The 114,207-nt window shown below is 69.9% G+C and carries 97 protein-coding genes and 7 pseudogenes (2 of these 104 only partly in view); 55 read left to right on the top strand and 49 right to left on the bottom strand.

The features are described from left to right. Positions 1–193 carry the start of a TetR/AcrR family transcriptional regulator gene (locus ACWCP0_RS09490; RefSeq protein WP_451078268.1) on the bottom strand. 413 nt of this gene lie to the left of the window's left edge, so 193 of the gene's 606 nt are visible here — the first part of the coding sequence; it begins with the start codon at positions 191–193; its stop codon lies off the left edge, out of view. An 87-nt stretch (positions 194–280) separates the two neighbouring features. On the opposite strand from ACWCP0_RS09490, the gene ACWCP0_RS09485 reads away from it, so the two are divergent. The 4 genes from ACWCP0_RS09485 to ACWCP0_RS09470 all read left to right on the top strand — a co-directional run bounded on the left by ACWCP0_RS09485 (position 281) and on the right by ACWCP0_RS09470 (position 3,119). Beyond that, positions 281–694, top strand: a complete 414-nt coding sequence (locus ACWCP0_RS09485; RefSeq protein ID WP_451078267.1) for a VOC family protein — start codon at positions 281–283, stop codon at positions 692–694. A 75-nt stretch (positions 695–769) separates the two neighbouring features. Next, the gene (locus tag ACWCP0_RS09480; protein WP_451078266.1) at positions 770–1,486 is read left to right on the top strand and encodes an ABC transporter permease; all 717 of its coding nucleotides are present in this window, start codon (positions 770–772) and stop codon (positions 1,484–1,486) included. After that, positions 1,483–2,154 (top strand): ABC transporter permease, encoded by a 672-nt coding sequence (locus tag ACWCP0_RS09475; RefSeq protein ID WP_451078265.1) that lies wholly within the window; start codon positions 1,483–1,485, stop codon positions 2,152–2,154. Before ACWCP0_RS09480 ends, ACWCP0_RS09475 begins: the two co-directional genes overlap by 4 nt. Continuing rightward, on the top strand, positions 2,151–3,119 hold the full coding sequence (locus ACWCP0_RS09470) for an ABC transporter substrate-binding protein (RefSeq protein WP_451078264.1): 969 nt from the start codon (positions 2,151–2,153) through the stop codon (positions 3,117–3,119). Before ACWCP0_RS09475 ends, ACWCP0_RS09470 begins: the two co-directional genes overlap by 4 nt. Positions 3,120–3,223: 104 nt before the next feature. Here ACWCP0_RS09470 and ACWCP0_RS09465 read toward each other — a convergent pair whose 3' ends face one another. Continuing rightward, positions 3,224–4,387, bottom strand: coding sequence for an ABC transporter ATP-binding protein (locus tag ACWCP0_RS09465; RefSeq protein ID WP_451078263.1), 1,164 nt, complete (start codon positions 4,385–4,387; stop codon positions 3,224–3,226). 274 nt (positions 4,388–4,661) lie between these two features. On the opposite strand from ACWCP0_RS09465, the gene ACWCP0_RS09460 reads away from it, so the two are divergent. The 4 genes from ACWCP0_RS09460 to ACWCP0_RS09445 all read left to right on the top strand — a co-directional run bounded on the left by ACWCP0_RS09460 (position 4,662) and on the right by ACWCP0_RS09445 (position 9,168). Beyond that, positions 4,662–6,131 carry a cellulase family glycosylhydrolase gene (locus ACWCP0_RS09460; RefSeq protein WP_451078262.1) on the top strand — a complete coding sequence of 490 codons (1,470 nt, stop codon included), beginning with the start codon at positions 4,662–4,664 and terminating at the stop codon, positions 6,129–6,131. Between the two features lie 86 nt (positions 6,132–6,217). Then, a complete protein-coding gene (locus ACWCP0_RS09455) occupies positions 6,218–7,516 on the top strand; it encodes an alpha/beta fold hydrolase (protein ID WP_451078261.1) in 1,299 nt (432 codons plus the stop codon). A gap of 28 nt (positions 7,517–7,544) precedes the next feature. Continuing rightward, entirely contained in the window at positions 7,545–8,300 is a 756-nt protein-coding gene (locus ACWCP0_RS09450) for a PIG-L deacetylase family protein (protein ID WP_451078260.1), read from the top strand. A gap of 31 nt (positions 8,301–8,331) precedes the next feature. Continuing rightward, positions 8,332–9,168: an enoyl-CoA hydratase/isomerase family protein gene (locus ACWCP0_RS09445; RefSeq protein ID WP_451078259.1), complete on the top strand. Its 837-nt coding sequence runs from the start codon at positions 8,332–8,334 to the stop codon at positions 9,166–9,168. 42 nt (positions 9,169–9,210) lie between these two features. Here the strand turns inward: ACWCP0_RS09445 and ACWCP0_RS09440 are convergent, their stop codons facing one another. After that, positions 9,211–10,113, bottom strand: a complete 903-nt coding sequence (locus ACWCP0_RS09440; protein WP_451078258.1) for an SDR family oxidoreductase — start codon at positions 10,111–10,113, stop codon at positions 9,211–9,213. A gap of 199 nt (positions 10,114–10,312) precedes the next feature. Here ACWCP0_RS09440 and ACWCP0_RS09435 point away from each other — a divergent pair, with 199 nt between their 5' ends. The 5 genes from ACWCP0_RS09435 (at position 10,313) to ACWCP0_RS09415 (ending at position 14,670) form a co-directional block, all read left to right on the top strand. Beyond that, positions 10,313–10,684, top strand: a complete 372-nt coding sequence (locus tag ACWCP0_RS09435) for a hypothetical protein (protein ID WP_451078257.1) — start codon at positions 10,313–10,315, stop codon at positions 10,682–10,684. A gap of 68 nt (positions 10,685–10,752) precedes the next feature. Next, positions 10,753–11,346 (top strand): helix-turn-helix domain-containing protein, encoded by a 594-nt coding sequence (locus ACWCP0_RS09430; RefSeq protein ID WP_451078256.1) that lies wholly within the window; start codon positions 10,753–10,755, stop codon positions 11,344–11,346. 89 nt (positions 11,347–11,435) lie between these two features. After that, complete coding sequence (locus ACWCP0_RS09425; protein WP_451078255.1) at positions 11,436–12,404, top strand: NADPH:quinone oxidoreductase family protein; 969 nt, start codon at positions 11,436–11,438, stop codon at positions 12,402–12,404. After that, positions 12,401–13,588, top strand: a complete 1,188-nt coding sequence (locus tag ACWCP0_RS09420) for an acyl-CoA dehydrogenase family protein (protein ID WP_451078254.1) — start codon at positions 12,401–12,403, stop codon at positions 13,586–13,588. The genes ACWCP0_RS09425 and ACWCP0_RS09420 overlap by 4 nt, the downstream gene beginning before the upstream one ends. Then, entirely contained in the window at positions 13,585–14,670 is a 1,086-nt protein-coding gene (locus tag ACWCP0_RS09415) for an acyl-CoA dehydrogenase family protein (RefSeq protein ID WP_451078253.1), read from the top strand. Before ACWCP0_RS09420 ends, ACWCP0_RS09415 begins: the two co-directional genes overlap by 4 nt. 115 nt (positions 14,671–14,785) lie before the next feature. Here the strand turns inward: ACWCP0_RS09415 and ACWCP0_RS09410 are convergent, their stop codons facing one another. Continuing rightward, on the bottom strand, positions 14,786–15,205 hold the full coding sequence (locus ACWCP0_RS09410) for a VOC family protein (RefSeq protein WP_451078252.1): 420 nt from the start codon (positions 15,203–15,205) through the stop codon (positions 14,786–14,788). Positions 15,206–15,537: 332 nt separating this feature from the next. On the opposite strand from ACWCP0_RS09410, the gene ACWCP0_RS09405 reads away from it, so the two are divergent. The 4 genes from ACWCP0_RS09405 to ACWCP0_RS09390 all read left to right on the top strand — a co-directional run bounded on the left by ACWCP0_RS09405 (position 15,538) and on the right by ACWCP0_RS09390 (position 18,601). Then, positions 15,538–16,404, top strand: a complete 867-nt coding sequence (locus ACWCP0_RS09405; RefSeq protein WP_451078251.1) for a phosphatidylinositol-specific phospholipase C/glycerophosphodiester phosphodiesterase family protein — start codon at positions 15,538–15,540, stop codon at positions 16,402–16,404. A 132-nt stretch (positions 16,405–16,536) separates the two neighbouring features. After that, the gene (locus ACWCP0_RS09400; protein ID WP_351236603.1) at positions 16,537–16,731 is read left to right on the top strand and encodes a hypothetical protein; all 195 of its coding nucleotides are present in this window, start codon (positions 16,537–16,539) and stop codon (positions 16,729–16,731) included. Positions 16,732–16,794: 63 nt separating this feature from the next. Beyond that, a complete protein-coding gene (locus ACWCP0_RS09395; RefSeq protein WP_451078250.1) occupies positions 16,795–18,438 on the top strand; it encodes a serine hydrolase in 1,644 nt (547 codons plus the stop codon). 37 nt (positions 18,439–18,475) lie between these two features. Continuing rightward, positions 18,476–18,601 carry a hypothetical protein gene (locus ACWCP0_RS09390; RefSeq protein WP_451078304.1) on the top strand — a complete coding sequence of 42 codons (126 nt, stop codon included), beginning with the start codon at positions 18,476–18,478 and terminating at the stop codon, positions 18,599–18,601. Between the two features lie 72 nt (positions 18,602–18,673). Here ACWCP0_RS09390 and ACWCP0_RS09385 read toward each other — a convergent pair whose 3' ends face one another. The 3 genes from ACWCP0_RS09385 to ACWCP0_RS09375 all read right to left on the bottom strand — a co-directional run bounded on the left by ACWCP0_RS09385 (position 18,674) and on the right by ACWCP0_RS09375 (position 21,297). Beyond that, positions 18,674–19,465: a VOC family protein gene (locus tag ACWCP0_RS09385; RefSeq protein WP_451078249.1), complete on the bottom strand. Its 792-nt coding sequence runs from the start codon at positions 19,463–19,465 to the stop codon at positions 18,674–18,676. A 102-nt stretch (positions 19,466–19,567) separates the two neighbouring features. Continuing rightward, positions 19,568–20,866, bottom strand: coding sequence for a phosphodiester glycosidase family protein (locus ACWCP0_RS09380; RefSeq protein WP_451078248.1), 1,299 nt, complete (start codon positions 20,864–20,866; stop codon positions 19,568–19,570). A 62-nt stretch (positions 20,867–20,928) separates the two neighbouring features. After that, positions 20,929–21,297, bottom strand: coding sequence for a DUF779 domain-containing protein (locus ACWCP0_RS09375; protein WP_451078247.1), 369 nt, complete (start codon positions 21,295–21,297; stop codon positions 20,929–20,931). Between the two features lie 881 nt (positions 21,298–22,178). On the opposite strand from ACWCP0_RS09375, the gene ACWCP0_RS09370 reads away from it, so the two are divergent. Next, positions 22,179–23,108 (top strand): S1 family peptidase, encoded by a 930-nt coding sequence (locus ACWCP0_RS09370; protein ID WP_451078246.1) that lies wholly within the window; start codon positions 22,179–22,181, stop codon positions 23,106–23,108. Between the two features lie 172 nt (positions 23,109–23,280). On the opposite strand, the gene ACWCP0_RS09365 is transcribed toward ACWCP0_RS09370, so the two are convergent. The 6 genes from ACWCP0_RS09365 to ACWCP0_RS09340 all read right to left on the bottom strand — a co-directional run bounded on the left by ACWCP0_RS09365 (position 23,281) and on the right by ACWCP0_RS09340 (position 29,803). Continuing rightward, on the bottom strand, positions 23,281–24,516 hold the full coding sequence (locus ACWCP0_RS09365; protein WP_451078299.1) for a cytochrome P450 family protein: 1,236 nt from the start codon (positions 24,514–24,516) through the stop codon (positions 23,281–23,283). A gap of 5 nt (positions 24,517–24,521) precedes the next feature. Then, positions 24,522–25,511 (bottom strand): amidohydrolase family protein, encoded by a 990-nt coding sequence (locus tag ACWCP0_RS09360; protein ID WP_451078245.1) that lies wholly within the window; start codon positions 25,509–25,511, stop codon positions 24,522–24,524. Beyond that, positions 25,508–26,395: an NAD(P)-dependent oxidoreductase gene (locus tag ACWCP0_RS09355; RefSeq protein ID WP_451078244.1), complete on the bottom strand. Its 888-nt coding sequence runs from the start codon at positions 26,393–26,395 to the stop codon at positions 25,508–25,510. The genes ACWCP0_RS09360 and ACWCP0_RS09355 overlap by 4 nt, the downstream gene beginning before the upstream one ends. After that, complete coding sequence (locus tag ACWCP0_RS09350) at positions 26,392–26,730, bottom strand: antibiotic biosynthesis monooxygenase family protein (RefSeq protein WP_351233452.1); 339 nt, start codon at positions 26,728–26,730, stop codon at positions 26,392–26,394. Before ACWCP0_RS09350 ends, ACWCP0_RS09355 begins: the two co-directional genes overlap by 4 nt. A 1,818-nt stretch (positions 26,731–28,548) precedes the next feature. Beyond that, positions 28,549–29,001: a peptidoglycan-binding domain-containing protein gene (locus tag ACWCP0_RS09345; RefSeq protein WP_451078243.1), complete on the bottom strand. Its 453-nt coding sequence runs from the start codon at positions 28,999–29,001 to the stop codon at positions 28,549–28,551. Between the two features lie 409 nt (positions 29,002–29,410). Next, positions 29,411–29,803, bottom strand: a complete 393-nt coding sequence (locus ACWCP0_RS09340; RefSeq protein ID WP_451078242.1) for a DUF5997 family protein — start codon at positions 29,801–29,803, stop codon at positions 29,411–29,413. Positions 29,804–29,861: 58 nt separating this feature from the next. On the opposite strand from ACWCP0_RS09340, the gene ACWCP0_RS09335 reads away from it, so the two are divergent. Then, a complete protein-coding gene (locus tag ACWCP0_RS09335) occupies positions 29,862–30,650 on the top strand; it encodes a LysR substrate-binding domain-containing protein (protein WP_451078241.1) in 789 nt (262 codons plus the stop codon). 104 nt (positions 30,651–30,754) lie between these two features. On the opposite strand, the gene pgm is transcribed toward ACWCP0_RS09335, so the two are convergent. After that, positions 30,755–32,395, bottom strand: a complete 1,641-nt coding sequence (gene pgm, locus ACWCP0_RS09330) for a phosphoglucomutase (alpha-D-glucose-1,6-bisphosphate-dependent) (protein WP_451078240.1) — start codon at positions 32,393–32,395, stop codon at positions 30,755–30,757. A 136-nt stretch (positions 32,396–32,531) separates the two neighbouring features. Between pgm and ACWCP0_RS09325 the strand changes: the two genes are divergently transcribed. Together ACWCP0_RS09325 and ACWCP0_RS09320 are read left to right on the top strand one after the other, a co-directional pair. Beyond that, the gene (locus ACWCP0_RS09325; protein ID WP_451078239.1) at positions 32,532–33,773 is read left to right on the top strand and encodes an RNA ligase; all 1,242 of its coding nucleotides are present in this window, start codon (positions 32,532–32,534) and stop codon (positions 33,771–33,773) included. Positions 33,774–33,775: 2 nt separating this feature from the next. Beyond that, the gene (locus ACWCP0_RS09320) at positions 33,776–34,690 is read left to right on the top strand and encodes a phosphatase domain-containing protein (protein ID WP_451078238.1); all 915 of its coding nucleotides are present in this window, start codon (positions 33,776–33,778) and stop codon (positions 34,688–34,690) included. Between the two features lie 66 nt (positions 34,691–34,756). On the opposite strand, the gene ACWCP0_RS09315 is transcribed toward ACWCP0_RS09320, so the two are convergent. Next, positions 34,757–35,539 (bottom strand): aminotransferase class IV family protein, encoded by a 783-nt coding sequence (locus tag ACWCP0_RS09315; RefSeq protein ID WP_451078237.1) that lies wholly within the window; start codon positions 35,537–35,539, stop codon positions 34,757–34,759. Positions 35,540–35,583: 44 nt separating this feature from the next. Between ACWCP0_RS09315 and ACWCP0_RS09310 the strand changes: the two genes are divergently transcribed. From ACWCP0_RS09310 to ACWCP0_RS09275, 8 genes and pseudogenes are all read left to right on the top strand, one after another. Further along, on the top strand, positions 35,584–36,162 hold the full coding sequence (locus ACWCP0_RS09310; RefSeq protein WP_451078236.1) for a type III effector protein: 579 nt from the start codon (positions 35,584–35,586) through the stop codon (positions 36,160–36,162). A gap of 152 nt (positions 36,163–36,314) precedes the next feature. Continuing rightward, entirely contained in the window at positions 36,315–36,788 is a 474-nt protein-coding gene (locus tag ACWCP0_RS09305; protein WP_451078235.1) for a carboxymuconolactone decarboxylase family protein, read from the top strand. 161 nt (positions 36,789–36,949) lie between these two features. Beyond that, a complete protein-coding gene (locus ACWCP0_RS09300) occupies positions 36,950–37,210 on the top strand; it encodes a hypothetical protein (protein ID WP_451078234.1) in 261 nt (86 codons plus the stop codon). A 480-nt stretch (positions 37,211–37,690) separates the two neighbouring features. Then, on the top strand, positions 37,691–39,805 hold the full coding sequence (fusA, locus tag ACWCP0_RS09295) for an elongation factor G (RefSeq protein WP_451078233.1): 2,115 nt from the start codon (positions 37,691–37,693) through the stop codon (positions 39,803–39,805). 104 nt (positions 39,806–39,909) lie between these two features. Beyond that, the gene (locus ACWCP0_RS09290) at positions 39,910–40,101 is read left to right on the top strand and encodes a hypothetical protein (RefSeq protein ID WP_451078232.1); all 192 of its coding nucleotides are present in this window, start codon (positions 39,910–39,912) and stop codon (positions 40,099–40,101) included. Next, positions 40,098–40,895, top strand: a pseudogene (locus tag ACWCP0_RS09285) (metallophosphoesterase family protein). Before ACWCP0_RS09290 ends, ACWCP0_RS09285 begins: the two are co-directional and overlap by 4 nt. A 5-nt stretch (positions 40,896–40,900) precedes the next feature. Further along, the gene (locus ACWCP0_RS09280; RefSeq protein ID WP_451078231.1) at positions 40,901–41,131 is read left to right on the top strand and encodes a DUF6480 family protein; all 231 of its coding nucleotides are present in this window, start codon (positions 40,901–40,903) and stop codon (positions 41,129–41,131) included. Between the two features lies 1 nt (position 41,132). Next, a pseudogene (locus ACWCP0_RS09275) lies at positions 41,133–42,072 on the top strand (TIGR03557 family F420-dependent LLM class oxidoreductase). Here ACWCP0_RS09275 and ACWCP0_RS09270 read toward each other — a convergent pair. From ACWCP0_RS09270 to ACWCP0_RS09250, 5 genes and pseudogenes are all read right to left on the bottom strand, one after another. Further along, the gene (locus ACWCP0_RS09270; protein ID WP_451078230.1) at positions 42,055–42,963 is read right to left on the bottom strand and encodes a SigB/SigF/SigG family RNA polymerase sigma factor; all 909 of its coding nucleotides are present in this window, start codon (positions 42,961–42,963) and stop codon (positions 42,055–42,057) included. The pseudogene ACWCP0_RS09275 and the gene ACWCP0_RS09270 overlap by 18 nt on opposite strands. A gap of 288 nt (positions 42,964–43,251) precedes the next feature. Next, positions 43,252–43,467 carry a CsbD family protein gene (locus tag ACWCP0_RS09265; protein ID WP_451078229.1) on the bottom strand — a complete coding sequence of 72 codons (216 nt, stop codon included), beginning with the start codon at positions 43,465–43,467 and terminating at the stop codon, positions 43,252–43,254. A gap of 158 nt (positions 43,468–43,625) precedes the next feature. After that, positions 43,626–44,721, bottom strand: a pseudogene (locus tag ACWCP0_RS09260) (glutamate--cysteine ligase). 119 nt (positions 44,722–44,840) lie between these two features. Continuing rightward, positions 44,841–45,371 carry a hypothetical protein gene (locus ACWCP0_RS09255; RefSeq protein ID WP_451078228.1) on the bottom strand — a complete coding sequence of 177 codons (531 nt, stop codon included), beginning with the start codon at positions 45,369–45,371 and terminating at the stop codon, positions 44,841–44,843. An 80-nt stretch (positions 45,372–45,451) separates the two neighbouring features. Further along, the gene (locus ACWCP0_RS09250; RefSeq protein ID WP_451078227.1) at positions 45,452–45,613 is read right to left on the bottom strand and encodes a DUF5670 family protein; all 162 of its coding nucleotides are present in this window, start codon (positions 45,611–45,613) and stop codon (positions 45,452–45,454) included. A 271-nt stretch (positions 45,614–45,884) separates the two neighbouring features. Between ACWCP0_RS09250 and ACWCP0_RS09245 the strand changes: the two genes are divergently transcribed. Continuing rightward, positions 45,885–48,923 (top strand): HAMP domain-containing protein, encoded by a 3,039-nt coding sequence (locus tag ACWCP0_RS09245; protein WP_451078226.1) that lies wholly within the window; start codon positions 45,885–45,887, stop codon positions 48,921–48,923. Positions 48,924–48,938: 15 nt separating this feature from the next. On the opposite strand, the gene ACWCP0_RS09240 is transcribed toward ACWCP0_RS09245, so the two are convergent. After that, complete coding sequence (locus ACWCP0_RS09240) at positions 48,939–51,254, bottom strand: SpoIIE family protein phosphatase (RefSeq protein ID WP_451078225.1); 2,316 nt, start codon at positions 51,252–51,254, stop codon at positions 48,939–48,941. Between the two features lie 239 nt (positions 51,255–51,493). On the opposite strand from ACWCP0_RS09240, the gene ACWCP0_RS09235 reads away from it, so the two are divergent. Together ACWCP0_RS09235 and ACWCP0_RS09230 are read left to right on the top strand one after the other, a co-directional pair. Then, on the top strand, positions 51,494–51,919 hold the full coding sequence (locus ACWCP0_RS09235) for a CBS domain-containing protein (RefSeq protein WP_451078224.1): 426 nt from the start codon (positions 51,494–51,496) through the stop codon (positions 51,917–51,919). A gap of 67 nt (positions 51,920–51,986) precedes the next feature. Continuing rightward, entirely contained in the window at positions 51,987–52,310 is a 324-nt protein-coding gene (locus ACWCP0_RS09230) for a plasmid stabilization protein (protein WP_451078223.1), read from the top strand. 117 nt (positions 52,311–52,427) lie between these two features. Here ACWCP0_RS09230 and ACWCP0_RS09225 read toward each other — a convergent pair whose 3' ends face one another. From ACWCP0_RS09225 to ACWCP0_RS09185, 9 genes are all read right to left on the bottom strand, one after another. Beyond that, entirely contained in the window at positions 52,428–53,315 is an 888-nt protein-coding gene (locus tag ACWCP0_RS09225; RefSeq protein WP_451078222.1) for a SigB/SigF/SigG family RNA polymerase sigma factor, read from the bottom strand. Between the two features lie 719 nt (positions 53,316–54,034). Next, positions 54,035–55,225: a thiolase family protein gene (locus ACWCP0_RS09220; protein ID WP_451078221.1), complete on the bottom strand. Its 1,191-nt coding sequence runs from the start codon at positions 55,223–55,225 to the stop codon at positions 54,035–54,037. A gap of 116 nt (positions 55,226–55,341) precedes the next feature. Then, positions 55,342–55,986, bottom strand: coding sequence for a CoA transferase subunit B (locus ACWCP0_RS09215; RefSeq protein WP_451078220.1), 645 nt, complete (start codon positions 55,984–55,986; stop codon positions 55,342–55,344). Further along, positions 55,986–56,768 (bottom strand): CoA transferase subunit A, encoded by a 783-nt coding sequence (locus tag ACWCP0_RS09210; protein ID WP_451078219.1) that lies wholly within the window; start codon positions 56,766–56,768, stop codon positions 55,986–55,988. The genes ACWCP0_RS09215 and ACWCP0_RS09210 overlap by 1 nt, the downstream gene beginning before the upstream one ends. 85 nt (positions 56,769–56,853) lie before the next feature. After that, a complete protein-coding gene (locus tag ACWCP0_RS09205) occupies positions 56,854–58,617 on the bottom strand; it encodes an FAD-dependent oxidoreductase (protein WP_451078218.1) in 1,764 nt (587 codons plus the stop codon). A 15-nt stretch (positions 58,618–58,632) separates the two neighbouring features. Then, positions 58,633–60,606: a maleylacetate reductase and hydroxyquinol 1,2-dioxygenase domain-containing protein gene (locus ACWCP0_RS09200; protein WP_451078217.1), complete on the bottom strand. Its 1,974-nt coding sequence runs from the start codon at positions 60,604–60,606 to the stop codon at positions 58,633–58,635. A 146-nt stretch (positions 60,607–60,752) separates the two neighbouring features. Next, on the bottom strand, positions 60,753–61,628 hold the full coding sequence (locus ACWCP0_RS09195) for a helix-turn-helix domain-containing protein (protein WP_451078216.1): 876 nt from the start codon (positions 61,626–61,628) through the stop codon (positions 60,753–60,755). A 306-nt stretch (positions 61,629–61,934) separates the two neighbouring features. Continuing rightward, positions 61,935–62,918, bottom strand: a complete 984-nt coding sequence (locus ACWCP0_RS09190) for a GDP-L-fucose synthase family protein (protein ID WP_451078298.1) — start codon at positions 62,916–62,918, stop codon at positions 61,935–61,937. 5 nt (positions 62,919–62,923) lie between these two features. Then, positions 62,924–64,525: a polysaccharide biosynthesis tyrosine autokinase gene (locus ACWCP0_RS09185; protein WP_451078215.1), complete on the bottom strand. Its 1,602-nt coding sequence runs from the start codon at positions 64,523–64,525 to the stop codon at positions 62,924–62,926. A gap of 191 nt (positions 64,526–64,716) precedes the next feature. Here ACWCP0_RS09185 and gmd point away from each other — a divergent pair, with 191 nt between their 5' ends. From gmd to ACWCP0_RS09170, 3 genes are all read left to right on the top strand, one after another. Then, positions 64,717–65,760: a GDP-mannose 4,6-dehydratase gene (gene gmd / locus ACWCP0_RS09180; RefSeq protein WP_451078214.1), complete on the top strand. Its 1,044-nt coding sequence runs from the start codon at positions 64,717–64,719 to the stop codon at positions 65,758–65,760. 340 nt (positions 65,761–66,100) lie between these two features. Next, positions 66,101–67,375, top strand: coding sequence for an O-antigen ligase family protein (locus ACWCP0_RS09175; protein ID WP_451078213.1), 1,275 nt, complete (start codon positions 66,101–66,103; stop codon positions 67,373–67,375). Continuing rightward, positions 67,372–68,106: an FkbM family methyltransferase gene (locus ACWCP0_RS09170; RefSeq protein WP_451078212.1), complete on the top strand. Its 735-nt coding sequence runs from the start codon at positions 67,372–67,374 to the stop codon at positions 68,104–68,106. The genes ACWCP0_RS09175 and ACWCP0_RS09170 overlap by 4 nt, the downstream gene beginning before the upstream one ends. A 54-nt stretch (positions 68,107–68,160) precedes the next feature. On the opposite strand, the gene ACWCP0_RS09165 is transcribed toward ACWCP0_RS09170, so the two are convergent. From ACWCP0_RS09165 to ACWCP0_RS09135, 7 genes are all read right to left on the bottom strand, one after another. Continuing rightward, positions 68,161–69,597, bottom strand: a complete 1,437-nt coding sequence (locus ACWCP0_RS09165; RefSeq protein WP_451078211.1) for an oligosaccharide flippase family protein — start codon at positions 69,595–69,597, stop codon at positions 68,161–68,163. A 115-nt stretch (positions 69,598–69,712) separates the two neighbouring features. After that, a complete protein-coding gene (locus ACWCP0_RS09160; protein ID WP_451078210.1) occupies positions 69,713–70,132 on the bottom strand; it encodes a hypothetical protein in 420 nt (139 codons plus the stop codon). A gap of 644 nt (positions 70,133–70,776) precedes the next feature. Further along, positions 70,777–71,700: a glycosyltransferase family 2 protein gene (locus tag ACWCP0_RS09155; protein WP_451078209.1), complete on the bottom strand. Its 924-nt coding sequence runs from the start codon at positions 71,698–71,700 to the stop codon at positions 70,777–70,779. 140 nt (positions 71,701–71,840) lie between these two features. After that, complete coding sequence (locus ACWCP0_RS09150; RefSeq protein WP_451078208.1) at positions 71,841–73,031, bottom strand: glycosyltransferase family 4 protein; 1,191 nt, start codon at positions 73,029–73,031, stop codon at positions 71,841–71,843. Then, positions 73,025–74,284, bottom strand: a complete 1,260-nt coding sequence (locus ACWCP0_RS09145) for a glycosyltransferase family 4 protein (RefSeq protein WP_451078207.1) — start codon at positions 74,282–74,284, stop codon at positions 73,025–73,027. Before ACWCP0_RS09145 ends, ACWCP0_RS09150 begins: the two co-directional genes overlap by 7 nt. Positions 74,285–74,614: 330 nt before the next feature. Further along, complete coding sequence (locus ACWCP0_RS09140; protein ID WP_451078206.1) at positions 74,615–75,472, bottom strand: WecB/TagA/CpsF family glycosyltransferase; 858 nt, start codon at positions 75,470–75,472, stop codon at positions 74,615–74,617. 59 nt (positions 75,473–75,531) lie between these two features. After that, on the bottom strand, positions 75,532–76,527 hold the full coding sequence (locus tag ACWCP0_RS09135) for a UDP-glucuronic acid decarboxylase family protein (RefSeq protein ID WP_451078205.1): 996 nt from the start codon (positions 76,525–76,527) through the stop codon (positions 75,532–75,534). Positions 76,528–76,773: 246 nt separating this feature from the next. On the opposite strand from ACWCP0_RS09135, the pseudogene ACWCP0_RS09130 reads away from it, so the two are divergent. Continuing rightward, positions 76,774–77,370: pseudogene (locus ACWCP0_RS09130) on the top strand (sugar transferase); the annotation flags it as partial. Between the two features lie 41 nt (positions 77,371–77,411). After that, complete coding sequence (locus ACWCP0_RS09125; protein ID WP_451078204.1) at positions 77,412–79,259, top strand: DUF4012 domain-containing protein; 1,848 nt, start codon at positions 77,412–77,414, stop codon at positions 79,257–79,259. A gap of 57 nt (positions 79,260–79,316) precedes the next feature. On the opposite strand, the gene ACWCP0_RS09120 is transcribed toward ACWCP0_RS09125, so the two are convergent. Continuing rightward, the gene (locus ACWCP0_RS09120) at positions 79,317–79,877 is read right to left on the bottom strand and encodes an arsenate reductase/protein-tyrosine-phosphatase family protein (RefSeq protein WP_451078203.1); all 561 of its coding nucleotides are present in this window, start codon (positions 79,875–79,877) and stop codon (positions 79,317–79,319) included. 799 nt (positions 79,878–80,676) lie between these two features. Here ACWCP0_RS09120 and ACWCP0_RS09115 point away from each other — a divergent pair. The 4 genes and pseudogenes from ACWCP0_RS09115 to ACWCP0_RS09100 all read left to right on the top strand — a co-directional run bounded on the left by ACWCP0_RS09115 (position 80,677) and on the right by ACWCP0_RS09100 (position 85,357). Beyond that, positions 80,677–81,615 carry an LPXTG cell wall anchor domain-containing protein gene (locus ACWCP0_RS09115; RefSeq protein WP_451078202.1) on the top strand — a complete coding sequence of 313 codons (939 nt, stop codon included), beginning with the start codon at positions 80,677–80,679 and terminating at the stop codon, positions 81,613–81,615. Between the two features lie 269 nt (positions 81,616–81,884). Continuing rightward, positions 81,885–82,679, top strand: a complete 795-nt coding sequence (locus tag ACWCP0_RS09110) for a glutaminyl-peptide cyclotransferase (RefSeq protein WP_451078201.1) — start codon at positions 81,885–81,887, stop codon at positions 82,677–82,679. A 159-nt stretch (positions 82,680–82,838) separates the two neighbouring features. Further along, positions 82,839–84,473 carry an alpha/beta hydrolase gene (locus tag ACWCP0_RS09105; protein WP_451078200.1) on the top strand — a complete coding sequence of 545 codons (1,635 nt, stop codon included), beginning with the start codon at positions 82,839–82,841 and terminating at the stop codon, positions 84,471–84,473. Positions 84,474–84,591: 118 nt separating this feature from the next. Then, positions 84,592–85,357, top strand: a pseudogene (locus ACWCP0_RS09100) (SDR family NAD(P)-dependent oxidoreductase). A 224-nt stretch (positions 85,358–85,581) separates the two neighbouring features. On the opposite strand, the gene ACWCP0_RS09095 reads toward ACWCP0_RS09100, so the two are convergent. Then, the gene (locus ACWCP0_RS09095; protein WP_451078199.1) at positions 85,582–86,334 is read right to left on the bottom strand and encodes an SDR family oxidoreductase; all 753 of its coding nucleotides are present in this window, start codon (positions 86,332–86,334) and stop codon (positions 85,582–85,584) included. A gap of 542 nt (positions 86,335–86,876) precedes the next feature. Between ACWCP0_RS09095 and ACWCP0_RS09090 the strand changes: the two genes are divergently transcribed. Beyond that, on the top strand, positions 86,877–88,610 hold the full coding sequence (locus tag ACWCP0_RS09090) for a SulP family inorganic anion transporter (protein ID WP_451078198.1): 1,734 nt from the start codon (positions 86,877–86,879) through the stop codon (positions 88,608–88,610). Positions 88,611–88,754: 144 nt separating this feature from the next. After that, positions 88,755–89,663 carry an oxidoreductase gene (locus tag ACWCP0_RS09085; RefSeq protein WP_451078197.1) on the top strand — a complete coding sequence of 303 codons (909 nt, stop codon included), beginning with the start codon at positions 88,755–88,757 and terminating at the stop codon, positions 89,661–89,663. Between the two features lie 237 nt (positions 89,664–89,900). On the opposite strand, the gene ACWCP0_RS09080 is transcribed toward ACWCP0_RS09085, so the two are convergent. The 6 genes from ACWCP0_RS09080 to ACWCP0_RS09055 form a co-directional block, all read right to left on the bottom strand. Then, positions 89,901–90,119, bottom strand: a complete 219-nt coding sequence (locus ACWCP0_RS09080; protein ID WP_451078196.1) for a hypothetical protein — start codon at positions 90,117–90,119, stop codon at positions 89,901–89,903. A gap of 66 nt (positions 90,120–90,185) precedes the next feature. Continuing rightward, positions 90,186–92,900 (bottom strand): cation-translocating P-type ATPase, encoded by a 2,715-nt coding sequence (locus ACWCP0_RS09075; protein ID WP_451078195.1) that lies wholly within the window; start codon positions 92,898–92,900, stop codon positions 90,186–90,188. An 83-nt stretch (positions 92,901–92,983) separates the two neighbouring features. After that, on the bottom strand, positions 92,984–93,982 hold the full coding sequence (locus ACWCP0_RS09070) for a polyphosphate kinase 2 family protein (RefSeq protein ID WP_451078194.1): 999 nt from the start codon (positions 93,980–93,982) through the stop codon (positions 92,984–92,986). Between the two features lie 40 nt (positions 93,983–94,022). Beyond that, positions 94,023–94,523: a three-helix bundle dimerization domain-containing protein gene (locus ACWCP0_RS09065; protein WP_451078193.1), complete on the bottom strand. Its 501-nt coding sequence runs from the start codon at positions 94,521–94,523 to the stop codon at positions 94,023–94,025. Between the two features lie 532 nt (positions 94,524–95,055). After that, entirely contained in the window at positions 95,056–95,820 is a 765-nt protein-coding gene (locus tag ACWCP0_RS09060) for an SDR family NAD(P)-dependent oxidoreductase (protein ID WP_451078192.1), read from the bottom strand. Positions 95,821–95,915: 95 nt separating this feature from the next. Further along, on the bottom strand, positions 95,916–97,376 hold the full coding sequence (locus ACWCP0_RS09055; RefSeq protein ID WP_451078191.1) for an MFS transporter: 1,461 nt from the start codon (positions 97,374–97,376) through the stop codon (positions 95,916–95,918). A 194-nt stretch (positions 97,377–97,570) separates the two neighbouring features. Between ACWCP0_RS09055 and ACWCP0_RS09050 the strand changes: the two genes are divergently transcribed. After that, entirely contained in the window at positions 97,571–98,026 is a 456-nt protein-coding gene (locus tag ACWCP0_RS09050; protein ID WP_451078190.1) for a MarR family winged helix-turn-helix transcriptional regulator, read from the top strand. Positions 98,027–98,183: 157 nt separating this feature from the next. Here ACWCP0_RS09050 and ACWCP0_RS09045 read toward each other — a convergent pair whose 3' ends face one another. Further along, entirely contained in the window at positions 98,184–99,800 is a 1,617-nt protein-coding gene (locus ACWCP0_RS09045) for a phospholipase D family protein (RefSeq protein ID WP_451078189.1), read from the bottom strand. 493 nt (positions 99,801–100,293) lie between these two features. On the opposite strand from ACWCP0_RS09045, the gene ACWCP0_RS09040 reads away from it, so the two are divergent. The 8 genes and pseudogenes from ACWCP0_RS09040 to ACWCP0_RS09005 all read left to right on the top strand — a co-directional run. After that, complete coding sequence (locus ACWCP0_RS09040; RefSeq protein WP_451078188.1) at positions 100,294–100,623, top strand: hypothetical protein; 330 nt, start codon at positions 100,294–100,296, stop codon at positions 100,621–100,623. A gap of 896 nt (positions 100,624–101,519) precedes the next feature. Then, the gene (locus ACWCP0_RS09035) at positions 101,520–102,038 is read left to right on the top strand and encodes a hypothetical protein (protein ID WP_451078187.1); all 519 of its coding nucleotides are present in this window, start codon (positions 101,520–101,522) and stop codon (positions 102,036–102,038) included. A 409-nt stretch (positions 102,039–102,447) separates the two neighbouring features. Next, positions 102,448–103,893 carry a glyceraldehyde-3-phosphate dehydrogenase gene (locus ACWCP0_RS09030; protein WP_451078186.1) on the top strand — a complete coding sequence of 482 codons (1,446 nt, stop codon included), beginning with the start codon at positions 102,448–102,450 and terminating at the stop codon, positions 103,891–103,893. A 140-nt stretch (positions 103,894–104,033) separates the two neighbouring features. Next, positions 104,034–104,567 carry a hypothetical protein gene (locus ACWCP0_RS09025; protein ID WP_451078185.1) on the top strand — a complete coding sequence of 178 codons (534 nt, stop codon included), beginning with the start codon at positions 104,034–104,036 and terminating at the stop codon, positions 104,565–104,567. A gap of 384 nt (positions 104,568–104,951) precedes the next feature. Continuing rightward, entirely contained in the window at positions 104,952–106,070 is a 1,119-nt protein-coding gene (locus ACWCP0_RS09020) for a glycerophosphodiester phosphodiesterase (protein WP_451078184.1), read from the top strand. Positions 106,071–107,537: 1,467 nt separating this feature from the next. Continuing rightward, a complete protein-coding gene (locus tag ACWCP0_RS09015; protein WP_451078183.1) occupies positions 107,538–107,933 on the top strand; it encodes a hypothetical protein in 396 nt (131 codons plus the stop codon). 161 nt (positions 107,934–108,094) lie between these two features. After that, a complete protein-coding gene (locus ACWCP0_RS09010; RefSeq protein WP_451078182.1) occupies positions 108,095–108,316 on the top strand; it encodes a hypothetical protein in 222 nt (73 codons plus the stop codon). Beyond that, positions 108,289–108,469 (top strand): annotated as a pseudogene (locus ACWCP0_RS09005) (hypothetical protein); the annotation flags it as partial. The gene ACWCP0_RS09010 and the pseudogene ACWCP0_RS09005, both read left to right, overlap by 28 nt. 207 nt (positions 108,470–108,676) lie before the next feature. On the opposite strand, the gene ACWCP0_RS09000 reads toward ACWCP0_RS09005, so the two are convergent. After that, positions 108,677–108,853: a thiazolylpeptide-type bacteriocin gene (locus tag ACWCP0_RS09000; RefSeq protein WP_351225823.1), complete on the bottom strand. Its 177-nt coding sequence runs from the start codon at positions 108,851–108,853 to the stop codon at positions 108,677–108,679. Positions 108,854–109,206: 353 nt separating this feature from the next. Next, positions 109,207–111,351 (bottom strand): SpoIIE family protein phosphatase, encoded by a 2,145-nt coding sequence (locus ACWCP0_RS08995; protein WP_451078181.1) that lies wholly within the window; start codon positions 111,349–111,351, stop codon positions 109,207–109,209. A 298-nt stretch (positions 111,352–111,649) separates the two neighbouring features. Here ACWCP0_RS08995 and ACWCP0_RS08990 point away from each other — a divergent pair, with 298 nt between their 5' ends. The 3 genes from ACWCP0_RS08990 to ACWCP0_RS08980 all read left to right on the top strand — a co-directional run bounded on the left by ACWCP0_RS08990 (position 111,650) and on the right by ACWCP0_RS08980 (position 113,431). Beyond that, the gene (locus ACWCP0_RS08990; protein WP_451078297.1) at positions 111,650–112,147 is read left to right on the top strand and encodes an aldehyde dehydrogenase family protein; all 498 of its coding nucleotides are present in this window, start codon (positions 111,650–111,652) and stop codon (positions 112,145–112,147) included. A gap of 429 nt (positions 112,148–112,576) precedes the next feature. After that, positions 112,577–112,912, top strand: coding sequence for a hypothetical protein (locus ACWCP0_RS08985; RefSeq protein WP_451078180.1), 336 nt, complete (start codon positions 112,577–112,579; stop codon positions 112,910–112,912). Positions 112,913–113,212: 300 nt separating this feature from the next. Next, positions 113,213–113,431, top strand: a complete 219-nt coding sequence (locus ACWCP0_RS08980) for a hypothetical protein (protein ID WP_451078179.1) — start codon at positions 113,213–113,215, stop codon at positions 113,429–113,431. Positions 113,432–113,452: 21 nt separating this feature from the next. Here the strand turns inward: ACWCP0_RS08980 and ACWCP0_RS08975 are convergent. Beyond that, positions 113,453–114,207 (bottom strand): annotated as a pseudogene (locus ACWCP0_RS08975) (cation:proton antiporter); it runs 492 nt beyond the window's last position.

Genomic DNA, 114,207 nt, shown 5'->3' with positions numbered 1-114,207 from the left:
CCAGCACCGCCCGGAACAGCTCCGCCTTGCCCGCGAAGTGGTGGTAGAGCGCGCCCTTGGTGACCCCGGCGGCGCTCACGATCTCCGCGAGGCCCACCGCCCCGTAGCCCTCGGCCGCGAACCGACGCCTGCCTTCGCGCAGCAGCGCCTGCCTGGTCTGCTCCCGCTGCTGCGCCCTGGTGGTCTGCGGCATCGTGCGTCGCCCCTTCCGTTGACATACCGATGGTACGCGAAATAGCCTCCCTTCGCATACCGCCAGTATGTGAATGGAGAAGGCGCCATGCTGACCAGCTTCTATCCGGTGATCTGCACCTCTCGGCTCCAGGAGTCCCGCGACTTCTACACCGGGCTGATGGGGTTCGAGACCACGTTCGAGGCCGACTGGTACGTCAGCCTGAAACGCCCGGGGACGCTGCCGTACGAGCTCGCGCTGCTCGACGCCACGCATCCGACCCTCCCCGAGGCGTACCGCACCCCGGTGCGAGGTCTGCTGCTCAACTTCGAGGTGGTGGACGTGGACGCCGAGTGGGAGCGCCTCGTCGTCCTCGCCGGGCTGAAGCCCGAGCTGGATCTGCGCAGTGAGGACTTCGGCCAGCGGCACTTCATCGTCGCCGACCCCAACGGCGTCCTCATCGACGTCATCACGCCGATCGCGCCCTCCGAGGACTTCGCCGGGCAGTACACGGACGCCTAGTCGCCCCACGGCACCCGCACCCGAACAGGTGAGGACAACGCGCGCGCCGAGCGCGGTACGGGCTGCAATGAACGGGTGACCGCGACCCGCGTGCCCGCGACGACTCCCGACGACTGTCTCGCGCGCAACGACTGGATCTGCGGCGAGTACCTGTACACCCGCCGCGCGATCCTCTGGGACGCGGTCGTCCAGCACCTCCAGCTGACCCTGGCTGCCATCGCCCTGGCGGTGCTGCTGGCCGTGCCCCTCGCCGTCGCGGCACGCCGCTGGCGCCTGGCGGCAGGACCCGTCCTCGCGGTGACGACGATTCTCTACACGATCCCGTCGCTCGCGATGTTCTCGCTGCTCCTCCCGGTGTACGGACTGTCCGCATCGCTCGTCGTCACCGGACTCGTCCTGTACTCCCTCACTCTGCTCGTACGGAACATCCTCGCCGGCCTGCGCGGCGTGCCCGAGGAGACCCGGCAGGCCGCACGCGGCATGGGGTACGGGCCTGTCCGCATGCTGCTCACCGTCGAGATGCCCCTCGCCCTGCCGGCGGCCATGGCCGGGCTCCGGATCGCCACGGTCTCCGCCGTCTCCCTCGTCACGATCGGCGCGATCGTCGGCTTCGGCGGCCTCGGCAACCTCATCTACTCGGGGATGAACACCTACTTCAAGGCGCAGGTGCTCACCGCCTCCGTGCTCTGCGTGATCATCGCCGTCGTCGCCGATGTCGCGCTCCTCGGCGTGCAGCGGCTGCTCACCCCCTGGACGCGGCAGGGGAAGCGGAGCGGGCGGACCGCCGCGTGAACACGCTGGCGCAGACCTGGGACTGGCTCACCAGCTCCGCCAACTGGTCGGGCGACAACGGCGTCTGGCACCGGCTCGGCCAGCACCTCTATCTCACCGCCGTCTGCCTGGTCATCAGCTGCGCGATCGCGCTGCCCGTCGCCCTCGTCCTCGGCCACCTCGGCAAGGGCGGCGCGCTCGCCGTGAACATCTCCAACGTCGGCCGCGCCGTACCCACCTTCGCCGTCCTGGTCCTGCTCCTGCTCAGCCCCATCGGTACCTGGGGTGACTGGCCGACGATCATCGCGCTGGTGCTGTTCGCCGTGCCGCCGCTGCTCACCAATGCCTACGTCGGGATGCGCGGCGTCGACAGGGACGTCGTGCGGGCCGCGCGAGGCATGGGCATGACCGGCTCTCAGATGCTGTTCCGCGTCGAGCTCCCGCTCGCGATGCCGCTGATACTCACCGGCGTACGGATCGCCGCCGTCCAGCTCGTCGCCACCGCCACGATCGCCGCACTCGCGGGCGGCGGCGGGCTCGGCCGGATCATCACGGCGGGCTTCAACCTCGCCTCGACCCCGCAGGTCGTCGCGGGCGCCATCCTCGTGGCCGTCTTCGCGCTCATCGTCGAGGCCGTCTTCGAGCTCGTCGAGCGGCTGGCACCGGCATGGGGGAGGGAAGCCGGATGAGGAGGCGTCTCGGCCACCGCGCGCGGGTCGCGCCCACGCTGGTCGTCGGCGCCCTGATCGCCCTCGGCGGCTGTACCACAGGTCCGTCCCTGGAGAACCGGGCGGAGGTGACCGGATCGCCCGGCGACAGCAGGCATCTGACCATCGGCTCCGCCGGATTCACCGAGAGCGAGCTGCTCGCCCAGATGTACTCCCTCCTCCTCGAACGCGCCGGCTACCGGACCAGGATCATCTCGGTCACCAACCGCGAGATCTACGAACCCGCCCTGGAGAGCGGCCAGATCGACGTCGTACCGGAGTACGCGGCGACGTTCGCGGACTGGCTCAACGCCAAGGTCAACGGTCCCGGGGCGCCGACCGTCGGTTCGCCCGACGTCGGCACCACCATGACCGCCCTGCGCTCCCTCGCCGCCCCGCGCGGCCTCACCGTCCTCGACCCGGGCCGGGCCGTCGACCAGAACGCCTTCGCCGTCAGCAAGGCCTTCGCCGAACGGCACCACCTGAAGACCCTCAGCGACCTGGGACGCTCCAAACAGCCCGTACGCCTCGCGGCGGGCGACGAGTGTGTCCGGCGGCCGTACTGCGCCCCCGGGCTGAAGGAGACGTACGGCATCGACATCACCGGGATCGACCCCAAGGGTGTCGGCACCACCCAGGCCAAACAGGCGGTCCAGTCGGGACAGGACCAGATGGTCCTCACCACGACGACGGACGCGACACTCGACGACTTCGGCCTCGTCCTGCTCGCCGACGACAAGCACCTGCAGAACGCCGACTACGTCGTCCCCGTCGTCAACCGCCGGCGGGCGGGCAGCGCAAGCGTGACCAAGGAGCTGGACAAGCTGAACTCCGTCCTGACCACGGCCGACCTCGCCCGGCTCAACGAACAGGTGGACAGCCGGCGCAGGCTGCCCGAGGACGTCGCCAGGCAGTATCTGGAGTCCAAGGGGCTGCTGCCGCGTTGAGCGGCTCCCCGTGCGCCGGGACGAGCGGGCGCGTATTCCCTTCCGGTCGGCCACGAGCCGGATCGCTCGCCCCCGGCCGCGGTCTCACACGTCCGGCGGCGGTCTCACGCGTCCGGCACCGAGTCGAACTCCACCTCGTCCCGCGCCACGCCCCGCACGTCCGCGTCCACGGAACGGCGCAGCGCCTCATGCAGTTTCGCCGGGGTCAGCACGCCGGCCAGGCGGGCCCCGTCCACCACGGCGACCCACCCCGCGTCGTGCTGGAGCATCTCGCTGAACGCCTGCTTCAGGGGTGCCCCCAGCGGTACCCAGGCCTCCATCCGGCGGGCCAGATCGCCGACCGTGCCGTGTTCGCCGGCGATCGACAGGGCGTCCGCGGAGACCCAGCCGTGCAGATCGCCCCCGGCGCCGAGCACCACCGCCCAGCGCGCGTCGTCGGCCCGCAGCCGGGCGGCCGCCGCCGCGGCCGGCTCGTCCAGACGGGCGACGGGCGGCTCCTCCAGGTCGTCGGCCTCGATCCGGGTGACCGAGAGCCGCTTCAGCCCGCGGTCCGAGCCGACGAACTGCGCGACGTAGTCGGTCGAGGGAGCGCCCAGCACAGCCCCCGGGGTGTCGAACTGCTCGATGCGGCCCTGCCCGTACACGGCGATGCGGTCACCCATCCGCACCGCCTCCTCGATGTCGTGGGTGACCAGCAGCACCGTCTTGCGGACCGTCGCCTGGAGGCCCAGGAACTCGTTCTGCAACCGCTCCCGCACCACCGGGTCGACCGCGCCGAACGGCTCGTCCATCAGCAGCACCGGGGGATCGGCCGCCAGCGCACGGGCCACGCCGACCCGCTGGCGCTGGCCGCCCGAGAGCTGGGCGGGATAGCGCAGGCCGTACGTCTTCGGGTCGAGCCCCACCAGATCGAGGAGCTCCGCGGCCCGGGCACGGGCCTTCGCCTTCTTCCAGCCGATGAGGGAGGGGACCGTCGCGGTGTTGTCGAGGACCGTCCGGTGCGGGAAGAGGCCCACCTGCTGGATGACGTATCCGATCCGGCGGCGCAGCTTGACCGGGTCGACGCGGGAGATGTCCTCGCCGTCGACCAGGATGCGCCCGGACGTCGGTTCGATCAGCCGGTTCACCATCATCATCGTGGTCGTCTTGCCGCAGCCGGACGGGCCCACAAGAGTGACCAGTTCGCCTTCGGCCACCTCGAAGGACAGGCCGTCCACGGCGGTCGTGCCATCCGGGTAGACCTTGCTGACCTCCTCGAACCGGATCATGCGTCCACGCTAGGCGGGGCGAGCGCGGGACGCACCCGGCCGGGCCCGGGGCGGAGCCGCCGGGAGAAGGCCGGGGGAGGCCCGGGGGAGGGCCGGGAGCGGGGCGCCCACGACCCGCGCGCCCGCACCCGCGCGGTCACACCCCTGAACGCCGGTTCTTGTCATGACCCTTGCGAGAGTTCGCGCGGGGCTGCTATCCACTTGGTTAGGAAAGTTTCCTTCCAATCCGGTTTCCTTCCCATCCCCTCCATCCCCCCACATCGTGGAGACCTCCATGAGATCGGCACGCTCCCTGTCACGCCCTCTCGCCGGTGCCGCAACCGCCCTCGCCGCTCTGCTCATCGGCCTCGCCACGGCACCCGCGGCACCCGCCTCCCCCGCCGAAGCGCTCGCTCCTGCCGCCGCCGTCACTCATGAAGCCGAGAACGCGGTCGTCTCCCAGGGCGCCGTGGAGTCCAACCACACCGGCTTCACCGGCACCGGATTCGTCAACTACGCCAATGCCGCCGGGTCCTCCGTCGAGTGGACCGTCGACGCCGCCCAGGCCGGCAGCGCCACCCTCACACTCCGGTACGCCAATGGCACGGCCACCAACCGCCCCATGGACATCACCGTCAACGGAGCGGTCGTCGCCGACGAAAAGGCCTTCGGCGGCACCGGCGCCTGGACCACCTGGGCCACCGCGAGCCTCACCGCCCAGCTCAAGGCGGGCACCAACACCATCCGGGCCACCGCCACCACCGCGAACGGCGGCCCCAACGTCGACCATCTCGCCGTCGACACCGCACCCCCCTCCGGCGGAAGGACCCCCGTCGAGACCAACGGACAGCTCACGGTCTGCGGCACCAAGCTGTGCAACCAGTACGGCAGACCCGTCCAGCTGCGTGGCATGTCCACCCACGGCCTGCAGTGGTACAGCCAGTGCGTGACGTCCGGCTCGCTGAACGCCCTGGCCACCGACTGGAACGCGGACGTCCTGCGCATCTCCATGTACATCCAGGAGGGCGGCTACGAGACCGACCCGCGCAGGTTCACCGATCTGGTCCACTCGATCATCGACCAGGCCACCGCGCGTGGCATGTACGCGATCGTCGACTGGCACATGCTCGACCCCGGCGACCCGCACCACAACCTGAGCCGCGCCAAGACGTTCTTCACCGAGATCGCCCAGCGCCACAGCGGCAAGAACAACCTGCTCTACGAGATCGCCAACGAGCCCAGCGGCGTGAGCTGGTCGACCATCAAGAGTTACGCCGAACAGCTCATCCCGGTCATCCGCCAGCAGGACCCGGACACTCCCGTCCTGGTCGGCACCCGCGCCTGGTCCTCGCTGGGTGTGTCCGAGGGCGCGGACGAGACCGAGGTCGTCGCCAACCCGGTGAACGCCACCAACATCATGTACACCTTCCACTTCTACGCCTACTCGCACCGGGACGAGTACCTGAACACCCTCTCCCGGGCCGCCGACAAGCTGCCCGTGTTCGTCACCGAGTTCGGCACCCAGAACTACGCCGGTGAGGGCAGCAACGACTTCGCCATGTCCCAGCGCTACATCGACCTGATGGCGGCCAAGAAGATCAGCTGGGTCAACTGGAACTACTCCGACGACCACCGCACCGGCGCCGTCTTCCAGGCCGGCACCTGCAACAGCAACGGCCCCTGGACCGGCACGGGCCCGCTGAAGCCCGCCGGTGTCTGGGTGCGCGACCGGATCAGGACCGCGGACGACTTCCCGACCGGCTGATCCGCCTCGGCGCGACCCCCCGCCCGCCCATGTGATGCACTGGGCGGGCGGGGGCGTACCACCAGGGACACAGAGCAGGAGCAGCATTGACCAGCTACCGGCAGCCGGGCCTCGTCCTCACGGACCGCCACTTCACGGTCCCGCTCGACCACGCCCACCCGGCAGGGGAACAGATCCGGCTGTACGGCCGCGAGGTCGTGTCGAGCGCGCGGGCCGGGGCCGAGCTGCCGTGGCTGGTCTACCTCGAGGGCGGTCCCGGCTTCGGCGCACGGCGCTTCCCCGGCAAGCAGGCCTGGCTCGGTCGCGCCGTCCAGGAATTCCGGGTGCTGCTGCTCGACCAGCGCGGCACCGGGCTGTCCACCCCCGCCAACCGGCAGACACTGCCGCTGCGCGGCGGCCCGAAGGAGCAGGCGGAGCATCTCGCGCACTTCCGCGCCGACAGCATCGTCCAGGACTGCGAGGCCATCCGGCGCCAGCTCACCGGCGGGGCCCGGTGGACGGTGCTCGGCCAGAGCTTCGGCGGCTTCTGCGCCACGCACTATCTGTCGACCGCTCCGGAGGGTCTGCGGACCGTGCTCATCACGGGCGGTCTGCCTTCGCTCGACGCCCGTGCCGAGGACGTGTACCGGGCCGCGTACCCGCGCATCCAGCGCAAGGTCGAGGCCCACTACGCCCGCTACCCGCAGGACGTCGAGCGGGCCCGCCGCATCGCCGGTCATCTCGCCGAGCACCGGCCCGTGCTCCCCGGTGGATACGTGCTCACGCCTGAGGCGTTCCAGTCACTGGGCATCCAGCTCGGCACCGGGGACGGCAGCCACCAGCTGCACTATCTGCTGGAGAACGCCTTCGTGGCAGGAGCGGGCGGGGACGAGCTCTCCGACACCTTCCAGGAGGGCGTGCTCGCGGCCCTTTCCTACGCCGCGCATCCGCTCTACGCCGTCCTGCACGAGGCGATCTACGCCCAGGGCGAGGCGCCCACGGCCTGGGCGGCCGAGCGCGTCCGCGCCGAGTTCCCGCAGTTCGACGCGGCGAAGACGCCGGCCGATGACGGACCGCTGTTCTTCACCGGCGAGTCCGTCCACCCCTGGCACTTCGAGACCGACCCCGCCCTGCGCCCCCTGCGCGAAACCGCCGAACTGCTCGCCGCCCGCACCGACTGGCCGCCGCTCTACGACGCGGAGCGGCTCGCGGCCAACGAGGTCCCGGTCGCCGCGGCGATCTACCACGACGACATGTACGTCGACACGGCCCACTCGCTCGCGACCGCCCGGGCCATCCGCGGACTGCGCACCTGGGTCACCGACGAGTACGAACACGACGGCGTCCGGGCCTCCGGCGCCCGGGTCCTGGACCGGCTGCTCGCCCTCGTACGCGACGAGGTGTAGCCCCCGCCCTTACGGATACGCTGCGGTCATGACCGAACCTCAGCTCGAACCGATGCCGGACGACTGGGAGCGCGCCCTCGCCGTGGTCGCCCATCCCGACGACCTCGAGTACGGCTGCGCCGCGGCCGTCGCGGGCTGGACGGACGGCGGCAAGGAGGTCGCGTATCTGCTCGCGAGCCGCGGCGAGGCCGGGATCGACAGGCTCGAGCCGGCCGTCTGCGGACCGCTGCGCGAGCGGGAGCAGCGGGCGAGCGCGGCCGTCGTCGGGGTGTCCACGGTGGAGTTCCTCGGTCGCCGGGACGGCGTCATCGAGTACGGCACCGCGCTGCGCCGGGACATCGCCGCGGCGATCCGAAGGCACCGGCCCGAACTGGTCGTCACCCTCAACCACCGGGACACCTGGGGCCCCGCCGTCGGTGGGGCCTGGAACACTCCGGACCACCGAGCCGTCGGCCGCGCCACGCTGGACGCGGTCGCCGACGCGGGCAATCGGTGGATCTTTCCCGAACTCGGCGCCGAGCAGGGCCTGGAGCCGTGGAGCGGCGTGCGCTGGGTGGCGATCGCGGGCTCCGCGACGCCCACGCACGCCGTGGACGCCACCGCGGGACTGGAGCGTTCCGTGCAGTCCCTCATGGAGCACCGCAGCTACATCGAGGCACTCACCGACAAGGCCCCCGAGGACTACTGCCGGGACTTCCTGTTCGGCACCGCCCGGGCCGCGGCCCCGCGTTTCGGCGGGCGGCCCGCCGTGACCTTCGAGCTCTTCAGCTTCCAGCAGTTCTGACGTACCGTCAGAGCATGCGTGGGGGCGGGCGATGATCGACACACTGGACCGGGAGATCGCCGAGGGCGAGGAACGGATACGGCTCGACGTCGAGGAGCACGGCATCGGCGTCCTCACCCTCTGCCGGCCGGACAAGCTCAACGGCTGGAGCTGGGAGTCCAGCCGCCAGCTCGGCCTGATGGCCGACCGGATCCGCTTCGACGAACGCATCAGGGCGGTCCTGCTGCGCGCCGAGGGCCGCGCCTTCTGCGCGGGGATCGATGTCACCGCTCCCGGCGGCGCGATCACCGGCCGTTCGGCGGCGGAGCGCACCCAGGGCTACTACGAGGGCATCCGCTGGGTCCACGAACGCTTCGCCGCCTTCGCCCGGCTGCCCCAGCCGGTGGTCGCCGCCGTCCAGGGCTACTGCCTGGGCTTCGGCTTCGAGCTGGCCCTGATGGCCGACATCCGGATCGCCGCCGATGACGCCGTCCTCGCCCTGCCCGAGGCGGCGGTCGGCGTCGCCGTCGACGCGGGCGGCGATCTGCGCCTCGCGCGCGACGCGGGTGCGGGTTGGGCCAAGTACCTCGCGCTGACCGGCCGGCGCATCGACGCGCCGACCGCGCACCGCCTCGGCATCCTCCAGCTCGTCACCTCCCCCGATGAGTTGGAGAGGGAGGCGCGGGCCGCGGCTGACGCGATCGCGGCGAACGCCCCGCTCGCCGTCCGCGCCGTCAAGCGGAACATCGATGCGTACGCCGACGCGGGGCTCGCCGCGGCCCTCGACCGTACGGCCCTGAGCGCGGCCCTGACGCTCACGTCCGAGGACGCCCACGAGGGGTACGCGGCCAGGGCCGCCCGCCGCCCACCCGACTTCGACGGTTGCTGACGGCTGCCTGCGGGCGCCGGACAACGAGCCCGGCAGAGGACCTCACCCCTCGAACCGCCCCCGGCCGAGCTGCTCGCGCACCGTCACGACCGGACCGTTGACCAGGGCGCGCCGCTGCCAGTTCGCCCCGTCCACCACCAGCGTGTGCCCGGTGATGTACCGCGCGTACGGCGAGGCGAGGAAGGTCGCCGCCCAACCCAGTTCGCGGGGCAGGCCCACCCGCAGCGCGGGTTGCCGTACGGCCATGTCGTGCGCGCGGTCGAGGCCGGCCCGGATGTCCGCCGTCATGTCCTCGTGCGGAACGAGCCCCGGCACCAGCCCGTTGACCTGGATCCCGTACGGCCCCCACTCCACGGCGAGGGTCTCGACGAGGCTCTTGACCCCGGCCTTGGCCGCCGCCGAGTGCGCGAAGCCAGGGCCGCCCGTCCACGCGTACGAGGCCCCGACATTGATCACCGAGCCCGCTGCCCGGGCGGCCAGACGGCGCCTGGCGAACTCCCGCGTCATGAACCAGGTGCCGGTGAGCGTGATGTCGACGACCGCCCGCCAGGCGTTCGGGGACAACTCCTCGGCCGGGGCGGGGAAGTTCGCGGCCGCGTTGTTCACCAGGACGTCCGGCAGCCCGCACGCCGCCTCCGCCGTGTCGAAGGCCGCGGCGACCTGCTCCGGCTCGCGGATGTCGCCGACGGCCACCGCCACCCGCCCGCCGAAGCCGCTCAGCTCCTTGCGCGCCGCCTCCAGACGCTCCGCGTTCCGCGACACGATCACCAGATCGGCGCCGAGCCGCGCGAACTCCTCCGCGATCGCCCTGCCGAGCCCCGACCCGCCCCCGGTCACCAGCACCACACGGCCCTCGTACGTGCCCGGCGGCAGTGCGCTCGCCCCGAGCGGGGGAGGGGCGGGCAGTCCGGGCAGCGGGTCGTCGTGTCCACTCTCGTCCGTCATGCCGCATCGATAGCGGCTGCCGGCCGAAACCTCCATGCCCGTGCGCGAGACGGCCGCGAGACGGCCGCGAGACGGCAGCGCGAGGCGGCAGCGCGACGGGGGCGGTAGGGTCCGCGGCGTGAACCGAGCCCGCGGCACCGGCCCCTTCGCCTTCCGGTAGGTACCCCAGGACGGTCCTGGGGCGTCCACGGAGGCACACGTGTCCCGCACCGCCCACCACATTCCCAGCCGCCACGACGACCTCGGCCGCACCTGGGAGGAGCGTCACCGCGCGCGAGCGATCCGCGCACTCGCTCTGTCCTCCCTGCGATACGACCGGCGCGAGGAGACCCTCGCAGGCGCCGAGGGCCGGCGTGCCCGGCCGCAGCTCGTACGAACCGGCTTCGCGATCTACACCTACGACCGCGCGCATCGCTCCGCGCGGACCGGATTCGCGGCCAACCGGGCCGAGCGCAGCGCCCGTCGTTCCGTACGCCTGCGCTGCGCCGAGATCCGGCGCACGCACCGCGCCGGCGGTGCCACCGATCTGGATGTGCCGCAGACCCGGCACCGGCACGGCGCTCTGTGGTGAGCGTGCGACGGGCCGGTCGCGCAGTGGCGTGTTTGACACGTCACGTTGCTGTTTCTGCAATGGACTCCATGACGCACAACGACGACGACGCCTCCCTCGATGCCGTGCTGAGCGAGGTGGGCCCACGGCTGCGCCGTATCCGGCACGAGCGCGGGGCCACCCTCAGCGCACTCTCCGAGGCCACCGGAATCTCCGTGAGCACCCTCTCCCGCCTGGAGTCCGGTGGCCGAAAGCCCAGTCTCGAGCTGCTGTTGCCCATCGCCCGCGCCCACCGGGTCCCGCTGGACGAACTGGTCGGCGCCCCGCCCGTGGGCGACCCCCGGGTCCGGTCGAAGCCGATCGTCCGGTACGGGCGGACCATGTTTCCGCTGACCCGCAGGCCGGGTGGACTCCAGGCGTACAAGGTGGTGCAGGAGGCCGGGCGGCACGTGCCCGAACCGCGTACGCACGAGGGCTACGAGTGGGCGTACGTGCTCTCCGGGCGGCTGCGCCTGGTCCTCGGCGAGCACGATGTGGTGCTGGGTGCGGGCGAGGCGGCGGAGTTCGACACCCGGGTGCCGCACTGGTTCGGGTCCACGGAGGACGGGCCGGTGGAGTTCCTGAGCCTGTTCGGGCCGCAGGGGGAGCGGATGCATGTACGGGCGCGGCCGAAGAGCGGCTGAGAAGCTGTTCCCACAGGGACAAGCGACCGCTTAGTATGCTGATCGAGCAGTGGAGCAGTGGTAGGTCCGACAACCGCGGAGGCCCCGAAATGCAGGCATGGCGAGTGCACCGGAACGGCGAGCCGAGCGAGGTGATGCGCCTTGAGGAGACCGACCGCCCGGAGCCGGGCGAGGGACAGCTCCGGCTGAAGGTGCGCGCCGCGAACATCAACTTCCCGGACGCGCTGCTCTGCCGCGGCCAGTACCAGGTGACGCCGCCGCTGCCGTTCACCCCCGGCGTCGAGGTCTGCGGCGAGACCGAGGACGGCCGGCGGGTCATCGCCACGGCCGCCCTGCCGCACGGAGGCCTTGCCGAGTACGTCGTCGCGCACGCCGCCGCCGTGCTCCCCGCGCCGGAGGCGCTGGACGACGCGGAGGCCGCGGCCCTGCACATCGGCTACCAGACCGGCTGGTTCGGGCTGCACCGCCGGGCACACCTCCAGGAGGGCGAGACCCTGCTCGTGCACGCCGCGGCGGGCGGTGTCGGCAGCGCGGCCGTACAGCTCGGCAAGGCGGCGGGCGCCAGGGTCATCGGTGTCGTCGGCGGGCCCGACAAGGCGGCCGTCGCCCGCGAACTGGGCTGCGACGTCGTCATCGACCGGCGCAGCGACGACATCGTCGCCGCCGTCAAGGAAGCCACCGGCGGGCGCGGAGCCGACGTGATCTACGACCCGGTCGGCGGCGACGCCTACGCCAAGTCCGCCAAGTGCGTGGCGTTCGAGGGCCGCATCCTGATCGTCGGATTCGCGAGCGGCACCATCCCCAGCCCGGCACTCAACCACGCCCTCGTCAAGAACTACTCGATCGTCGGGCTGCACTGGGGCCTCTACAACCACAAGGACCCGCGGTCCGTCCTGCGCTGCCACGAGACCCTGACCGAATATGCCGCCAAGGGCCTGATCAAGCCTCTCATCAGCGAGCGGGTCGCCTTCGTGGACGCCGCCGGCGCCGTGCAGCGCGTCGCCGACGGCACCACGACCGGCCGCCTCGTCGTCGTCCCGGAAGGAGCCGCCTCATGACCGATGCCGCCGAACTGCGCGAGCGCACACGCACGTTGCTCGCCGAGCATCCGCCCGCCACCACCGACCGCACCGACTTCCTCCGGGCCCGCTTCGACGCCGGACTCGCCTGGGTGCACTACCCCGTCGGGCTCGGCGGACTGGACGCGCCCCGCTCCCTCCAGGCCGTCGTCGACGCCGAACTCGACGCCGCCGGCGCGCCCGACAACGATCCCCGCCGGATCGGCATCGGCCTCGGCATGGCCGCGCCGACGATCCTCGCCTACGGCACCGAGGAGCAGAAGCGGCGCTTCCTGCGGCCTCTCTGGGTCGGCGAGGAGGTGTGGTGCCAGCTGTTCAGCGAGCCCGGCGCCGGCTCCGACCTGGCCGCGCTCGGCACCCGCGCAGTCCGGGACGGGGACGACGGCGACTGGACCGTGGACGGCCAGAAGGTGTGGACGTCGAGCGCGCACCTCGCCCGCTGGGCCATCCTCATCGCCCGCACCGACCCCGACGCGCCCAAGCACCGCGGCATCACGTACTTCATCTGCGACATGACCGACCCCGGAGTCGACGTCAGGCCGCTGCGCCAGATCACCGGCGAGGCCGAGTTCAACGAGGTCTTCCTCACCGGCGTCCGCATCCCCGACGCCCACCGCCTCGGCCCCGTCGGGGACGGCTGGAAGGTCGCCCGGACCACCCTCATGAACGAGCGCGTCTCGATCGGCGGCATGCGCATCCCACGTGAGGGCGGAATGATCGGCCCCGTCGCGCGCACCTGGCGCGAGCGCCCCGAACTGCGCACCCACGACCTCCACCAGCGTCTGCTCACCCTGTGGGTGGAGGCAGAGGTCGCCCGGCTCACCGGCGAACGGCTCCGCCAGCAGCTCGTCGCGGGCCAGCCCGGACCCGAGGGCTCCGGGATGAAGCTCGCGTTCGCCCGTCTCAACCAGGAGATCAGCGGGCTGGAGGTGGAACTCCGCGGCGAGGAAGGGCTGCTGTACGACGACTGGACCATGCGCCGTCCCGAACTCGTCGACTTCACGGGCCGCGACGCCGGCTACCGCTATCTGCGCTCCAAGGGCAACTCCATCGAGGGCGGCACGAGCGAAGTGCTGCTCAACATCGTCGCCGAGCGCGTGCTCGGCCTGCCGCCCGAGCCGCGCAACGACAAGGACGTCGCCTGGAAGGACCTGACGCGATGAGCACCCAGCCGGACCTGCTGTACTCCGAGACCGAGGACGACCTGCGCGCCGCCGTGCGCTCACTCCTCACCGACCGGTCGCAGGCGTCCGCCGTGCTCGCCCGCGCCGAGACGGGCGAGCCGTACGACGCCGGGCTGTGGACCTCGCTCGCCGCCGACATGGGCACGGCGGGCCTGCTCGTGCCCGAGAAGCTCGGCGGCCAGGGCGCCACGCACAGGGAGGCCGCGGTCGTGCTGGAGGAGCTGGGGCGGACGGTGACCCCGGCGCCGTACCTCAGCAGCTCCGTCATCGCCACCGAGACCCTCCTCGCCCTCGACGGCGAGGCCGACGAGGTCGCCGACCTGCTCAAGCGCCTGGCCGGCGGCCGTACGGTGGCGGTCCTCGCGCTCCCGCTCTCCACCGCCCCGGGCGCGGGCCTTCCCGAAGGAGAGACCGTGACCGGCGTCGCGGACGCGGTGACCGCCGACGTCCTGCTGGTGCCGAGGCCCGACGGGCTGCACGCGGTGGAGCGCGCCGACGCCACGGTCGTACCGCAGACCGCGCTCGATCTGACGCGCCCGCTCGCGTCCGTCACCGTCGGGGACGCGGCCGGAACGCGGCTCGCGGACGCCGGGACGGCCGCCGCCGCCGTACGCCGAGGTCTGCTCGCCGGCGCCGGTCTGCTCGCGTCCGAGCAGCTCGGCGTCGCAGAGTGGTGCCTCGAGGAGACCGTCCGGTACACGCGCGAGCGCCACCAGTTCAACCGGCCCGTCGGCTCCTTCCAGGCGCTCAAGCACCGGATGGCGCAGCTCTGGCTGGAGGTCGTGCACGCACGCGCCGCCGCCCGCAACGCCGCGGACGCACTAGCCACCGGAAGCGCCGAGGCCCCGCTCGCCGTGTCGGTCGCGCAGGCCTACTGCTCCCGGGTCGCCGTGCACGCCGCGGAGGAGTGCGTCCAGTTGCACGCCGGCATCGGCATGACCTGGGAACACCCCGCGCACCTCTACCTCAAGCGCGCCAAGGCGGACGAGATCGCCCTCGGCACGCCCGGCCGGCACAGGGAGGCGCTGGCGGAACTGGTGTCGCTGCCCGCTCCCCGGTGAACCGGAACCGGTAGCAGGGCGCTGCCACCCGCCGTGGCCGCCGCGGCACCGGCCGGAAACCCCGGCCGGCTCCGCGGCGGCCTGCCCGTTCCCCGCAAGGACCGTCCTTGGTTCCTCAGCCCCGCGTCCCGCTGATGTTGACCATCCAGGGGATGCCGAACCGGTCCGTGCACATGCCGAACACATCGCCCCACATCTGCTTCTCCAGCGGGACCGAGACTCCGGCGCCGGCGCCGGCGGACAGCATGTCCCAGTAGCCGCGGAGCTCCGCCTCGTCGTCGCCGCTGAGGCTCACCGCGAAGTTGTTGCCCGGGGTGTGCTCCATCCCCGGCGGAGTGTCGGCGCCCATCAGCGTGAAGCCGCTGGGGGTCTCCAGCATCCCGTGCATGATCTTGTCGGCACCCGGGGTGTCCTTCTGGCCGAACTCGCCGAAGGTGTTGAGTGCCAGCGTGCCGCCGAAGACCTCCTTGTAGAACTCCATCGCCTGGCGGGCGTCGCCGCCGAAGCTGAGATACGGGTTGAGTCGCGAGGTCATGAAATCCTCCCGGATCCGGGCAAATCATCAGGTCCGCGCAGACTAGCGCGAGGACGACCCCGGCAGGCGGCGACCTGCGCGCAGGTTGCCCCGACCGGCCGGTGGCGGCAGCTCGCCTCCTCCTCCACCACGCAGCCGGACGACCGGCGGTGACCGTCCGCCGGCGAGGCCGGCCGGGTCCCGGTGCCGCACTGGTTGAGCGCCGGGTGACCGGTGGCCGAACTCTTCGCTGCACCCTGCCCGTTGGACGTGATCTGCACGGATACTCGCGGTGTTCCACACCTCCCGCACCGCCCGTACCGCTCCCACGTCCCGCAGAGCCCGGAGGCACCATGGACCGCACCACCCGTCGCGCAGCCGTCACCACGATCGCCGCCGCACTCGCCGGAGCCGCCCTCGCGCCCGCCGCCCAGGCCCTGGCGGCCGAACCCGCCCACAGGGCCCGCCCGTTGCGCCGCGCGCACGCGCACAACGACTACCTGCACACGCGGCCCCTCCACGACGCGCTGGCCCACGGCTTCACCAGCCTCGAGGCCGACATCTTCCTCGTCGACGGGGAGCTCCTCGTCGCCCACGAGCCCGCCCAGCTCGACCCCACCCGCACCCTCCGCTCCCTCTACCTGGACCCGCTGCTCGCCCGGGTGAGGGCCAACCACGGCTCGGTGCACCGCGGTTACCGGCGTCCCGTGCAGCTGCTCGTGGACATCAAGAACGACGGGGTGAACACCTACCTCGAACTCGACCGCCAACTCCAGGCATACCGCCGGATCCTGAGCACCTACGCCCACGGCCGGGTGCACCCCGGCGCCGTCGCTCCCGTCATCTCCGGCGACCGGGCCGCCCGCGCCCCCATGGAGGCCCAGCGCATACGCCACGCCTTCTACGACGGCCGCCTCGACGACCTCGCGGCCCCCGCGCCCGCGCCCGCCTCCTTCATCCCGCTGATCTCCAGCAACTGGACGCAGAGTTTCACCTGGCAGGGCAACGGCCCGTTCCCCGCCGTCGAGCGCGAACGGCTGCGGTCCATCGTCTCCACGGCCCACGACCGCGGGCAGCGCGTCCGCTTCTGGGCCACCCCCGACGCACCGGGCCCGGCGCGCGATGCCGTCTGGTCCGAACTGCTGAACGCCCGCGTCGACCACATCAACACCGACGACCTCTCCGGCCTGGAACAGTTCCTCCGCGCCCGCGGCGCGTAACCGCCCCGGTCAATCCCCGCGTCAACAATCACCCGATCAGCGGACACGCCAGTCGGCCATCCGGCGCCTCCACTCCGCCACACTGGCGACCGAATGCCGCAATTCCGACGCGGCGTCGAAGGAGGTTGGGGGATGGCCGTGTCCGTCTCAGTCGTACTGCTGCTGCTCGTACTCGCGGTGATCTATCTACGCAACGGGGGCCTGAAGATCTCGCACGCACTGGTCTGCGCCCTGCTCGGGTTCCTCCTGGCAGGCACGAGCATGGCGCCCACCATCCAGAACGGGGTGTCCGCCACCGCGGACGTGGTCAGCAGGCTCAAACCCTGAGAACCGGCACCGCCCCGGAGACTGCGGGCGACAGGGTCCCGCTCCGGGCGTTCAATGGACGGTATGCGTGCTGGTAAGGGCGTGCGACTCCGCAGGAGCGGCACCCTGGGCGTATCGGGCCTGGCCGCTCTGCTCGCCGGGGCGACGGCCCTGACCCTGGCCGCGTCCGCGCCCACCCCGCCGCCCACCCCCGCACCCACCCCCTCGGAGTCCGCCCCGAAGCCACCCCCGCTCGAGCCCCCGCCGCTGCTCACCCAGGCCGACGTGGACGCCGCCGTCGCCAAGCTGGACGGTGTCGTCGAGGACATGATGAAGCGCACCGGCGTGCCCGGGGCGGCCGTAGGCGTCGTGTACAAGGACCGGGTGGTCCACCTCAGGGGCTTCGGCGAGCGCAAGGTCGGCGAACCCGGGACCGTCGGGCCGGACACCGTCTTCCAGCTGGCCTCGCTCTCGAAGCCGATCGCCTCCACCGTCGTCGCGGGGGCCGTCGGCGACGACGTCGTCGGCTGGGACGAGACGGTGGCCCGGCACCTTCCCGGCTTCGCGCTCAAGGACCCGTGGGTGAGCGCCCATGTCACGGTCACGGACCTGATGTCCCACCGCAGCGGGCTGCCCGACCACGCCGGCGATCTGCTGGAGGACCTCGGCTACGACCAGGCGTACATCCTCGGCCATCTGCGCGACGAGCCGCTCGACCCGTTCCGCGCGAGCTACGCGTACACCAACTTCGGCTTCACGGCCGGCGCGGAGGCCGTGGCCCGGGCCAGGGGAGTGAGCTGGGAGAAGCTCAGCGCCGACACCCTCTACAAGCCGGCCGCGATGGACTCCACGAGCTCCGCCTTCGCCGACTACGAGAAGGCCACGAACAAGGCCGTCACCCACGTGAGGACCGCTGACGGCACCTGGCAGGCGAAGTTCGTCCGGGACGCGGACGCGCAGGCACCGGCCGGCGGCGTCAGCTCCACCGCGAGCGACATGACCCGCTGGCTGCGACTCCAGCTCGCCAACGGGAAACTCGACGGCAAGCGGATCATCGACGCCGAGGCCCTGGAACACACCCACCTTCCCGAGATCGTCTCCCAGCCCCCCACGGCCCCCGCCGCACGCGCCGGCTTCTACGGCCTGGGCTGGAACGTCGGCTACGACAACCAGGGCAGGCTCCGCCTCAGCCACTCCGGCGCCTTCGAACTCGGCGCCAACACCAACGTGACCATGCTGCCGGGCGAGCAGCTCGGCATCGTCGTCCTCACCAACGGCCAGCCCGTAGGCATGGCCGACTCCGTCGCCCTCGACTTCTTCGACACCGTCCAGTACGGCAAGCCCACCACCGACTGGCTGCCCCTGGTCGCCGGGCTCTACGAGCAGGAGCAGGAGCGGGGCAAGTCCCCCACGGACTACGCCGATCCGCCCGCGAAGCCGAGGCCCGCCCGCGCCGACGGCGCCTACACCGGGACGTACTCCAGCGCCTACTACGGCAAGGCCGTCGTCACCACGGACCGGGACGGACTCGTCCTCGAACTGGGGCCCGAACCCATGCGGTTCGACCTGACCCACTACGACGGCGACACCTTCAGCTACGAGACGACGGGCGAGAACGCGGTCGGAGCGACCGGAGTCACCTTCACCGTCGACCCGGGCGGCAAGGCCACCGGGTTCCGGGTCGAGTACCTCGACGAGAACGGCCTCGGCACCTTCAGCCGCGACTGAGGCGAAGCCCCGGTCGTTTCGCGATCATGAGGCGCCCGTGAAACCGCCGCGCACGGGGCCGCTGTACGACAACAACTGGGCGCCGATCACCATCGGCCCCGACTGTACGGCGTACGTGGGGGTCTTCAACGGCATCGTCGCCGTGCGCGACACCCAGCACTGAACCGCCGGCGAGGACACGGATGCCCGGGGCCGGTCAGGGTGCGGCCCCGGGCATCCACCTCGCCTCCCGGACTCAGGTGATGTTCGGCATCTCGCCCTCGGTGGTCGTGACGTCGATGACGGCGAACGCCGCACCCTGAGGGTCGACGATGGCCGCGAAGCGGCCGAAGGGGCTGCTCATCGGCCCGAACACCACCTTGCCACCCAGCTTCTGCGCGCTCGCCACCGCGGCGTCGCAGTCCGGGACGGTGAAGTAGACCTGGATGTAGGACGGGATCTCCGCGGGGAACTCCTCCGGGGTCATCCTCATCCGGCCGAGCACCGGGTCCGCTCCGAGGTCGAAGAGCTTGAAGTCGACGTTCTCGTCCTCGATCGTCTTCACGCCGTAGCCGAAGACCGTGGGGAAGAACGTGTCGGACTTCTCCGGTTCACGGGTGAAGACCTCCGCCCAGCAGAAGGCGCCGGGCACATTCTGCGCCTCGAAGCCCTCGTGCGTGCCGGCCTGCCAGACACCGAACACGACGCCGCTCGGATCCTGGGCGAGGCACATCGAGCCGAAGTCGCCGACCTCCATCGGCTCCATGAGGACGGTGCCGCCGTTCTGGCGGATCTTCTCTGCGGTCGCGGCGGCATCCGGCGACGCCAGATACAGACACCACTGCGACTGGCCTTCCTGGCCCTGCATCGGCGGGACCACGGCGGCGACGGCCTTCCCGGCGGCGTACGCCTGCGTGTAGTTCCCGTACTCCGACGAGGCCTCGCCGAACGTCCAGCCCAGGAGCTCGCCGTAGAAGCTCTTCGCTCCCTCCACGTCGGAGAACATCGCATCGGCCCAGATCGGCGTGCCTTCAGGTTGTGCAGCCATGACTGACTCTCTCTGCTGTCTGCGGGGTGAGGTGTGCTTGTGTCGGATGTCCTGAGCACCACGCTAGTGAGAGCGACGTCGTCCCGCGCGATGACACCGCAATCACGCCCGGGACGCCTGCGACACCGGGTAGCGTGGCGAGAACACGCCGATGCCGTTCGGTACGGGACGCTCTGCCCCGCCGCTCGGATGGTTGCGTACCGTCACCGCATCCGCTCCGGCGTTCCGTGCGACCAGGGTCGACGAGCCACCGCCGTCCAGACTGAAGGCGTCCACCGACCCGGCGTCCCGCATCACGGCCGCCACCTCGGCGATCGTCAGTCCGGTGCGGAACTCCGGGGCACCGTCGAGGGCGAGCAGCAGCAGCCTGTGCCCGCCGTCGGCGATCCCGGCCGCCGTGCGCACGGCGGCCGTCACGGCATCCAGGCCGGGCAGCGGGGCCCCGCCGCGCAGCACCGGGTAGCCGCCCACCGCGAAGCGGTAGGGGGCCCGGCTGCGCGCCTCGACCAGCCGGTGCCGTACGGTCACCCGGTCGCCGACGGCGAGCCCGCGCAGCTGGGCGGCCCCGGCGTCCCGGCCGACCAGCACCTGCGTGTCCGGGGCGATCGCGCCCCGCCCCGGTGTGGCGGCCACCGAGACGACCCGGCCGCGCCGCAGCGTCACCTCATGCGTGTCCGAACTGCACGGCGCCGCCCGGTTCGTATCCGTACCGCACGTCGCACGGACCCGGGAGACGGCGCCCCAGTCGGACGTGAACGCGCCGATCGAGCCGACCGGGAGTGCGTACTGGTTGAGCCCACCCAGCGGCAGCCTGCCCTCGGCGGTGAACACACTGCCGTCCAGGGCCAGTCGGCCGAGCCGTGCCCGGCCGTCGCTGCCCACGCCCAGGACGTCCCGCGTCGACGTGCCCGGCGGCAGCGCCGGTCCGAACCGCTGGCCGTTCGGCACCGCGGCCTTGAGCTGCCGGCCACCCGCGATCGCCGGGCCCACCGGGGCTCCTGTCGCCTCGACCCCGGGGTGCTGGGTCTCCGTGATGTTGAAGAAGTCGCCGTTGACGGCGGCCGCCGCACCGCTGCCGTCGGCGAGTGACGACAGTGGTGCCCGGGCGCCGACCGCCCTGGGGTACAGCAGACCCACCGAGACCTGGGGGCTGCGCAGGTCCACCGAGAGAAGATGGGCCCGGGCGGGGCCGTTCGAGGCATCGATGCCGAACTGCCGGTACTGCACACCCGGTGCGAGCCGCACCCAGACGGGTGCCTGCGCGGCGGCGGGAGCGGGAGCGGCGGTCGCAGGCGTGGCCGCCGCGAGTCCCGTCACCACCAGGGAGCACCAGGTGAGCACCCCGCCGAGCACCGTACGGACCACGTCACCCCGGGCACCGTGCGTACGACGTGTCGTCACTGTCGCTCCCCACGTCCGGCCAACTCGCATTATATGCAGAAGAGTTGACCAGACCGGGAAGGCTAGGAACCGACCAGCCGGGAACGGATCAGGAAACGCACACCTTCCGGTGCCTCCAGCGAGAATCCACTGCCGCGGCCCTCGACGACGTCGACGATGAGCCGGGTGTGCCGCCACGCCTCGTACTGGCTCGCCGACATCCAGAAGGACACCGGCTCGTCCACGCCGTCGACGGACAGTGCGGCCAGCAGCACGTCCGAGCCGCCCGTGCGGAACTCGCCGTCCGGATAGCACATCGGCGCGCTGCCGTCGCAGCAGCCGCCGGACTGATGGAACATCAGGGGCCCGTGCGCCGCCCGCAGCCGCCGCACCAGCTCGGCGGCCGCGGGAGTGAGCTCCACGAGGGGGGCCCGTGCGGCGTCCCCGGTCATCGGACGAAGCCGCGCTGTTGTGTCGAGCAGCTCACCCGCGGATGCGCCGTCGCATGTCGGTCCATGTGCAGCCCCTCTCCTGACCGGTCCACGTATCGGATGCCGCTGAGGCAGTGGCCAGTCAACTCCCTACGAGGTTGCGAGGAGGTTGCAGGGGGGCGGCGCAGCCCAGGGTCCGGCGGTCCAAGCCGCAGGCGGGTCAGGGGGCATCGCCTCATGACCTTCGGTGAGTCGGGTCCGGCGTCGCGCCGTGGGACGGGCCGGTGAGTCGTCGCGAGCGGCTCGTCGAGTGCCTCGCCCGGCCTTGGGGCGGGCGGGGGAGCATGAATTTCGGACAGAGGCCCGACGTGGGCGAACGCGGTGATCTCCGAGTAATTCGTCGTGCCCCGATCCCTGTTGCGCCGGTCGTCGGGTCGACGAACGGCGGGCCCGCGGACCCGCCGGCCGGCAAGCGCAGCCGGCCAAGGGCTGTTTCGGCTCTGTGTCCACGTCCCCACCGCAGGGCCGGGCTGTCGCTCACGTCTCGGGCGGGGCGGGTGAGCGTTCAACAGGAATGACCGGGGGCGGGTGCGCCTCTGCCGGGAGTCAGGGGCCGGTACGCGGTGCATTCCTGATCGCTCGTCAGACCGCTTTTGTATTCCGTCGGCTCGGCCCCGTCGGCTCCGGAATTCGGTCACTGCCTGCCGCATGGGCTTCGCGCAGTGAATACGTGGCTGCTGGACGCGTGTAGACCGGCCGAAAGGCGACCTTGTGCCGGAACTAACCGGAGTTCAAGCTTCCTAGCACGCACCGCGTTTGTCAGGGCCATGACCCACGGGTCGTCGTCCGGCCGACGCGGTGCGCGTGGGCCCGCACACCCAACGGGCCCACAGGACCCCCACATGGAGGATGTAGTGAACACCAGGCGCTTCCCCCTCGGCGGCCCCCGCAGACGAGCGACGCGGCTGATCGCCGTGGCTGCCGGACTGCTGGCCGTCACCGCGCTGACTGCTCCCACGGCGACAGCCGAATCCACCTCCGGCGCCGCCCCCACTGCGGCATCGCTGGCGCAGGCGAACGACGCCGTTCGCAGCGCCGACATCGCCGGAACGGCGTGGTACACCGACAAGGCGACCGGCAAGGTCGTCGTGACGGTGGACAGCACCGTCTCCGCCGCGGAAATCTCCGCTATCAAGAAGGCCGCGGGCGACCGGGCCGGTTCCCTCAAGATCACGCGCACGCCCGGCATGTTCAACAAGCTCATCGCGGGCGGCCAGGCCATCTACACCGGCGGCGGCCGCTGCTCTCTCGGCTTCAACGTACGCAGCGGCTCGACGTACTACGCCCTGACCGCGGGCCACTGCACCAACATCGGCAGCACCTGGTACACGAACTCCGCCCAGACCACCGTCCTGGGCCCGACCGCAGGCTCCAGCTTCCCCACCAACGACTACGGCATCATCCGGCACTCCAACGCCTCGGCCGCGGACGGCCGGGTCTACCTCTACAACGGCACCTACCGCGACATCACGTCGGCCGGCAACGCCTCCGTCGGCCAGTCCGTCCTGCGCAGCGGCAGCACCACCGGCCTGCACGGCGGGACGGTCACGGGTCTCAACGCGACCGTGAACTACGGAGGCGGGGACATCGTCCACGGCCTCATCCAGACCAACGTCTGCGCCGAGCCCGGCGACAGCGGCGGCGCCCTGTTCTCCGGCACCACCGCGCTCGGCCTGACCTCAGGCGGCAGCGGAAACTGCTCCTCCGGCGGCACCACGTTCTTCCAGCCGGTCACGGAGGCGCTGAGCGCCTACGGGGTGAGCGTCTTCTGATGAAGCGCCATCTCTGAAGCGACGTCGACGGGCCCCTCTTCGGAGGGGCCCGCTCGGCGTTCGCGCGAAGCGGCCACCGGGCCCGCCCACGACGAACCTCCAAGCCGCCGCCGAGGGGCGCGGAAGCCGCCGAACGGCTTCCGCGCCCCTTTCGCCCGCCCCCTGCCGTCGGTCACGACACGGCGGGATCGAGCACCACGGGCAGCTCTGCGAGACCGCGGAAGGCCGGGAACGGCACCTCCATCCACTTCGGCTCACCCGCGGGGTCGGCCAGGGCCATCCTCGGGAACCGGGTGAACAGCCCGGTGAGGGCCAGCTGCATCTCCAGCCGGGCGAGCGGAGCTCCCAGGCAGTAGTGACTGCCCTGCCCGAACCCCAGGTGGGCGCTCTGGGCGTTCCCCGGTCGCGTCACATCGAACTCGTCCGGGGAGTCGAACTTCAGCGGATCGCGGTTGGCCGAGCTGAGCGCGATCTGGACCAGAGCGCCCTTCGGAATCCGCGTCCCGCTGAACTCCACGTCCTCGGTCGCGTAGCGGAACGTCGCGCTCTCCACGGAGCCGTCGTACCTCACGAGCTCTTCCACCGCCGGACCGACCAGCTCCGGGTTCTCCTGCACGGCGCGCAGCTGTGCGGGATTGGCCAGGAAGTGGTACACGGCATTGCCGATGAGGTACGCGGTCGTCTTGTGACCCGCGAACATCAGCAGGAACGCCGTCGAGACCAGCTCGTTCTCGGTGAGCCCGCCGTCGTTGTCCCGGACCGCGGTGAGCGCGCTGAGCAGGTCCTCACCCGGACGGCTCCGCTTGCGCGCGATGAGTTCCGAGAAGTACGCGTGCAGGCCCTCCTCCGCCTTCTGCTGGGCCCGCTTGGACTCCTCGCTGAAACCGGTCTGTGCCACCGTGGTGGACAGCTGGTGCATGTGCGAGCGCTCCTCCGGCGGCACGCCGAGCAGTTCGCAGATCACGGTGATCGGCAGCGGGAACGCGAACGCGGGCAGCAGATCGAACCGTTCCCGGGTCGGGCACTCGTCGAGCAGCTTCTCGGCGATGGCGTGGATCTGCGGCCGCAGGGCTTCCACACGGCGCGGCGTGAACGCGGAGTTGACCAGCTTCCGCAGCCGGGTGTGCTTGGGCGCGTCGGAGTTGAGCATGTTGTCGTCCAGCGCCACCGACGAGTCACCGAAGATGCTCCGGTAGGCGTCCAGGGCCCCGTACATGTCCTTGCTCAGCCGCGGATCCGACAGGGCGGCCCGCGCGTCCTCGTACCGGGTGATCAGGTACGTCTCGTTGCCGTGCGGCGGTCTCATCGGGCAGACCGGCGCCGTGTCCCGGAGGTGGGCGTAGACCGCGTGCGGGTTGCGCCTGTACTCCGGGGTGCACCGCTCGGCCGCGGCGACGGGATCTTGCATGGTGGTCACGGACGACTCCTCAGGTCGAAGAGGGCCTCGGCGTTGCCGCCGAGGATGAGCTGCTGGGACGCCTTGTCCACCGGCAGCTTCTCGATCATGCGGATGAAGTCCTCCAGCGGCGCCGCCATGGGCGGTGAGTCGGTGCCGAACAGCATCCGTTCGGGCCCCAGGACCTCGGCGTTGAGGCTCAGGTGTGCCGGGCTGAACGGGCTGGTGTCGACGTACATGCGCTGGAGCGCCGCGGCCGGGTCGGCCGCCGGCGGGTTCTCCGCCGGCGGCGGGGCGGAGGGCTGCGCCGACGGCGGGGCGGAGGGCGGCGCCCCCCCGCCCCAGTGCCGGGGGCGCGCCGCCGTCTGCAGGCGCTCCGGCAGCAGCGCCATCGCGCCGCCGCCGGTCGCACCGATCAGCCGCAGACCGGGATACTTGTCCAGCCATCCCGCGAACGCGATCATGGCCATGCCCATCGTGACGTCGCCGAAGCGGCCGATCTGCTCGACGAAGCCGATGTTGTCGACCCGCTCCGTGCCGACCGGTTCGGCCGGGGCGTGCACCAGGACCGGCACTCCCGCCTCGGCGGCCAGCGCGAAGAAGGAGTCGGCACGCGGGGAGCCGAGCAGCTCGCCATGGACGCTGGACGTGGTGATCAGGCCGACGAAGGCGGGGTCCGCCAGGGTCTCCCTGACTCCTTCCAGGTGATCGTCGTCGCCGAACGGGTTGGCGTACACGTACCCGCGCAACTGGTCCGGGAACTTGGCGATCAGGCCTGACATCCAGGTGTGGAAGCCGCGCAGCCGGTCTCGTGGTTGCGCGTAGTTGTCGACGCCCGGGACCCGCGCCATCGCTCCGGCGCCGACCGGGCTGCCGATGACGGTGAGGTCGATCCCGGCCTGGGCGCGAGCGGCGAGCATGCCGTCGACGTCGGTCAGGCTGGGGGGCATGGGGAAGCGTTTGGCCGCCTCCGGTGGGGACAGGTGCCCGTGGATGTCGATGATCATGTGTCGGTTCCCGGGTTCGGTGTGAGTGCGCGGGTGACCGCGGCACAGTCCTCGTCGCCGAGCCCTTGCTCGGTGGCGCGGACGTGCGTCTCGGCTGCTGCGGCTGCGAGGGGCAGACGCAGGCCGGCCTCCGCAGCCTGCTTCGTAGCGAGCATGAGGTCTTTGGCCATCAGCCGCAGCCGGAAGTCCGGCTCGTCGAAGCGGTCGGCGGCCAGGCGCCTCGACTTGAACGCCATGACCGGCGAGGCGAAGCCGCTGCCCGCGATCGTCCTGAGAACCAGCTGTCGGTCGAGCCCCGTGGCGGACGCCAGTTCGGTGGCCTCGGCCAGCGCCTGCACCTCTATCCCCATGAGCAGGTTGAGGAGCAGCTTCATCCGCATGCCGGAACCGAGCGCGCCCAGATGGACGACCTCCTTGCCCAGCATCTCCAGCAGCGGCCGGGCCACGGTGAAGGCCCGCTTCTCGCCGCCGACGAACAGCCGCAGCTCGCCGTCGCGGGCGTGCTCACGGTTGCCGAGCATGCCGACGTCCAGAACCGAGGGCACCTCCCCGGCGATGCTGACGACCTCTTCGGGGGCGACGGTGCTGGCGCAGATCAGCGTGCCCGGGTAGGCACCCCTGGCCAGGACCCCGTCCGGTCCGCGGAGCACGGTGCCGAGGGCTTCGCCGTCGGCAACGGTGCAGATGGCGGCTCTTGTGCCCTCGACGGCATCGGCCGGGTGGGCGGCCGCGACGGCGCCCGCCTTGGCGAGCGGCTCGGCCCGTTCCGAGGTGCGGTTCCAGACCCGCACCTGTATGCCTTGGTCAAGGAGGCGGGTCGCCAGGCCGGTGCCCATCCTGCCGAGACCGAGGACGGCGACAGGTCCGTCTATGGTGCGCGTCATGACGTCTCCTTCGTGGTCTCCTTGACGACCCGGAACCGCAGGGACTGCGTCGAGTCGACCCACTTGCGGAGCGGGGCCACCAGTGCGCGGTGGTCCTCGCTCTGCTGCCAGGCGAAGAAGTGCTCGGGTGTCTCCCACTCGCTGGTGATCACCCACTGGCGGGAGTCGTCAACGGGCTCTCCCAGCCTCTCGATGATGTGACCGGGGCTTCCGGCGACGGACTTCCGGATTTGGTCGTACATGTCCAGAAACCCTTGCTCGCCGCCCTCGATCACACGGACCGCGAAAACGACGGACAGCTTTTCGGCCGAATGGCCCTTCTGCTTGATGTCCATGTCTCCTCCTGATGGTGAGATCCGGCAGGACACGACTCCTACCGACTCATGCCCCCCGTGGCGTCGCAACTCCGAATGGGGGACAGGCCAGTGGGGACAAGGGCTCACGCTCGGTTGTTAGCCTGTTCGGGTGAGTAACGAGGCGTCCCGTTTCGCTGCGCCGGGGCACGGATGGCGTCACCCGAAAGGGGCGCCGACCGCTCCGCGCCGACCGGCTTTTCGATCACGTCCCACGACGTCGGCCTGCCCGGCGGAGAGCAGGCCGGCCAGGCGCGGTCCACGACCCTTCACCGGCGCCCCGAACCCGGCTGATTCAGGCCGTGGCCGGCGGTTTCCTCGATCGATGCCCGGTGGAACTCGTCGTCGAGGACGGCCCGGAAGTCGCCGTAGGGCGACAGCCGTGTGCCGTACGCCGTGTGTCGTACGCCGACACCGCCGGAGCGCGGAGCGGATCTGCGGGGTGATCGTGCCCATACGGGCCAGGGCGCGCAGCGCGTCACGGAACTGCCCGTACCCGTCCTTCCCCTCGGCGACAGGCCGGACGAACGCCTCCAGCACCGACACGCTCGGTTCCGCCTCGCCGGTGATCGACCACAGCGTCGCGATGGCGGCCTGCATCCGGACCCGACCCCGCGAGTTCGCGATGATGTGCCGCACCCGGTCGGCGTACGGCGCGGCCGCGGGCCCGAAGCCGGCCGGCAGACGGACCCGTCCCCAGCACGGTCCCTCCTCCTTCGGCGCCGCGTCGCCCAGCAGTTGCAGCGCCGACGGCCGTCACCGCCGATACGCCGGGCGGCCCACGCCACATGCCACCGGTTCGGCTCGTGGTCGAGGATCGCGCAACGCCGGACCGCCGACTCGGCCGTCATGGCGGCCGGCCCCATGGCCGCCGGCGCGTCGGCGGCGCGGAGCGAGCTGCGGGCGTCGGAGAGCAGCGGCACCACCTCCGTGAGCGCGGGCAGGGCGTCCGGTCCCCACGCTTCCCGTACCCGCCAGATCTCCCCGGTCAGCGGCCCCGGGCCGCCGTTGTGATCGCCGGAGTTCCGCAGCACCTCCCGCAGGCCGGGCAGCAGGACGCCCGCGTGCTCCCGCAGCGGCATCAGGACGTCGGCGATCTCGGACAGCCGTGGGTCCCCCCAGGACGCAGCTGCGCGAACAGAGCTCCCGGTAGGGCTCGTAGAGCCGCTCGACCAGTCCCGGAAGGGCGCGTGCGTCGCCCATCCGGGTCAGCGCCCGGAGCGCGTATGCGCCGACGGTGCCCTCGGCGTACCCGTCCGTCCCGGGGCCGTAGACGAGGGTGGCGAGCCGATCGGCGCAAGGAGCTGCCTGCCGACCGAGGGCCGCCAGGAGGCGGGTGGCCCTTGAGCCGCACCTCGGCATCCGGGTCCTCCAGCAGTTCTCCTGACAGGGGCAGCAGTGAGGGGCCGCGGACCGCCGCCACGAGAAGCCGCCACGCCTCGTCCAGGGCGGCCAGGCACAGCTCCGTGTCCCCGGGCCGTAGGGCCGGCCGGACCACGAGTGCGGTCGCTGTCGCCGCATCGTGCGCGGACAACCGGTGAACGCGGTGGACGGCGGCCCGGAGGGGGAGTGCGTCCTCGATGCCGGGCTCGCACCAGGCCGACTCCGGCCTCGGCCGGGCCGTGGGGTCGGAGAGGATCTCCATCAGCAGCGCTACCTCAGGTCGCCCGGCGCTCTCATGCCTCGATGGGCACCGTGGCGCCGGGCTCCCGGTGAGGGCACGAGGGCCCAGGCTGGTCTCGAGGGATCAGGCCGGCCCGTGGGCTCAGTCCGGTCCGCAGGTCCTGGGGCAGGCGCGGATCAGGTGACGGGGCCGTTGTGGTGGCAGTAGGCGGGGTTGCTGGCGGCGGGTTCGGAGAGGTCGCTGCGGGAGAACTTCATGGCGGTCCGGGTCTGGATCCCGTATCCGCCGTCCGCCGAAATGCGCAGCTGGCGCTGTACGTTGATCAGTGCGGCCTTCGTCTTCGGACCGAAATCGCTGTCGACGGCGATGTTCTGGCCGTAACAGACCTTCAGGGCCCGCTGCAGGGCCCAGACGGCCTGGCTGACGCTGCCCTGGTGCAGGTAGCAGATGGTGCTGCCGTTGGAGGCGACGGGCATCCAGTTGGCACCGCCCGGCCCGTCGTCGAGCCGGTCCATCTTGGTGACGCACTGCGGGGTGGCGGCCACGGCCGTCGTGGTGGGGAGGATGGTGAGCCCCACCGCGCAGGCGAGAGTGGCGACGAGCGACAGGGCTGTTCTGGGGACGCGCAAGGGTGTTGTCCCTTCAAGCCAGGGACTCGGCCGGGAGAGTTCCCGGCCGAGTCCGTAACAGAGTCGGCTCACGCTATGGCACGGGCGTCCGCACGGGAAGGCCGCGCAGACGAAGTGAGCTTCGCGGCCCTCGCTGCTCGCGAGTGACCCCCGCGACCCGGATCATCGAACGCCGCCTCCGGGTCTCCGACGCAGAGTCGGAACCTTCGGGGGCGTACGCGTCGTACGGCTCCAGGCGGCGTGATGGCCGCGAGGCCGCTGGCCCGCGCGATGCAGCAGGTCGCCGCGGGTGTCATGTGCCCACCCGGCATCCGCCCAGGTCAGGTGCCCGAACCTGGGCCTGCCGGATGCGCGGAAACCGGACGGGTGCCGTGCCGAGTCCTGCGAGGCAGGAAGATCAAGAATGCGGTCAGCGAGGCTGCTCGTCGCGCGCCGCGTTCTTCTCCTTGATGCGCGCCGCTTCCTTGCGGACCTCGGCCTGGGTGGCGCGCTCCTTCTGCAGCCACTCGGGGAGGTCACTCTTCAGCGCGTCGATCTGCTCCGTGGTGAGCGGCTCGGTGATTCCGCCACGCGCGAGGCCCGAGATCGAGATGCCCAGCTTCGCCGCGACCACCGGCCGCGGGTGCGGACCGTTGCGGCGCAGCTCCTGGAGCCACTCGGGCGGATCGGCCTGCAGCGCGTTCAGCTCGGCCCGCGAGACGAGACCCTCCTGGAAATCGGCGGGGGTGGCCTCGAGGTACACACCCAGCTTCTTCGCCGCGGTCGCGGGCTTCATCGTCTGGGCGCTCTGGTGCGACGTCATGGTGCCAAGGGTATCGAACGTGTGCACTACGCCCGACCATGACAGGTAGCCTGTGAGAGTGACAGGCTCGGAAGTACCCCCTTCGTTCCGGCTCGCGTACGTCCCGGGAGTGACGCCCTCGAAGTGGGTGCGGATCTGGAACGAGCGGCTGCCCGGAGTCCCACTGGACCTCATCGCGGTCCCGGCCGCCGAGGCCTTCGACGTACTGCGGAGCGGCAGTGCCGACGCGGGGTTCGTGCGGCTTCCGGTCGACCGCACGGATCTCAGCGCGATCCCCCTCTACACCGAGACGACGGTGGTCGTGGTCCCGAAGGACCACGTCGTGGCGGCGGTCGACGAGGTGTCCGCCGAGGATCTTGCCGACGACGTCGTGCTGCACCCGCTCGACGACGTCCTCGGTTGGGAGCGCCTGCCGGGACGGCCCGCGATCGAGCGCCCGGCCACGACGGCGGACGCCGTCGAGCTGGTGGCGGCGGGCGTGGGAGTGCTCGTCGTCCCTCAGTCGCTCGCCCGCCTCCACCACCGCAAGGACCTCACCTACCGGCCGGTCACGAACGCCCCCGAGTCGCGCGTCGCGCTGTCGTGGCCGCAGGAGCAGACGACCGACCTGGTGGAGCAGTTCATCGGGATCGTCCGCGGGCGGACCGTCAACAGCACACGGGGTCGCCCCTCGACCCCGGCGCAGCCGAAGAGCAAGCGCGCGGAGACAGGCGGCGCCCAGCGGAAGCCCGCAGCCGGCAAGGCCACTGGCAGGGGCGCCGGCAAGGCGACCGGCAAGAGCCCGCGCAGCGCGGCCGGCGGCGGCCCCAAGAGCGGTAGGCGCGGCAAGCCCCGCCGTCGGTCCTAGCCCGGCCGAGCCCGCCGCCAGGACCGGTCGCGGCCCGGCTTCGGAGGCCCGTCCGGACCGCCGGACCGGACCGGCCTTGACCGGACCGGCTACGGACTGCCGCGTCAGCTGCTCAGTGCCGCCGCCACGACGGACCGGGCCTCCTCCTGCACGCGCGTCAGATGGTCAGGTCCCAGGAAGGACTCGGCGTACACCTTGTAGACGTCCTCGGTGCCCGAAGGGCGCGCGGCGAACCAGGCGTTGGCGGTGGTCACCTTGATGCCGCCGATGGGCGCCCCGTTGCCCGGAGCGTGCGTGAGCACAGAGGTGATCGGTTCCCCCGCAAGGCTGTCGGCCGTCACCTGGTCGGGGGAGAGACGGCTCAGTACCGCCTTCTCCTCGCGGGTCGCGGGGGCGTCGACGCGGGCGTAGGCCGGTTCGCCGAACCGGGCGGTGAGCGATGCGTAGTGCTCGCTCGGCGTCCGCTCCGTCACCGCCAGGATCTCGGACGCGAGCAGGTCCAGGATGATGCCGTCCTTGTCGGTGGTCCACACCGAGCCGTCCCGGCGAAGGAAGGAGGCCCCGGCGGACTCCTCGCCGCCGAACCCGAAGGAGCCGTCCATCAGCCCGTCCACGAACCACTTGAAACCGACCGGCACTTCGACCAGCTCGCGGCCGAGGTCGGCCGCCACCCTGTCGATCATGCTCGACGACACCAGCGTCTTGCCGACGCCTGCGCCGTCCGGCCACTGATCGCGATGGCTGTAGAGATAGGCGATGGCGGTGGCGAGGTAGTGATTGGGATTCATCAGCCCGCCGTCCGGGGTGACGATGCCGTGCCGGTCGGCGTCGGCGTCGTTGCCGGTGGAGATCTGGAAGCGGTCGCGGCGCTCGATCAGTGACGCCATCGCGTACGGGGACGAGCAGTCCATCCGGATCTTGCCGTCCCAGTCCAGCGTCATGAACCGCCAGGTGGGATCGGTGTGCGGGTTGACGACGGTCAGATCGAGGCGGTGTTCATCGGCGATGCGGCCCCAGTACGCGACGGACGCGCCCCCGAGCGGATCGGCGCCGATGCGCACGCCCGCGGCGCGCACGGCGTCCAGGTCGAGCACGGTCGGCAGATCTCGTACGTAGACGCCGAGGAAGTCGTACCGTTCGGTGGTCGGCGCGGCGAGCGCCGCCGCGTAGGGCAGTCGACGTACTTCCTTGAGACCGCCCGCGATGATCTCGTTGGCGCGCTCCTGGATCCAGCCGGTCGCGTCGGAACCGGCCGGCCCACCGTTCGGCGGGTTGTACTTGAACCCGCCGTCGGCCGGCGGATTGTGCGAGGGCGTGACCACCACCCCGTCGGCGAGGCCGGAGGAGCGCCCACGGTTGTGGGTGAGGATGGCGTGAGACACGGCCGGGGTGGGGGTGTAGCCGTCGGCGGTGTCGATGAGCACGGTGACGTCGTTCGCGGCGAAGACCTCCACGGCCGTCACCCGGGCGGGCTCGGACAGGGCATGGGTGTCGGCGCCGAGGAACAGCGGCCCGTCGGTGCCCTGCCGGGACCGGTACTCGCAGATCGCCTGGCTCGTCGCGGCGATGTGGTCCTCGTTGAAGGCGGTGTCGAGGGAAGACCCCCGGTGTCCCGACGTGCCGAAGGCGACACGCTGGGCGGGTTCGGCCGGATCGGGGTGCAAGGCGTAGTACGCGGTCACCAGCCGGGCCACGTCGATGAGGTCCTCCGGCCGCGCCTGCTGTCCCGCGCGCTCGTTCGGCATCCGTCCACTCCTCCACGTCGGTCGGTGCGATCAGTGCACGACTCATGATTGCCCCTCGGGCGCGTTTCATCCGACTGCACCTCCGCCGACAGCCCCGACCTGCAGGTAAATCGGTGTTCGACAGAGCCTCCCGCACATGACAATCAAGGACCACTACCGGGAGGGACACATGAGCCAGGCATACCTGACTCTCCACGAGCTGCTGCCGCCGCAGGAGCTGGCGTCGGCCCTCGACGCCGGGCACGTCACCTGCAAGCCGCACCCCGAACTGCCGCTGTCCCTCTACACGTACACGCGGACGTGCCAGTACGAGCGTGTCTGGAACCGGGTGACCACGCGCTGCCGCGGCCTGGTCGCCGACGACGCCACCGGCGAGATAGTCGCGCTGCCGCTGCCGAAGTTCTTCAACGTCGGCGAGCACGAGGCCGGTCAGCCGTACGCGCCTGCCCTCCCGGACGAGCCGTTCGAGGTGTACGACAAGGTCGACGGCAGCCTCGCGGTGGTCTTCCACTACGCCGGCCGGTGGCGGGTCGCGTCCAAGGGCTCGTTCATCAGCGCCCAGGCCACCTGGGCCCAGCGCCTGCTCGACGGCAAGGACACCTCCGCCCTGGTGCCCGGAGTGACCTACCTCGCCGAGATCCTGTACCCGCAGAACCGGATCGTCGTCGACTACGGCGACCGCCGGGACCTGGTGCTCCTTGCTGCCTTCGGCAAGGACGGCACGGAGATTCCGCTGACCGACGCCGCGGCCGGCTGGAACGGCATCGGTTCGGTCGTCACCGTCTGGCCGCCCATGCCGCTCGCCGAACTGCTCGCCCTGGCCGAGTCCAACCGGCTGCCCGGAGGCCGGGCAGCCACGGGAACCGACGCGGAGGGCTTCGTGTTGCGCTTCGCCTCGGGCGTACGGGCGAAGGCCAAGCTGTCCGAGTACGTACGGCTCCACAAGGTGCTCACCGGCGTCACCGAGCGCGACATCTGGCGCAGCCACGGCATCCAGCGCTTCGCGGGGCTGCCCGCCAAGCAGATGGCCCAGGCGCTGGGCTGCTCGACGGCGGACCTGGAGGCGTCCGGCGGCAAGCCGCTCGACGCCCTGCTGGAGCAGGTGCCCGACGAGTTCGACGCCTGGGTGCGCGAGGTGATCGCGCGGATCGAGAAGGACGTGGCCGACCGCGAGCGCGCGATCGACGAGGCGTACGCGTCCCTCGCCCATCTCGCAGGAGACCGGGGCGCCTTCGCCCGCGCCGTGAAGCAACTGCCCGACGCCGCCGTACGCCCCGCCATGTTCCTGCGCCTGGACGGGCGACCGACCGAGCTGGTGACGTACCGTTCCGTCCGGCCAGAGGCGCCCGACCCGTATCTGACCGACGAGGAGAACTGACCGTGCCCGTAGTACACGTCATGACGGGGCTTCCTGCCTCGGGGAAGACGACCGCCGCGCGCAGGCTGCAGGCGGAGTCCGAGGGCCGGATGCGCCGCGTGAACCTCGACGACCTGCGGTCGATGCTCGACGTCCCGGCGCCCGAGCGCGGCCGGTCCCATGCGCATGAGCAGACCGTGCTGGCCATCCAGGACGCGGCGGTGCGGGCGGCGGTCGACGACGGCTTCGACGTCGTCGTGGACAACACGCATCTGACGCCGCACATCCCCAAGCGTCTGAAGGCAGCGGTGGCCGGGCAGGCCGCCTTCGTCGTGCACGACTTCACCGACGTACCGCTCGACGAGTGCATACGGCGCGACGCCGAGCGGGACAGGGCGGTCGGCGAGGAGATCATCCGCATCCTGGCCGACAAGCACGAGAAGGTCAGGAGGGGCGGCTGGCAGCTCACCGACGCGTGGTTGAACGACGAGCCCTCGGTCAAGCCGTACGTCGCCGACCCGGCGCTGCCGGCGGCAGTGATGTGCGACATCGACGGCACGCTCGCCATCCGGGGCGACCGCGGCCCCTACGACTTCACCCGCTGCGACGAGGACCTGCTCAACGTGTCGGTGCGCGGGGCCCTGGGGTCCTTCCGGCGCGCCGACGGCGATGTCATCGTCCTGCTGTCGGGCCGAGGTGAGGAACACCGCGAGATGACGGAGGCCTGGCTGCGCCGGCACGAGGTCCCCTGCGACGAACTGTGGATGCGCGCCGCCGGCGACGGCCGCCGCGACGACGTCGTGAAGGCCGAACTCTTCGACCGTCACGTCCGCCACCGCTTCGCCGTGCGCGTCTCCCTGGACGACCGCGACCGCGTGGTCGCCGTCTGGCGCCGTATGGGCCTGCCCACCTGGCAGGTCAACTACGGCAACTTCTAGCCGGCCGGTGCCGCCGGGGTGGAGCACGTGCCACCCCGGCCTGCGGCGGTCCTGGGGCCGCTGCCGCTACAGGCGCTCCGGCTGAATGGCTGCGTACACCTCGCGCAGCACCGCGAGCACCGGATCGTCGACCGGGAACGTCACATCGTCGACGGCACTGAGCGTACGGACGCCGATCGAGGTGTTCGTGGCGAAGGCAGCCCGCAGGGACCGGAGTTCACCGGAGCGCACCGGACGCGTGACGCTCGGGCCGTGGGCCGCCTGGAGCAACCGCATGGTCACGCCCGGCAGTACATCGGCCTCCGGCCACACCACCGTTCCGGCATGGTCGACGAACCCGATGTTCCAAGTGGTTCCTTCCGAGATCCGGCCGCCGGATTCGACGAACAGAGCGTCGCCGAATCCGGCGAGCTGCGCCTGACGCCGCAGCCTGAGCTGACCGAAGAGCGCCACGTGCTTCACCGCGGCGGCGTCGCGGTGATAGGGAAGGCACTTCACGGTGAGCGGAGGCGGGGACAGGGCGCCGGCGGAACGGGTTGTGACGAGGACGTGCGGGTCCGCCTTCACGGCGGGGTGCAGCATGTCCAGCGCGGGATCGAAGACGGTGACCCGTACGGTGAACTCACCGGTCAGCCCTCCGACTTCACGCCGCACGCAGTCCAGCACCCGCTCGGTATCGAGTTCCGTCCCGAACACCGTGCGACAGTCCCGGACCAACCGGTCGAGGTGCAACGACAGTCCGCGGACCGCCCCGTCCTCCACGCGCATGGTGGTGAAGTGCCCGTAGTTCGTCAGGGCGAGCGCCAGCAGGTCGTCGGTCACCGCGGGCGCTCCGTTGACAGTGGCCATGCGGCAAGTGTGGCATCGGACGATCAGTCTTCTGCACCTTCGCCGTGCACGACGCCGTGGACGACGCCGTGCACACCGCCCGCACCGCGGACGCCGACGAGCGGTCCGACCCCGGCCGAACCAGCGCCGAGCAGGCCCTGGCCGCCCCCCTCCTGCTGCGTGAGGTACGCCATCAACTCGCCGGATGGGAGCCGGGCTTGATCGACGCCGCACGTGCAGCGGGTGCCGGCCGGGCCGACCTCACCGAACCGCGCGGCGTCATGAGCCGCCAGGCCGCCGAACGCCGCCGCCTGCGGGTACGCCCGGGAGCCGACGGCACCCCCGGCGAACAGCGAGTCAAGGCCACCTGCGTCCGCCGCGCCGCCGACCGCACCGTCACCGCCTGGGCCCGCAGCAACGCCGCGGCCCTGCGTCACCTTGCCGGCCAGATCACCTCCCTCACCGACCTCCCCGCCGAGGCCCGCACCACGATCGTCCGCCTCACCCCCGCCCTCGCGGACGGCAACGCCGCCAACCACGTCGGCCCCCTGACCGACACCGGCCCGCATCTGCGACGCCACCACCCCCAGGCAGTTTCGTTCGGATCAACGGGTGGATCAAAGGGGCATCGGGGAGCGCGGTGAGTTGGGGCGACGTCATGGCAGCGGTACGGAACGTCGCCGTGGACTGCGTCTCGGTGCGACAGGGAGACGCGCGTCACATTCGGCCATGTCACAGCTTGCCGAGCTGTTCCGTCCAAGAGGTGTAACCACCGACAACGACAAAGGAGTGCACCATGGAAGCTCGGTTGAACCTCATGGCCAGTCCGGTCGCAGCCAAGTTCGGGAAGCACATCGTCGCTGCGAGCCAGGTGCTCGCGGACTCGACGCTGCCCGCCGCGACGCGCGAACTGGTGATGCTCCGCGCCAGTCAGATCAATGGCTGCGGTTTCTGCGTCGACATGCACACCAAGGACGCCGCGCACGCCGGGGAGACCTCGACACGCCTCAACCTGGTCGCGGCCTGGCGGGAGGCCAAGGTGTTCACCGATGCCGAACGCGCCGCCCTGGAGCTGACCGAGCAGGGCACCCGCACCGCCGACGCGGCCGGTGGCGTCACCGACGAGGTCTGGGCGAATGCCGCCAAGCACTACGACGAGGACCAGCTTGCCGCCCTGGTGTGCACCATCGCCCTCATCAACGCGTTCAACCGCGGAAACGTCATCGTCCAGCAGCCCGCCGGCGACTACCAGCCCGGCCAGTTCCACTGACGCGACGGCCGTGGCCGCCGGTGTCGTCCGGCACCAACAGCAGCACACACGCCGGGCACCGCTTCGCGGAGTCCGGGGTGTTGTTCTGGTCCGCCCAGCGGTCCGACTGATTCCAAGGCGTCGGCCGGGACGGTTCCGTTCTGGAGCTGGACGGGCGCTACGTGCCGGTCGTCGACCAGGAGATGCTGCTGTGGGAGGAAGTCCGCGAACCGCGGCCCGCGCCCCGGTCCGTGCTCGACCTCGCGACCGCTGCCCCGACACCGCTCGTCCCCGCGCCGCGTAGTGCCCCCGCTGACGCTGCGGTGGAGGGGATATGGGCCAGCGGGTACGACGCGTTCTGCCTCACGGTTGCGCAGGATCTGGACGAGGGCCACATGGACGGGCCCGACGCGGCGGTGGCGCCGAGGGCTGCGGCCGCCTGACGCCGACAAGGCGGACGGATAATCGAGTGCCCGGCACCGGCCCCGCTCACTACACTCGGCTTGCGCGCTGACACGACATCACAGCGCGCGTTTCGACGAGCGAGGGGAGCCGGGCCGTGCGTCACCGCACCGCTGTCGCCGTTCCCCGGTCACGGTTCGACGTGATCCTGATGTCTTCCTGTGCCCGGTGTCGGCTGCGCGGCCGCCACCGGACGTCCGTGACGAACACCTGACTCCTGACTGCCCGTCCGGTCGGCCCGGTGAGCTCGGCGCCGCGGTCGTGTCCTCCCCGTGCCCTCGTGGTGCCGTGCCGTCGCGCCGCATCAGCGGCTTCCTGGATGGCCTCGGTTCAGAGGACCCTGGCGGATCCCGACCGCTTGACCTCAGGCCGCCCGCCGGGCCGCCCTCGAGCTGTCGTCAGGCCGTTTCGTCCGGGAATCGCGCTGCCCAGTTCTCGAACACCCTGAAAGGCCATGGGCCGTGCGTACCACCAGGCAACGCCATACGACCAGTCCGCTGACCCGCGTCCGGAACCTGGGCATCCTCGCCCACGTCGACGCCGGCAAGACCACCGTCACCGAACGGATCCTGTACGTCACCGGCGCCACCCACAAGCGTGGCGAGGTCCATGACGGAAACACCGTCACCGACTTCGACTCGCAGGAGCGCGACCGCGGAATCACCATCTTCGCCGCGGCGGTGAGCTGCGTCTGGGACGGACACCGGATCAGCCTGATCGACACGCCGGGCCACGTCGATTTCTCCGACGAGGTGGAGCGCTCGCTGCGGGTGCTCGACGGCGCGATCGCGGTCTTCGACGCCGTTGCGGGCGTCGAGCCGCAGAGCGAGTCGGTGTGGCGGCAGGCCGACCGGCACGGAGTGCCGCGGATCGCGTTCGTCAACAAGCTGGACCGCGCCGGTGCCGACCTCGACACGGCGGTCGCGTCGATCAGGGAACGGCTCCACGCCGTCCCGCTGGTGGTCCAGCTGCCGATCGGTCGGGAGGACGAGTTCACCGGGGTCGTGGATCTGCTGCGTATGCGCGCGCTGGTCTGGGGCGCCGGCCGGGACACGTACGAGGACGTCCCGGTGCCCGAAGACCTCCGCGAGGAGGCGCACCGGCGCCGCCGGCTGCTCGAGGAGGCGGTGGCGGAACTGCACCCGGTCGCTCTGGAGGAGTTCTGCGCGGAGTCGACGGTCTCGGCGCGGACTCTGGCCGCGGCACTGCGCGACCTCACCCGTCGTGGCGAGGGCGTGGTGGTGCTGTGTGGGTCGGCCTATCGCAACCGCGGGATCGAACCGCTGCTGGAAGCCGTCGTGGCCTACCTCCCCTCACCCCTGGACGTGCCGCCCGTACGGGGCACTTCGGGCGGCACGGCGCAGGAACGGGCCGCCGACCCGGCCGCGCCGTTCGCCGCGCTGGTGTTCAAGGTCAGCTCGACGGCCACAGGGAGGCTGACCTTCCTGCGTGTGTATTCAGGATCGATCGAGAAGGGAGACGCGGTGCTGGACGTGGGCGCGCGCCGCACCGAGCGGATCGGCCGGATCCTGCGGGTCCAGGCGGACCGGCACGCCGACGTGGGCCGGGCGGTGGCCGGGGACATCGTCGCCGTCGTCGGGCTGAAGGCCGCCCGTGCAGGGGCCACTCTGTGCACACCGGCAGCTCCGTTGCTCCTCGAACCGCCGACGGTGGCCGAGCCTGTCGTCTCCGTGGCGGTCGAGGTCCGCAGGAGCCTCGACGCCGACCGGCTGGCGTCGGCGCTGGCCCGGGTGGTCGAGGAGGATCCCTCACTGGCGGTTCGGGCCGACCCCGAGACCGGCCAGACGGTGCTGTCGGGGCTGGGCGAGCTGCATTTGGAGGTCGCGGTGGAGAGAGTCCGTCGCGCTCACGGGCTGGAGGTCGTCGTCGGCCGACCGCAGGTGGCCTACCGGGAGACGGTCGTCCGCGGTGTGTCCGGCCTGGTGTACCGGCACGTCAAGCAGGACGGCGGCGCCGGTCAGTTCGCCCATGTCGTGCTCGACGTGCAGCCGCTGCCGCCTGCCGGCGGGCGGCCCGATGGCGACGACGCGGAGGGCGGAACTGGGCACTTCGAGTTCCGGTCGACCGTCACCGGCGGACGCGTGCCGCAGGAGTACATCCGGGCGGTGGAGGCCGGTTGCCGGGACGCCCTGGCCGAGGGGCCCCTCGGCGGTCACCCGGTGACCGGGCTGCGGGTCACCCTGACCGACGGGGCCACCCATGCCAAGGACTCCTCGGAGATGGCGTTCCGGACGGCAGGCAGGCTGGCGCTGCGGGAGGCCCTGCGCGCCGGCCTGATGGCGCTCCTGGAACCGGTGGTCGAGGTCACGGCCACCGTGCCCGACGACGCCGTGGGCGGAGTGCTCGGCGACCTGGCGGCACGCCGCGGCCGGGTCTCGGGCTCGACCGCGCGGGCGGGCACAGCCGTGATCACCGCAACCGTGCCGCTGGCCGAGCTCTTCGGCTACGCGTCCCGGCTGCGCGGCCGGACCCAGGGCCGGGGCACCTTCACCACCCGGGCCACCGGCTACGCGCCCGTACCGGCAGCGGTGTCCGACGGGCTGCTGTCGACGTAACTGCACCTGACGGCCCCGTCCGCAGGCGGCGGAGCGATTCCGACCGCCTGCGGACGGGCCGTCACCGGCCACGGGACGTCCAATTCCGTTTACTGAGGGCGGCGTTGGACCCCACGTCGGCCGCAGTTGAGAACGTGGGGGAGGAGGCCGTCGTGCTCTCCGGCATCGTGCGCACGGCCGCGCACCGGGACGCGATCCTGCGCGTCGCCGCGGAGGAACTGGGCGCCGCCGCTGTCCGCTCCGACCTGGTGGTGGCCTCGGCCTCCGCACCCGACCGCCCGGAGGAGCTCCCATGATCCGGGCGGCGGCTGTCGGCGACATCCATCTGGGCGAGGACTGCCGGGGCCTGCTCCGTCCCGCCTTCGACACCCTCGGGGACCGTGCGGACGTGTTCCTGCTCGCGGGCGACCTCACGCGTGACGGCACCGTGGCCGAAGCCGAGATCGTCGCCGGAGTACCGGAGAAGTGGCCGGGCTGCCGGTCCCGGTCGTGGGCGTGCTGGGCAGTCACGACTACCACTCCGACCGTGAGGCGGAGGTGACGGCGGTGGTGGCCGTTGCCGGAGTCACCGTGCTGGAGGGCAACGGCACCGTGCTGGACATCCGTGGCACGAAGGTCGGCATCGCCGGAACCAAGGGCTTCTGCGGCGGCTGTGCCGGTCGGAGCGCCGGCGAGTTCGGCGAGCCGCTGATGAGGGAGTTCGTGCGGCACAACCGTCGTAGCGCGGCGAGCCTGCGCCATGCGCTCGGAGCGCTCGCGGAAGAGGGCTGCGCCGTACGGATCGCGCGTACGGATCGCCCTGACGCACTTCTCGCCGGTGCTGGACACTCGCGCCGGCGAGCCTCCGGAGATCGTCCCGTTCCTCGGCAGCCATCTGCTCGCCGAGGTGGTGGACGAGGCCGGTGCCGACCTGGCCGTGCACGGACACGCGCACCGGGGTGTCGAGCACGGGACGACGGCGGGCGGGGTGCGCGTACGCAATGTGGCACAGCCCGTGATCGGCCGTGCATTCGCCGCCCATCACCTGCAGGGGCCGTACACCTCCTTGCACCCACAGGAATCAATATATCGGGATAAAACGGGCAACTAGACTATATGACTGTTTACAATCCCGACCCCGACCCACGAGTGACCCCCGGCCTGGAGCCCGGCGGTTCGGTGCCGCCGGGTGAGACCCCGCCCGGCGAGTCGAGCACGTCCTCCGGCGCGGGCCCGTACGAGACCCGCACGCGCGGCTGGGCCAAAGGGCCGCTGGCTGCCATTGCCGTACTGGCTCTGGTGATCGCGGCGTTCTTCCTGGTCTACGCGCTCGTCCTGCTGCTCTGAGGTGCGGACCGGGCCGCCACGGTGGCGCTTCCGCGTCGTCGGACTCGACTTCTCGGTGACTTCCGACCATGCGTTCCCGTGGCTACGGGCACAGGGGCACTCGCCGTACGCGTGGAGCGTGCTCGTCGCGGCGGCGCAGGCAACCTCGGAGGTCCCGTTGACGATCTTCGTGACGTGCCCGACGATGCGCTACCACCCGGCCGTCGTCGCGCAGAAGGCGGCGACGCCCCATCTCCTCTCGGAGGGACGCTTCACACTCGGCCTCGGCTCCGGCGAGAATCTGAACGAGCACGTCGCGGGCGACTGCCCGCCCGCCGATGTGCGGATGGACATGCTGCGCGAGGCGGTCGAGATCATCAGGGCGCTCTGCGAGGGAGGACACGTCTCCCGGCGCGGCGGGCATTTCACCGTTGACTCCGCAAAGCTCTGGGACCCGCCGGACGTGCCACCGCCGATCGGCATCGCGGTCTCCGGCGACACCTCCTGCGAGCCGGCGGGCCGGTACGCCGATCTCTTGATCGCCGTCGAGTCCGACCCCGCCCTGCCGGAGGCCTTCGGCCGGGCCGGCGGCACCGGAAAGCCGCGGGTGGGGCAGCCGACCCTTTTGCGACGACACCGACCGGGACACGGCCGTGAGCCGTGCACACGAACAGTTCCGGTGGTTCGGTCCGGGCTGGAAGGCCAACGCGGAGTTGCGCCACCCCGACTCCTTCGAGTCCGCCACCCGGTCCGTGCGACCTGGCGACGTGGCCGAATCCAACCCGAACGGCGACGACGCCCAGGAGACCGTCGAGGCGGTACGGCGTTTCGTGGATGCGGGCTTCACCGAGGTGGCACTTGTCCAGATCGGCGGCAACCAGCACGACTACCTGGAGTGGGCGGAGAAGAAGCTGCTGCCCGAACTCCGCGCCCTCGGTCGGAGACTACGCGCCCTCGGCTGAGCCGTCGAAGGAGCGGCGCCTGCGGGGCCGGACACCCCGCCGTGGTGGCCGGGTCGAGGGCCGCCGGGGTGAGTGAACGTCATGGCGGCCCGGGCCCGGCAGCACGGCATCCCGCACGACCTCGTCCCGCAGTCGGCTGCAGCAGCGGTTGATCAGCCGTGAGACATGCATCTGCGAGATCCCGAGGTCCTCGGCGATGCCGCTCTGCGTCATGTCCCGGAAGAAGCGGAGGTAGAGGATCCTGCGCTCACGGTCCGGCAGCCGGCTCAGCCGCGGTCGGACCGCCTCACGGTCGACGACGACGTCGAGCGCCCGGTCGGGCCCGCCCAGTGTGTCGGCGAGCGTGTATCCGTCCTCGCTGCCCTGCGCCTCGGCGTCGAGGGAGAGGGTGTTGCAGTTCTCGAGCGCCGCCAGACCCGCGGCGGCCCCCTCCTCCGCCATGCCCGCGTGCCGGGCGATCTCGGCAGCGGTCGGCGCACGTCCGCCCCCCGCCTGGGCCAGCTCCTCACGGGCGATACGGACCCGGACCCTGAGGTCCTGTACCCGGCGCGGCACGTGCACGGTCCAGGTGTGGTCGCGGAAATGCCGCCTGATCTCCCCGTCGATCGTCGGCACTGCGAACGCCTCGAAGGCACCACCCCGGCCCGGGTCGTACCGTCCGACGGCCTTGACCAGCCCGAGCGCGGCAACCTGGCGAAGGTCCTCCATCGCCTCGCCACGGTTGCGGAACCGCCCGGCGAGCCGTTCCGCCATGGGCAGCCAGGCGGTCACCAGATCCTGGCGCAACGCGGTCTTCTCGGGACCGTCGGCCAGGCCGGCGAGCCGCAGAAAGGCCTCGGTCGTGTCCGGAGCATCGTTGTGGGGGTGCTTCCTGCGATCATACGTTCGCATGGTCACTCTCGGCTCCCTGTGCGGGCTGACGGTGGTGGACCGCTCCGGAGCCGAACAACGCTCCCACGGGTGCGCGCCTCCGAAGCACGTGATGCGCCTGCCCGACCGCTGCACCGGCAAACGCCGGGAATGACGCGGCGGGCGGCTCGATGGCTCGTTTCATCTCCATTCGACGGCGGAATCGGATGGGCACCTCGGGGGCCGATTTCCGTATCCACGGACATCATTGGTCCCCGGGCGGGAGAGCTATCCCGTCCGGGGACCCGTTTCATACGGAGACGCGGTTCCTCACATATGCTTGCGTGCCTTTCCCTTCACCTTGTCCGCCGCTCCGAGTGCGGTTTCCTCCGCTTCTGCGGCTGCCTCGCGCGCCTTGCCCTCTGCGCGGTCCTCGGCCCCCTTCAGGCGCAGTTCCTCATCGCCTGTGACCTTTCCTGCTTTCTGCTTGGCCTTGCCCACGGTCTCCTGGGCCTTGCCGCGTATTTTCTTTCCCTCAGCGGCCACGAGAATCAGCTCCTGTGGTGATTGATACTGCTTTTCGTCCTATGTGCCTCGACTACCTCGCGCGGGACCCGGCAAACATCATTCTTCTCTTTGGTGAATTTCTCGTCGATGACGGTGGTCCCTTGCGCGGTCGAGCCGCCAGAACGGCATGGCCTCGGCTACCGGCCGGTGCGGCACACGCATTCGGCGACGACGTTCCGCAAATTCCCTGCTCGCCGCAGCAGTTCGCGCTGCACGCTTGCGCCGTTGCCACGCCGGATCAGCTCGGCCAGACCTTCCTGGACGGCAAGGACGTCACCACTGTCCTCCAACGCCTCTCGCACATGATCGAACAGAGCGTGAACGACCGCCTCCGCCGGTGCTGGTGTCATCGTGTCGGGATGGAGCAGCTGATCGTCCAGTCCTGACCGGCTCGCCTGCCAGGCAGCCGGCCGCAGTACGCCCACCCCGTGGCGGGACGGTGGTTCGCCCTCCCGCCACTGGCGGGCCGCGGTGTCCACCAGGCCTCGCGCCAGCGGCCACGAGCACCGTCGTGGAGGAGTCCAGGCACACGTCGGCGACCCGGATCTCCACCGTGGGACAGGCGTGGGAGAGGCGGGCGTCGAAATAGATCATGCCTGTGTCCCGCAGAACACCGGTCCCGATCATCTCCCGCACCAGCTCGTGATAGCGGTCGGCGGAGCCGAACACCTCCAACGGCCCTGCCGAAGGCCAGCGGCCACACATCTGGGCGCGACAGCTGCAGTACCGGCTGTCCTGGCCCTGCCGGAAGGGCGAGTTCGCACTCACCGCCAGGAGCACGGCCAGCCAGGGCCGGATGCGGTCGAGAGCGGCCACTCCCTCCTCGTCGGACACCACGGACACATGCACATGGCAGCCGCAGGTGAGCTGCTCCTGAGTCGTCAGGCCGAACTGCTCTTCCATCCAGCGGTACCGCTCGCCCGTCCCCACCTCCGGCCTGACCGGCAGGGGTGATGTGGCCGGCGTGGCGACGGCAGCGCCCTTGTCCTCCGCATGTCGCGCGGCCTGCGCACGGCACCGGGTGATCTCGCTCGCGAGCTTGCCCATGTCGACCTGCGGGTGGGTGGCGAATTCGAGCTGCTGCCGTTGCAGCTCCGCCTGGAAGCGGTCCTGTTCCCCGACGGCCTCGCGGGAGGCGGCCGCCAGCACTGCGGTGGACAGCGCTCTCGGCTCGCCGCTCTCCGCGTCGACCAGCAGCAGTTCCTCCTCCACACCCACACTTCGCCCGGCGATCGACCTTTCGCGGACCGGTACACACGCGTTGGTGACGCGCTCTCGGATGTGCCGTCCACACAGTCTTCCCTCGGGGCGAGCCCTCTGCGTGGTCCGCGAGTGTCGACGCGTCGCAAGCGTCAACTCGGCCGCGGGTGCGCCTGCGGCAGCGGTTCACGTCGGCCGTGACCCCCGGCCAGGACAGTTCTCGCAGCGGTGCCGTGCAGCGCGTCCACGATCGCCATCTGGCTTGTTGCCCGATCCATCAGTTCGTGGAGGCGCGAGTGGTCGAGATCCTCCGACTCCGTGGATGCGACGGCCAGCGCCCGCCACAAGAGGTACTTCCCCTGAATACCCATCCGCAGGGTTTCCAGCTCGACGACTGTGCTCAGCCCCGAGCGGCGATGGGCGTGGCCGTTGGGCTTGAGCCTGGCGATCTTCTCCACGGCCCAGCCTCCGTAGACCTTGTACCGGTGTGGTGCGACCTCCAGAGAACGCATGAGGTCCAGGAGGCTCTGGCGGTCCTCGGCGATGTCCTCGGCCAGGTGCTGCACCTCTGCGGCACGGGCCGAGGAGCGGTGCGCACGAGCGACGCGCCGGGACAGTTCCACTCCCGATGTGGCGCCGGCCAAGTGGTCGTTCAGGTAAATGCTCAGATATTTGTGATGCACAGGTCCTCCTCGCATTTCGCGGCGTTACGAGGCTCGCCTCGGATGGTGCGGGGACATGTGTGCGAACTCGCAGGCCCCGGCTACCAGCGATACCAGCGACCGCCGCCGCCCGCCGGACGAAGGAAGAATCCGAGCAGCCATACCACCAGCAGGATGACCGCGACCCACCAGAGCACGTCCAGTGCGAATCCCGCACCGAAAAGGATCAGCACGAGGAGCAGAACGAGGAGCAGCGGGACCATGACGTCACCTCCATGATTGCGTGTGTCCTGCGTCTGCCCTCTCTGCATTCCGCCACACGTAGGGGAATGCCACGGTCCGGGCTTTGGCCTGTACGGGACATTCATCAATCGATGCGTGCCTGGGGCCCGGAGCCGCGGGACACCGGGAAAACGATGCGCGCGGAGATCGCCGCACTCCGCCGCCCCAGGCCATCCGGGGGTGTCGCCAGGGGGAGCGCGTGCGAGAGTCGAGAGTGAAAGAAGACGCCGAACGAGTGACACGAGGTCGGCGATGGACGTATCAGGCCACTCACGGGACCACCCGCAGGACCATCTCCCGGCATGTCCGCAGGACCACGCCGCGGTGGAGGCCCGGCCGCCGGCCGCGCTGAGCGAGGAAGGGCTCAGGAAGCTCCTGGCAGGGCTCACGGCCGTACGCGACGGGGACTTCTCCTCCCGGCTGCCCGACGACGCCGGGGGCATCATGGGCGAGATCGCCGCGGTCTACAACGGCATGGTCGACCAGCTGTCGCTGGTCACCTCCGAGGTCACACGGGTCGCCCGGGAGGTCGGCGGTGAGGGGCGGCTCGGCGGTCACGCGCGGGTCAAGGGCGTCGGCGGCGTCTGGCAGGAACTCACCACCGGCGTGAACACCATGGCCGACAACCTCACCTCGCAGGTGCGGTCGATATCCCAGGTCGCATCCGCGGTGGCACGCGGAGACCTGACCCAGAAGATCCGGGTCGACGCGCGCGGCGAGATCCTGGAGCTGAAGGACACCATCAACACGATGGTCGAGCGGCTCTCCTCGTTCGCCGAGGAGGTCACCCGCGTGGCCCGCGAGGTCGGTACCGAGGGCAACCTGGGCGGTCAGGCCACTGTCCGTGGTGTGTCCGGCACCTGGAAGGACCTCACCGACAACGTCAACTCCATGGCGACCAACCTGACCAACCAGGTCCGCAACATCGCCCAGGTCACGACGGCCGTCGCCCAGGGCGACCTGACCCGCAAGATCGACGTCGACGCGCGCGGCGAGATCCTGGCGCTCAAGACGACCATCAACACGATGGTCGATCAGCTGTCGTCGTTCGCCGCCGAGGTCACCCGCGTCGCCCGCGAGGTCGGCAGCGAAGGCCGGCTCGGCGGCCAGGCCGAGGTCGAAGGCGTCTCCGGCACCTGGAAGAGGCTCACGGAGAACGTCAACGAGCTCGCCGGAAACCTCACCCGGCAGGTCCGCGCCATCGCCGAGGTGACCAGCGCCGTCGCGGAAGGCGATCTGACGCGGTCCATCGCCGTGGAGGCCCCGGGCGAGGTCGGAGACCTCAAGGACAACATCAACTCGATGGTCGAGTCGCTCCGTGCCACCATCCGTGCCAACGAGGAGCAGGACTGGCTCAAGACCAACCTGGCCCGCATCTCCGGACTGATGCAGGGCAGCAGCGACCCTGCTCAGTTCGCCACGGTCATCATGAACGAGGTGCCACCGCTGGTCTCGGCCCAGTACGGAGCGATCTACCTGGCCGAGGAGGCCGCGGACGGCAGCGGCCCGGAGCTCGTCATGGCCGCCGCGTACGGAGTGCCGGCGGCCCAGGCCGGGCCTGCCGGGGCCACAGGGCGCGACGTTCAGCCCGCCCGTTCGCCGGCCCGCTTCCGGCTCGGCGAGTCCCTGGTGGGCCAGGCCGCCCTCAGCCGCCGCACCATCGCCGTCGACGATCTGCCGCCCGGCTTCGTCACGATCTCCTCCGGCCTCGGAGCCGGGGACCCCGGCGCCCTGATCGTGCTGCCGATCGTGGTCGAGGACCAGGTGCTCGGCGTTGTGGAGCTGGCCGCGCTGCGGCCTTTCACCCGTATCCACCGGGACTTCCTCGACCAGTTCATCGAGACCGTCGGCGTCAACGTCAGCTCGCTGATCGCCCATGCCCGCACCGACGAGCTGCTGGAGCAGTCGCAGCGGCTCACCGCCGAACTGCGCGCCCGTTCCCAGGAGTTGCAGGCCCGCCAGGAGGAACTCCAGCGCTCCAACGCGGAGCTGGCGGAGAAGGCCGCGCTGCTCGCCGACCGCAACCGGGACATCGAGCGCAAGAACCTGGAGATCGAACAGGCCAGGCAGGAGCTGGAGGAGCGGGCCAAACAGCTCTCCCGCACCTCCATGTACAAGTCCGAATTCCTCGCCAACATGAGCCATGAGCTGCGAACCCCGCTCAACAGCCTGCTCATCCTGGCCCAGCTGCTCGCCCAGAACCCCGAGGGCAATCTGACCGCGAAGCAGGTCGACTACGCCGAGGTCATCCACTCCGCCGGCTCCGACCTGCTTCAGCTGATCAACGACATCCTCGATCTGTCCAAGGTCGAGGCGGGCAAGATGGACGTCCACCGCGAGCGCTTCCCGCTGCACCGGTTGCTGGAGTACGTCGAGATGTCCTTCCGGCCGCTGGCGAGCGAGCGCGGCCTGGAATTCGGGGTCGTCACAGCGGACGACGTGCCCGCCGACATCACCACCGACGAGAACCGTCTCCGCCAGGTGCTGCGCAATCTGCTCTCGAACGCCCTGAAGTTCACCGAGCTCGGCGGCGTCGAACTGCGGGTCGAGCACGCCACCGACGACGAACTCCCCGCGTCACTGCACGGCCTGCCGGTGCTCGCCTTCCGGGTCAAGGACACCGGCATCGGCATCGCGCCCGAACATCTGGACTCCATCTTCGGGGCCTTTCAGCAGGGCGCGGTCAGCACTGGCCGCTACGGCGGCACCGGCCTCGGACTCTCCATCAGCCGCGAGGTCGCCCAGCTCCTCAGCGGGGTGATCGTCGCGGAGAGCAGGCTCGGCGAGGGCAGCGTCTTCACCTTCTACGTACCCGTCGGGGGAAAACTCCCCGAGCACCCCCCGCCCGGGCTCGCCGCCCGCGAGCCCCACGGCCTGCGGTCCGTGACGGAGCGGCGGCCGGTCCACGACGGAAGCCTTGCCGGGCGCGTGGTGCTGATCATCGACGACGACGACCGGAACGTCTTCGCGCTCACCGAGATCCTGGAGGCCGAGGGGATGCACGTACTCACCGCGGCCGACGGGCGCTCGGGCAGCGATCTGCTCATCGCCCGTCAGGACGTGGATCTGATCGTCATGGACGTGATGATGTCCGGGATGGACGGTTACAGCGCCACCGCCGCCATCAGGAAGCTGCCGAGGTTCTCCGCCGTGCCCGTCATCGTCGTCACCGCCAAGGCCATGCCCGGGGACCGCGCCAAGAGCCTCGCGGCCGGGGCCAACGACTACATCACCAAGCCGGTCGATGCGTACGACCTGGTCACCCGGGTACGCAAGTGGCTCCAGCGCTGAGCGCGGATCCGTTGATCAGGAGACCCGGACGACCACCAGACTGGTGTCGTCGTCCGTGTCTCCGGTGACCGACGTCAGCAGCCGGTCCGTACGCTCGTCCAGCCCGCCCGGGCCGAGCCGCTCCGCCGCGCGTCGCAGGCTCGCCAGGCTCTCGTCGAGTCCCGTGTGGCGGCGCTCGACCAGACCATCGGTGTACAGCATCAGGGTGTCGTCCGGTGCGAGCGGTGTCACCACCTCGGCGTAGTCGGCGGACGGCACCGCGCCCAGCAGGATGTTCCGCGGCGGCTCGAGGAAGGACGCCCGGTTGTCGCGGAGCAGCAGCGGCGGCAGGTGGCCAGCGCTGGCCCAGCGCAGCGACCGGTCCACGGGGTCGTACAGGGCGCACACCGCCGTGGCCGTCGGATGGCCGTGCGTGTGCAGGGTGACCTCGTTGAGCCAGGCCATCAGCCGCGCCGGCGAGTGGCCGGTGAACGCCAGCCCGCGCAGCGCGTTGCGCAGCGAGACCATGCCGGTCACCGAGTCGATGCCGTGCCCCGCGATGTCGCCGACGGCGATCAGCACCCGGCCGTTCGGCAGCGGCAGTACGTCGTACCAGTCGCCGCCGACCCGGTACTCCTCGGCCGCCGGCCGGTAGCGGGCCGCTACCTGCAGACCGGGCAGCCGCTGGAGCACGGGCACTTCGGGGACGATCGCCTGCTGCAACTGGATGACCAGCTGATGCCGGAGCGCCGCCTGGGTCTGGGCCGCGGTCAGCCGGTCGAAGGTGGCAGTGAGGGCGATCTCGGTGTGGTGCTGCGCGGACACGTCCTGGTACACGCCGGTGATCCCGGTGAGCACACCGCCCGTCAGCAGCGGCTCCGCGGCGATCCGGACATGGCGGAGCCCGCCGTCCTCCCGCACCGCCCGGACGACGGTGTGCGCGCCCTGGCGGCGCTCGGTCAGCTCGGCCAGCAGGTCTTCCAGCCTGCCTGTCTCGTCGCGGTGGAGCCGCGGTGCCAGTCGGCGCAGCGGCACCGGGGGCGTGCCGGAGTCGAGGCCGAAGATCCGGTAGGCCTGCTCGCTCCACCGGGACGTCCCGGTGATCAGGTCGTCCTCGAACGCGGCCAGGTTCTCCAGCCTGCCCAGCACCCGCGCCAGCGCCATCCCCGGGTCGGTCGCGCCGTGCCAGAGCACCACGGTCCTGCCGGGGCCGACGGGCAGCACCCGGACGTCGTGCAGCGGTTCCGGGTCACCGGCCCTGTGCACCACGGGCAGTCTGGCCGCCCGCTGCGGAGCGGCCCACTCCCGCGCCGCCCGCTCCAGCCGCACGAGATCCGGCTCCATGGCCGGGAACACCTGGGCCAGCGGACGGCCCGCCGCCCCGTGCACATGGCCCGCCGAGTCCAGCGCCGGCCGGTTGAGATGCTCGATGTGCAGGGCCCCGGTCCCCGGCGCGGCGCAGAGGACCATCGCGGGATGCGTCATCACATCGAGCAGCGCGGCGAGTGCGGCCGGCTGCGCCGGATCGTCGGCACCCGTGTCCAGGATGCGTGCTGCGGGGACGGCCAGCGCGGTCAGGGCCCGTTTCACCGGTTCGTCGAGCTCCCTGCGGCCCGGCCAGTCGGCGAGGGCCAGTCCTGTCACCGTCCCGTACTGCCGCAGCGGTAGCAGGGCGCGGGCGGCGTCCGGGGTGGGCCCCGGCAGCCGTTCGGCACCGGGAGGACCGGCCGGAAACCACGCGGGGGCCGCCTCCCCCAGCACGCGGTGCAGCGGACTGCCCGCAAACGGAGGCACCCACTTCCAGTGCGCTGCCTCCAGTCGGCTCACCCCTGCGTGGCCGGCCAGATCCAGGCAATCCGTCTCCGTTCGCCGGAACAGCCACAGGCCGCGCACTCCGAGTGGGCGCAGGCCGCCGTCCAGGAGGGTCTCGGCGACTTCGCCGACCGTGCCGCCGGTCCAGGCGGCGGTTTCCGCCGCGGCCTCCGTACGACGCGCCCTGCGCGCCTCGTCCCGGTCCCGGTCCCGGTCCTGGTCCCGGCGTGTGTCCGCACCGCTGTCCGCGGCCGTGTCCCTGTCCCGGGCCCCCTCCCTGTCCGTTCCCGACGCGTTGAGGATGTCCGCGGCGAGATCCTCCTCGGGGACCCCGGTCGTCTCCGCGAGCTGTGTGAGGTGGTCGGCGGCATCGGACGGGGTGAGGGAGAGCTGCGCGACAAGTACGCCCGAGGCGAGGTCGAGCAGATGGCGCCGCGCAAGATCGCGGCGCAGGGCGGAGAGCTCGGCGGCGAGCTGTGTGACCGCGGCGGCCAACTGGTCGGGCGCAGGCTCGGCCCGCCCCTGATCGGGCATGGTCATCTCGTCTCCAGCGTGACGAACCGGAGTCTACTCGGGCATACCGGCCCATGTGTGGCCGCCGTACTTCACATGACCCGTCACCGACTGTGACGCCAGAGGTCCGCGCCGGCCCGCTGTGGGCTCGGTGCGCCTTCATCGGTCCCTTGGCCGGTCCCAATCATGCGCTCCACGGACTTTCACCGGATAACCGGGCGGAACCAGGGCAGGCGCGATACGTCGGCGAAGGGAGCGTGAATGCCATGGCTCAGCTGGTGAAGGACGTGATGACGACGGGAGTGCGGACCCTGCCTCCCGACGCGTCGCTCGTCGAGGCCGCCCGGCTCATGCGGGACGAGGACATCGGCGATGTGATGGTCGCCGACGACGGCCGGCTGCTCGGTGTGCTGACGGACCGGGACATCGCCGTCCGTTCGGTCGCCATGGGCCATGACCCGTACATCATGCCGGTGCGTTCCGTGTGTACCCCGGAGGTGCTCACCATCCGTCCCGACGAGGAGGCCTCGAAGGCCGTGTGGCTGATGCGGATGCACATGGTGCGAAGGCTCGCGGTGGTCGAGGACGGTCGCGCCTTGGGTGTCGTCACCCTCGGAGACCTCGCGAGGGCCCGTGACCCGGGTTCCGTCCTCGCCGGGATCAGCGCAGGCCCGCCCAACAGTGGTGCGTGAGGCGATCCGCGGCGTGCAAGGAACCCAGCCCGATCCGGTCGATCCGGGTATGGAAGGAGGCTCGGCGATGCCCCGAGGATCCAGTCCCAAGCGTGAACGTCAGTACGAGCACATCAAGGAGAGCGCGCTGGAGCGCGGCGAGAGCCCCGAGCGTGCGAAGGAGATCGCCGCGCGCACAGTCAACAAGGAACGCGCACGCAGCGGCGAGTCCGAGACCGCGAGCCGCACGTCCACGCAGGACATCTCGTCGAGTCGTCGTGGCGGACTGCGCTCCCACAAGGGCGCGCAGGGGCCGACGTACGACCAGCTCTACGAGGAGGCCAAGAGCCGCAACCTCGAAGGCCGTTCCAAGATGAACAAGGAGGAACTCGCTCGCGAACTCGGCTACTGACCGCTCCTGCTCCGTGGATCTGCGCTCAGGGCGGACCGGCCCTCATCTGCGCTCAGGGCGGACCGGCCTTCATCTGCGCTCAGGGCGGACCTGCCCTCAGGGAGCCTCTTCAGGCCTTCAGGGAGCCCCTTCAGGAGGGTCGTCGTCCGCCAGGAGCCCTTTCCGCAGCTTGGTGAGGATGCCGGCGAGCAGGCGGGAGACATGCATCTGTGAGATCCCGAGCCGCTCCCCGATCTCGGACTGCGTGAGCTCGTCGCCGAACCGCAGCGAAAGGATCGTGCGTTCGCGCTCGGGCAGGTCGGCGATCAGCGGCTTGAGGCACTCCAGGCACTCCACGATGTCCAGTGCCGGGTCCTCCGCTCCCAGCCGACGGGCGAGCGGGCTGACGGCCTCGTCGTCCTCGAGAGGCTCAATGGAGCGGGCCACATAGCCGTTGGCGGCCCGCTGGCCCTCGGCGACCTCGTCCTCGGTGATCCCGAGCCGGGCAGCCAGTTCGGCCACGGTGGGGGCGTGTCCAAGGTGCTGCTCCAGGACGTCGTACGCCTTTGCGAGGTCCAGCCGCAGTTCCTGGAGGCGCCGCGGCACGCGGACGGCCCAGCTGGTGTCGCGGAAGAAGCGCTTGATCTCGCCGGCGACGGTGGGCAGCGCGAAGGACGTGAACTCGACCTCGCGCTCGACGTCGAAGCGGTTGATGGCCTTGATCAGGCCGACCGTGCCCACCTGGACGATGTCCTCCATCGGTTCGCTGCGGCCGCGGAACCGGGTCGCCGCGAACTTCACGAGGCTCATGTTGAGCTCCACCAGCGTGTTGCGGACGTACGAGTACTCCGCCGTGCCCTCCTCCAGCGTGCGCAGCCGCCGGAAAAGGGCGGTCGACAGGGCCCGTGCGTCCATCGTGCTGATGGTGTGCGGGTCGGGGATCTCCGGAAGGTCATCCAGTGCCGCCGGCCGTTCCGGACGGCAGGCACGGACGGTGGGATCACGGGTGATCGGGAAGCTGGACATGAGAACGCGGCTCCTTCGACGGGCTGTGGCCTGCGCCGATGGCGGCGGGACCGTCCGTCGAGCTCAATCCCTTTGATACCCGTTTGTCCTTTGCTGAAGCTTTCTTTGGCTGGTCGGTGCTGTGCACGCCCGCGTGCGAAGCGTGACGAATGCCCGTTCGTCCGCCGACATGGAGGTGCGGCCTGCGGCCCGGTCCGGTTCCGATGCACGCATCACCTCGTGCGTGGCCGGAGCGACCTCCCCCGGCCGAAGAGCGAGAGGCGCAGGAAGCGGACCAGCGGATTCGCGGCCACCGGCCGTCCTCGTCCCGCATGCACAGCAGGCGCGCGGCGCCGGCGGCCGTGCATCACCTCGGCGCGCACCTGTATCCCGGACTCGAATTCGGACGGGGTGCATTCCGGACTCGAATCCGGACGGGTCGAGCATGGTCACCTCGACGAAGAGGAAGCGGCCCCTGGTGGCATGTCGTTGTCCGCCCGGATCTGCTCGATCTTCGTACGGTGTTCGGCCGCATTCCGCCGGCCGGGCTCGTCAGCGGTGAACCGGATGGTGCGGCCGGCCGCGAGGAATCCGGCCGGCCGCGAGGAATCAAGCCGTCCGCGGGACGGCCGGGCCGCCGTACGCGGCGATGTCGTTCTCCCGTGCGGCACCCCGCGCACTGCGCCGAAGTGCTACCGGCCCGAAGGCACGGAGTACGACGACCGCCCGTTGCCCGCGCCTCAGCGCTCCAGGACCAGCGCCAGGCCCTGCCCGACACCGATGCACAGCGCGGCCAGGCCCGTGCCCGAGCCGGCCGCGGCGAGCTGGTGCGCGACCGCTCCGGTGATGCGGGCACCGGAGGCGCCGAGGGGATGCCCGATGGCGACGGCGCCGCCCCTCGGATTGAGGATGCCCGAGTCGAGTTCGGGCAGGGCTGCCAGGCAGCCGAGCGCCTGCGCGGCGTAGGCCTCGTTGAGCTCGACGGTGTGCAGGTCGTCGAAGGCGCGCCCTGCCTTCGTCAGTGCGTTGCGCATCGCCTCGACCGGGCCGAGGCCGAAGTACTGCGGCTCGATGCCGGTCACGGCACTGGCGCGGATCCTGGCCAGCGGCTCACGGCCCGTCTCGGCCAGCCCGGCCTCGTCGGTCAGCAGCAGGGCTGCCGCGCCGTCGTTGAGGGGTGAGGCGTTGCCGGCCGTGACCGTGCCGCCCTCGCGGAACACCGGCTTGAGGCGGGCCAGCGCCTCGAGGGAGGTGTTGTCCCGGATCCCCTCGTCGCGGGGAAGCTCCACGCCTTCGACGGGGACGACCTCGGCGTCGTACGCACCGTTCTTCCAGGCCCGGGCGGCCTTCTCGTGGCTGGCGAGCGCGAAGACGTCCTGGGCCTCGCGGGTGATTCCGTACTTGTCGGCGATCAGCTCGGCGGTCTCGCCGAGCGGGATGGTCCACTCGTCAGGCATCAGCGGGTTGACCATCCGCCAGCCGAGGGTGGTGGAGTACAGCTGCTGGTTGCCGACCGGGAAGGCACGCTCCGGTTTGGGCAGGACCCACGGGGCCCGGCTCATCGACTCCACTCCGCCGGCCACGGCGACGGAGGCGTCGCCGACCGCCACGGCGCGTGCGGCCTGGATGACGGCCTCCATCCCCGAGCCGCACAGGCGGTTGACGGCGGCTCCGGGGACCGTCACGGGAAGGCCGGCCAGCAGGACGGCCATGCGGGCGACATCACGGTTCTCCTCCCCGGCGCCGTTGGCGTTGCCGAAGAACACGTCGCCGATGAGGGCCGGGTCCAGGGCGGGGCTGCGGTCGAGCAGCTTGCGCAGCACACCGGCGGCGAGGTCGTCGGGGCGTACGGAGGACAGGGCACCGCCGTAACGGCCGATGGGTGTGCGGACGGCGTCGACGACGTAGACGTCCCGCAGGCGCTCGTTCATCGGGACTCCTTGTGTGTGGTGGGGGGAGGGAGTTCGGGGGAGTGGGTGAGTTGAGCCCACCGGTCCGGGTGCTGTCCGGGAACCCGGCCGGCGGGGTCCAGGGGGCCGACGCGAGGTCAGCCGACCGGGTCCGGCACGCGCAGGGGCGCGGCCGTACGGCTGACGACCTCGTCCGCGCTGACGCCGGGTGCGGTCTCGACGAGGACGAGACCGTCCTCGGTGACGTCCAGGACGCCGAGGTCGGTGATGATGCGGTCGACGCACGCGACCCCGGTGAGGGGGAGGGTGCAGGAATCGACGACCTTCGGACTCCCGTCCTTGGCGCAGTGGTCCATCACGACGATCACCCGCCGGGCGCCGTGGATGAGGTCCATCGCACCGCCCATGCCCTTCACCATCTTGCCGGGGATCATCCAGTTGGCGAGGTCCCCGGTGGCGGAGACCTGCATGGCCCCGAGAATGGCGGTGTCGATGTGGCCGCCCCGGATCATTCCGAAGGACAGCGCGGAGTCGAAGAAGCTCGCGCCCGGCAGCACCGTGACCGTCTCCTTGCCCGCGTTGATCAGGTCGGGGTCCACGTCTTCCTCCGCGGGGTACGGGCCGACGCCGAGGATGCCGTTCTCCGACTGGAGCACCACGTGGACTCCCTCGGCCACGTGCTCGGGGACCAGCGTGGGCAGTCCGATCCCGAGGTTCACGTAGTCGCCGTCGTGGATCTCGGCCGCCGCGCGCGCGGCCATCTCGTCCCTGGTCCATGCCATCAGTGCTGCACCGTCTCTCGTGCTGAAGGCGCGGACACCGTGCGCCTTTCGATGTGCTTGTCCGCGGCCTGCTCCGGGGTCAGTTCGACCACGCGCTGGACGAACACGCCGGGCAGGTGGATCTCGTCCGGGTCGAGCTCGCCGGGCTCGGCCAAGTGCTCCACCTCCGCGATCGTGACGCGGCCCGCCATCGCGGCGAGCGGGTTGAAGTTGCGGGCCGAGCGGTGGAAGACGAGATTGCCGTGGCGGTCGCCCTTGGCGGCCCTGACGAGCGCGAAGTCGGTGGTGATGCCGTGCTCGAGCACGTAACGCCGGCCGTCGAACTCGCGTACTTCCTTGGGCGGTGACGCGACGGCCACGGTCCCGTCGGGCGCGTAGCGCCATGGCAGGCCGCCCTCGGCGACCTGGGTGCCGACACCGGCGGGCGTGAAGAAGGCGGGGATTCCGCAGCCTCCGGCTCGCAGACGTTCGGCGAGCGTGCCCTGCGGTGTCAGCTCGAGCAGCAGTTCCCCCGAAAGGTACTGGCGGGCGAACTCCTTGTTGTCACCGACGTACGAGCCGGTGACGCGGGCTATGCGGCCCGCGGCGAGAAGGATTCCCAGCCCGCCGCCGTCCACGCCGCAGTTGTTGGACACCACGCTCAGCCCGCTCGCGCCGGTGGCGTACAGCGCCTGGATCAGCACATCGGGGACACCGCTGAGGCCGAAGCCGCCCACGGCCAGGGACGCTCCGTCCATGACGCCGGACAGCGCCTCCTCGGCGGTGGCAACCACCTTGTCCATATGCACTGCACTCCGTTCCGGTCCGGCGAACAGCGCACGTGGCGTTCGCCCTTGTTCGTGTGGTCCTCTGCGCGTCGTGCGCGCCTCAGCGCTGCAGCACGGTCCTCAGTGCGTCGAGCAGTTCCTCGTACGCCGTCGAGTCGGCATCCGGTGCCGAAGCGGCCCGCCAGGCGATGTGTCCGTCCGGGCGGACGAGCAGACACCCGTCCTCGGCCAGTTCCGATGTCCGGCGCCACTCGCCGTAGGCGTCGCGGCTGTTCCGGTCGCCGATGCGGACGCACGTCAGCGGAAGCCCCAGAGCCTCCTCGCAGGCGGCCGCCGCGGCCTCCCACACTCCACCGGAGAGCCCGGTGACCAGTGTGAAGACTCCCTTGCCGACGACGTCCAGCGTGGACACGCGGTGACCGTCGCCGTCGACGAGCCAGGCGTGCGGCAGTTTGGCACCGGGGCGGGTCGTCGCCTGGTGGAACAGTTCCGGATCCCGTGGCCAGGCCTCGGCGGTGTCGTCGTCCTGGACGACCGCCGCGGACACGTAGCGCTGGTTCATCTCGACACCGTGGGCGTTGAACTCGTAGTTCTTCAGCTGGATGGCCTCCTCCAGCGCCTGCCGCCGTTTGGTGCCGTCGGCCGTCTCGCTGCGGCACGCGGCGAGACCGTCGGCGATGTGCTCCTCCTCGCTGTACTCGTCGAGGCCGAGCGCCTGGAAGATCGGGCCGAACTGATCGCGGCTGAGGTTCGCGCGATCGACGATCTGCTTGCCCACCGGTGCCCGCTCCGCCGAGTAGGTGTCGAGCAGCCCGGGTCCGGCCTGACCGCGGATGACCATGGCGAGCTTCCAGGCCAGGTTGTACGAGTCCTGGATCGAGGTGTTGGAACCGAGTCCGTTGGACGGCGGGTGCCGGTGTACCGCGTCCCCGGCACAGAAGACCCGCCCGGCCGAATACGTGGTGGCGTAGCTGTGGTTGACCGTCCACAACGAGCTCGAGGTGATCTCGACGGGGATGTCCCGGTCGCCGATGAGGTCGTGGACGATGTCCCGGGCGGTGGCCTCGTCCATCTGCGGCGGGGGCTGGTCGATGTCGTATCCCCACACCAGCAGCCATTCGTCCCAGGGCCGGACCATCCGCACCAGACCCATGCCGATGCCGCCCATGTGGGCGCCGGGACGCATCACCCAGTACAGAACACTCGGGCGGTGGGCCACGTGCCGTGACAGGTCCGCCTTGAAGACGATGTTCATGCTGCCGGCCTTGCCGCTCTCGCCGGCGATCGGCAGCCCGATCTGCTCCGCCACACTGCTGCGGCCGCCGTCCGCTCCGATCAGATAGCGGGCCCGCACGGTGAACTCGTCCCCGCGCAGCCGGTCCCGGAGCCGGGCGGTGACGCCGTCGGCGTCCTGTTCCAGGCTGAGGAACTCGGTGTCGAAGCGGATCTTGGCGCCCCGCGCCGCCGCGTTGTTCACCAGGATCGGTTCCAGGTAGGTCTGCGGAAGGTCGACCATCTGCGCGGGGCTGGCGACCCCGTACTCGGTCGCCGCGTGGGGGCCGGTGCCCCAGCTGCGGATCCGGCCGATCTCCTCGCCGGCCAGGGCGGTGCACAGGACCGTGTCGCCCATGAGTTCGGCGGGGCTTCCGGCCGCGACGGCTTCGCCGTCCACGCCGAGGTCGCGCAGCACCTCCATGGTGCGCTGGTTGGTGATGTGCGCACGAGGGGTGTTGGCCAGCCAGCCGTACTTGGTGACGAGCAGGGTGCGTATGCCGTAGGTGGCGAGAAGCAGGGCCGCGGATCCACCGGCGGGGCCACTGCCGACCACGAGGACGTCGGTGTCGTAGGCGTGGGTCGATTCCATGGGGACTGCTCCAGGTCAGTGTGCAGGGCCGTCGGCCAGGCGGGCGATGCGGAAGGTGAACTGCAGGCTGCGCCACTCCCCGTCGACCTCACGGCCGTCCGGGGGCGCACCGGCACCGGGCGTGAAGTCGACGACGAGGCCCTCCTTGACGCCGAACACGGTGTCGGAGTCGATGTAGTGGCCGCCCTTCACGAACAGCTGGGTGACCAGGCGCTGGTGGCCGGGTGCGGAGATCATGAAGTGCAGATGGGGGGCACGATAGGGATGGCGGCCCACGGCCTGGAGCATCTGTCCCACCGGTCCGTCGTCCGGGATGGGGTACTCGGCCGGCAGGGTCGTCCAGAAGCGCAGGCGGCCCTCCGCATCGGTGCGCAGTCGGCCCCGGAGCACCGGTCCGTCGAATTCGGCCAGTTGGACGTCGTAGAACCCGTCCTTGTCGGCCTGCCAGACGTCCACGACGGCATCCGCCAGGGGCCGTCCGTCCGTGTCGGTGATGCCGATGTCGGCCCACAGCGGAGTGCCGGCCACGCCCTGCGAGATGTCCCCGCCCTGCGCGGTCTCCGGTGGACCGTCCGTGTAGAACGGCCCGAGAACCGCCGACGGAGTGGTCTGCGGGGTACGGGAGTTCGTGAGCAGGTCGACGACGCTGGAGACACCGAGCGTGTCGGACAGCAGCACGAACTCCTGACGGGTGCTGGTGCAGATCTGCCCGGTACGGGTCAGGAAGTCGATCGCGTGCTGCCACTCGGACTCGGTGACGTCATTGCTCGTCACGAAATGGTGCAGGTGCCGTACGAGGTCGCCGAGCAGCTGCCCGACCCGCGGATCGGGTGCGTCGGCGAAGCTCGCCACCACCTGATCGGTCAGGCGTTCCGTGTCCGAGGCCGCTCCGCGTGCCGGGGAGACCGTTGCCCCAGGTGCCCGGTCCGGCGGAACCGGACGGCGGCCGTGCCAGGCATCACGCAGCAGGCTCTCGATTCCCTGGGGCGTCAGCTCCCGCGGGTTGGGGTACGGCGTCGAGGTGGCCAGCCGCGCGGCCTGCGGCAGATCCGCTTCCGCCAGGCCCAGCTCGCGCAGCGACGTGGGGCCTCCCACGGAGGCGATCAGGTCGAACACCCCGCTCGGGGCGTCCGCCACGCCCAGCGCGTCGGCGATGCGGCTCATGACGTCCGGGGCTGCCGGGGCGTTGTAGGCCATCGCGTGCGGCAGGACCACGGTGTGCGTCTCGGCGTGCGGCAGCTCGAAAGCACCGCCCAGCGTGTGGCAGAGCTTGTGGTGCAGCCCCATGCCGACGGAGGCGAGGCAGGTACCGGCGAGCCATGCGGCATGCAGGAGGTCGGCGCGTGCCTCGGTGTCGGACGGTTCGGCGACGAGGGCCGGCAGGGCGCGGGCGATCCTGGCGATCGCGTCGAGCGCCATGCCGTCGACGACCGGGTTCGCCTGCGGCGAGTAGAGGGCCTCGACGGCATGGGCCATCGCGTTGATCGCGCTCGTGAGCGACATGCCCACCGGTAGGCCGAGGGTGAACTCGACGTCGTAGACGACGGTTTCGGGCAGGATCGCCGGCGAGGACCGTGTGGTCTTGCGTCCGTCCCGTGTCTCGCCCAGGACGGGGGTGACCTCGGAACCGGCGTACGTGGTCGGAAGAATGAGCTGCGGCAGATCGGTGCGCAGCGCCAGGGCCTTGGCCAGCCCCGTCGTGGAACCGCCGCCGACGGCCACCAGGCAGTCGGCGGAGTGCTCCCGAAGGATCCCGAGGGCCCTTTCGGTCACGTCCACCGGAGTGTGCATGGCGGCACCGTCGAACTCCGCCACGGTGACGTCACCGAGGACGTCACGCACCCGTGCGGCGGCCTCGGCCACCGGTGGGCTGGACAGGAGCAGGACACGGGAACAGCCGAGCCGCTCGACTTCGTCGCGGACCCGGCTGACCGTACCGGTGCCGAAGATGACCCGCGAGGGGTGGGAGGTGTGGACGAAATTCCTCATGGGGTCCGCCTTCGCGTGTGCCGTGGGTCCCTGAATTTCTGACCTCGAGTGTGGCGTCGGCGGGCCTTCCGTTTCCTGCACGTTTCACGCGTGTTTCTGCAGGATTGGCGCGGCGGACCGCTTCCTGGCGGCCCCGGACCCGGGTCTCAGCCTGCGCGCCGGACGGCGGCGGGCGTCGTGTCCAGCTTGGCGCGCATCACGCGCGTCAGGTGTTCCTGGTGGGAGAAACCGCAGCGGACGGCGACGTCGGGGATGGGCATGACCGTGGCGCGCAGCAGCCGCCGCGCATGGTCCAGCCGCAGCTGCAGCAGGAACTGGTGGGGAGACTTCCCGGTGCTGGTCCGGAACTGCCGGCTGAACTGGCTTGCGCTCAGGCCGGTGGCCGCGGCCAGGTCGGAGACGGGCAGCGGCTCGGAGATCCGCTCCTCCATCAGTTCCCGTGCGGACATGAGCTGTTGAACGGTCAGCCCCGACAACGCGCCGTCGCGGTCCGCGGGGCGGCCGACCGCGTGCGCGCGGGCGAGCTGCGCGGAGAGCGTGCCGACCAGATGATCGACGTAGGTGCGGGCGGAGGGCTCCCAGTGCCGCAGCGCACCGTCCAGGGCCAGCACGAGCTGCTCGACCAGCGGATCCGAGCTGCCCAGCTCCTCGGCGAGCTCCACCGGCTCGTGCCCGCCGTGCGCTTCCTGCAGGGCCGGGTCGCTGAGGTACAGATGGACGGTGTCGAGTCCCCCCTCGAGCTCGACGTCCAGCCCGCGACCCGCCGGGTGCAGGAACATCCCCCCGGCCGGAACCCGCCGGGTCCGCACCGACCGGCCGGACCGGCGCCGGACGGTCACCGGGCCGCCCAGGTGAAGGATCAGCAGGTGTGTGGGGGCAGCATCGAAGGACGCGTGGTACGGCCTTTCCCGCTGGGCGGACACGTACGCGTGCTCCCAGCCGAGACCCGAGCTGGTCCGGTCCGGGTTCACCCAGGACTGCCGCAGGATGCCACTGGTGTCGAGGAGTCCCAGCTCAGACATGCTTGAGACCTCCGAACCCGGTAGCGGTGTCCATGCGAGCCTCCCACGCGGTGGTGTGACAGATACTCTTCGTTGAATGCTAAATGATTGGAGTGCATTCCCTGCGGTGCTTGCGGCGGGTTTCCTGCGACGGTGCCTGCTGCGGAGGCGCGACGTCGGCGTCCCCGCGCAGGTGAGTACGGGCGTTCGGGCGGGGATCATCACGAAAAGGCGCCTGACGGGCGTAAGCCCTGGTCAGGCGCCTTCATCGACCCCGGCCTCCGGGGCCGGCACGATCGGCGATCGTGACCGACCGGAGTCATCTGGTCACTGCCGCAGGGCATCCGACCCGAGGTGTTTCCTGTACCAGGCGTAGGTCTCGGCGAGGCCCTCCGGCAGGCCGATGCGCGGTGACCAGCCCAGAGCAGTGAGACGGGAGACGTCGAGGAGCTTGCGCGGGGTGCCGTCCGGCTGATCCGCATCCCACTCGATGGACCCCTGGTAGCCGACGACCTCTGCCACCAGCTGTGCGGTCTCGCGGATTGTCAGGTCCATGCCGGTTCCGACGTTGACCGGGCCGCTCGCGTCGTAGCGTTCCAGCAGGTGCAGGCATGCCCGGGCGAGGTCGTCCACGTGCAGGAATTCCCGGCGGGGCATCCCGCTACCCCAGTTCACCACCCGCCGAGCTCCTGCCTCGTGGGCCTCGTGGAAGCGCCGGATCAGCGACGGCAGTACGTGGGAGTGGAGTGGATGGAAGTTGTCCCCGGGGCCGTACAGGTTGGTCGGCATGGCACAGATCCACGGCAGGCCGTACTGCCGTCGTACCGCCTGCACCTGCTGGATCCCGGCAATCTTGGCGATGGCGTAGGCGTCGTTGGTCGGCTCCAGCGCGCCCGTCAGCAGTGCCTCCTCGCGGATGGGCTGGTCGGCGAATTTCGGGTAGATGCAACTGGACCCCAGGAACAGCAGCCGCTGCACTCCCTGCTCCAGGGCCGCGTCCAGCACATTGACCTGGATCCGCAGGTTGTCGGAGATGAATGTGGCGGGCTGGGTGGCATTGGCCTTGATCCCGCCCACGCGCGCCGCGGCCAGCACCACCACGTCCGGCCGCGTGGCCGCGAACCAGTCGAGGACGGCACGGCGCTCGCGCAGGTCCAGTTCCGCGGAGCGGGGGCCGACCACGTCGGTGAAGCCCTCCCGGACCAGGTGCCGCCGCACGGCCGACCCGACGAGCCCACGGCTTCCGGCCACGAACACGCGCGCCGAGCGGTCGAGGGGGCGGTGAATCTGCCCGTGGCCTGCCGAGGTCATGGCGGTCACCGCTGAACGCTCGGTTCGGCGGTCACAGGGCGCGGCCCGTTCTGGAGTACTTCCTCTGCACCCGTGACCTGGACGTCCCGTTTTCCGCCGGGAGTCGGCAGAGCAGGAGCGGTGTCGAGGGACGGTGCGGGTCTGCCGACGCGCACCAGTCCGCCCAGTTTGGAGAGGCCGCCGGTCAAGTGGCCGACGCGCACCAGCCCGCCCAGCTTGGAGAGGCGGCCGGTCGTGTGGCTCTGCGGACGGTATTCGTAGGCGTAGCCATGGGCGCCTCGCTCCTCCTTCGCGGACGCCATGTTCAGGACCGTGCCGAGCACGGAGGCACCGACGTGCTGCAGTGCGCGGAGGGCCTCGCCGACCTGATCGCGGCTGGTGCGTGAAGCACGCACCACGAGCAGATAACCGTCGACGGCGGAGGCGATCACGGATGCGTCCGCGACCGGGAGAACCGGAGCGGTGTCCAGCACGACATGGTCGAACTTCTCGGCGAGGGCGAGCAGCGCGGCCTTCAGCTGTTCGCTGCCCAGCAGCTCGGTGGGGTTGGGCGGAACCGAGCCGCTGGTCAGCACGGAGAAGGTGTCCGTCGACTGCAGCACTTGCTCCACCTCGGCCTGGCCGATCAACGCGGTGGTGAGCCCGGCGTCCCGGACCAGCCCCAGGATGCGGGCGGTGGAAGGGCGGCGCAGATCGGTGTCGACCAGGCACACCGAGGCGCCGGTCTCGGCCAGTGCCGCTGCCAGGTTGACCGCGACAGTGGTCTTGCCCTCACCGGACAGCGGGCTGGTCACCGCGATCACTTTCGGCGGCCGGTCCACGTCCACGAACTGCAGGTTGGTGCGCAGCCGCCGGAAACCCTCGGCGCGCAGTCCGTGCACGTCGTCGCGCACCGCCACCAAGTGGCTGGTGGTCTGTGGGTCACGCGCGATGCTGCCGAGTACGGGCGGCCCGCCGAAACCGGCCACGAACCCGGTCAGAGCCTGGGTGCTGCGTACCGAGGTGTCCAGGGTTTCCCTTGCCAGGGCGAAGACGGCTCCGAGGGCCAGGCCGGCCAGCAGCCCGAGGGCGAGGTTCATGGCGGGACGTGGGGAGAAGGGCGCGGACGGCACGGAGGCCGGCTCGGTGACGCTCAGGCGCACGGGGGACGTCTCGGCGCCCGCAGGACGTTCGAGACTGCGGATCACGTTGGCGAAGCGGTCGGCCACGGCATTGCTGATCCGCGCGGCCCGCTCCGGCCGGGTGTCGGTGACGGTGAGTCGGAGCAGCACGGTGTCGGGCTGGACCGTCGCGCTGATTTTGCCGCTCAGCTGAGTCGGCGACATGTCGAGCTTCAGTTTCTTCACGACATGCCGGGTCACCAGAGGGCTCGCCGCCACCTCTGCGTACGACTGCACGCGAGCCTGCGTGAAGAGGTTCCCCTGTGCGAGCTGAGCCGTGTCGGCGTCGGTTCCGCCCTGCAGGGAGACGAAGAGCTTCGCGCCGGCCCGGTATTCGGGGACCGCGGTGTAGGTGACGAGCGCGCCGACGGCCGTACCGAGCACGGTCAGCACGGTGATGGCGCACCAGCGGCGAGAGAGGACTCGTAGGTAGTCGCGTAGGTCCAAGGTGTCCGTCCCCGGTCGGATCCAGTGAGGGCAGCCCTCACCTTACGGAGCAAAGGGGCAAAAGTTGCAGAACGCCACAATCCGCCAAAAAGGCATGAGTTGTCCCTACACTGATCCAGGTGTCGGGGCGCCCACCTGCACAGGAGCATTCCGTCCACTTTCGACACCCAACCCCCAGCTAAGGAGTGCGTGTGACTGTCAAGACGGCGCTCATCACCGGCATCACGGGCCAGGACGGTTCCTACCTCGCAGAGCTGCTGCTGGACAAGGGCTACCGGGTCCACGGAATCGTCCGCCGCGCCTCCACGTTCAACACGCAGCGCATCGACCACCTCTACCGTGATCCGCACGACCCCGAGGCCCGCCTCTTCCTGCACTACGGCGATCTCACCGACGGGACCCGCATCGCGGGGCTGCTGGACCAGGTGCAGCCGGACGAGGTGTACCACCTTGCCGCCCAGTCGCATGTGCGCGTGTCGTTCGACGAGCCCGAATTCACCGGGGACACCACGGGGCTGGGCACCACGCGGCTGCTGGAGGCGATCAGGAGGACGGGTCTTCCCTGCCGCTTCTACCAGGCATCCAGCTCGGAGATGTTCGGGGCGGCAGCGCCGCCCCAGCACGAGCACACCGCTTTCCATCCTCGGTCGCCCTACGGGGCGGCCAAGGTGTACGCGTACTGGGTCACCCGTAACTACCGGGAGGCGTACGGCCTTTACGCCGTCAACGGCATCCTCTTCAACCACGAGTCTCCGCGTCGCGGTCCGACGTTCGTGACCCGCAAGGCGGCCGTGGCCGCCGCGCGGATCAAGGCCGGCCTGGAGGATGTGCTCCACCTCGGCAACCTCGATGCCCGCCGGGACTGGGGATACGCCGCCGAGTACGTCGAGGCGATGTGGCTGATGCTGCAACAGGACGGTCCGGACGACTACGTTGTTGCCACAGGCACGAGCTACAGCGTGCGTGACTTCGTCGAGCAGTGCTTCGCTCACGTCGGCCTGGACTGGCGTGACCACGTGCGCTTCGACGAGCGGTACCTGCGCCCGACCGAGGTCGATCACCTGGTCGGTGATGCCTCCAAGGCCGAGCGAGATCTCGGGTGGCGTGCGACGGTGCGCGCCCCGGAACTGGCCAGGCTGATGGTCGACGCGGAGCTCAGCGCTCTCCTGCAGGCTAGTGGCCCTGGGGGCGCCACAGCCGTGCCGTTCACGGTTCCCGCGCCGACCGCGCGGTGACCTGAACGCGCGGCCGACGCGGCGACCACACAGCTGTCTGGCGTGCCCCCGGCCTCGCCGTGCCGCGACAGGCGCGTCGTCCGCGTCACCACATAGGACGCGATCCAGGCACCTTGGCACGTGGTCGGCTCCTGTGCCGGCCGCCCTGTCATGGGGATCGGTCTGTGTCGAATCGCCGGGAATGGGAATCCGACTCGATCTGCGCCTCTTGACCTGTACCGTATGCATCATGTCGCATGCGGCTGTATCACCGCCTGTGCAGCGTCAACGGCCACGCTGGTTGCTGATTGCTACGACGGCCTTCTTCATCCTCTTGGGGGGAACTCTTCCCCGTCTCGGTGTGAACGCCCCGATCACGGTTCTGATCTTCCTCCTCGGCGTTTTCGCCCTCCCGTGCGCAGTACTCGATGGGACCGGCGACAGGGTCTGGAAACTCGAACCTCTCAACCCGGTGCGGGCACGGATTCCACTGCCTTTGTGGGGCTTCGCTGCCTGTGCATCCGTTTCTGCGATCCAGCAGTGGACCGAAGTCGCCGCTCAGAATGCCATGGTCTACGTGTCCTTCGTCGCCTTGACGGCGCTCGCCGCCGCATGGACTTCGGCCGGGTCGCCGATGATGCTCCTGCAGTGGGTTCGCGCGACGGCTGTGATGGGTGCTGTGGTCTACGTGGTGGCGGTGGGCTTGAGCGGACCGGGAAGCAGTGGCCTCTACAACGCCCGCGTCTACGGCGAGGTCGCGTGGATCGGCATGGTCGCCGCAGTGCCCCTTGGCCGCCGGTCACGCCTGGGCTATGCCGTCCCCCTGCTCCTGCTCGCCGCTACCGTGCTCAGTCTGTCCCGCACCGCTACAGCGGTGTCTGCTCTACTGTTTCTGGCCCTCGCCCTAACAGGTCGTGACCGTGGCAAACTGCGCAGATTCTTCTTGTTCACCACGGCGATGATTTGCAGCGCCTACTGGCTGATCAATCGGTACCAGCCCCTACGGGGCCGGTTCACCGAGAACGACAACCAGATGATCGCGGGGTGGGAGGTGGGCACCTCGGGTCGGGCACGACTCTGGTCGATCACATGGGATTCGATCCAAGAGTCTCCTTGGTCGGGGCACGGCGTCGGCAGCGCGATGCGGCTCATCTCGGACGTCTTCGGGGCTGACTACCTCTCTCACCCACATAACGACTACCTGCGACTTTGGCACGACCTCGGGCTCATCGGCCTCGGTCTGTGGCTGTCGACAATGCTCATCATCGGTCACGGCGCTTACCGTCGTTGGAGGGCCGCTCCGAACGACGCTGACCGGGCAATCCACCAGGCGGCACTGCTCGCCGTGATCGGGTTGAGCCTGAATGCGGTCACTTCCAACCTGCTCACCTACATCTTCGTGATGGTGCCCATCGCGGTGATCATCGGAACCAGCCTCGGGCGCGCGAACGCGAACGGCAGGCAGGATACTTCCCTGCTTGCGGTAGGAGACGTAGAACCAGGCGCGACAGCCCGGTTCGCCGATGTGCGGATGAAGGCGTTCGTTGCCAAGCAGGGCGATGACACGACAGGGACAGCAGATGAATCCAGTAAATACCGTGAAAGGGTGAGAGCAGCATCCACAATGGAGGCATGACCCTTCTTCATCGGGCACGCACGGTCGCTCAGCGCCTTGGCGTCGATGTAAATCGTTTCCCGCAGTGCTCATTCGAATATCGTGTCGTGCAGTTGATGCTGCGCAGTCGCGTCGATGTCGTTCTCGACGTGGGAGCGAATCGTGGTCAATACGGAACGATGCTGAGACGGTTCGGATACCGCGGAAGGATCGTGTCCTTCGAGCCGCTGCACGAACATCTGCAGATACTGCGCCGGCGTGCTGCGGCGGACCGGCGGTGGGACGTGTTTCCCTATGCGCTCGGTGACAAGAATCATTCCGTCACTGTGAATATCGCCGGCAACGGAGGTGCCAGCAGTTCCGTACTGCCCATGTTGCCCAGGCACGCCGAAGCCTGTCCGGAATCCCGCTACGTGGACGTTCAGGAAACCGAACAGCGTCGCCTTGACTCTGTCTGGCCGCAAGTCACCAGGCCGGGGCAGCGGGTGTTCCTCAAACTCGACGTCCAGGGATATGAGGGAGCGGTTCTGGACGGAGCTGGAGACCTTGTCGGACAGTGCTCGGGACTGCAGATGGAAGTCTCATGCGTCCCGCTGTACGAGGGAGGCCTGCTCCTGGACCAGGCATTGAGGATCGCCCAGCAGCAGTACGGGATGACTCTGGTGGCGCTGGTGCCCGGGTTCACCGACAGCCGGACCGGGCAACTGCTGCAGTGCGACGCGGTCTTTCTCGGCGATGTTGTGCAGACGTAACCCCCGGAATCGGGGGCGGCGCAGAACTCGGGCGCCGCTCATCAAGAGGATCGGTCAGCCGGACTGGTCGCCTGGCCGGCTCATGGAAGCCAGCGGTTTGCGGTGCAGCAGCAGTCCCGTGGCAACAGCGGCCGCATACACAGGGATCCGGTTGCGCAGGAGTACGCATACGAAGACGACCGGCAGCATGGACGCCAGGCCGTACGCCAGGGCAGTCGCCGCGGAACGCCCCGAGGCGCCCAGCGCGGCCGCTCCGCCGAGTGCCGCACCGACGGCTGCGTGTACTCCGTGGATGCGCAGGGCAGCGCCCGCACGCATCAGGCCGGCCCGATGCCAGGCCACCAGCTGCACGAGGTGGCCCACCACTTGTCCCGCGGCAGCCCCGCCCGCCATCAGCACAAGGCTCCGCGCGAACACGGCCACCCCAACCCCCACGGCCGTCGCGAAGACCGTGGCCATCAGGGTACCGACGAGGGCACGTGGAGCATCCCGTACCTGGTCGATCGACCCTCCGCAATAGCAAAGCAGGGTCATGGCCGCGCCTGCGGACAGTACGGGAACCAGGGCCACGGCCAACTCCCAGCCCGGACCCAGTAGCAGGCGGAGGACAGCCGGTCCGATCCCCGCCGCGATACCGAAGCCGATGAACGCGACGGCCGATGCGGCGCACAGCGTTCGCTCCACGGCATGGACGAAACGGTGGCCCTCGGCGCGCCGCTCGGCGAGCAGCGGAGTCACGGCCCAGTTGAGCCCTTGATACAGGAACGTCAGAAGCAGTCCTGTGAACAGGGATGCTCGAAAGTACGATCCCACGGCGCCCGCAGCGAGCAGCTGGCCCGCAGCCCACAACGGAATGCTGTTGGTGATGAACTGCCCCAAGCTGTGACTCGTCATGAATCCCGAAGGAGCAAGGAGGTCGCGAGCTCTGACCGCCGGCCCGAGAGGCAGAGGCCTACGAGCAACCCAGGCCGTACCCACGGACAGGGACACGGCTGCCGCGATCGGCTGTGCCAGGGCCAGTCCGAAAGGGCTCCATCCCCATGCCAGGAGACTCGCGGCTGTTGCCACCCCCACCGCCTGGCCCAGCGACTCAGCCATCACCGCAACCTTGGCCGCTCCCACGCGTCGCATGGCCGCGACGGTCACGACAGCGCTCGGTTGCATGAGGAACGCACACCCCAGAAGGCGCACCATGGCGGTGAGGTCCGGCATGTGGAAGAGGGTGCCGAAGACCGGTGCCACCGTCTCCACCAGGAGAAAGCACAGTGGGCCGGAAATCATTCCAAGACGCCGGACAGCACGCACGAAGGGCAGCGTCAGGCGCTCTGACCGGAGCACGCAGGCGGACAATCCAGCATTGGCGAAGTAGCCGAAGAACGGCACCACGCTCAGCGCGACGGCGTAAGCGCCATAGGAACGGGCATCGACAGTGCGGGCGGTGTAGGCCGTATAGCCGAGCTGCAGCAGCACGACCACGACGGATCCGGCCATGTTCCACTGCAGACTGACCAGAGCTGAGCGGGATGCGGTATCCGAGGATCGATGCGGGAAGGAGACGGTCGCGCGGTGAGCCGCTTGCATGTCCGAAAATTCAGCCGTTCAGGAGTTATTGCCGAGTGAGTTCGCCCGCACGAAGGCTGGAGAGCGCGCCCACGGCTGACGTCATCTCAGGACTCGCCAGCACGATGCATCCCCGCTTGGCGCCGGTATCCTGGGGCGAGCCGCTTTTCGGGTAGAAGGCCTTCCACCCGGGGAGTACGGGAAGGTAGTTCGTGTCCGACGGAACCCCGTGGTAGGACGTGAACTGATAGCCGGGGTCATCCGGAACGCGGAAGTCGTCGATCATCACCAATGATCTGCTCCAGCGGTCCTTGATGATCTCCAGTTCCTGGTAACGAGGCACGTCCTCCTGCCAGTGAGCATCGAGGTAGAAGAGCAGCGTAGGGTATCCGCGCCGCGGGGAGAGGACATGCAGCATCTTCCGCGAGTCTCCGTGGTACAGGTGGATCCCGGAATGCTGCGGCATTTCACCGCAGCATACCTGTAGAACCTCGCTTCGATCTCGGCGGAGTGGACGGGCAGGCCGGACATCGTGCTCAGGAAACTCGTCGTCGTACCACGGAAAGACCCGGTTTCGACGATCTCGTCGAAGCTGATTGCACTCAGGAGCTCACGGATGATCCCCTGGCGCTCGAGCTGCCCGTTGAACGCACCTAGTTCAGGCATCGTCAGGTGAGGGAACAAGACATCCATCCGGAAGGAGATCGAGGCAGGCAGGGCGGCGCTGATCCTGAAGTAGGCCCGCTGTGAAAGGTTCACTGTCCACTCCGTCGTGTTGTGTCGCCGTCGAACTTCACCACGACCGCGACCATCATGTTCCGAGCCGGTTCATTGCTCGGAGCGCACGCTCTGTCTTGCTGGGTCAAGCGGTCCTCGAACGCGCAGCGTGTGGTGCGATCAGCATGCGCCGCTCGCGCAGAAAACGGGTCAGCGGAGCGCTGGTGACGTGGAAGACCAGTCATCTTCCAATTCCGAACATTTCCGCGGGCGCGGCACGCTGCACATCAATTTCCCTCGTCACGACTCCTCAGCGCGCGTAGAATTGACGTTCGGTCAGCCTGTCATGGATGTATGTCATTAGCCTTTCGCGCGCGCCGCACGAGCGTGAAGTCAGAATTGCCGCGCTGTTGGGCAGTCGGAATTCTCCGGAAGGCTTCGGTGCTGTCGGACAAGGAACCGTACTGCACTGCGAATTCGGACGAGAGTCACACCGCCGAGGAGCCGTGCGTAGGGCGACAGCCAGTACACCGGCCACATCGAACCCGCGTGCCGCCGTGTGAACCGCAACCAACTTCCCGGCGGAAGGCCTTTGGGGGAGCACATCGTATGCATCCGCTTCAGGAAGGGTAGTGCGGGGTCGGTCCAGGTTCCCGCCGCGGAGTTGCGGGCACATGTGCCCAGCGTTCCAGCGGCGACCCAGATGGCACATCCAAGGCGCCTGGCGCGCAGGCCGTAGTCGAAGTCGGCCAACCCATGGCTGAAGCCCGGGTCGATCTGCCCGACGCGCTGGACCACAGGGCGGGGAATCAGTACGAGGTTCCCGTTCATCGTCTCGGCCCGAACCGGCCTGTCGGTCGGAGCGAGGGTGGCGAAGTGTACCGGGCGCAGACGGCTGAGGCGGTGAACACCGGAATACGTCACTGTGCCGGAGTGCGGATCGCGCAGGCCGCCCACGACAATCCTGTCGCCCTCCGCCGTAGCGGCAAGCGATCGGTAGGTCCCGAGCAACCGTGACAGCGCTCCGGGGTCCAGGATCACGTCGTCGTTGAGCCAGAGAAGGAAGTCGTAGTCGCCTGCGGCCGACGCAGCGAGCGCCATCGCCTTCGCCCAGAAAAGTGTGCCGTTGCCCTGGAGCACGTGGATGCGGGGCCATACCTCGCGGGCAGCGTGTGCGGTGCCGTCCGTGCAGCCGTCGTCGGTGAGCACGACGCGCACGGACACCTCGGGTCCGCCCTGCCCGATCAGCGACCGCAGGCACCGGACCGTGGTCTCGCAACGGTTGTGGCTGGCGATCAACACGACCACCCGCGTCATCGGTGTCATCGGTGACCACGTGGTTCTCTGTTCGCGTCCACGCCTCACCCCCGATTGGGAAGTGCGAGGACTTCGGCAGTCATTACACTGACACCCTTCATGAGATCTACTCTTCCATCTGACAGATTTCTCGGGTCGGCTTACTCACTTCTCCCGAGCATATGCAGCAATCCGTCACAGAAACGCTCCGCCATGCCGTCGGTCGTATAGGCGGCGGCATCCCTGCGGCATGCCTCACGAAGGGATGCCAGACGGGTGCGATCGTTGAGTACTTGCAGCACCGCCATCGCGTAGGTCTCCGGATCGTCCCGGGTGACCACTGCGTTGCGGCCGTGGACCAGGTACTCGAACTCGGGTGCATGCCAGGGCCAGTCGGTCGTGATGACAGGAGTGCGCAGGGCGAAAGAGTCGACCGCGCACAGTCCGACGCGGCCCGGCATCAGCATGACGTCGCTGACCGCGCCGAGCAGCGCGGCGTTTCGCCCGGTCGCGCGGCCTACTGCGACTACTGGGCTGCCGGGCCGGGAGGCGGCCTCGTCCACCAGGCTCCGGGAGGCGCCGTCTCCGGCCACCAGTAGGCGAAACTCGGGCAGTTCACCGGCGATCCGCTCGGCGGATTCCAGTAGGAAGGGAATCCGCTTCGGCTCGTCCAGCCCGCCGAGGAACAGCGCGGTGCGCCCGGCAACCAGGCTGTGCCGGTCCCGTAGCCGCGCACTCTCGGCGTATTCCGATGTCCCGGGCTTCTCGGCACGCTCGCGGGCGGCGACCAAAGCCGCAGTGTCGACGGAGTTGTGCAGCACGGTGATCCGGTCACGGGGGAAGCCGCGCGAGGCGACGTACGTGGCTCCGCCTTCGGTGTAGGCGAAGAACCAAGCGCCGAGCCGTGTCAGTGTGTCCTTGGCGGAAGTCTCGAGGCGGCTGAAGGGTTTGGTATAGGTCCGGCCATGGCCCCAGAAGGCGACCTGGGGACCGCACCCGACCCTCCGTCCGATGAGCTGCCTCAGCAGAAGGGGATAGACCTCCAAGTTGTGCAACGCCTGCTCCAGCACGAGCACGTCGGCGGAAGCCGCCCGGTGCTGCACTTCATGCCAGAGCAGGATGCGCCCTCCCGGCAAGGCGAGCCTTCGGGTGGGCACCCGTGTGGTGAATACGGAGGGTGACCTGTCTCGTCGGGCTTCGTGACCAGGGGGTGGCGGGCCGTGCAGCACTTCCAGGGTGACACCCTCGGTATCGAGGCGGTACTGCACGTGGTTGAAGAAGGTTCTCCGGTAGTCGGGCAAGTACGGCTGTACCACGACGATGCGTCGCCGAGCTCTGCCTGCGGTCAGCATGCTGCCTCCGCGACGCCGACGGATCGGGGTCCCATCACACTCTCCACGGCGTGCGCGTAGACGGCGGTCATCGCGGCTGTCCAGGATCGTGCGGTGTAGTGCTCGGCGTGTACGCGCCGGCAGTGCTCACGCAATGCGGGAAAGCGCTCACGGGCCGCCGAGAGCGCCTGCGGAAGCTCGTCGGCGCTGCTGTAGACCGCACCTGTTCCGTGACGGAGCACACCGTCCGCAGCTGCTGACCCGGTGAGAGCGAGTACAGGCAACCCGGCGGCCATCGCCTCCGGATAGATGATAGGTGCCATCTCAGGACAAATGCTGGGGAACACCAGGCCGGTGTATCCAGGCAGCCGGTCCAGGAGCTGCTGACGTGAGAGAGCGCCGAAGAGCCGCACGCTCTTGGGCGCGGCTTCCGCGCAAGCCGGCTCCAACGGTCCGGAGCCGATCACATCGAGGGGTTCGCCCTCCGGCCAGCTTCGCAGCAGGGGCAGGATGCCTTTCTCCTCGCTAAGCCGACCGGCATAGACCCAGCGGCTGTCTGATCCCGACATGGCCGACGTGTGGTCCGCTGGTTGTCCGCGGCCCTGGGCGTTGGCGAAGTTGGGTACCGCGATGAGCTTTTCCGCAGGCAGGCCGAATCTCAGACAGAGGTTCCTGCTGTGATCGGAGAGCACGACCAATCGCTCGGCGCGACGCAGCAGAGGATGGGCAGCTGCACCGCCGCGGCCGGCCCAGGCGAGCGGGAGCGTGGCGCTCCGCGCCCCCCGATAGCAACCATGCCGCAGTCCCGCCCAGCGGTCACCGTCGGGGCATGCGGTGCACATCTGCCCGTTACGGAAGAGCGTCCCGGCCGCGCAGGCCGGGCGGTAGTTGTGGAGCGTGGCGACGAGAGCACCAGGCCACTGGGACAGCCAGTCAGTAGCGAAATTGGGGAAGAGATTGTGGACATGCACGATATCGGGAGCAAACCGGCTGAGGGTGTACAGCGGTGACCGGCCGAAGCCGGTGGCTACCCGGACTGCCGCGCGCAGGGCGTATCCCGGCTCGGCCTGCAACGTGTCGGTGTGCGCGGCAACCACGGCGACTTCATGTCCAGCGGCACGGAGGGCCTCCGCCTGGTCCAGCACGGCGGCGTTCTCCCCGCTGGGCTGACGGGACGAGTAGAAGCTGTGTACCAGCGCCACGCGATAGGACGGTGAATCATTCGGTGGGGTATCGACCTGGAGGTGGGCTGTCTCGTTCACCCTGAGCGTCACGTCTGGTCCTCGGCTGGAGGTCGCTTGCGGTGGTGGGAGCCGCCGGATGCTGTCTCGTGCGGCAGTTCCGAAGGCATCGGGGGTCTTTCGCTCACCGGAAGGCGAGTCGGGCTGTGCGTCGTGGGCCGTGGTGGGCGAAGACCATGCTGACTCTGTATGTGCATTGAGCCCTCCTCTCTCGCATTGCAGGTTCGGACGGTTGAGTGAGCGAGATCGGAGTCGGCGTCCTCGCGGACGTCGGCTGCCGGACTCCCTGGCGATGCGTGGGAGGTGAGTGGCACTGCGGCCCGCCTGGGTGCCGCAGGTGGGGGACTTCCTCGGTCGAAGCGGTCATCGGTTCCTCTCCCGGCTGCTGAGGAACGCCGCGCTGAAGAGCGAGGGTCGCGCCGACGGGGCAGCCTTCCGCGGTGCGGTCCCGAGGGCCGCCTGCCGGACGACGCCCTTGATGAACCGTGCGTTGCCGAACAGATAGCGCCGCCACAGCCTGCGCGGCTCAGAGGCCAGCCGGAACAGCCACTCCAGCCCGCTGCGCCGCATCCAGGGGGGTGCCTGCCGTTTGTGTCCGGCGATGAAGTCGAAGGCCGCACCCACCGCCACGGCGACCACGGGGAGTGCGGCGCACAGCTCGGCGGCCCGGCGATCCTGCTTGGGAGTACCGAGTCCCACCCAGACGATGTCCGCGCCGGCGGTGCGGATGTCCTCCTCCTGCTCCAGCAGCTCCCGGGTGGTCAGAGGCCGGAAGGGCGGGGTGCAGGCGCCGACGATCGGAGTCCGGGGGAAACGCCGCTGCAACTCGCCCTGCAGGGACTCCAGCACCTCCGGTGTGGAGCCCAGCAGGTAGTGCCGCAGTCCGGTGTTCTGGCTCAGGGCGAAGACGTCCAGCACGAGGTCCGGCCCGTACACGCGCCTGGTCGGCAGCACCGTGCCGCGGTGCAGGAGTTGGTTGGCCCAGACCACCGGCTGTCCATCGGGGAGGTTGAGGGCTGCCGAGCGAAGGATGCCGAGCAGCTGGGGGTCCCGGTCGGCGAGAGCCAGGGTGTAGGCGTTGCACAGATGCACATCACCCCCGCGCGCTCGGTCCGTCATCCCGACCCGCGGCGCGCGGCGTGCCTCGCGGATCTGTTGGGCGAGGTGCACGACCTCGTGGGCTGCGCTCTCGCGGGAGTGCGCGGCGATGGGCACGCCCACGCACCCGACCACAGGGACCGTCTCAGTTTCCCGCACTCGTCGCCGGCTCACCGGAGTGGTCATGGACGGACAGGGGCATTCAGCGCGGAAGCGACGGGCTGCCTGGGTTCGGTGACGTCGCCGAAGGCCACACGGCGGCGGAAGTCCTTGATGGTCTCGCGCAGGCCGTGTTCGACCGGAGTGGTGGGTGTCCAGTCCAGCAGTTCGCCGGCCAAGGCGATGCTCGGACGGCGCTTTCCCGGATCGTCCTGCGGCCGGGGGATCAGCATGATCTCGGAGGAGGATTCGGTGAGCTTGCTGATCCACTGGGCCAGCTCGAGCATGGAGACCTCGTGCGGGTTGCCCAGATTGACCGGACCGCCGTGGCTGCCGGCGAGCATCCGCAGCAAACCGTCGACGATGTCGTCGACGTAGCACAGGGACCGCGTCTGGCTGCCGTCACCGGTGACGGTGATCGGCTCTCCCCGCAGTGCCTGGCGGATGAAGGTGGGGATGGCCCGTCCGTCGTCCGGTCGCATCCTGGGGCCGAAGGTGTTGAAGATGCGCACGATCTTGGCGTCGACGCCGCGGGTCCTGCGGTACGCCATCGTCAGTGCCTCGCCGAAGCGTTTCGCCTCGTCGTACACCGAACGCGGGCCCACCGGGTTGACGTGCCCCCAGTAGCTCTCCGGCTGCGGGTGGACCTGGGGGTCTCCGTACGACTCGGAAGTGGAGGTCAGCAGGAAGCGCGCGCCTTTGGCGGAGGCCAGGTCCAGGGCGTGCCAGGTACCGGTCGATCCCGCGCGCAATGTTTCCAGGGGCAGCCTCAGGTAGTCCACGGGCGAGGCGGGCGAGGCCAGGTGGAGCACGGCGTCCACCGGTCCGGGTACGTCGAGGCCCTGGGTGATGTCCGAGTGCTCGAACTGGAAGCGCGGGTTGCCCAACAGATGCTCGACGTTGTCCACGCTGGACGTCACGAGATTGTCCACGCACAACACGACGTGGTCTGCGGCGAGCAGGCGCTCGCAAAGGTGGGAGCCGATGAATCCGGTCCCGCCCGTCACTACGGCACGCATGAAGGTCCTCTCGGCTGCCCCGTCGCAAGCCGGACGGCGGCAAGCTGAAGTGTCATTGCCGAAACTTACATCGACATCGTGTTTGTATTTATTGATCCGTTATGAAGCATTTGAGACGTCAGGTGCATGAATATGCCGCCAGGCTGGGCAAGTTTCCCTCGTTCGGTTGAAGGTGAGCCCCGCGTCCAGACGCTCGCCCCATTGGCGATCCGTCATCGCCCGTCTCCGCGGCGCCGGTCGCGGCGGGGAGGCCGGGCCGTCAAACGGATCACGGATGTGATGGGGGCTGCCGTCCTGCTCCTTCTGCTTGCGCCGGTACTCCTCATGTGCGCCATCGCGGTCAAGAGCGACTCACCGGGGCCCGTGCTGTTCCGTCAGCGGCGTACGGGCCGGCACGGCAAGGAGTTCGACGTCCTGAAGCTGCGCACCATGCAGGTCGGGGCGGAAGGGATGCGAGCGGCACTGGCCGTCCGCAACGAAGCCGACGGGCACCTGTTCAAGATTCGCGAGGATCCCCGTGTCACTGCCGTGGGACGCCGGCTGCGCCGCTACTCCCTGGACGAGCTGCCGCAACTGGTGAATGTGCTGATGGGCCACATGTCGCTGGTCGGCCCCCGACCGCTGCCGATCGGGGACTCCGCCTTCACCGGCGCGGCCCGCCGCCGTCTGCTGGTGCGGCCGGGCCTCACCGGCCTGTGGCAGATCAGCGGCCGGTCCAACCTCGCCTGGGACGACGCCCTGCGTCTGGACCTGCAGTACGTCGACTCCTGGTCCTTCCGGCTGGACCTGACCATCCTCGCCCGGACGCTGCCCGTCGTACTGCGCGGGGACGGCGCCTACTGAGGCGGCCTGCGCCGAGCCACCGCCGAAGGAAGGAAGATGCAATGCCGCGTCCCGAGAAACGCTCCGAGCCGCGCAACGCCGACACCCCGGTCCGATGGCTCCGCAGCCGTCGTGCCAGGCGACTGGCATGGGCCGTCGGAGGACTGTTCCTGGCCGGCATCGCCTGGATCGCCGTCACCGGCATGCTCGCCCGCAACGAACTGCTGGCCGCCCAGCGGACCCTGGAAGTGGTGCGGCAGCAGATCGCCGCAGGCTCGCCCGCGGGCTCGGCCGCTGCGGGTGCCGCGTCGGTGACGGGAACCCCCGGGGCCACTGTGGACATCGCCGCCCGGCACGCCGACAGAGCACACCGCCTTACCACCGGCCCAGCGTGGTACCCCGCCGCGCACCTGCCCGTCATCGGCGGCCCCCTGCGCACCGTACGCGGTGCCGCGGAGGCAGCCGACCGGCTGACCCGAGACGTGCTCGCCCCCCTGGCGCACACGGCCACCGAACTCACCGCTGTCACCGGGCAGGAGGGTGGGTCCCTGAACCTCCCCGCGCTGCGTCGCGCCGCCCCCGCCCTCGACCAGGCCTCGCGCAGCGCCTCCGAGGTGCGAACCCAGGTCGCCGGGTTGCCCCGCAGCAGCTGGCTGCCCTCCCTCGAGCGGGCCAGGACCCAGCTCGTCGCACAGCTCGACCGGATCGTCCCCGCCACGGTCGACGCCGCTGCGGCGGCGCGCGTGATGCCGTCCATGCTGGGAGAACAGGGCCCACGGCGCTACATGGTGGTGTTCGAGAACACCGCAGAAGCCCGCGGCACCGGTGGGCTGCCTGGGGCGTTCGCGATCCTCACCGCGGACCGCGGACGGTTGAGTTTCGAGCGCTTCGGCAACGACACCGAGCTGGCCAAGGCCCGAGCGACAGTCGACCTGGGAACCGAGTATGCGGCGTTGTACGGCCGTAACGCCCCCACCAGCGTCTGGGTCAACTCCAACCTCAGTCCGCACTTCCCGTATGCGGCGCGCATCTGGACCGCTGTGTGGCGGGAGTACAAGGGACAGAAGGTGGACGGCGCCTTCGCCCTCGATCCCAGCGCGCTGGCAGCGCTGCTCGCCGCGGCCGGCCCCGCCCGTCTGCCCGACGGCACCGCCGTCACCGCGGCCAATGTGGTGGACCTGACCGAGCGCACCAGCTACGCGGCCTACCCCAAAACGGAAGAGCGCAAGGAGTTCTTCCTCGACGTGGCCCGCGCCACCGCGGATGTGCTGCTGGGAGCCGCCGACGATCCGAACCGACGGCCCGCGTTGTTCACCGCACTGCGCGGCCAACTGCAGGAGGGGCGGGTCAAGGTGTGGAGTGCCCATCCGTCCGAGCAGAGGGAGCTGAGACCGCGCCCCTTCGGTGGCACCCTGCCCGACAGCTCTGATCCGTTCGCCGGACTGGTCGTCAACAATGCGGCCGGCACCAAACTGGACTACTACCTGGACCGGCGCCTGGACTGGGTACCCGGCCGGTGCACCGCAGCCGGCCGTGAGATCACCGTGACCGTGCGCCTGACCAACACGGCACCCGGATCCGGGCTCCCCACGTATGTCACACAGCGGGTGGACGCCCCGCCCTACCGAACCCGTCCCGGCGACAACCGTCTGCTGGTCTCGTACTACGCGACCGAGGGGGCTCAGCTGGACAAGGCGACTCTGGACGGACGACCGGCCCTGCTGAACCGCGCAGTCGAGCGCGGCCACCCGGTCTACACCGTTGACCTGGAACTGCCCGCGGGTGCCACCCGTACCTTCGTGCTGCACCTGCTGGAGCCCCACTCGGAACGTCCCCCGTCCCTGCTGCGCCAGTCGCTGGTGCGGCCCCTGCAGGCCACCGTGCGGCCGTACGTACCGTGTGGTGACTGACCGTCCTCTTCGAGCCCTGCCCGGCGGGCGCGCAGCTCCCGCCGGACCGTGCACATCTCAATGGTGCGACGGTGCGGGGGCCAGCACCGCGGCTGCGATCTGCTCCACCGACTCGGCGATCCGCACGGCAACCTGCTGCGCCACCGGCATGGCCGCACCGTGGGGATCGGCCACATCGTCGTCGTCCGCCCATCGGCCGCCTCCCCGTCGCGCCGCGGCACCCTTGACCAGCGCCGCGGCGCGCTCGGCAGGTTCCGTCGCGCCTGCGGCGTCTTCCGGCCTCAGCAACCGGGCGAACTCACGCAACGTGAAGGCCCGCTGCAAGGCCCACAGGGGTGACAGTCGCACGGCTGCCTCGCGGTGCTCGGCAGCAGCACCCAGCACGAGATCGGAGTCATCCACCAGCGCCGCGGTCAGCCGACGGGCGAGCGCGCCGCTGGGATCTCCGCCCAGCCCGATGAGGAGGGAGGCGGCCACAGGGTCCATGCGGGATCCCGCCGTGGCTGCGGTGCCGGCACTGCTCACCAGGATGCTTCCCGGGGATGCGGCGAGCCGGGCCTTCAGCAGGCGTTCCGCCAGTGGCGAGCGGTGCAGATTTCCCGTGCAGACGAAGAGCACGCGAAAAGGCGAGCTCCTGCGTCCCGTGGCTGTCGGGGCCGGGGAAGGAGACATGACGGAAGTATCTTCCCGCCCGTGGCCGTCCACCGCCCGCCTCGCCGGGCGAGCCGCTGCAAGACCACCGGCGCGTCCGCGGACGACCGGGCCGAGGTGAGCCGACGGTGGTGAGACGGCAGGCGGCGGTGTCGGAGCCGGCGTTTGCCATGCGGAACCGCATCAGATCCGGGACGCGGTCGCCTCTCCAGACCGCCACGTGAGTGCACCTGGTACACCGTCCTGCCGAGCACCGTGGCGTGGTTGTTTGAGCGGGTCTGTTCATGTCTATGGATCCGAGCGCTTGATGTCCTTTTGACGCCCTTGCGGCCCGACGGCCCGCAGTCCGGAAGTCGCCCGGCTGGGACTTCCGACGGCGGCGGGGTCGTGAGGCAGTGCCGATCGAGTCCAACGGAGTGACGTACCCGAGTGTCGGTAGAGGTGGTTCGGACGGCGGATTCCCATGTCTGCCTTTGAATACGTACACAAACAGGGGCGGCGTGCAGAAGGCGCCGGAGCCCCGTAGGGCTGCCTCAGCAGCTCGGCCCGGATGCCGCTCGGAACTGGGCGCCAAGTACAGCCCGATCGTCTCGCCCCGCCGTCCCTCGGTGCCGCCACGTGGCCGACCACGCGACAGGCACGGCAAACATCCTGTTCTGCAAAGCGGTTCGACCCTCTACATCGACAGCAACAACGATCACCACTCATCAAGCGTCTTCCGAAGGAGCCCGAAACCATGCCCAGACGCTCCGTGTGGCGAGCCACCGTGGCTGCCACCGCCGCAAGCCTCATTGCCGCTGCTCCGCTTGTCGTCGCCGAGCCGGCGTTCGCGCAGCCGTACCCTCCAAGCCAAGACCCGACTATTATCGGTGACAACACCTTGGCCCCCGGTGACGAAGCCGACTTCCAGGGGACCGGTTTCCAGGGCGGCGAGGGGGTTCTCGCACGCCTCGTCCCGGTCGGGGCTGGCGCCGCCGGAGCAGCAGGTGCGGCCGCATTCGGAAGGTCGGCGGTTCTCCCGCAGTCCTTCGCGGCAGCCCGCCCCACACCCACGGCCACAACAACGTCCAAGCCGACGACTGCTCCTGACTCCAGCTCCGACGGTCGCGATGAGCGGCGGATCGTGGAGTTCGGAACGTGGACTGCGGCGACGAGCGGCATTGTGACGGGAACGATCACCATTCCCAAGCGCACCGCACCGGGTCGCTATGATTTTCAGCTCGTCGGCCAGCTGATTACCCTGACCGCACCGGTGACCGTGCTCGACGACAAGGACGATGACCACGGGCGTCCCGGACACGGTGACGGCGACGACGATGACCACGGGCGTCCCGGACACGGTGACGGCGACGACGATGACCACGGGCGTCCGGGGCACGGTGATGGCGACGACGATGACCACGGGCGTCCGGGGCACGGTGATGGCGACGACGATGACCACGGGCGTCCCGGCAGTGGTGACGACGACAGTCACGAGCGGTCCGGGCACGATGACGACCGTGACCACTCGGGTGGCGACGACAACGGGGACGATCACGGATCCTCCGACGACGACGACGACGATTCCTCGGGCTCCTCGCTGGCCGACACCGGTTCGCCGGAGATGCCCGGAGTGCTGCTCACCGCGGCAGGCGGCCTGGTGCTGCTCGGCGGCGGAGCACTCGTCCTCGTGAAGCGCCGACGTTCTGCAGCCCGCCGCGGCTGAGGGACGACAGCGCCAGAGCACAGGCAATCTCCCGGACGCCGCAGCGCCGTCCGGGAGATTGCCTTCTTGCTGGTCGGCCCTTCCACCAGCGCGCTGGTGCGTGCTGCCCCGGGTGTGGGCCAGGACGACCGCGAAATGAGTGCGCCACGAGGGCGACCGTCGGTGAGCCGGTCCGGCGGGCAGCCCTTCCGGCCCGGCCGTTGTGCAAGTGTGGCGCCATGCGAGGTGCGTTCGTGGTTCCGGCAGCGGTCGTTGCTCTCGTCGGTGGGATGCTCGTCCAATCGTGCGAGGCGGGCGGCGATGCCAAGGACGGCGGGCACGGCAGGCCCGGACAGGCCACGGCACAGGTCGAGCAGTTGCGGGTCGAGGTCGTCGAGACCCTGTCCCACGATCCGAAGGCCTACACGCAGGGCCTGGAGATGGCGCACGGTGTGCTCTACGAGGGCACGGGGATGGCCGGCCGGTCGACGATCAGGTCGGGCCGCCCCGGCGCCCCGGCGACGCTCCGCTCCGAACTGCCTGCGCCGTTGTTCGGCGAGGGCATCACCGTCGTGGGCGCGACCGTCTGGCAACTGACCTGGCGCAACGGCATCGCCATCGAATGGGACGCGAGGACACTGGCCGAGTTGCGCCGGGTTCCCTACGACGGTGAAGGCTGGGGCGTGTGCCACCAGCGGCACCGCCGCCGACTGGTGACGAGCGACGGCTCGTCCCTGCTCGTGTTCCGGGATCCGAGGACTCTGAGGAAGCAGGGCGAGGTCGCCGTCACCCTGCGCGGGCGACGCGTGGGGCGGCTGAACGAGCTGGAATGCGTCGGCGACAGCGTCTACGCCAACGTCTGGCCTGCCGACCGCATCGTCCGTATCGACGCCGACTCCGGCCGGGTGACAGGAGACATTGCGGTTTCGCCCCTGATCAGCGCAGCCGAGCGACGGCACGAGGACGTCCTGAACGGGATCGCTGCCATTCCGGGAACCGATCAGTTCCTGGTGACCGGCAAGTCGTGGCCCAAGATGTTCCGTGTGAAGTTCGTTCCCGCCTCGCAAGCCGACCGCCGGCGCTGAGAGGCGACAGCGACTCCGTCGGGGTCGGAGGTGACCCCGACGCCCCGGAGTTCCGCGGTGGCCTGGTCCGAACGGGCGAATTCCGTGATCCGTGCGGTGTGCCAGCCATTTGGCCGTGGCCGGTTGCGGGCCCGGTGCGGCCCGCTTGGTATCGGGAGCATGCACATACCCGGATCCACAGCCGGCCTCGGGGGTCATGCCGCGGCCGCTCTCGCTGTGGTGCTCTGCACGACGCTGACCACCGGACCGGGACGGGCACCCGCCGACGGACCGCCTCCCTCCGTTCCCGCGACGCCGATCGAGTGGAGCCCGTGTTCCGGGTTCGACGCGTTCGACTGCGCCGTCACCAAGGTCCCGCTGGACTACCGCAATCCCGGGGCGCGTTCCCTCGACCTGGCGCTCGTCAGGAAGAAGGCAACAGGTCCCGGACCGCGGATGGGTTCGCTGTTCTTCAACCCGGGCGGCCCCGGCGGCTCCGGAACGGAAGCCCTCCTCACGCTCTACGAGCAGTTTCCCGTCGAACTGCGGGAACGCTTCGACATCATCGGCTGGGACCCGCGCGGAGTGGGGGCGAGCACCGCGGTGCGCTGCTTCGACACGACGGAGGAGGTCTTCCGGTGGGCGGAGCCCATTCCTGCCGGTTTTCCGGTCGGTCAGGAGGAGCGAACGACCTTTGTCGACGCCTACGCCGACCTCGGCAGGCGCTGTGAGAAGCACGACCCCGAACTGCTGCGCCACATCTCGACCGCCGACACCGCCCGCGACCTGGACCGCCTGCGCGAGGCGGTCGGTGAGGAACAGCTGAACTATCTCGGCGTCTCCTACGGCTCACTCCTGGGTGCGACCTATGCCAACCTCTTCCCCGACAAGGTGCGCGCCATGGTCCTGGACGGGGCCGTCGACCCGGAGTCCTGGCTGAACGGAGGGTCGAAGAGCGAACCTCTCCTGGGGACGTTGCAGCGAGACGACACCGACCTCGGCGCTGCCGCGACGCTCGAACAGTTTCTCACCCTGTGCGGGAAGGCCACCGTCGACCGCTGCCCCTTCTCCGCAGGCGACCCGGAGGCGACCCGCACCAAGTTCACCCGGCTGATGGAGCGTCTGCAGCAGGCTCCGCAGGGAGCCTGGACCTACGGCGCCACCGTGGCCACCGTCCTTCAGGGCCTTTATGTCGTCGACCCGCAGTGGAGCGAATTGGCCGTCACCCTGCAGGACCTGTGGCAGGGCCGCGCCCCGCAGGAGCCCTCCGTCCCCGAGGATCCGCCACCGTATCCCGCCCTGGAGCAGATCGAGGCGATACGGTGCTCCGAAAGCCCCAATCCCCGTGACCCGCTGCGCTACCCCTCGCTGGAGCAGTTCAGCTACGAACGCGCAGGCGACCTCGGACGCCTCTTGGCCTGGAGCATCGAGCCGTGCGCCACATGGCCGGCCACAGCGGCCCAGCCCTACACCGGCCCCTGGAACCGCCCCACGGCACACCCGGTCCTCGTGGTGAACACCACGTACGACCCTGCCACCGCCTACACGCAGGCTGAGGCCCTGGCGCGTCGCCTCGCCGACGCCCGTCTGCTCACCGTCCACGGCTACGGACACTCGGCCTTCTCCAACCTCAGCAGTTGCGCGGACGACCACGAGACCCGCTACTTCATCGACGGTGTCCTGCCCCCGCCCGGAGCGACCTGCCCGCAGGACAATGAACCGTTTTCCACGCCCGTTCCGCGCGGGGGCATCGACAGCGGCGGGGGAGGGATGGGCACCGGGAATTCCCCCACGGCCCGTCCCGACGCCGGCTGATCAGCCACGGATCACCAACGGGCATTCATGCCACCCTTCATTCGATGTTCAATGAATCGAACAATGAAGACGTGCCAAGTCAGTCGTGTCGGATGGCCCGTCGGGGCCATCCGTCGCGATGTCACCGGAGACGGAGCTCCGTTCTGCCGACCATGTGGTGATCCTTACCGGAGCTGGTTCGGGGATCGGGCGAGCTGCCGCAGTGGCGTTCGCGGAGGCGGGAGCGCGGGTGCTGGGAGTGGGAAGGCGGGCGGAGGCACTGCGGGAGACGGCCGGTCTCCATCCGGCCATCGAGACGCTCGGCGCCGACGTCTGTGCCGAAGGCGCACCAGAGCGGATCGTGCAGGCCGCAGTCGACCGGTGGGGCCGCGTCGACGTCCTGGTCAACAACGCCGGAATCGTCGCAATGATGCCCCTGGCCCTGGTGACGGCTGAAGGCATCAACCAGGTACTGGCCACCAACGGCACCGCTCCGAGCCTTCTGGCGAGCGCCGCCCTTCCGTACTTGCGCAGCTCCCAGGGGGGTGATCGTCAACGGCAGCAGCACATTCGGGCACAGGCGCCACGCTCACGCCTCTCACCACGGTGCCTCGAAGGCCGCGATCGAGCAGTTGGCCCGGAGCTGGGCGCTGGAGTCGGCGCCCGACAACACCCGGGTCAACGCGGTTGCTCCCGGTCCCACCGAGAGCGGAGCACTGGCCGGTGCCGGCCTGTCCGCCACGGAGATCGATCACGTCAAGGATGCCGAGGCGGCACGCATCCCGCTGGGCCGCCGCGGGGAACCCGACGAAGTGGCCGAGTGGATCCTGCGGCTCGCCGATGCGCGGACCGCCTGGCTCACCGGCCAAGTGCTCACGGTCGGCGGTGGACTGGAGCTCGCCTGATCGTGGGGGCGTTTCTTCGCTGCCTGTACGCGCCCCGGCAGCAACTTCCGGCCGTGGTCGTCCGGTGCGGCCCGCACCGGTACTCATGTCAGTGGTTCGTGAGCGCAAGTCCCTCGGCGGTGTCCCGTGTGCGGGCGACGGCTCCGGCGACAAAGCTCCGTCCGGGGGCCCGGTCACGGGAACACGGGAACGGCTACGCCCGCGCGCCTCTCCTGTGGCCGGTCTCAGCGCGCGTCCGGCTGTTGCCCCTGAAGCCAGTCCCTGTAGTGCGTCGGGGCGAGCTCGGCGCCCTCCGGAGCGGTGAGCACGTCTCCGGTGACCACGGCGAACATGCCTGCCTGGTCATCGGTGACCACGCTGCGGCTGTCGGAGCGTGCGGCCAGAGTGATCCGGCCCAACTCGTCGAGGGGAAAGACATCAGGGCCCGCGACGTTGCGGATGCCCTGCAACGGGGCTTCGGAGGCGGCTCGCGTGACCGCCGCGGCGACGTCCGCGCTGGCCATCGGCTGCACGGGGGTGGCCGGCAGGCGGACGGTGTCACCGTCGGTCGTCCACGACATGATCGGTTCGACGAACTCGAAGAACTGTGTGAAGCGCACGATCGAGTACGGTGTCGGCGCGTTCTTGAGGATGTTCTCCTGGGCGACCTTGGCCCGGTAGTAGTCGAGTTGCGGCACCTGGTCCACGCCGATGATCGAGGCAATGACATGGTGGCGGACTCCCGCCGCCTCCGCTGCGGCCGTGACGTTGTTCATCGACGTTTCGAAGAAGCCGATGGAAGACTCGTCGAACGTCGGGGAGTTCGTCAGATTGATCAGCACGTCCGCGCCCTCGAGAACCTGGTCCAGGCCCTTGCCGCTGAGCACGTCGACTCCGGTGGACAGTGAAGCGGGTACGACGTCGTGGCCGGCCGCTCGCAGCCGTTCGACCACCTGTGTGCCGATCCGGCCGCTTCCCCCCAGGACTGTGAACTTCATGGCGCACCCTTCGTCGAGCGTTCAGGTTCCTGAGGGCGTCCGGGCGGACTCGCCGTCCGGATTGCGTGCGCAGGCACCGGGTACGCATCGAACCGGCCGAACCGGGCAGAGCCCCTGTCCTGCTGTGCCGACGCCGATGCTTGAAGCGGTTGGCATCGCCCGTGCCCACGGATCGAACGCATCGCCCTCGACCACCGTACGCCTCACCAGTGCCGGCCGCGCGCGACGGATCCCACGCCTCCGGCCCCGGCGGCCGGCGGGTCTCGAGTGCGCCCCGGTCGTGGGCCAGGCCGGGTGCGGTTGCGGGACGGTTGCCGCGAGAGCAGCCTCGGTCCGCCTCAGCCGGCGGGAACGGCCAGTAGTCCATGCCGCCGATCGTGCCAGGCCGCTCCGACAGTCCGACGTGTGGATCGGATGACGGCTCCGCCGCGTCGGGGATGGCGCCACGCAGATGCTCGCGGTGGCTGACATGCGGGACTGCCGGTCCCCGCGACCGGGCAGGAGTGGGTGGGATCCTGAAGTGTGCGGGGGAGAGGAGCCTCATGACCCAGCACGCCGGAGCCCGCAACGCGGGGTGGCGTCGTCTCGTGCCCGGCGCACCCGGACTCGCCGTGCTCCTCGGCTACGAGCGTTCCTGGCTGCGTGGCGATCTGCTGGCCGGTGTGACCGTCGCTGCGTATCTCGTGCCGCAGGTCATGGCGTATGCGACCGTGGCAGGGCTGCCCCCGGTCGCCGGACTGTGGGCGATCCTGCCCGCCCTGGTGCTGTACGCGGTGCTCGGCTCGTCGCGGCTGCTGTCGGTCGGCCCGGAGTCCACGACAGCGCTGATGACCGCCACTGTGGTCGGGCCGCTCGCCGCGGGGGACCCCGGGCGGTATGCCGTACTGGCGGCTGCTCTCGCGATCGCGGTCGGGCTGCTGGGTCTGGTGGCGTGGGCGGCCAGGCTCGGCTTCGTCGCCGATCTCCTCTCGCGGCCGGTGCTGGTCGGCTATCTGGCGGGCGTGGCCCTGATCATGATCGTGGACCAGTTGCCCAAGCTCACCGGCGTACCGACGACGGGCTCCGGGTTCTTCCCGCAGGTGCTGTCCTTCGTGCGGAATCTGCCCGAGGCACATCCGGCCACCGTGGCCGTCGCCGCCACTGCCCTGGCCTTCCTGTTCGTCGGTCCGCGCTTCCTGCGCGCCGTCCCGGGCCCGCTTCTGGCACTCGTGCTCGGCACCGCGGCGGTGGCGGCGTTCGGCCTGGACGAGCACGGCATCGCGGTCATCGGCGAGGTCCCGGCAGGGCTGCCCCACCCGGCCGTCCCGGATCTGGGTGATCTGCAGCTGCTGCTGCTCCCGGCGCTGGGGCTCCTTCTCGTCGGCTACACCGATGTGATCCTCACCGCCCGCGCGTTCGCCACCGGCGACGAGGGCGGCCGGCTCGACGCCAACCAGGAGTTGCTCGCCATGGGCGCGGCGAACCTCGGCGCGGGTGTGCTGCACGGCTTTCCGGTGAGCAGCAGTGCCAGCCGCACTGCGCTCGCCGACTCCGCGGGCGCGCGCAGCCAGGTGTACTCGCTCACCGCCGGTGCGGCCGTGCTCGCCGTCCTGCTGTTCCTCAGTCCGCTGCTGAGGCTCACACCCGTGGCGGTGCTGGGCGCCCTCGTCGTCTACGCGGCTGTGCGCATGATCGACCTTGCGGGCTTCCGGCGGCTGGCCTCCTTCCGCCGCCGGGAACTCCTGCTGGCACTGGGCTGCCTGTGCGGAGTGCTGGCCCTCGACATCCTGTACGGCGTGTTGGTGGCGGTCGGCCTGTCGGTTGCCGAGCTGCTGACGCGGGTTGCCCGCCCGCACGACGCCGTCCAGGGCCTGGTGCCGGGCCTGGCCGGCATGCACGACGTGGACGACTATCCGCAGGCCCGCACCGTCCCCGGGCTCCTCGTCTACCGGTACGACTCACCGCTGTTCTTCGCCAACGCCGAGGACTTCCGGCGCCGTGCGCTCGCCGCCGTCGCCGAGCAGACCGAACCCGTCGACTGGTTCGTACTCAACACCGAGGCCAATGTGGAGGTGGACATCACCGCGCTCGATTCGGTCGATGCGCTGCGTCGCGAACTGTCCGGGCGCGGTATCGTGTTCGCGATGGCGCGTGTGAAGCAGGACCTGCGCGACGAGCTCGACGCCTACGGGCTCACCACATCCGTCGGCCCCGATCTGATCTTCCCCACACTGCCCACTGCGGTGGCCGCGTACCAGGACTGGTGCCGCGCCCGCGGAGACGGTTCGGCCGAGTAGCAGACGGCGTCACCAGGGACAGGTCCGCCGTCGGCGGTCCTGTTGTGGCGCGTTGCCTTCGTCATCCCACGCAGAACCACCCCTCGGGATTCGGATATGCCTGAATCCCTAGTGTTCGTCCCACAGAGTGGAGATCATTCCGGCATGAGTTCAGAGACGATCACAGCGGCCGCATCAGGTACGTGGAAGCTCGGCGACCTGGAGGTCAACCGGATCGGATTCGGTGCGATGCGCCTGACGCAGAACGGCGAGGCGTTCGCGGCCGATGCCGTTCCGAGCGACCGTGGGCGCGCGATCAGCGTCCTGCGCCGCGCGGTCGAGCTCGGTGTGAACCACATCGACACCGCCGCGTTCTACTTCTCGCCACTGCGTTCCGCCAACGAGCTGATCAATCGGGCGCTCGCGCCCTATCCGGACAACCTCGTCATCACCACCAAGGTCGGGCCGGGCCGGGACCCTTCGGGGAAGTGGCTGGCGCACGCCACCCCGGAGCAGCTGCGCGGCCAGGTCGAGGAGAACCTGCGCCAGCTCGGCCGCGACCACCTCGACGTGGTGAACCTGCGCATCGTCGGACCCGATTCGATCGCCGAACGGTTCGGCGCACTCGCCGAACTGCGCGACGCCGGGCTCATCCGCCACCTCGGCATCTCCAACGTCCGCCCCGAACACCTCGCCGAGGCCCAGGCCATCGCGCCCGTGGTCTGCGTCCAGAACCCGTACGGCATCGGCCTGCGGCCCGAGCAGGACGAGTTCGTGCGTGCGTGCGGTGAGCAGGGTGTCGCCTTCGTGCCGTTCTTCGCGATCGCCGCTGCCGGGCGCGAGGCGGGCGCGAGCGCCGCCGACAGCGACGAGGTGCTCGCCGTCGCACGCGCACACGGGGCGAGCGCCGCCCAGGTCCGCCTTGCGTGGACGCTGCACCGCGGGCCGCATGTGCTGGCCATCCCCGGTACGGGCAACCCGGACCACCTGGTGGCAAACGTGGCCGCCGGCGCACTGCGCCTCTCGGAGGACGAACTCGCCGTCCTGGACGCCCTCCACCGAGGCGGGGCGTGACCGGACGCCGGGGCTGCGCGCCGGCACTGCAGCGAAGGCCGGGACCGGCCGGGTGACACCGCCCACGTCCGCCCCTTCAGGGGACGGGTTTGATCCACCGGTGCGGCCGCAGGCACGGCCCCACGCCGCTGCAGGGCGGGCCGGTCGCTCTCCGGCCTTCCCTGCAGGGCCCTTCGAGCACGTGGATCTGGCCAGGGGGCATACCGCGGCGGATGACGGCCGCTCGCGGGCCGACCATCAGGGCTCGGACTGCAAAAGCCCAGGGCGATCATTGCGCTGACCCGGCTGAGCCCTCGTGTGTTTCCAGGGTTGGGCGCCCGCCGCGTCACCTGCGGTCGGGGTCTTGGGAAGGAGCCCCGCGGCGGCGAGTCCGATGAACCCTATGACGGCGAGGGTGATCATGGCGGCGGCGTCGGCGCCGGTGCTGAGTTCGGCGACAAGGATCGTGCCGGCCACGGCAGTACCCCCCGAAGACCGCGAGTCCGGCGTCCCCGGGACAGCGCGACGCCACCCGGGGCGCGTTCACCCGCTGCGCTTGGCCCTGCGGGCCAGAAGCTTGCCCAGTTCCCACAGGAGCAGAAGCACGACGGCGGACAGCAGGGCCCAGCCGAACTGCCGCAGGTTGATCTCGGTGGTGCCGAGGATGCGGCGGAACCCGTCCAACTGGGTCACCACCACCGCGAGCACGAACTGGGCCAGCGCCACCCAGTTCATCTGCCTGCTGTCGAACGTGCTCGTCGTCAGTACCGATTCCGTCTCGCTGCGGCATTCGAACGCGGCCACGATCAGGCAGAGCGCAAAGGCGGTGAACGCCATCGAACTGCCGATGTGGACGCTGCCGAAGTGGGACTCACCGAGCTTGATCAGCCCGAGCAGAATCACCGTGATTGCCAGTCCGCCGAGTCCGACAGTCACCAGCACGGGCCGGGTCAGCACCGACTCTGCCCGGGGGCGCGGGCTGCGCCGCATGAGGCCCGGGCTTTCCTTGTCGAAGCCGAGGGCGAAGCCGAACGAGGCGTTGACGACGAAGTGGATCCACAGGACCTGGGGCGGGGTGAAGGGTTCACCGGCCGCGATGTTGAAAATGGTGGCTCCGAGGAAGGTCAGCACGAAGGTGACCAGCAGCAGGAGTACGAAGCGGATGTACTTGGTCAGGTTGTCGTAGATCTGCCGGCCCTGCTCCACGGCATAGACGATCGTGGCGAAGTTGTCGTCGGAGAGGATCATCCGCCCGGCGTTCTTTGCCACGTCGGTGCCGCTGCCCATGGCGATGCCGATGTCGGCGGACTTGATGGCCGGTGCGTCGTTGACGCCGTCGCCGGTCATCGCCACGACGTCGCCCTTCTTCTTGAGCGTGTCGGCGAGCAGCACCTTGTGCTCCGGAGCGACCCTTCCCACCACACCGATGTCGTCGATGCGGGCCAGTTGCTCGTGCTCCGGGAGCGCGGCGAAATCGGCGCCGAGAATGGCCTCACCGGGGATCCCGAGCTGACGGGCGATGGCGGCACCGGTGGTGACGTCGTCCCCGGTCACCATGCGGACCCGGATGTGGGCGTCCTGGGCGCTTGCCACGGCTGCCCTGGATTCGTCGCGCGGTGGATCCACCATGCCGACCAGGCTGGTCATCCGCAGGTCGGCGACGTAGGCGAGCAGGTCGGCGTCGGGATCGAAGGCGACCGGGTCCAGATCCCGGGTGGCCGCCGCCATCACCCGGCGTCCGTCACCGCCCATGCGCTCTGCCTGCTCCTGGGCGCGCCGACTCAGCTCGGCGTCCCAGGGGATGCTCGCGCCTGCCGAGAGCGCGGTGGCTGCGCGGGCCGTCACCGCCGGAGCCGCGCCTTTGACGAAGCACCGCACCACAGGCCGACCGGAGGCATCGACGGCAGAGTTGAAGGTGGCCATCAGTTTGTGGCTCGGGTCGAACGGCAGCGTGGCCATGCGGGACAGCCGCTCGCGCGTGGCGTCGATGTCCAGCCCGGCCTTCTGGGCCAGTACCAGGAACGCGCCCTCGGTGGGATCGCCCACGACCTCGCCGTCCACCAGTTTGGCGTCATTCGCGACGAGGTACGGGAGGATGGCGTCCTCGATGCCCGCGGAGGAGCCCGCAGCGTGATGGATCTTCCCGTCGAGGCCGTAGCCCGTGCCCGAGACGGTGTACCGGTCGGTGGGGGTCACGACCTCGACCGCCGTCATCTGATTCATGGTCAGGGTGCCGGTCTTGTCCGAGTTGATCGCCGACGTGAACGCCAGGGTTTCGACCGACGGCAGTTCCTTCACGATCGCGTTGTGCTTCGCCAGGTTGAGACTGCCGACGGAGAGGATGGCCTGGGTCACCGTCGGCAGGGCCTCGGGAATGGCGGCGATGGCCAGCGAGACCGCGCTGACGAACAGGGCGTCCCATGCCTGGTCGCGGCTGCGCCCGAGGGCGAACATCACGATCATGGTCAGGCCCGCGGCGGCCGTGATCCACAGCGTCAGCTTGTTGAGCTCCTTGGTGAGCGGCGGCTCCTCCTTCTCGGTCGCCGACAGCATCTCCGAGATCTTTCCGAGTTCCGTGTCCTCGCCGGTCCCGGTGATGACGAGGACGCCGCTGCCGTGCGTGACCGGGGTGTGCATGAACGCCGTGTTCGACTGGTCACCCGGGCCCAGCGGGACGTCCGGCAGCGTTCCGGCATCCTTCGCGGCGGGGACGCTCTCGCCGGTGAGGGCCGACTCGTCGATCTGCAGCGCGTGAGCTTCGATGATCCGCCCGTCCGCCGGGACCTGGTCACCGGCGGAGATGAGAACGACATCGCCCACGACCAGCTGTTCCGCCGGGATTTCCGACTCGGTTCCGTCGCGCCTCACCCGGGCAGTCGTCGTCAGCATGGACTTCAGCGCGTTCATCGCGCTCTCGGCTTTGCCTTCCTGGCGCAGGCCAACGATCGCGTTCAGCAGCGTCAGCGCGATGAGCAGGATTGCTGTGCTCCACTGCGCGATCAGCAGTGAGACCACCGCGGCTGCCACGAGGACGATCTGCATATAGCTGCGGTACTGCCCGATGAACCGTCGCCACGCCGGACTCGGCCTCTCCTCCGGCAGCGCATTCGGTCCGTTCACGGCCAGCAGCTCGGCGACCCTGGGCGAGGAGAGTCCGGACGCCGGATCAACACCGAATGCCGATGCGACTTCCTGCGGAGAACGCGTGTACCAGGACACCGGATCAACGAGCCGCTGGGCCGGACGATTCGACTGCATCTCCCTCTCAGGCCTCCGATCCGGATCCGGTCGGCCACGTCCCGACGGGTCCCAGGTCCGCTTGCCCTTCGTGGTTCGCGCCCCTACGAATGCTTCCGCTTCGCGGTACGGCCGGTTCGGTGCTGTTCGCCGCCGGTTTCGGGGATCGGATGCCTGGCCGCGTACGGATCGGCCGGCGCGCCCCCAGGGGCCTCGGCCTCGAGCTCTTGCCTGGCGGCCTGGAGGTCCTTGCGCGCCTCCTCGCCGACCGCGGGGTAGTGGGGGTCGATGTCCATCAGCGTGTGCGCCAGGACCGCTGCCGTGCAGATGCGCGCGAACCACTTCCGGTCCGCCGGCACGACGTACCAGGGCGCCCACGGCGTACTGGTCGCCGAGAGCATCTGGGAGAACGCGCGCTGGTAGTCGTCCCACCGCCGGCGCTCCCGGACATCGGCGGCGGAGAACTTCCAGTTCTTCTCCGGCAGGTCGAGCCGCTTCATGAAACGGATGCGCTGCTCTTCCTTGGAAAGGTTCAGGAAGACCTTCACCACCTTGAACCCGTTGTCGGTCAGGTAGCGCTCCCAGTCGTTGATTTCCCGGTAGCGGCGGTCCCAGACATCCGCCCTTCGCACATGCTCCGGCAGCCGCTGCCGATCGAGGAACTCCGGGTGCACCCGCACCACGAGAACCTCCTCGTAGTGCGAACGGTTGAAGATCGCGATGTCGCCGCGTGCGGGCAGGCTGGCTGCGTACCGCCACAGGTAGTCGTGGTCGAGCTCTTCGGCGGAGGGCTGTTTGAAGCTGCTGACCTTGACACCTTGCGGGTTCACTCCGCTCATGACATGCCGGATCGTCCCGTCCTTTCCTCCGGCATCGAGCGCCTGCAGACAGAGGAGCACTCCGTATGTGTCCTGGGCGGCCAGACGCTCCTGGTACTCGGCGAGCAGCTGCACACCCGTGTGCAGCAGCTCTGCACCGTGCTTCTTCTTCAGGCCGGCCTTGTAGCGGGGATCGAAGTCCTTGCCCAGGTTCACCCGCGATCCCGGCTTCACCCGCAGTGGCTCGATGAGATTCGCGATGCGTTCGGCCCTGGAGTCCGTCATGACGACCCGCCTCATTCCTGTCACGCCGGGTGCCACACGGTCATGTGCGCTCACCACGGTCAGGGCCCACATCCGACGTGTGCGCCGGCCGGAGCCTCACGGGCCTCCATCGGCTGCGCAGGGGGAAGTGCGCCATGCTCCCCGTCGACTGCTCCGCCGTCCCTCGTGTCGTCGGCAGTGAGACGGCCGAGCCGCCTGCGGTCGCCGTAGCGTCGGTGGCACCTTCACGGCCGACGGCACTGAGCATGCTCCGGACCCGGCGGGTGACCAGAATCGGGATGTAAGTCCTGATCTTCGCCTGCTCGAACGTGCCGTAGGCCGTCGCGACGACTGCGTCCATGATCGCCGGGTCGATCGAGGGGTAGGCGGTCTTCAAGCGTGCGGCCACGTGCCGGATGGCCACGTCTTCGTCCTGCGGGGCGGACGCCTCAGCTACCTGGGGCGGCGCCGGATCTGCACATACCCGCGGACCGGGACCGCGAGTCGCTCCCTTTGGTGGGGCGCTGTCGCCGACCTCGTACGCCGGCTCATCCGTACTCATCGCTCAACCGCCCGCCCGCTCGCAAGACCCAGTTCTCAAGGGTCAGAGGCTGCATGGCCGACGGCCCCGGACCCGACAACCCCGAGACAGCTCATGGGCCGACTGCGAGGCCGACAGTCTCATTCTCCGGCGCCCCGGTCGAAACCGCCTCACGGACGGCGCCTCCGAGGCGGGTTCCTGCGATGCCGCAGGATCGGTGCTCCAAACCGGGATATGCGGGAGGAACGCTGCAGCGACGGGGCCGATGAGCCTGTCACCAAGGGTGACGAGCACGTAACCGCTTCGACTGGGACGCCGGCCGACTGCGGCCGCTCTCACCGCCGCCCAACTCATCACCAAGTGGCGCCGCCACATCCTCCGCCTTCCGACCCGCCGGCCCTGGATCGGCGTCACCTCATGACCAACCGCACTCCACGCCTCGCGCCCCAGACACGGACCGCTCGCGAACTCCGCCCTGCTGCTCTGCCTCGAGGCGCCACTCACAGGGCACTACCCTTCAAGGGCCCGTCGAGTATGTGGGTCTGACCAGGGGTCAGACCGCGGACCAGCCGTTGTCGACGGGGAGGACGACTCCGCTGATGTTGGCTGCGGCGTAGGAGGCGAGGAAGACGATGGCGGCGGCCTGCGTCACCGGGGCGGCGGGCTGTCCGACGTTGCCCATGTACGGGCCGAGTGCCTGGGGGCCCAGGGCAGCCCGGTCGGCGGTCCCCTGGATGTTGGTGAGGGTGCCGCCGGGGGCGATCGCGTTGGCGCGGATGCCGTGGTTGCGGTACGTGATGGCAAGCGACTTGGTCAGGCCCGCGATGCCGTGCTTGGCCGCGGTGTAGGCGGCACCGGCGGCCGAACCGCGCAGCGACGCCTCGGAGGCGGTGAACACGATGGCGCCCCGGCCGGCTTCGAGCATGCGGGCAAGGGCGGCGCGGGTCAGCAGGAACGGGGCGGTCAGATTGATCCGGATCAGCCGTTCCCACTCCGTGTCCGTCACATCGGCCACGGCCGACATGCTGTCCATGATCCCGGCGTTGTTGACCAGGACGTCGATGCCGCCGAACGCCTTGAGCGCGGTGGCGACGACCTCGTCCACGACGGCCTTTTCACTGAGGTCGCCGACGACCGCGACCGCCGTGCCTCCGACCCCCTCGATGTCGGCGGTGACCTGGGCGGCTCCGTCCGCGTTCAGGTCGGCGACGACTGTCCTCGCCCCGCGCTCGGCGAACGCGAGGGCGGTGGCCCTGCCGATGCCGATGCCGGAGCCGGCTCCGGTGACGATGCGGTCGGCGAAGTCGTCGACGGTCATGACGAGGTCCTCTTTTCTGCCATGTGCATGGGATGGGGCGGCGGGAGGGTCGTGCCGCGTGCGATTTCGGGTGACGTGGTCCGGCAGCGAGCGGGTCACACCTTCGCTTCGGACGCCGGGAGCGATCCGGCGTCGATCCGGGGGGTGCTCTCGGCGGGGGCGGCCGCCGCCCGTACGGGAATGAGGAACGCGACGACCGCGGCCGCGAGGCCGACGCCGCAGCCGATCAGCATGGCGACGCGGAACCCGTTCTCCGACGGAAGGAGGTGCCCGCCGAAGCCGGTCGTCATCTGGGCGAGGATCACACCGATCACGGCGGCCGACACGGAGCTGCCTATCGAACGCATCAGTGTGTTGAAGCTGTTGGCCGAGGCGGTCTCGTTCTGCGGCACCGCGCCCATGATGAGGGCGGGCATCGCGCCGTACGCCAGGCCGACGCCCGCGTTGCAGATGATGGTGACGGCGAGCAGGCCCCAGGTCGAACCGAGGAGCACCAGCGAGGACGCATAGCCGATGGCGATGACCAGACTTCCGACGGCCAGCGTGTCCTTGGGGCCGCGCGCGTCGGAGAGCTTCGCGCCCAGCGGCGCCAGGGCCATCATCATCAGCCCCGCCGGGGCCATCCACAGCCCCATGGCCATCATCGACTGGCCGAGCCCGTAGCCGGTGGCCGCGGGCAGCTGCATCAGCTGAGGGACGACCAGTGACTGGGCGTACATCGCGAAACCGACGAGGACCGAGGCCGCGTTGGTCATGAGCACCTGCGGGCGGGCGGTGACACGCAGGTCCACCAGCGGCTCGCGGGTACGCAGTTCCCACCGTCCCCAGGCCAGCAGCACGAGGACCGCGGCGACGAACAGGCCGACGGTGGTACCGCTTCCCCAGCCCCAAGTGGCGCCCTTGGACACGGCCAGCAGCAGGGCGACGAGGCCGGCCCCGAGGCCGAGGGCTCCCGGCGCGTCGAAACGGCCGGAGGCGGTGCTCACCCGGCCCGCGGGAACCGAGAACCAGATCAGCACACCGACGAGGGTGCTCAGGGCTGCCGCGACCCAGAACAGCACGCGCCAGCTGGTGTTCTCGGCGACCGCCGCGGAGAACGGCAGGCCGAGCGCGCCGCCCACCCCCATGGACGCGCTCATCAGGGCGATCGAGGACCCCAGCCGCTCCGGCGGCAGCACGTCGCGCAGGAGGCTGACGCCCAGGGGGACCACGCCCATGCCCAGGCCCTGCAGACCGCGCCCGACGACCATCGGGGTCACGGATGTGGCCAGCGCGCAGACCACCGAGCCCCCGACGAGCGGTGCCGCCGAGACGAGGAGCATGCGTCGCTTGCCGTACATGTCGCCGAGCCGCCCGGCGACGGGAGTCGCCACCGCCGCCGAAAGGAGCGTGGCGGTGATCACCCAAGAGGCGTTCGAAGCGGTGGTGTCCAGCAGGTTCGGCAGATCGCCGATCAGGGGCACCACCAGGGTCTGCATGAGTGCGGCCACGATGCCCGCCAGTGCGAGGACACCGACGATGCGGCCGGGGCGGGGGTCGGGCTCGGAGCCGTCCATGGTTCTCCCTTGCTCGTTCGGACCGGATGGCGGTGCACCGCGCAACGGTCCGATGCGCACCACACTCCAGCACTGAATGTGCATCGTACATGCGCTATGTACGATGCATAGACTGTGCATCATACACACTTCGTGTGGTACACCTGACGGGGACACCCCACCCGCACAGGAGTCCCGACCAGGGGAGGACCCGCATGGACAAACCCACTCACCTGATCGAGTTCGAGACCATGCTCCTCGGGCGGCACGCGTTTCTGTTCAACCCGCGCACGCGGAAGGCCGGCGGGCGACTCGACCGCAGCGCCTATGTGTTGCTCACCCGTATTCAGATGGACGGTCCGATGTCCATCGGGCAGCTCAGCGACGCCTTCGGCCTGGACACCTCCACCCTCAACCGCCAGACCGCGGCCATGCTGCGCGCGGGGGTCGTCGAGCGCATCCCCGACCCCGACGGCGGCATCGCCCGCAAGTTCCGCATCACCGCCGAGGGTGAGAGCCGCCTCGACGCCGACCGCGCCGAGCACATCGACGGCATCGCGACGGTGCTCGCCGACTGGAACCCCGAGGACGTGGCCGACTTCGCCGCCTACCTCGAGCGCTTCAACCGTGACATCGAGCGCCTCGACGGACACCCCTGGCCTCGGCCCTGACCGGTCCCGGCACATCCAGGTGGTCTTCGCGGACTTCTACGTTCGTCGGATCGTCCGCGACGAGCCCAGGAGCCCACGAGCCCACGAGCGCGCCGGACCTGTCCGTGCGGGCCCGCATCTCGTGGGCGTCAGCCCGGTCGGCTCCGTTCCGACCGTCTCAGTACGCGTTGCCACGCCGCAGCCTCCGAGGTCTGCCGTCCGGGTCGATGAAGAGGCGGTACAACGGCCTGGAGAGCGTCATCGCCGCACGTGAGAGGTCGGGCGGGCGATAGGTACGAAGGCGCCCGGGCGGCCGCGCACCGGAGCGACCGCCGGCGTGCCATCCGTCCAGTGCGCCGGCCGCCGCCGCGAAGCTGTCGAAGGCGGCCACGGGATCGCAGAGGTCGTCCGGCGCGTCCCGGTTCTCGGGCTGCTCGCGGTCCAGGTGCTCACGCGAGAGTTCCAGTCGCAGGTTCCTTGCGTAGCGGCGGGCGCCGTCGCCGAGCCGGCCCGGGTCGCACGGCTCACGCGCGTCCGCGGTCTCGTCCAGGACGGTGCAGTCGATTTCCGAGTCGTGGGTCCACGAGCGGAGGTTGATGTTGTCGGATCCGACCGAGGCCCATACGTCGTCGATCACGCACACCTTGGCGTGGACGTACACCGGTGTTCCGGCGTGGTTCTCGACCCCGTACACGGCGACGCGGCCACCTCCCGCGCGGCGCAGCTCGTCCAGAGCAGTGATCCGTCCGACCAGGTTCATGGGCAGGGTGAGCCTGCCGTCCTGCTCGGGAACGGAGGGAACGACCGCGATCAGGCGCAGGTCGGAGTTGGCGCTCAGTGCGTCGGCGAAACACTCGACCACCAGCGGCGACCACAGGTACTGGTCCTCCAGGTAGATGAGCGCCCGAGCCCGCCGCAGGGCCTTGAGATATCCGCGCGCGACGCTGCGCTCGCCGTCCGGAGCGAAGGCGTGGCCACGCAGCAGACGGTTGGGATAGGTACGCAGCACCTGGACGGTGTGCCGGCCGCACGGCGCGGGGTCGGGAAGCTGGGGCGGCAGCGGGTCCGCGTCCGTGTCCTCCCGGTGGACGAGCTCACGCAGGCGGGTGAGCGGACTGCGGGTGAGCGGGGCGGGATCGTCCCAGCGTTCGCGGAAGCACGCCTCGATGTCGCCGACCGCCGGCCCGCGTATCGCGAGCTGGATGTCGTGCCACGGCGGGTGCGGTCCGTACGCGGCGGCGATCGGGAGTGACTGTGGGTCGCCGCGGTGGGAGACGTCGTCGTTGCGGTTGCGGCAGAGGTCGGTTCCCCCGACGAACGCGATGTCGCGCTCGGGGCGACCGGGATGCCGGAGCACGACGAACTTCTGGTGGTGCGAGCCGCCGGGGCGCACGCGTGTGTCGAGCAGGCACTCGCCGCCCGCAGCCTCGATGTCCTCCTCGAGGTGGCGGTTCTCGGTCTCGCTGAACTGGAGGCGGTCCAGATGGGATCGCCACATCAGGCCTTTGACGATCACGCCGCGCTCGGCCGCCCGGGCCAGCACGGTGCCTGTTGCGGTGCCGGGACCCGCGAGCCGCTCGTCGGGGTCGCCACGCCAGTCGGTGAAGAGCAGCAGGTCTCCGGCGCGCTGCGAGCGGATCGCATCGAGGAGCTCCGGGAAGTACGTCGCGCCGTGGACCAGTGGCCGCACGTGGTTGCCACAGGACCAGGCCGTCCGGTCCTGACGGCGGCTGTCCAGTCGCGTCGCCGGATTACCGCGTTCACCGGGAGTCAGCAGCCAGTCGTTGAATTCCACAGCAGGCCTCCGACGCCCGTTCGGTTCCATCAGTGCGGTTACCCGCTTCCCGGGCGTTTATCGGGAGCACCGGGGAAGACGGCGGAACGGGGAGGCCATGAGGCCGATCCGGCTCGGAATCGACCCTGCGTCGATCAAGGTCCGTGGCGATCTGTACGGAATGGCGACATGCAAACCTATGCAATTTCGCTTGGATCAACGCAGCGGGTCTGAAGCACATCCGGATGGATGAACCAGACCTCCTTGCTGGGTTTGAGAATTGACCCGCGATCACATAATCATAATCCCTGGAGTTGACCCCGAGAAACTATTGCATGGGCGAGGAAGTATGTTTTCTGTTTCGAAGTGGGGCGTGGTGGCAGTAACGGCCGTCTCGCTGGCGGCTGTCGCGAGTTCTGCATCTGCATCAAAGGATCCGTACACCCTGGATGGGGACGAGAACAGTAAGCGCGCCAGGGTCATCAGCCTGACGTCCACGAGCACGGGAACCACGATGGTCGACAACGGGACACCCGGGCCCGGGATCGGCGATCAGATCATCATCACCGCAAACCTCTTCCGCAACGGTGTCAGTTATGGCACCGAGGGTGCGGTGTGCACCCGAGTGGCAGCGGGGACCACTCACTGCACGGGCACCTTCAGCCTTCCCCGAGGGCAGGTGACGTGGCAACATCTGCACACCGTTCCCACCGGCGCCCCGCCCAGCGACTTCGAGGTCGCCGTCACCGGAGGCACCGGCGCGTACGCCACCGCTCGCGGCTACGCCCATATCGCCAGCATCTCCGCGTCGGGCGGCGCCTTCACCCTTCATCTCGTGTGCTGACCGGCACGTGCGTCGCCATTCGCACGGCATCACGCCCCGCGGACTGCGGCCCCTTCGTGTTCCGGACGCGGCAAGACGAAGAGTGAGGTGGGGGAGGTGCGCCTCCGTCGGCCGGCTTTCCCGAGCCGCAGGCGACCAGCGGCTGCTCGTCAGCAACGCCACCCCGCTGCGGCGCTGGGAATTCGAAGGCCATCGACATTCTGGCCGCACTCGTCGCCACCGGTGCCGGCGTGGCTTTCTTGCCCGCCGGCATCGCCCAGGACCAGGCAGGCGTCGCCGGCCTGAGGCCGGCTCCCCGCATGGAACGCATCATCCCTGACGCTCACTCGGGCCACCGCTCAGGAGACCCCGCCATCACCGCCTGCCTCCACGCCGCCCGACAGGCCCTGGGCGGCCCACACTGAGCAGACGGCCAGCGCGCCTCCGAACGGGCAGGCACCGCGAGCAGTAACTCCGCGTCGGCGATGGCCTTCGGGGATGGTCCGAAGCAGCAGCGGACGTCCTCCGGCCTCTTGTGCCGGGACTCGACCATTGCCATCAGCAGGCTCCCCCCGGTCTCGCCCGGACGAGTCAATGCGCTCTGCGGTTGTTCGGCTGCGATGCGGCCCTCCAGGGCGCGAGCGCGATGCGACGGTGGTCCTCCACCAGGATCTGCCTCGCCCTGCGGCGCGCCGCAGGGCAGCCGCACGCCGTCCTCGCTCTGCCGCATGACCTCGATCTCCCGCCGTTCCTGGCGGAGTTGCGGCGGCCGCGGATCGGCAGCGGCCCGATGGGCGACTCTGCGATCCATGGGTGGCACGGCGGTGCAACTCACCGTATCGACCACGCCGGTGGTTGCGTGTGCTGTGCGCGCCCCCGCTGGGTCTCGCACAGCTTCGTCGGCCATACTCCTCCCCGTGGATCAGGAACAGGCAGGCACAAACACAGGTACCAGCATCCGGCCGGTGTCGGCCGCCGGTCTCGATCCGGCGTACATTCCCGGACTTGTGTCCTCGCGTCCCGAGGTGTCGAGTCGGGCGGACGACGCGGCGCCGGAGGGGAGCGGCGCGGCCACGTCGGTCGATGCCGCCCCGGTCGAGGAGTCCTCCGGCGCGCAGACGCGGGTGGATCCGGTCGACGGTGACGACGACGGGCCCGCTTTCGAGGTGTCGGATCGGCGGGGCGCCATCGTCGCCGACCGCAGGGGTGTCACCTTCCGACTGGACGCAGAGGCGGCCGAGTTCGGCTGGGACGAGATCGGTGCGGTGGAGGTCGACACCCCGCGGTTCGGGCGGCGGTTCGGTGTCACGGTCTACGTTTCGGACCGGCGCTGGTTCCGGAACGATGTCGAAGCGCCGTCCCGAACGGTCCTCAAGGAATGGGCCGTGGAACTCGACACGGTTCTGGACTCCCGGTTCGACGACTCCGGAACGTAGAGTCCCGGCGGTTCGGCGAGGACCTGCAGAGGCAGCAGCCGTGTCGCTGTGCACGAGCGTGCGCTGGAGGAGGCGCGGGGCGGGCGTCGGCGTCGCCGGGTGCCCGTTGAGGCCGGGCCGGTCAGGGCGGCGGAGCCGAAGCGACGGTTGAGCGCGTCGATGGCCTGCTCGGTCTGTCGGGCTCCCTCTGCCAGGGGCCGCAGCCGTGCGCCCTGCTCGGCCCTGATGCTGGTGATCAGGTCTGGCTGAAACCCTACAAAGTCGGACATGCGAGTCCCGTGCTGCGGCGATTTCCTGCCCTGGTCCGGCCGCGGGCCGGCTGCGGCATCCCGCTCAGGTGGCACCGTTTGAATGATCAAAGTGGCGGCGGGTTAGCATGTGAGCGCCGCCTAGCTCGAAAGATAAACCTGTGACTGTCAATGACGACTCGTTCACCAATTGGAAGAACCGCGAGGAGATCGCGGAGTCGATGATCCCGATCATCGGGAAGCTGCACAGGGAGCGGGACGTCACGGTCCTGCTTCACAGCCGCTCCTTGGTGAACAAGTCGGTGGTCAGCATCCTCAAGACCCACCGATTCGCCCGGCAGATCGCCGGTGAGGAACTCTCGGTCACCGAGACGCTGCCGTTCCTGCAAGCACTCACCACGCTCGATCTCGGCCCTTCCCAGATCGACATCGGCATGCTCGCCGCCACGTACAAGGCCGACGACCGCGGTCTCTCGGTGGAGGAGTTCACCGCCGGGGCCGTCGCCGGCGCCACGGGTGCCAACAAGATCGAGTGCCGCGAGCCGCGCGACGTCGTCCTCTACGGGTTCGGCCGCATCGGCCGCCTCGTCGCCCGCCTGCTCATCGAGAAGGCCGGCTCCGGCAACGGCCTGCGCCTGCGCGCCATCGTCGTCCGCCGGGGCGGCGACCAGGACATCGTCAAGCGCGCCTCGCTTCTGCGCCGTGACTCCATACACGGCCAGTTCCAGGGCACGATCACCGTGGACGAGGCGAACGGCACGATCATCGCCAACGGCAACGAGATCAAGGTGATCTACGCCGGCGACCCGACGGAGATCGACTACACGGCGTACGGCATCAAGGACGCCATCCTCATCGACAACACCGGCAAGTGGCGCGACCGCGCGGGGCTGTCGAAGCACCTGCGCCCGGGCATCGACAAGGTCGTCCTGACCGCGCCGGGCAAGGGCGACGTCCCGAACATCGTCCACGGCGTCAACCACGACATGATCAAGCCGGACGAGCAGATCCTGTCCTGTGCCTCCTGCACCACCAACGCGATCGTCCCGCCGCTGAAGGCGATGGCGGACGAGTACGGCGTCCTGCGGGGCCACGTGGAGACCGTCCACTCGTTCACCAACGACCAGAACCTGCTGGACAACTACCACAGCTCCGACCGCCGCGGCCGTTCGGCGCCGCTCAACATGGTCATCACCGAGACCGGTGCCGCGTCCGCCGTCGCCAAGGCGCTGCCCGACCTCAAGGCGCCGATCACCGGCAGCTCGATCCGTGTCCCGGTGCCGGACGTCTCGATCGCGATCCTCAGCCTGCGGCTCGGGCGCGAGACCACCCGCGAGGAGGTCCTCGACCACCTCCGCAACGTGTCGCTGACCTCGCCGCTCAAGCGCCAGATCGACTTCACCACCGCCCCCGACGCGGTCTCGAGCGACTTCATCGGTTCGCGCCACGCCTCGATCGTCGACGCAGGCGCCACCAAGGTCGACGGCGACAACGCGATCCTCTACCTCTGGTACGACAACGAGTTCGGCTACTCCTGCCAGGTCATCCGCGTCGTCCAGCACGTCTCCGGGGTGGAGTACCCGACCTACCCGGCACCGCTGGTCTGATCTCGCTGCTCCGGTGCGTACCGAGAAGGGCGTCTGACGGGCATCAGCCCGGCTCAGGCGCCCTTCTCGGGTGTCCACCGGCGCCGCTGCCCGATGGTCGGGGTGCGTCCGGTGGTCTCGGTGAGGGAACCGTCGACCAGGTGGACGTCCATGTCTCCGCACTGCTGTATCGCCCGGCCGCCGGGCGTGACGTCGGCCGGGTCCTCGCCACCGGCGAAGCGTTCAACCGCCCCGCCCACCACAAGACGGCCACCACACCCAGGCGAACAGCCGACGTGAGTCGTGATCGAGGCCCTCATGGGCTGCTCGTGGTGCGGCTGGACCTGTACGTGGATCTACAACGGGGGCTACCCATGGGACACGGCGCTGAGCGAAAGAACGGCAACGGTTCGGCCTCTGAGGCGTACACGCGGGATATCCGTGCAGACCGCCAGTCTGTGCGCGAGGCACTCCGCTCAGATCTCCCCGCCGCCCACATCGGCCTGGGCGTGACGGTCATCGCCTTGGTCGTCGTTGCCGGCTTCGCCGGCGCTCGATGGACCTTGATCGTCGGTGGTGCGTTCCCGGCCTGGTTCGTTCTCGCCCTGGCAGTGATTCGCATCGGCAGTGGCCGCGGCTGGGACGCCGTCCGACGGGCCTACATCGCCACCTTCGGCTGGGGCAACTGGATCTGAGCACCCTCCGCCCTGCTGCCGGGCCCTTCAGCAGGGCGGACGTTGAACGAGAAGCTGAGGCACGCTCGCAGACGCGGCCCTGCGCCGTGCGGCCCGCCGCGCCGGACGGTGTCGGGACGAACTGCGGGTGCACGCCGACGCGATGCCCCACACCAGTGAGCAGTGCGTCGGCTGATCCCGGTTTCCTCTTGGACCCGCTCCGTGCTGGGAGGCTCGGCAGCTCGGGATCCCAGGGTTCATGACCTTTTCCGAGGCATTCCACCCTGGGTGTCGTCTGCTCGTAGTGCAGTGGCAGGCTCAGCAACATCTGTCAGTGCGTTTGCTGTCCCAGAGTGCGCAGAACCGGGCCGATGGGCCCCACCGCACGAAAAGAGACAGAACATCATGGTTAACCGTCTGACGGGCCGCACGATGGCCCGGGCAGCCACCGCACTGGCTGTCGGCTCCTGTGCCCTCGCCATGGTTGTGCCGATGGCGGCCGCCGACACCGCGCCCGCCGTGTCGGAGCAGAGCAAGGAGCACACTCACGGGCCGCGTGGTTTCGACCTGCAGGCCCACCGGGGAGGCCTGGGGCTGGTCGTCGAGAGCACCACGGCCGCTTTCGCCAACGGGCTGGAGACCGGCGTGAGTACGCTCGAGCTCGATGTCCAGATCACCCAGGACCACCAGGCCGTCGTCACCCACGACCGGAAGATTGCCGGCACGAAGTGCAAGGACACGGGTCCCGTCACGCCGGGCGATCCGGAGTACCCCTACGTCGGCAAGTACATCGTCAACCTCTCCCTGGCCCAGGTCCGCACCCTCGACTGCGGTTCCCAGACCCTGCCCCAGTTCCCCGGACAGCGTCCGAGCCCGGGTGCCCGGATGCCGCTGCTCACCGAGGTCTTCGACATCGTCAAGAAGTACAAGGCGAAGAAGGTCTGGATGAACATCGAGACCAAGGTCGAGGCCGGCGCCCCGCACGAGACCGCGCCCCGTGAGGAGTTCGTCCAGATCGTCGCCCGCCAGGTGCGTGAGTCGGGCCTCTCGAAGCAGGTGTCCGTCCAGAGCTTCGACTGGGGCGCGCTGATGCGCATGCGCCAGGTGGCCCCCGAGCTGCCGATCGTGGCACTGACCAACGGCCAGCAGTTCCTGCAGGTGGGTGTGCCCGGTGCCTCGCCCTGGCTCGGCGGCATCGACATCGACGACTTCGACGGCGACCTGGTCGCGGCAGTGAAGTCCTTCGACGCGGACGCGATCTCGCCGGTGCACGGCAACCCGCAGAACGGCACCGTGGACGACCCAACCTACGTCCCCTACACCACCGAGAAGCTGGTGGACGACGCCCACAAGGCCGGTCTGAAGGTCATCCCCTGGACGGTGGACGACAAGCCCACCATGAACAAGCTGATCGACGACGGCGTGGACGGCATCATCACCGACTACCCGGACCGGCTCCGTGAGGTCATGGCGGAGCGGGGCTTCAAGCTGCCCCAGCAGTACACCCTCAAGGGCCACCACTGAGTTGTCTGTGTTCCGGTTCCGGGGTTCCCGGAACCGGAACACGCCCGCGGTGGGCCGGCTCGGGTCAGCGGCACTCCCGGTGGACGAGGGAGCAGTTGCCACTGATCCAGCTCGACTACGACGTGGACACTGATGCGGCGGACACGGCGAAGCGCCGGAGCGATCTCACGATCACCGCGTTGTATATAGCAGTATTTGCATCATTTGTCCACATAGGTCGGCGCGGACGCCACGGTCGGCGCACCCAGCCGGACGCGCCCCGCTCGGCGCGGTTCGTCAGGCTGCGAGCCATGGCGGGCGACGCCCGCGGCAATAGCGCCGAGCGGCGCATCGTGCCGGCGTCCACCTCCGCCGAGCGCTACCCGGCCTGCTCGACGATCCTTCATCCGTTCCGGTGTGGGACATCGGAGCCTTGAGCCTGCGCCGCGGCGAACCTCACCGACCACGGAGAGGTGTCTCGATCGCCCGCACCGCTCGAGTTCATCGCCGCTCGAGTTCATCGCCGCTCGAGTTCATCACCGTACGAGACCTGAGTCGGGCGTCGGGTCGACGAGCGCCCTCGCCCGCGACGCCGCACTCGCGCAGGTTCCTCGGGGTTTCTGGGGCCGGCACCTGCCTCCCCGCAGGCCGCGGTCCGTTCGGGTGCGTTTACGTGTCGGGCGAGCGTGCACAGCGTGGCACGGAACGCCTCACGCGTCTCCTCGGGCAGGGCTTCGAGCGGCTTCTGCTCAACAAGCCGCACCGGGTTGTGCAGTTGGCCCCCGATCCATGCCGTGCTCGGTGGCAACCATGTGCCGGTTCATGCGATCCGCCGGTCCGTCCTGCGCTCCAGCGGGCCGACTCGTCCCAGGTCGTCCGGAAGGTGGGTCATGACCGTCCGGTCGACGCCCGGGCGTTCGGCGGGGGACCGCCGGCTGTCGTCCTCGCCCCGCACGGCGGCCGCGAGGACGAAATGGCCGCGGGATCAGCCGGGGATCTTGTCGGCAGTCGCTCGACCATCCTTGCCATGGGTGCGAAAGGCCGCGCCGGTGGCGATTTCGAAGCAGCCCTCCAGGCAGGAAGCCTCGGGCCTCGGTCGTGGTGCACCGCTCGTGCGCCGAGAAGTCACGACGAAGACTTTGCCGCTCTCTGTCGCGCGGGCGAGGAGGTGGTTGAGTCGACAGCTCTTGTGGTGCGTCGCGCCGAAAGGTGGGGCCCCTGTCTTGGCCTACTGCCCCTGCGTATGGCGCGTGACCTCTCCGGGATTCGATGGATGAGGCAACCATCACATCCCCTAAATGATTGAAGCTCATCAATCATCTGCTAGGTTCAATGTAAGTGCGATGGCGTGGAGTCGCGAACGGTGAACCAGCATCGCGAACGGAATGACTCCTCGCATGTCTACGAGAACACCGCGCCTTGTGGACGGACCTCACGTGCAGGTTCGTCGTTCGACGCCCAACGGTGGGCGTAGAAGGAGACACAGACATGAACAAGCTGATGCGACGCATGGCCACCTCCACCGCCTCGCTGGCGCTGGCCGGTATCGCCCTGGTCGGCGCCGCGGGCTCGGCGTCCGCGGAGTCGCTTCCCACCGCGCAGGAGCGGCGGGACGCCGGCACCCTCATCACGACCCGGGACGGCGGGCGCGACGTCCGGGACGGAAAGCGTTACGACCGGAACAGCGAGCGCCGCGACTGGGACGGCCGGTGGCGTTGGGACGGCGAGAAGGACGGCCGCGGCTACTGGTACAGCCACGACCGCCACCATCACCACCGCTACGACGGCCAACGCTTCGCCCGCTGGATCGACGGCAAGTGGGTCATCGTGCTGACGGACCGTCGGCACGACTTCGACGACGGGTACTTCGACCAGGCTCGGTAGGGCAGGAAGCACGACCGCCACAAGGCCTGAGCGGCGTCCTGACTGACGGGGGAGCTGAGGACCACGCCGGTGTCACGTCGACGGGCTTCCGTCCACGCGACACCGGCGCGAGCCCGAGGCGCATCCCGGCCGCCGCCAACGTGCAAGTCCCGGAGTGCACCATGCTCACGACCACCATCTTCATGACCATCCAAGGCCTGCAGACCACCGCCGAAGCCGCCGGCACCTGCCGCCACCGCGGCCGACGCGCCAAGGAGCGCCTCACATTCGTCAACCTGCCCGGACAGGGCCGACACCGCCGGATGTTGGACGACGACGTCGTCGTCGCCGTGGAGCGGGCGACGCGGAGTAGCGGCGGATGGGGCTGTACACGGTCAGCATGACCGTTCCCGGCAGGTTGCTGCTGGACTTCGGCTGGTCACGGCAGCGGGCCCTGCCGATGCCGCCGCTGTGGACCGCGCCGCGGGGGGCGGAAAGGCGCGGCGATGTCCTGCCGGAGCCCGGGGGACACAGCCGTTCCGCAACCGTTCCCGTGATGTCCGATGCGGCGCCCGTCGCCTGTGCGAGGGCCGGTTCCAGGCGCAGCCGCACTTGCCGCGGGCCGACGGGTCAGGGGCGGCGCTGAGTGCGGTGGCCCCGGGCTGCTGCGCCCCGCGTCGGCCCTGGCCCGGACGCGGAAGATCCCCTTGTGCGACGGGGACGCACAAGGGGATGCGGTCCGGATGTCCGGACGTCCTGGCGGATCAGGCGCTGCAGGAGGTGGTGCTGGTGGTGCTGGAGCAGGTCGAGGTCGACGAGCAGGACGTCGAACCGGCCAGGACGACCTCGGCGGCGTCGGAGTAGTCCGAGATCTCGAAGGTCTCCGACTCCAGCTCCAGGATCTCGTCGGCAAGGGTGGCGAGCTCGGGCTTCGTGGCCATGGCTTCTCCCTGGGTACCGGGGCCCACCGGCGGTTCCGGCAGGGCTCCCTCGTGGAGCCATTGCAGTCGCACGTCCTCTCACCTCACCTCGGCTTTCACTGACACCCCGCTGACATCTGCTGTCAGTCGGGCGCCGAAGGACTGTCGTACCCGCCGTGCAGGCCGGTGCGGTACCCCGATCCGGGCCGGGACCGCCTGACCGGCCTGCTTGCCCGTTCCTCCGTTTCCGTGCAGGAGGCGTACGGAATGCTGTCCGAGGCGCTGGTCCCGGCCCGGCCCCTGACGATGCCGTCGTTCTGGTCGCCCGCACGCGCCCGAGCAGTGGATCAATCGGGCTGTCACCAGGAAGTTCGTCACTCACGGAAGCCCGTTTCGCCGGTCTGTCCTGGAGTTGCCTGAATGAGGAGCAGGGCGATGTCGTCGTTGCACGGTGTCGGGCGGCCGCTGTAGTGGATGAGGGTGTCGGCGAGGTCGTCCATGGTCGGTTCTTCGGCGTGGGCGAGCTGTCGGGCGAGGGCGGCGGTGGCGTCGTCGATGTCGGCGCCGGGGGTTTCGACGAGGCCGTCGGTGTAAAGGGCGAGGACCGTGCCCGGGCGGAAAGGGATGTCGGTGGCGGGATAGGTGGCGTTCGCGTCAATGCCCAGCAGCAGGCCGGGCGGCAGGCGGAGGATCTCGGTGTGGCCGTCGGGGTGGCGCAGCAGTGGAGGGGGATGCCCGGCGGTGGCCAGGCAGGCGTGATGGTGGGCCAGGTCGAGTTGGGCGATCAGGCAGCTGGTGAACAGTCCTGGGTCGAGGTCGATCATGAGACGGTTTGTGCGGGCGAGAACTTCGCCGGGGGGTGTGCCGAGGGTGGCATGGGCGTGGACGGCGGTGCGGACCTGGCCCATGAGAGCGGCGGCCGTCACGTTGTGCCCTTGGACGTCGCCGATGGCTGCGGAAGCGGTGGCTGCATCGCATCGAATGAGGTCGTAGAAGTCGCCGCCGACATCCATGCCTTGGCGGGCGGGGAGATAGCGCGCAGCCACGTCGAGGCCTGGGACGCTGGGCAGGGCCTTGGGGAGCAGGCCGGTCTGGAGGGTGTGGGCAAGTTGGTGTGTGGCGTCGTAGAGACGTGCCCGGTCCATGGCCTGGGCGATGAGACCTGCCAGGGAGATCAGGACAGCGCGTTCGGCCGGTGGGAAGGGGCGGGGCTGGTCGTAGGAGAGCACGAGGGCTCCGACAGGGCGTCCGGAGGCGATCAGTGGCAGGAAGGCCCAGGCGTTCCTGGAGCCGTAGCGGACAGCGCCTGGGTAGGCACGCTGGAAGTCCTGGAAGCTGGTGAAGAAGCTTGGTAGGCCAGTGGTCAAGGCGTGGGTGGGCGGGGTGTCGGCGGTCAGGGGAGCGCCGTCGTATCGGCCCAGGAACTCGGAGCTGTAGCCGCTGTGGCCGACGAGCCGCAGTCGGCCTTCGTCGTTCATCATCAGGGCGAGTCCCTGGGGGCCGAAAGCGGGCACGAGCTGGTCGGCAACCAGATCGGCCACATCGTTGACACCGACGGCCTCGGTGAGGGTCGCCGCCAGGTGCATCAATGAGTGGTGTCCGGTGGAATCGCCTGGCTCCGTTGGGGAACGCCCGAGAGCGGCGGGTGTCTCCTGCCCAGCGGGACGGGCAGTGATGTGGAGGCTGATGCCGGAAGTGCCCGGATAGAGGTGGAAGGTCAGCCAATGATCCGGTGGGCGCAGTGCCGTGAAGGAGGTCGGTCGACGGCTGAGCACAGCGGCGCGGCAGCGCTCCTCGAAGACCGGGCCCTGTAGCCACATCAGGGTCTCCCACGGCCGGGTGCCTATCAGATCGGCGGCACCGGCGCCGACCAGATCGGCCGCGGCAGCGTTGTAGAAGGTGATCCGGCCGTCCAGGTCGACAGCACAGCAGCCCACGGGCAATCGTTCGACGAACGCCACCACCTCCGGGGTCTCGGCCCACCCCGTCGTGCGGGAGCGGGCCGGGTGCACGATCTGGGGTTCGGAGGCAGGCAACAGCGGATTGCCCTGGTCGGATGCCTGCTGCAGGAGGACGCCCGTGTCATGGCAGAAGGCGTCGATCGCCTCGTGCTCGCGCGGGCGCAACTGCGGCGGATGCCACATGGGCCACAGGAACACGACCCCGCCCGAGACGGTCGTACCACCCGTGAACGGAGCAGCGGCCAGCATGAAGTCGTACGGAAGCGCGAGCCTCATCTTGGGATAGCGACTTGCCATCTCGTCCTGGCTTCCCACCCACACCAGCCGGTGCTCGCGCATGGCGTCGGTCAGCGGCGTGGAGGCGTCCGTCGCGACCCGGGTCCAGGGCGCGGCGATACGCCAGGAGCCCCCGGAAACCATCGCCAGGCGCACCACGTGCCCGCCCGGGGGGAGGAGGTATATCGCGCCCACCGAGGCACCGACATCCTGCATCACACGCCGAAAAGGGCCCACGAGCCGCTCCAGCCCGTCGGCGACGGCAGCAGTGGGCTGCTCCATGAGGGTTCCCCCTCTCCTGTGCTCTCAGGTCGCTCGCGCGCGGGCGTCGACCCCCCTGCCTGCAGCACCTGACCGGCTCCGTCGGCGACGCAACCCCAAATTATCCATATATGGGAGAAAGTGCTCACCCGTATGCCGATGGTGGTGCCTGAGGCCGGACGGCCGGGCCCGGGCATGGATCCCGCGCGCAGGACATCGGCGAGCTGCTGACGGACCCTCCCGGGCCAGGGCGGTGGGGAAACGATCAGGGTGATCGTGGGAAGCGGTCGGCCCGGCGTTCCGTCACCCGGCAGACCGTATTCGCATCGTCACGGGCCGCGGCCGGACCGTCGGCGACACCCTGACGTCGCACCCCGACGTCGCCAAGGTCGGCTTCACCGGATCGACAGCGGTCGGACAGCAGATCATGCGGAACGCCGCCGACACCTTCAAGCGCCTGACACTCGAGTTCGGCGGCAAGAGTCCGAGCATCCTGCTCGACGACGCCGACATCCCCTCCGCCGTCTCCGCGTCGCTCGCCTCCGGATTCCTGAACAACGGCCAGACGTGCTTCGCCGGGACCCGGATCCTCGCGCCGGAGAGCAGGCTCGACGAGGTCGTCGAAGCCATCGAGTCCGCGATGCCCGCGTTCAAGGCCGGTGACCCGCAGGACCCGGCGACGGGCGTCGGCCCCGTGGTCAGCCAGACGCAGTTCGACCGCGTCCAGAGCTACATCCGGCTCGGCCGGGAGGAGGGCGCGCAGCTGGGTGATGCCCCACACGCAGGGACGAATGGTCACTCGGCCGGCAGAGATTGAGGCCCCAGCCCGAAGTCGGCCCGTGTCCCAGGGCTCCGACGGAGGGGCGGTCGGCCGTGGAGTCGATCGGCCGCAGGGCCGCAGGTGCCGGATGCGCCGGCGTCGGCGTTGTAGGGGCGGTATCCGCCATCCCTCGCCCTGTGGCGCTGGGGGGATACCGCCCCGGCGGACACGGTGACACTCCGCATCCGGTGACCGCTACCCCGTCCCTTGGGAGCGGCCCCCTGCACATCCATGCCCCTGACATGGTGCAGGTGTCTGCAGGCCTGGTCGGCGTGCATCGCAACATTGAATATAGACGATGATTTATGACTCTCAAGAATTTTCGAGATGTGATCGTCGTCTCGCTCGGATAGCCTCGGCAGCCGGTCGACCGGGGCGTCACGCCTCCAGCATGGCCAGGCACGCCTCCCACAGAAGGTCCGCGTCGTGAGGGCCTGCGCCGTGGAGCCCGGCCCTCTGCGCACCGACTTCCTCGATGGCTCGTCCCTGCACCGTGCCGGGTCCGTCATCGATGACTACGCGGACAGCTCCGGTGCCTCCAGGACCTGGGCCGACGCCTCCAACCACGCTCAGGCGGGCAACCCCGTCAAGGCGGCTCAGGCCGTGATCGCCGCAGTGGACGGCTCGTCCCTGCCCATTCGCCTGCCCCTCGGAGCGACCACCGTTCACGACATCGAGGCCAAGCTGTCCGCCACGGGGGACGTACTGGACACGTGTCGGGACGTTGCCCAGTCCATCGACGACCTGCCCGTCACTGCCTGACCCCCGGGACGCCCATCACCTTGGACAGAGTGTCCAACGAGTCTGGGCTCTCTTTTGCCGAGGGTGCCGGAGGGCGCGCCTGGCGTTCCGGCTCGATGCCGGAGCGAGCCTCCTGGGGCACCACGGCGCGCCCGTTCCGCCCGCCCGGCCTCGTCGGGCGGGAAACCGCCGGACGACGCCGTTGCGGAGCAACTCGCCGTCTGTACGGCCCTTCGGCCGACCGAGCGACTCACCCGGACGCCGTCGTGCGAGCGGCGAAGGAGACGGATTGATCGGCAACACACGTGAAGGGGATACTCAATGACCGACTATGGCCATGAGCTCTTGTTCGGCACGATCATCACGCCTATCGCGCACGACCCGACACATGCCGTGGCGCTGGCGGAGTTCACGGAAGCCGCCGGTCTGGATGTGGCCACGTTTCAGAACCATCCCTACAACTCTGACTTCCTCGACACGGTCTCCGCCGAGGTGGACGGCCAAGGCGGCGAGCAGCGAGACAGTGTCATGGGGCGGTGAGCGCCGCCCTCGCGTCGTCGCTCACAGCCGACCGGCCGTGTCGTCGGCCGCCGGCTCCAGCGCCTCTGCCGAAGGAGTCGCGCCGCCCGCTGACGGCGCCGTGGCGGCCTTGCCGCGGCGTCCGCTCAGGCGCAGGGCGATCGGTTCGGTGTAGCGGGCGGTGAGCGGACCGACGATCACCAGTACCAGGACGTAGGCGGTTGCCAGCGGACCGAGGGCGGGCTCGATGCCGGCGGTGACGGCGAGCCCGGCGATGACGATGGAGAACTCGCCCCGGGCCACGAGCGCGCCGCCGGCCCGCCATCGGCCCTTGGCGGAAATCCCGGCACGTTTCGCGGCCCAGTAGCCGGTGGCGATCTTCGTCAGCGCGGTGACCACCGCGAGCGCCAGGGCGGGCAGGATGACGGGCGGGATGGATGCGGGATCGGTGTGCAGGCCGAAGAAGACGAAGAACACCGCCGCGAAAAGGTCCCGTAGTGGGCTGAGCAGGTTGTGCGCGCCTTCGGCGACCTCCCCGGACAGGGCTATGCCCACCAGGAACGCGCCCACCGCGGCGGAGACTTGGAGCTGCTGCGCGATCCCTGCCACGAGGAGGGTCAGACCCAGGACGACCAGCAGCAGTTTCTCGGGGTCGTCGCTGGAGACGAAACGGGAGATCACCCGCCCGTAGCGCAGGGCGACGAACAGCACCGCCCCGGCGACCGCGAGAGCGACCGCCAGCGTGGCACTGCCCGCGGCGAGGCTGACGCCGGCCAGCAGGGCGTGACGATCGGCAG

The organism is Streptomyces sp. NPDC001970 (genome assembly GCF_053594115.1).
This window is presented reverse-complemented; position numbering and strand designations above follow the sequence as displayed.

What these genes read in the sequence shown, in the direction of transcription:
- ACWCP0_RS09360 (WP_451078245.1), bottom strand. Translation starts at nt 25,511, where the DNA reads ATGATCATCGACATCCACGGGCACCTGTCCCCACCGGAGGCGGCCAAA.
- ACWCP0_RS09375 (WP_451078247.1), bottom strand. Translation starts at nt 21,297, where the DNA reads ATGACCGGGGACGCCGCACGGGCCCCCCTCGTGGAGCTCACTCCCGCG.
- ACWCP0_RS09350 (WP_351233452.1), bottom strand. Translation starts at nt 26,730, where the DNA reads ATGGACATCAAGCAGAAGGGCCATTCGGCCGAAAAGCTGTCCGTCGTT.
- ACWCP0_RS08995 (WP_451078181.1), bottom strand. Translation starts at nt 111,351, where the DNA reads ATGGAGCAGCCCACTGCTGCCGTCGCCGACGGGCTGGAGCGGCTCGTG.
- ACWCP0_RS09365 (WP_451078299.1), bottom strand. Translation starts at nt 24,516, where the DNA reads ATGCAAGATCCCGTCGCCGCGGCCGAGCGGTGCACCCCGGAGTACAGG.
- ACWCP0_RS09075 (WP_451078195.1), bottom strand. Translation starts at nt 92,900, where the DNA reads ATGCAGTCGAATCGTCCGGCCCAGCGGCTCGTTGATCCGGTGTCCTGG.
- ACWCP0_RS09405 (WP_451078251.1), top strand. Translation starts at nt 15,538, where the DNA reads ATGGACCGCACCACCCGTCGCGCAGCCGTCACCACGATCGCCGCCGCA.
- ACWCP0_RS09210 (WP_451078219.1), bottom strand. Translation starts at nt 56,768, where the DNA reads ATGGACAAGGTGGTTGCCACCGCCGAGGAGGCGCTGTCCGGCGTCATG.
- ACWCP0_RS09485 (WP_451078267.1), top strand. Translation starts at nt 281, where the DNA reads ATGCTGACCAGCTTCTATCCGGTGATCTGCACCTCTCGGCTCCAGGAG.
- ACWCP0_RS09160 (WP_451078210.1), bottom strand. Translation starts at nt 70,132, where the DNA reads ATGCCGCAGCATTCCGGGATCCACCTGTACCACGGAGACTCGCGGAAG.
- ACWCP0_RS09465 (WP_451078263.1), bottom strand. Translation starts at nt 4,387, where the DNA reads ATGATCCGGTTCGAGGAGGTCAGCAAGGTCTACCCGGATGGCACGACC.
- ACWCP0_RS09385 (WP_451078249.1), bottom strand. Translation starts at nt 19,465, where the DNA reads ATGGCTGCACAACCTGAAGGCACGCCGATCTGGGCCGATGCGATGTTC.
- ACWCP0_RS09315 (WP_451078237.1), bottom strand. Translation starts at nt 35,539, where the DNA reads ATGGCCACTGTCAACGGAGCGCCCGCGGTGACCGACGACCTGCTGGCG.
- ACWCP0_RS09010 (WP_451078182.1), top strand. Translation starts at nt 108,095, where the DNA reads ATGCTCACGACCACCATCTTCATGACCATCCAAGGCCTGCAGACCACC.
- ACWCP0_RS09340 (WP_451078242.1), bottom strand. Translation starts at nt 29,803, where the DNA reads ATGACGTCGCACCAGAGCGCCCAGACGATGAAGCCCGCGACCGCGGCG.
- ACWCP0_RS09225 (WP_451078222.1), bottom strand. Translation starts at nt 53,315, where the DNA reads ATGTCCAGCTTCCCGATCACCCGTGATCCCACCGTCCGTGCCTGCCGT.
- ACWCP0_RS09415 (WP_451078253.1), top strand. Translation starts at nt 13,585, where the DNA reads ATGAGCACCCAGCCGGACCTGCTGTACTCCGAGACCGAGGACGACCTG.
- ACWCP0_RS09460 (WP_451078262.1), top strand. Translation starts at nt 4,662, where the DNA reads ATGAGATCGGCACGCTCCCTGTCACGCCCTCTCGCCGGTGCCGCAACC.
- ACWCP0_RS09125 (WP_451078204.1), top strand. Translation starts at nt 77,412, where the DNA reads ATGCCGCGTCCCGAGAAACGCTCCGAGCCGCGCAACGCCGACACCCCG.
- ACWCP0_RS09200 (WP_451078217.1), bottom strand. Translation starts at nt 60,606, where the DNA reads ATGAGGAATTTCGTCCACACCTCCCACCCCTCGCGGGTCATCTTCGGC.
- ACWCP0_RS09165 (WP_451078211.1), bottom strand. Translation starts at nt 69,597, where the DNA reads ATGGCCGGATCCGTCGTGGTCGTGCTGCTGCAGCTCGGCTATACGGCC.
- ACWCP0_RS09215 (WP_451078220.1), bottom strand. Translation starts at nt 55,986, where the DNA reads ATGGCATGGACCAGGGACGAGATGGCCGCGCGCGCGGCGGCCGAGATC.
- ACWCP0_RS09450 (WP_451078260.1), top strand. Translation starts at nt 7,545, where the DNA reads ATGACCGAACCTCAGCTCGAACCGATGCCGGACGACTGGGAGCGCGCC.
- ACWCP0_RS09280 (WP_451078231.1), top strand. Translation starts at nt 40,901, where the DNA reads ATGACTGTTTACAATCCCGACCCCGACCCACGAGTGACCCCCGGCCTG.
- ACWCP0_RS09015 (WP_451078183.1), top strand. Translation starts at nt 107,538, where the DNA reads ATGAACAAGCTGATGCGACGCATGGCCACCTCCACCGCCTCGCTGGCG.
- ACWCP0_RS09150 (WP_451078208.1), bottom strand. Translation starts at nt 73,031, where the DNA reads ATGCTGACCGCAGGCAGAGCTCGGCGACGCATCGTCGTGGTACAGCCG.
- pgm (WP_451078240.1), bottom strand. Translation starts at nt 32,395, where the DNA reads ATGCCGAACGAGCGCGCGGGACAGCAGGCGCGGCCGGAGGACCTCATC.
- ACWCP0_RS09105 (WP_451078200.1), top strand. Translation starts at nt 82,839, where the DNA reads ATGCACATACCCGGATCCACAGCCGGCCTCGGGGGTCATGCCGCGGCC.
- ACWCP0_RS09440 (WP_451078258.1), bottom strand. Translation starts at nt 10,113, where the DNA reads ATGACGGACGAGAGTGGACACGACGACCCGCTGCCCGGACTGCCCGCC.
- ACWCP0_RS09270 (WP_451078230.1), bottom strand. Translation starts at nt 42,963, where the DNA reads ATGCGAACGTATGATCGCAGGAAGCACCCCCACAACGATGCTCCGGAC.
- ACWCP0_RS09420 (WP_451078254.1), top strand. Translation starts at nt 12,401, where the DNA reads ATGACCGATGCCGCCGAACTGCGCGAGCGCACACGCACGTTGCTCGCC.
- ACWCP0_RS09110 (WP_451078201.1), top strand. Translation starts at nt 81,885, where the DNA reads ATGCTCGTCCAATCGTGCGAGGCGGGCGGCGATGCCAAGGACGGCGGG.
- ACWCP0_RS09155 (WP_451078209.1), bottom strand. Translation starts at nt 71,700, where the DNA reads ATGACGCGGGTGGTCGTGTTGATCGCCAGCCACAACCGTTGCGAGACC.
- ACWCP0_RS09470 (WP_451078264.1), top strand. Translation starts at nt 2,151, where the DNA reads ATGAGGAGGCGTCTCGGCCACCGCGCGCGGGTCGCGCCCACGCTGGTC.
- ACWCP0_RS09070 (WP_451078194.1), bottom strand. Translation starts at nt 93,982, where the DNA reads ATGACGGACTCCAGGGCCGAACGCATCGCGAATCTCATCGAGCCACTG.
- ACWCP0_RS09090 (WP_451078198.1), top strand. Translation starts at nt 86,877, where the DNA reads ATGACCCAGCACGCCGGAGCCCGCAACGCGGGGTGGCGTCGTCTCGTG.
- ACWCP0_RS09395 (WP_451078250.1), top strand. Translation starts at nt 16,795, where the DNA reads ATGCGTGCTGGTAAGGGCGTGCGACTCCGCAGGAGCGGCACCCTGGGC.
- ACWCP0_RS09095 (WP_451078199.1), bottom strand. Translation starts at nt 86,334, where the DNA reads ATGAAGTTCACAGTCCTGGGGGGAAGCGGCCGGATCGGCACACAGGTG.
- ACWCP0_RS09170 (WP_451078212.1), top strand. Translation starts at nt 67,372, where the DNA reads ATGACCCTTCTTCATCGGGCACGCACGGTCGCTCAGCGCCTTGGCGTC.
- ACWCP0_RS09135 (WP_451078205.1), bottom strand. Translation starts at nt 76,527, where the DNA reads ATGCGTGCCGTAGTGACGGGCGGGACCGGATTCATCGGCTCCCACCTT.
- ACWCP0_RS09220 (WP_451078221.1), bottom strand. Translation starts at nt 55,225, where the DNA reads ATGAACGAGCGCCTGCGGGACGTCTACGTCGTCGACGCCGTCCGCACA.
- ACWCP0_RS09445 (WP_451078259.1), top strand. Translation starts at nt 8,332, where the DNA reads ATGATCGACACACTGGACCGGGAGATCGCCGAGGGCGAGGAACGGATA.
- ACWCP0_RS09000 (WP_351225823.1), bottom strand. Translation starts at nt 108,853, where the DNA reads ATGGCCACGAAGCCCGAGCTCGCCACCCTTGCCGACGAGATCCTGGAG.
- ACWCP0_RS09355 (WP_451078244.1), bottom strand. Translation starts at nt 26,395, where the DNA reads ATGACGCGCACCATAGACGGACCTGTCGCCGTCCTCGGTCTCGGCAGG.
- ACWCP0_RS09085 (WP_451078197.1), top strand. Translation starts at nt 88,755, where the DNA reads ATGAGTTCAGAGACGATCACAGCGGCCGCATCAGGTACGTGGAAGCTC.
- ACWCP0_RS09195 (WP_451078216.1), bottom strand. Translation starts at nt 61,628, where the DNA reads ATGTCTGAGCTGGGACTCCTCGACACCAGTGGCATCCTGCGGCAGTCC.
- ACWCP0_RS09240 (WP_451078225.1), bottom strand. Translation starts at nt 51,254, where the DNA reads ATGACCATGCCCGATCAGGGGCGGGCCGAGCCTGCGCCCGACCAGTTG.
- ACWCP0_RS09235 (WP_451078224.1), top strand. Translation starts at nt 51,494, where the DNA reads ATGGCTCAGCTGGTGAAGGACGTGATGACGACGGGAGTGCGGACCCTG.
- ACWCP0_RS09190 (WP_451078298.1), bottom strand. Translation starts at nt 62,918, where the DNA reads ATGACCTCGGCAGGCCACGGGCAGATTCACCGCCCCCTCGACCGCTCG.
- ACWCP0_RS09060 (WP_451078192.1), bottom strand. Translation starts at nt 95,820, where the DNA reads ATGACCGTCGACGACTTCGCCGACCGCATCGTCACCGGAGCCGGCTCC.
- ACWCP0_RS09050 (WP_451078190.1), top strand. Translation starts at nt 97,571, where the DNA reads ATGGACAAACCCACTCACCTGATCGAGTTCGAGACCATGCTCCTCGGG.
- ACWCP0_RS09410 (WP_451078252.1), bottom strand. Translation starts at nt 15,205, where the DNA reads ATGACCTCGCGACTCAACCCGTATCTCAGCTTCGGCGGCGACGCCCGC.
- ACWCP0_RS09325 (WP_451078239.1), top strand. Translation starts at nt 32,532, where the DNA reads ATGACAATCAAGGACCACTACCGGGAGGGACACATGAGCCAGGCATAC.
- ACWCP0_RS09040 (WP_451078188.1), top strand. Translation starts at nt 100,294, where the DNA reads ATGGTCGACAACGGGACACCCGGGCCCGGGATCGGCGATCAGATCATC.
- ACWCP0_RS09305 (WP_451078235.1), top strand. Translation starts at nt 36,315, where the DNA reads ATGGAAGCTCGGTTGAACCTCATGGCCAGTCCGGTCGCAGCCAAGTTC.
- ACWCP0_RS09400 (WP_351236603.1), top strand. Translation starts at nt 16,537, where the DNA reads ATGGCCGTGTCCGTCTCAGTCGTACTGCTGCTGCTCGTACTCGCGGTG.
- ACWCP0_RS09055 (WP_451078191.1), bottom strand. Translation starts at nt 97,376, where the DNA reads ATGGACGGCTCCGAGCCCGACCCCCGCCCCGGCCGCATCGTCGGTGTC.
- ACWCP0_RS09230 (WP_451078223.1), top strand. Translation starts at nt 51,987, where the DNA reads ATGCCCCGAGGATCCAGTCCCAAGCGTGAACGTCAGTACGAGCACATC.
- ACWCP0_RS09020 (WP_451078184.1), top strand. Translation starts at nt 104,952, where the DNA reads ATGGTTAACCGTCTGACGGGCCGCACGATGGCCCGGGCAGCCACCGCA.
- ACWCP0_RS09065 (WP_451078193.1), bottom strand. Translation starts at nt 94,523, where the DNA reads ATGAGTACGGATGAGCCGGCGTACGAGGTCGGCGACAGCGCCCCACCA.
- ACWCP0_RS09425 (WP_451078255.1), top strand. Translation starts at nt 11,436, where the DNA reads ATGCAGGCATGGCGAGTGCACCGGAACGGCGAGCCGAGCGAGGTGATG.
- ACWCP0_RS08980 (WP_451078179.1), top strand. Translation starts at nt 113,213, where the DNA reads ATGACCGACTATGGCCATGAGCTCTTGTTCGGCACGATCATCACGCCT.
- ACWCP0_RS09205 (WP_451078218.1), bottom strand. Translation starts at nt 58,617, where the DNA reads ATGGAATCGACCCACGCCTACGACACCGACGTCCTCGTGGTCGGCAGT.
- ACWCP0_RS09370 (WP_451078246.1), top strand. Translation starts at nt 22,179, where the DNA reads ATGGAGGATGTAGTGAACACCAGGCGCTTCCCCCTCGGCGGCCCCCGC.
- ACWCP0_RS09245 (WP_451078226.1), top strand. Translation starts at nt 45,885, where the DNA reads ATGGACGTATCAGGCCACTCACGGGACCACCCGCAGGACCATCTCCCG.
- ACWCP0_RS09250 (WP_451078227.1), bottom strand. Translation starts at nt 45,613, where the DNA reads ATGGTCCCGCTGCTCCTCGTTCTGCTCCTCGTGCTGATCCTTTTCGGT.
- ACWCP0_RS09430 (WP_451078256.1), top strand. Translation starts at nt 10,753, where the DNA reads ATGACGCACAACGACGACGACGCCTCCCTCGATGCCGTGCTGAGCGAG.